This is a genomic window from Bacillus sp. cl95 (assembly GCF_900115925.1).
GTDB lineage: Bacteria > Bacillota > Bacilli > Bacillales > Cytobacillaceae > Neobacillus_A.
Map to the genome: position 1 here is coordinate 57,440 of NZ_FOYF01000002.1, position 115,343 is coordinate 172,782.

The 115,343-nt window shown below is 38.8% G+C and carries 107 protein-coding genes and 2 other annotated features (2 of these 109 running past the window's edge); of the genes, 85 read left to right on the forward strand and 22 right to left on the reverse strand.

Features of this window, described 5'->3' with window-relative positions; all coding sequences use genetic code 11:
* Nucleotides 1–1,190: the 3' portion of a dipeptidase PepV gene (gene pepV / locus BMZ31_RS05595; protein WP_254778631.1), read on the forward strand. The gene continues 235 nt to the left of window position 1, outside the view; 1,190 of the gene's 1,425 nt are visible here — the last part of the coding sequence; the start codon falls outside the window, past its left edge; its stop codon occupies nt 1,188–1,190.
* 72 nt (nt 1,191–1,262) lie between these two features.
* On the opposite strand, the gene cysK is transcribed toward pepV, so the two are convergent.
* Entirely contained in the window at nt 1,263–2,198 is a 936-nt protein-coding gene (gene cysK / locus BMZ31_RS05600; RefSeq protein ID WP_090830755.1) for a cysteine synthase A, read from the reverse strand.
* A gap of 223 nt (nt 2,199–2,421) precedes the next feature.
* On the opposite strand from cysK, the gene BMZ31_RS05605 reads away from it, so the two are divergent.
* The 4 genes from BMZ31_RS05605 to BMZ31_RS05620 all read left to right on the forward strand — a co-directional run bounded on the left by BMZ31_RS05605 (nt 2,422) and on the right by BMZ31_RS05620 (nt 7,543).
* The gene (locus BMZ31_RS05605; protein WP_254778633.1) at nt 2,422–3,435 is read left to right on the forward strand and encodes an NERD domain-containing protein; all 1,014 of its coding nucleotides are present in this window, start codon (nt 2,422–2,424) and stop codon (nt 3,433–3,435) included.
* A gap of 25 nt (nt 3,436–3,460) precedes the next feature.
* Nucleotides 3,461–4,462 carry a diacylglycerol/lipid kinase family protein gene (locus BMZ31_RS05610; RefSeq protein ID WP_090830757.1) on the forward strand — a complete coding sequence of 334 codons (1,002 nt, stop codon included), beginning with the start codon at nt 3,461–3,463 and terminating at the stop codon, nt 4,460–4,462.
* On the forward strand, nt 4,449–6,602 hold the full coding sequence (pulA, locus tag BMZ31_RS05615; protein WP_090830758.1) for a type I pullulanase: 2,154 nt from the start codon (nt 4,449–4,451) through the stop codon (nt 6,600–6,602). The genes BMZ31_RS05610 and pulA overlap by 14 nt, the downstream gene beginning before the upstream one ends.
* A gap of 167 nt (nt 6,603–6,769) precedes the next feature.
* Entirely contained in the window at nt 6,770–7,543 is a 774-nt protein-coding gene (locus BMZ31_RS05620; protein WP_090830759.1) for a phosphotransferase family protein, read from the forward strand.
* Here BMZ31_RS05620 and BMZ31_RS05625 read toward each other — a convergent pair whose 3' ends face one another.
* A complete protein-coding gene (locus BMZ31_RS05625; RefSeq protein ID WP_090830760.1) occupies nt 7,544–7,822 on the reverse strand; it encodes a YtzH-like family protein in 279 nt (92 codons plus the stop codon).
* Nucleotides 7,823–8,046: 224 nt separating this feature from the next.
* On the opposite strand from BMZ31_RS05625, the gene trmB reads away from it, so the two are divergent.
* Together trmB and BMZ31_RS05635 are read left to right on the forward strand one after the other, a co-directional pair.
* Entirely contained in the window at nt 8,047–8,685 is a 639-nt protein-coding gene (gene trmB, locus BMZ31_RS05630; RefSeq protein ID WP_090830761.1) for a tRNA (guanosine(46)-N7)-methyltransferase TrmB, read from the forward strand.
* Nucleotides 8,686–8,840: 155 nt separating this feature from the next.
* Nucleotides 8,841–9,683 carry a YtnP family quorum-quenching lactonase gene (locus BMZ31_RS05635; protein WP_090830762.1) on the forward strand — a complete coding sequence of 281 codons (843 nt, stop codon included), beginning with the start codon at nt 8,841–8,843 and terminating at the stop codon, nt 9,681–9,683.
* A 42-nt stretch (nt 9,684–9,725) separates the two neighbouring features.
* On the opposite strand, the gene BMZ31_RS05640 is transcribed toward BMZ31_RS05635, so the two are convergent.
* Nucleotides 9,726–10,040 (reverse strand): PepSY domain-containing protein, encoded by a 315-nt coding sequence (locus BMZ31_RS05640; protein ID WP_090830763.1) that lies wholly within the window; start codon nt 10,038–10,040, stop codon nt 9,726–9,728.
* 189 nt (nt 10,041–10,229) lie between these two features.
* Between BMZ31_RS05640 and BMZ31_RS05645 the strand changes: the two genes are divergently transcribed.
* From BMZ31_RS05645 to murC, 8 genes are all read left to right on the forward strand, one after another.
* The gene (locus tag BMZ31_RS05645) at nt 10,230–11,303 is read left to right on the forward strand and encodes a M42 family metallopeptidase (RefSeq protein WP_090830764.1); all 1,074 of its coding nucleotides are present in this window, start codon (nt 10,230–10,232) and stop codon (nt 11,301–11,303) included.
* A 157-nt stretch (nt 11,304–11,460) separates the two neighbouring features.
* Nucleotides 11,461–11,979, forward strand: coding sequence for a DUF84 family protein (locus tag BMZ31_RS05650; RefSeq protein WP_090830765.1), 519 nt, complete (start codon nt 11,461–11,463; stop codon nt 11,977–11,979).
* Between the two features lie 141 nt (nt 11,980–12,120).
* Nucleotides 12,121–12,627 (forward strand): hypothetical protein, encoded by a 507-nt coding sequence (locus tag BMZ31_RS05655; RefSeq protein WP_090830766.1) that lies wholly within the window; start codon nt 12,121–12,123, stop codon nt 12,625–12,627.
* Nucleotides 12,628–12,801: 174 nt separating this feature from the next.
* Nucleotides 12,802–13,116: a thioredoxin family protein gene (locus BMZ31_RS05660; protein ID WP_090830767.1), complete on the forward strand. Its 315-nt coding sequence runs from the start codon at nt 12,802–12,804 to the stop codon at nt 13,114–13,116.
* Nucleotides 13,117–13,234: 118 nt separating this feature from the next.
* On the forward strand, nt 13,235–14,038 hold the full coding sequence (locus BMZ31_RS05665; RefSeq protein WP_090831369.1) for a DUF1444 domain-containing protein: 804 nt from the start codon (nt 13,235–13,237) through the stop codon (nt 14,036–14,038).
* A 242-nt stretch (nt 14,039–14,280) separates the two neighbouring features.
* Nucleotides 14,281–17,172 (forward strand): DNA translocase FtsK, encoded by a 2,892-nt coding sequence (locus tag BMZ31_RS20700; RefSeq protein ID WP_254778636.1) that lies wholly within the window; start codon nt 14,281–14,283, stop codon nt 17,170–17,172.
* Nucleotides 17,173–17,271: 99 nt separating this feature from the next.
* Nucleotides 17,272–18,369: a nicotinate phosphoribosyltransferase gene (locus tag BMZ31_RS05675; protein WP_090830768.1), complete on the forward strand. Its 1,098-nt coding sequence runs from the start codon at nt 17,272–17,274 to the stop codon at nt 18,367–18,369.
* A 172-nt stretch (nt 18,370–18,541) separates the two neighbouring features.
* Nucleotides 18,542–19,843: a UDP-N-acetylmuramate--L-alanine ligase gene (murC, locus tag BMZ31_RS05680; protein WP_090830769.1), complete on the forward strand. Its 1,302-nt coding sequence runs from the start codon at nt 18,542–18,544 to the stop codon at nt 19,841–19,843.
* 179 nt (nt 19,844–20,022) lie between these two features.
* Here murC and BMZ31_RS05685 read toward each other — a convergent pair whose 3' ends face one another.
* A complete protein-coding gene (locus BMZ31_RS05685; protein WP_090830770.1) occupies nt 20,023–21,138 on the reverse strand; it encodes an aminopeptidase in 1,116 nt (371 codons plus the stop codon).
* Nucleotides 21,139–21,342: 204 nt separating this feature from the next.
* Here BMZ31_RS05685 and BMZ31_RS05690 point away from each other — a divergent pair, with 204 nt between their 5' ends.
* The 5 genes from BMZ31_RS05690 (at nt 21,343) to ccpA (ending at nt 25,700) form a co-directional block, all read left to right on the forward strand.
* On the forward strand, nt 21,343–21,819 hold the full coding sequence (locus BMZ31_RS05690; RefSeq protein WP_090830771.1) for a DUF948 domain-containing protein: 477 nt from the start codon (nt 21,343–21,345) through the stop codon (nt 21,817–21,819).
* A gap of 16 nt (nt 21,820–21,835) precedes the next feature.
* On the forward strand, nt 21,836–22,339 hold the full coding sequence (locus BMZ31_RS05695; protein ID WP_090830772.1) for a YtxH domain-containing protein: 504 nt from the start codon (nt 21,836–21,838) through the stop codon (nt 22,337–22,339).
* A gap of 77 nt (nt 22,340–22,416) precedes the next feature.
* Entirely contained in the window at nt 22,417–22,749 is a 333-nt protein-coding gene (gene ytxJ, locus BMZ31_RS05700; RefSeq protein ID WP_090830773.1) for a bacillithiol system redox-active protein YtxJ, read from the forward strand.
* Nucleotides 22,750–23,203: 454 nt separating this feature from the next.
* A complete protein-coding gene (locus BMZ31_RS05705; protein WP_090830774.1) occupies nt 23,204–24,280 on the forward strand; it encodes a bifunctional 3-deoxy-7-phosphoheptulonate synthase/chorismate mutase in 1,077 nt (358 codons plus the stop codon).
* 421 nt (nt 24,281–24,701) lie between these two features.
* On the forward strand, nt 24,702–25,700 hold the full coding sequence (ccpA, locus tag BMZ31_RS05710; RefSeq protein ID WP_090830775.1) for a catabolite control protein A: 999 nt from the start codon (nt 24,702–24,704) through the stop codon (nt 25,698–25,700).
* 38 nt (nt 25,701–25,738) lie between these two features.
* Here ccpA and BMZ31_RS05715 read toward each other — a convergent pair whose 3' ends face one another.
* The 3 genes from BMZ31_RS05715 to BMZ31_RS05725 all read right to left on the reverse strand — a co-directional run bounded on the left by BMZ31_RS05715 (nt 25,739) and on the right by BMZ31_RS05725 (nt 28,258).
* On the reverse strand, nt 25,739–26,911 hold the full coding sequence (locus tag BMZ31_RS05715) for an acetoin utilization protein AcuC (RefSeq protein WP_090830776.1): 1,173 nt from the start codon (nt 26,909–26,911) through the stop codon (nt 25,739–25,741).
* Nucleotides 26,908–27,555 carry an acetoin utilization AcuB family protein gene (locus BMZ31_RS05720; protein WP_090830777.1) on the reverse strand — a complete coding sequence of 216 codons (648 nt, stop codon included), beginning with the start codon at nt 27,553–27,555 and terminating at the stop codon, nt 26,908–26,910. Before BMZ31_RS05720 ends, BMZ31_RS05715 begins: the two co-directional genes overlap by 4 nt.
* A 70-nt stretch (nt 27,556–27,625) precedes the next feature.
* A complete protein-coding gene (locus BMZ31_RS05725; RefSeq protein ID WP_090830778.1) occupies nt 27,626–28,258 on the reverse strand; it encodes a GNAT family N-acetyltransferase in 633 nt (210 codons plus the stop codon).
* Nucleotides 28,259–28,617: 359 nt separating this feature from the next.
* On the opposite strand from BMZ31_RS05725, the gene acsA reads away from it, so the two are divergent.
* The gene (gene acsA, locus BMZ31_RS05730) at nt 28,618–30,336 is read left to right on the forward strand and encodes an acetate--CoA ligase (protein WP_090830779.1); all 1,719 of its coding nucleotides are present in this window, start codon (nt 28,618–28,620) and stop codon (nt 30,334–30,336) included.
* A 367-nt stretch (nt 30,337–30,703) separates the two neighbouring features.
* Here acsA and BMZ31_RS05735 read toward each other — a convergent pair whose 3' ends face one another.
* Nucleotides 30,704–33,508: a transglycosylase domain-containing protein gene (locus BMZ31_RS05735; protein ID WP_090831370.1), complete on the reverse strand. Its 2,805-nt coding sequence runs from the start codon at nt 33,506–33,508 to the stop codon at nt 30,704–30,706.
* A gap of 151 nt (nt 33,509–33,659) precedes the next feature.
* Nucleotides 33,660–33,864, forward strand: a binding site (T-box leader).
* Nucleotides 33,865–33,913: 49 nt separating this feature from the next.
* On the opposite strand from BMZ31_RS05735, the gene tyrS reads away from it, so the two are divergent.
* Entirely contained in the window at nt 33,914–35,170 is a 1,257-nt protein-coding gene (gene tyrS / locus BMZ31_RS05740; RefSeq protein WP_090831371.1) for a tyrosine--tRNA ligase, read from the forward strand.
* A gap of 103 nt (nt 35,171–35,273) precedes the next feature.
* On the opposite strand, the gene rpsD is transcribed toward tyrS, so the two are convergent.
* Complete coding sequence (gene rpsD, locus BMZ31_RS05745; RefSeq protein WP_090830780.1) at nt 35,274–35,876, reverse strand: 30S ribosomal protein S4; 603 nt, start codon at nt 35,874–35,876, stop codon at nt 35,274–35,276.
* Nucleotides 35,877–36,305: 429 nt separating this feature from the next.
* Here rpsD and BMZ31_RS05750 point away from each other — a divergent pair, with 429 nt between their 5' ends.
* Together BMZ31_RS05750 and megL are read left to right on the forward strand one after the other, a co-directional pair.
* Nucleotides 36,306–38,198, forward strand: a complete 1,893-nt coding sequence (locus BMZ31_RS05750) for a sensor domain-containing diguanylate cyclase (RefSeq protein WP_090830781.1) — start codon at nt 36,306–36,308, stop codon at nt 38,196–38,198.
* 158 nt (nt 38,199–38,356) lie between these two features.
* Nucleotides 38,357–39,544, forward strand: a complete 1,188-nt coding sequence (gene megL / locus BMZ31_RS05755) for a methionine gamma-lyase (protein ID WP_090830782.1) — start codon at nt 38,357–38,359, stop codon at nt 39,542–39,544.
* A gap of 504 nt (nt 39,545–40,048) precedes the next feature.
* On the opposite strand, the gene BMZ31_RS05760 is transcribed toward megL, so the two are convergent.
* Nucleotides 40,049–40,528 (reverse strand): GAF domain-containing protein, encoded by a 480-nt coding sequence (locus BMZ31_RS05760; RefSeq protein WP_090830783.1) that lies wholly within the window; start codon nt 40,526–40,528, stop codon nt 40,049–40,051.
* A 173-nt stretch (nt 40,529–40,701) separates the two neighbouring features.
* On the opposite strand from BMZ31_RS05760, the gene refZ reads away from it, so the two are divergent.
* The gene (refZ, locus tag BMZ31_RS05765) at nt 40,702–41,334 is read left to right on the forward strand and encodes a forespore capture DNA-binding protein RefZ (protein ID WP_090830784.1); all 633 of its coding nucleotides are present in this window, start codon (nt 40,702–40,704) and stop codon (nt 41,332–41,334) included.
* On the opposite strand, the gene hisJ is transcribed toward refZ, so the two are convergent.
* The gene (hisJ, locus tag BMZ31_RS05770; RefSeq protein WP_090831372.1) at nt 41,321–42,109 is read right to left on the reverse strand and encodes a histidinol-phosphatase HisJ; all 789 of its coding nucleotides are present in this window, start codon (nt 42,107–42,109) and stop codon (nt 41,321–41,323) included. The two genes, refZ and hisJ, sit on opposite strands and share 14 nt — an antisense overlap.
* 385 nt (nt 42,110–42,494) lie before the next feature.
* On the opposite strand from hisJ, the gene ezrA reads away from it, so the two are divergent.
* The 7 genes from ezrA (at nt 42,495) to rarD (ending at nt 51,357) form a co-directional block, all read left to right on the forward strand.
* Complete coding sequence (gene ezrA / locus BMZ31_RS05775; protein ID WP_090830785.1) at nt 42,495–44,183, forward strand: septation ring formation regulator EzrA; 1,689 nt, start codon at nt 42,495–42,497, stop codon at nt 44,181–44,183.
* Nucleotides 44,184–44,293: 110 nt separating this feature from the next.
* Complete coding sequence (locus BMZ31_RS05780; protein WP_090830786.1) at nt 44,294–45,436, forward strand: cysteine desulfurase family protein; 1,143 nt, start codon at nt 44,294–44,296, stop codon at nt 45,434–45,436.
* A gap of 1 nt (nt 45,437) precedes the next feature.
* Nucleotides 45,438–46,643 (forward strand): tRNA uracil 4-sulfurtransferase ThiI, encoded by a 1,206-nt coding sequence (thiI, locus tag BMZ31_RS05785; protein ID WP_090830787.1) that lies wholly within the window; start codon nt 45,438–45,440, stop codon nt 46,641–46,643.
* Nucleotides 46,644–46,765: 122 nt separating this feature from the next.
* Nucleotides 46,766–46,966, forward strand: coding sequence for an alpha/beta-type small acid-soluble spore protein (locus tag BMZ31_RS05790; protein WP_090830788.1), 201 nt, complete (start codon nt 46,766–46,768; stop codon nt 46,964–46,966).
* 165 nt (nt 46,967–47,131) lie between these two features.
* The gene (locus tag BMZ31_RS05795) at nt 47,132–48,712 is read left to right on the forward strand and encodes an acyl-CoA synthetase MbcS (protein ID WP_090830789.1); all 1,581 of its coding nucleotides are present in this window, start codon (nt 47,132–47,134) and stop codon (nt 48,710–48,712) included.
* Nucleotides 48,713–48,823: 111 nt separating this feature from the next.
* Nucleotides 48,824–50,449, forward strand: a complete 1,626-nt coding sequence (locus BMZ31_RS05800) for an amidohydrolase (protein ID WP_090830790.1) — start codon at nt 48,824–48,826, stop codon at nt 50,447–50,449.
* A gap of 80 nt (nt 50,450–50,529) precedes the next feature.
* Nucleotides 50,530–51,357, forward strand: a complete 828-nt coding sequence (rarD, locus tag BMZ31_RS05805) for an EamA family transporter RarD (RefSeq protein WP_368086630.1) — start codon at nt 50,530–50,532, stop codon at nt 51,355–51,357.
* Between the two features lie 120 nt (nt 51,358–51,477).
* Here the strand turns inward: rarD and BMZ31_RS05810 are convergent, their stop codons facing one another.
* Nucleotides 51,478–52,278 carry an NAD kinase gene (locus tag BMZ31_RS05810; RefSeq protein WP_090830791.1) on the reverse strand — a complete coding sequence of 267 codons (801 nt, stop codon included), beginning with the start codon at nt 52,276–52,278 and terminating at the stop codon, nt 51,478–51,480.
* Between the two features lie 149 nt (nt 52,279–52,427).
* Between BMZ31_RS05810 and sppA the strand changes: the two genes are divergently transcribed.
* The 9 genes from sppA (at nt 52,428) to BMZ31_RS05855 (ending at nt 60,232) form a co-directional block, all read left to right on the forward strand.
* Nucleotides 52,428–53,438 (forward strand): signal peptide peptidase SppA, encoded by a 1,011-nt coding sequence (gene sppA, locus BMZ31_RS05815; protein ID WP_090830792.1) that lies wholly within the window; start codon nt 52,428–52,430, stop codon nt 53,436–53,438.
* Between the two features lie 106 nt (nt 53,439–53,544).
* A complete protein-coding gene (locus tag BMZ31_RS05820) occupies nt 53,545–53,991 on the forward strand; it encodes an RDD family protein (RefSeq protein ID WP_254778692.1) in 447 nt (148 codons plus the stop codon).
* Nucleotides 53,992–54,073: 82 nt separating this feature from the next.
* Entirely contained in the window at nt 54,074–54,769 is a 696-nt protein-coding gene (locus BMZ31_RS05825; protein ID WP_090830794.1) for a DUF2953 domain-containing protein, read from the forward strand.
* A 16-nt stretch (nt 54,770–54,785) separates the two neighbouring features.
* Nucleotides 54,786–55,265, forward strand: coding sequence for a GerW family sporulation protein (gene ytfJ, locus BMZ31_RS05830; RefSeq protein ID WP_090830795.1), 480 nt, complete (start codon nt 54,786–54,788; stop codon nt 55,263–55,265).
* 320 nt (nt 55,266–55,585) lie between these two features.
* Nucleotides 55,586–56,086, forward strand: coding sequence for a thiol peroxidase (gene tpx, locus BMZ31_RS05835; RefSeq protein WP_090830796.1), 501 nt, complete (start codon nt 55,586–55,588; stop codon nt 56,084–56,086).
* Nucleotides 56,087–56,209: 123 nt separating this feature from the next.
* Complete coding sequence (locus BMZ31_RS05840) at nt 56,210–57,196, forward strand: class I SAM-dependent methyltransferase (protein ID WP_090830797.1); 987 nt, start codon at nt 56,210–56,212, stop codon at nt 57,194–57,196.
* A 387-nt stretch (nt 57,197–57,583) separates the two neighbouring features.
* Complete coding sequence (locus tag BMZ31_RS05845) at nt 57,584–58,771, forward strand: acetate kinase (protein ID WP_090830798.1); 1,188 nt, start codon at nt 57,584–57,586, stop codon at nt 58,769–58,771.
* Nucleotides 58,772–58,881: 110 nt separating this feature from the next.
* Nucleotides 58,882–59,730 (forward strand): EcsC family protein, encoded by an 849-nt coding sequence (locus tag BMZ31_RS05850; protein ID WP_090830799.1) that lies wholly within the window; start codon nt 58,882–58,884, stop codon nt 59,728–59,730.
* On the forward strand, nt 59,720–60,232 hold the full coding sequence (locus BMZ31_RS05855) for a MogA/MoaB family molybdenum cofactor biosynthesis protein (RefSeq protein WP_090830800.1): 513 nt from the start codon (nt 59,720–59,722) through the stop codon (nt 60,230–60,232). Before BMZ31_RS05850 ends, BMZ31_RS05855 begins: the two co-directional genes overlap by 11 nt.
* Before the next feature lie 82 nt (nt 60,233–60,314).
* On the opposite strand, the gene BMZ31_RS05860 is transcribed toward BMZ31_RS05855, so the two are convergent.
* Nucleotides 60,315–60,629 (reverse strand): hypothetical protein, encoded by a 315-nt coding sequence (locus tag BMZ31_RS05860; RefSeq protein WP_090830801.1) that lies wholly within the window; start codon nt 60,627–60,629, stop codon nt 60,315–60,317.
* Between the two features lie 225 nt (nt 60,630–60,854).
* Here BMZ31_RS05860 and BMZ31_RS05865 point away from each other — a divergent pair, with 225 nt between their 5' ends.
* Together BMZ31_RS05865 and argH are read left to right on the forward strand one after the other, a co-directional pair.
* Nucleotides 60,855–62,054, forward strand: coding sequence for an argininosuccinate synthase (locus tag BMZ31_RS05865; RefSeq protein WP_090830802.1), 1,200 nt, complete (start codon nt 60,855–60,857; stop codon nt 62,052–62,054).
* Complete coding sequence (gene argH, locus BMZ31_RS05870; RefSeq protein ID WP_090830803.1) at nt 62,051–63,424, forward strand: argininosuccinate lyase; 1,374 nt, start codon at nt 62,051–62,053, stop codon at nt 63,422–63,424. The genes BMZ31_RS05865 and argH overlap by 4 nt, the downstream gene beginning before the upstream one ends.
* 209 nt (nt 63,425–63,633) lie before the next feature.
* On the opposite strand, the gene BMZ31_RS05875 is transcribed toward argH, so the two are convergent.
* Nucleotides 63,634–64,086: a universal stress protein gene (locus BMZ31_RS05875; protein WP_090830804.1), complete on the reverse strand. Its 453-nt coding sequence runs from the start codon at nt 64,084–64,086 to the stop codon at nt 63,634–63,636.
* A 148-nt stretch (nt 64,087–64,234) separates the two neighbouring features.
* Between BMZ31_RS05875 and BMZ31_RS20240 the strand changes: the two genes are divergently transcribed.
* Nucleotides 64,235–64,396, forward strand: a complete 162-nt coding sequence (locus BMZ31_RS20240) for a hypothetical protein (RefSeq protein WP_175478017.1) — start codon at nt 64,235–64,237, stop codon at nt 64,394–64,396.
* Nucleotides 64,397–64,468: 72 nt separating this feature from the next.
* Here BMZ31_RS20240 and BMZ31_RS05880 read toward each other — a convergent pair whose 3' ends face one another.
* Entirely contained in the window at nt 64,469–64,828 is a 360-nt protein-coding gene (locus tag BMZ31_RS05880; protein WP_090830805.1) for a VOC family protein, read from the reverse strand.
* Between the two features lie 140 nt (nt 64,829–64,968).
* A complete protein-coding gene (locus tag BMZ31_RS05885; RefSeq protein WP_254778638.1) occupies nt 64,969–66,264 on the reverse strand; it encodes a purine-cytosine permease family protein in 1,296 nt (431 codons plus the stop codon).
* Between the two features lie 268 nt (nt 66,265–66,532).
* On the opposite strand from BMZ31_RS05885, the gene ald reads away from it, so the two are divergent.
* On the forward strand, nt 66,533–67,654 hold the full coding sequence (ald, locus tag BMZ31_RS05890; protein WP_090830807.1) for an alanine dehydrogenase: 1,122 nt from the start codon (nt 66,533–66,535) through the stop codon (nt 67,652–67,654).
* Between the two features lie 228 nt (nt 67,655–67,882).
* Here ald and BMZ31_RS05895 read toward each other — a convergent pair whose 3' ends face one another.
* Nucleotides 67,883–68,980 (reverse strand): M24 family metallopeptidase, encoded by a 1,098-nt coding sequence (locus BMZ31_RS05895; protein ID WP_090830808.1) that lies wholly within the window; start codon nt 68,978–68,980, stop codon nt 67,883–67,885.
* Nucleotides 68,981–69,123: 143 nt separating this feature from the next.
* Here BMZ31_RS05895 and BMZ31_RS05900 point away from each other — a divergent pair, with 143 nt between their 5' ends.
* The 3 genes from BMZ31_RS05900 (at nt 69,124) to BMZ31_RS05910 (ending at nt 71,580) form a co-directional block, all read left to right on the forward strand.
* On the forward strand, nt 69,124–69,804 hold the full coding sequence (locus tag BMZ31_RS05900; protein WP_090831373.1) for a metal-dependent hydrolase: 681 nt from the start codon (nt 69,124–69,126) through the stop codon (nt 69,802–69,804).
* 106 nt (nt 69,805–69,910) lie between these two features.
* Nucleotides 69,911–70,156 (forward strand): hypothetical protein, encoded by a 246-nt coding sequence (locus BMZ31_RS05905; protein WP_090830809.1) that lies wholly within the window; start codon nt 69,911–69,913, stop codon nt 70,154–70,156.
* 104 nt (nt 70,157–70,260) lie between these two features.
* Nucleotides 70,261–71,580: a CBS domain-containing protein gene (locus BMZ31_RS05910; protein ID WP_090830810.1), complete on the forward strand. Its 1,320-nt coding sequence runs from the start codon at nt 70,261–70,263 to the stop codon at nt 71,578–71,580.
* Nucleotides 71,581–71,689: 109 nt separating this feature from the next.
* On the opposite strand, the gene BMZ31_RS05915 is transcribed toward BMZ31_RS05910, so the two are convergent.
* Nucleotides 71,690–71,998: a YtpI family protein gene (locus tag BMZ31_RS05915; protein WP_090830811.1), complete on the reverse strand. Its 309-nt coding sequence runs from the start codon at nt 71,996–71,998 to the stop codon at nt 71,690–71,692.
* 110 nt (nt 71,999–72,108) lie between these two features.
* Here BMZ31_RS05915 and BMZ31_RS05920 point away from each other — a divergent pair, with 110 nt between their 5' ends.
* Nucleotides 72,109–73,041, forward strand: coding sequence for a DHH family phosphoesterase (locus BMZ31_RS05920; RefSeq protein WP_090830812.1), 933 nt, complete (start codon nt 72,109–72,111; stop codon nt 73,039–73,041).
* Between the two features lie 71 nt (nt 73,042–73,112).
* Here BMZ31_RS05920 and ytrI read toward each other — a convergent pair whose 3' ends face one another.
* Nucleotides 73,113–73,616 carry a sporulation membrane protein YtrI gene (ytrI, locus tag BMZ31_RS05925; protein WP_090830813.1) on the reverse strand — a complete coding sequence of 168 codons (504 nt, stop codon included), beginning with the start codon at nt 73,614–73,616 and terminating at the stop codon, nt 73,113–73,115.
* Nucleotides 73,616–73,951, reverse strand: a complete 336-nt coding sequence (locus tag BMZ31_RS05930) for a sporulation membrane protein YtrH (RefSeq protein WP_090831374.1) — start codon at nt 73,949–73,951, stop codon at nt 73,616–73,618. The genes ytrI and BMZ31_RS05930 overlap by 1 nt, the downstream gene beginning before the upstream one ends.
* A gap of 67 nt (nt 73,952–74,018) precedes the next feature.
* Between BMZ31_RS05930 and BMZ31_RS20895 the strand changes: the two genes are divergently transcribed.
* From BMZ31_RS20895 to BMZ31_RS05970, 9 genes are all read left to right on the forward strand, one after another.
* Nucleotides 74,019–74,141, forward strand: a complete 123-nt coding sequence (locus tag BMZ31_RS20895) for a hypothetical protein (protein ID WP_302846835.1) — start codon at nt 74,019–74,021, stop codon at nt 74,139–74,141.
* 397 nt (nt 74,142–74,538) lie between these two features.
* Entirely contained in the window at nt 74,539–77,904 is a 3,366-nt protein-coding gene (dnaE, locus tag BMZ31_RS05935) for a DNA polymerase III subunit alpha (protein WP_090830814.1), read from the forward strand.
* A gap of 116 nt (nt 77,905–78,020) precedes the next feature.
* Entirely contained in the window at nt 78,021–79,259 is a 1,239-nt protein-coding gene (locus BMZ31_RS05940; protein ID WP_090830815.1) for an NADP-dependent malic enzyme, read from the forward strand.
* Nucleotides 79,256–79,891, forward strand: a complete 636-nt coding sequence (locus tag BMZ31_RS05945; protein ID WP_302846836.1) for a FadR/GntR family transcriptional regulator — start codon at nt 79,256–79,258, stop codon at nt 79,889–79,891. Before BMZ31_RS05940 ends, BMZ31_RS05945 begins: the two co-directional genes overlap by 4 nt.
* A gap of 222 nt (nt 79,892–80,113) precedes the next feature.
* Complete coding sequence (accD, locus tag BMZ31_RS05950) at nt 80,114–80,983, forward strand: acetyl-CoA carboxylase, carboxyltransferase subunit beta (protein WP_090830816.1); 870 nt, start codon at nt 80,114–80,116, stop codon at nt 80,981–80,983.
* Nucleotides 80,977–81,954: an acetyl-CoA carboxylase carboxyl transferase subunit alpha gene (accA, locus tag BMZ31_RS05955; RefSeq protein WP_090830817.1), complete on the forward strand. Its 978-nt coding sequence runs from the start codon at nt 80,977–80,979 to the stop codon at nt 81,952–81,954. Before accD ends, accA begins: the two co-directional genes overlap by 7 nt.
* Before the next feature lie 299 nt (nt 81,955–82,253).
* On the forward strand, nt 82,254–83,213 hold the full coding sequence (pfkA, locus tag BMZ31_RS05960; protein ID WP_090830818.1) for a 6-phosphofructokinase: 960 nt from the start codon (nt 82,254–82,256) through the stop codon (nt 83,211–83,213).
* Between the two features lie 24 nt (nt 83,214–83,237).
* The gene (pyk, locus tag BMZ31_RS05965; protein ID WP_090830819.1) at nt 83,238–85,001 is read left to right on the forward strand and encodes a pyruvate kinase; all 1,764 of its coding nucleotides are present in this window, start codon (nt 83,238–83,240) and stop codon (nt 84,999–85,001) included.
* 102 nt (nt 85,002–85,103) lie between these two features.
* On the forward strand, nt 85,104–85,490 hold the full coding sequence (locus tag BMZ31_RS05970; protein ID WP_090830820.1) for an FxsA family protein: 387 nt from the start codon (nt 85,104–85,106) through the stop codon (nt 85,488–85,490).
* Between the two features lie 38 nt (nt 85,491–85,528).
* On the opposite strand, the gene ytvI is transcribed toward BMZ31_RS05970, so the two are convergent.
* Nucleotides 85,529–86,644: a sporulation integral membrane protein YtvI gene (ytvI, locus tag BMZ31_RS05975; RefSeq protein WP_090830821.1), complete on the reverse strand. Its 1,116-nt coding sequence runs from the start codon at nt 86,642–86,644 to the stop codon at nt 85,529–85,531.
* 195 nt (nt 86,645–86,839) lie between these two features.
* Here ytvI and BMZ31_RS05980 point away from each other — a divergent pair, with 195 nt between their 5' ends.
* The 25 genes from BMZ31_RS05980 to BMZ31_RS06100 all read left to right on the forward strand — a co-directional run bounded on the left by BMZ31_RS05980 (nt 86,840) and on the right by BMZ31_RS06100 (nt 113,130).
* Nucleotides 86,840–87,301 (forward strand): DUF441 domain-containing protein, encoded by a 462-nt coding sequence (locus tag BMZ31_RS05980; protein ID WP_090831376.1) that lies wholly within the window; start codon nt 86,840–86,842, stop codon nt 87,299–87,301.
* Nucleotides 87,302–87,710: 409 nt separating this feature from the next.
* Nucleotides 87,711–88,829 (forward strand): citrate synthase, encoded by a 1,119-nt coding sequence (gene citZ, locus BMZ31_RS05985; protein ID WP_090830822.1) that lies wholly within the window; start codon nt 87,711–87,713, stop codon nt 88,827–88,829.
* 180 nt (nt 88,830–89,009) lie between these two features.
* Entirely contained in the window at nt 89,010–90,278 is a 1,269-nt protein-coding gene (gene icd / locus BMZ31_RS05990; protein WP_090830823.1) for an NADP-dependent isocitrate dehydrogenase, read from the forward strand.
* A 77-nt stretch (nt 90,279–90,355) separates the two neighbouring features.
* Nucleotides 90,356–91,294 (forward strand): malate dehydrogenase, encoded by a 939-nt coding sequence (mdh, locus tag BMZ31_RS05995; RefSeq protein ID WP_090830824.1) that lies wholly within the window; start codon nt 90,356–90,358, stop codon nt 91,292–91,294.
* Nucleotides 91,295–91,472: 178 nt separating this feature from the next.
* Complete coding sequence (locus tag BMZ31_RS06000) at nt 91,473–91,949, forward strand: MaoC/PaaZ C-terminal domain-containing protein (protein WP_090830825.1); 477 nt, start codon at nt 91,473–91,475, stop codon at nt 91,947–91,949.
* A 152-nt stretch (nt 91,950–92,101) separates the two neighbouring features.
* Nucleotides 92,102–92,818: a response regulator transcription factor gene (locus BMZ31_RS06005; protein ID WP_090830826.1), complete on the forward strand. Its 717-nt coding sequence runs from the start codon at nt 92,102–92,104 to the stop codon at nt 92,816–92,818.
* Nucleotides 92,815–94,590 carry a two-component system histidine kinase PnpS gene (pnpS, locus tag BMZ31_RS06010; RefSeq protein ID WP_090830827.1) on the forward strand — a complete coding sequence of 592 codons (1,776 nt, stop codon included), beginning with the start codon at nt 92,815–92,817 and terminating at the stop codon, nt 94,588–94,590. The genes BMZ31_RS06005 and pnpS overlap by 4 nt, the downstream gene beginning before the upstream one ends.
* 227 nt (nt 94,591–94,817) lie before the next feature.
* Nucleotides 94,818–95,783: an FtsH protease activity modulator HflK gene (gene hflK, locus BMZ31_RS06015; RefSeq protein WP_090831377.1), complete on the forward strand. Its 966-nt coding sequence runs from the start codon at nt 94,818–94,820 to the stop codon at nt 95,781–95,783.
* Complete coding sequence (gene hflC / locus BMZ31_RS06020; RefSeq protein WP_090830828.1) at nt 95,776–96,711, forward strand: protease modulator HflC; 936 nt, start codon at nt 95,776–95,778, stop codon at nt 96,709–96,711. The genes hflK and hflC overlap by 8 nt, the downstream gene beginning before the upstream one ends.
* 376 nt (nt 96,712–97,087) lie before the next feature.
* Nucleotides 97,088–99,718 carry a DNA polymerase I gene (gene polA, locus BMZ31_RS06025; RefSeq protein WP_090830829.1) on the forward strand — a complete coding sequence of 877 codons (2,631 nt, stop codon included), beginning with the start codon at nt 97,088–97,090 and terminating at the stop codon, nt 99,716–99,718.
* 23 nt (nt 99,719–99,741) lie between these two features.
* Nucleotides 99,742–100,563 (forward strand): DNA-formamidopyrimidine glycosylase, encoded by an 822-nt coding sequence (gene mutM, locus BMZ31_RS06030; RefSeq protein WP_090830830.1) that lies wholly within the window; start codon nt 99,742–99,744, stop codon nt 100,561–100,563.
* 81 nt (nt 100,564–100,644) lie between these two features.
* The gene (gene ytaF, locus BMZ31_RS06035; RefSeq protein ID WP_090830831.1) at nt 100,645–101,286 is read left to right on the forward strand and encodes a sporulation membrane protein YtaF; all 642 of its coding nucleotides are present in this window, start codon (nt 100,645–100,647) and stop codon (nt 101,284–101,286) included.
* A gap of 39 nt (nt 101,287–101,325) precedes the next feature.
* Nucleotides 101,326–101,922, forward strand: a complete 597-nt coding sequence (gene coaE / locus BMZ31_RS06040) for a dephospho-CoA kinase (RefSeq protein ID WP_090830832.1) — start codon at nt 101,326–101,328, stop codon at nt 101,920–101,922.
* 376 nt (nt 101,923–102,298) lie between these two features.
* A complete protein-coding gene (locus tag BMZ31_RS06045) occupies nt 102,299–103,333 on the forward strand; it encodes a glyceraldehyde-3-phosphate dehydrogenase (protein WP_090830833.1) in 1,035 nt (344 codons plus the stop codon).
* A gap of 320 nt (nt 103,334–103,653) precedes the next feature.
* On the forward strand, nt 103,654–104,034 hold the full coding sequence (gene speD / locus BMZ31_RS06050; protein ID WP_090830834.1) for an adenosylmethionine decarboxylase: 381 nt from the start codon (nt 103,654–103,656) through the stop codon (nt 104,032–104,034).
* Nucleotides 104,035–104,200: 166 nt separating this feature from the next.
* On the forward strand, nt 104,201–104,599 hold the full coding sequence (locus BMZ31_RS06055) for a hypothetical protein (RefSeq protein ID WP_090830835.1): 399 nt from the start codon (nt 104,201–104,203) through the stop codon (nt 104,597–104,599).
* Between the two features lie 107 nt (nt 104,600–104,706).
* Entirely contained in the window at nt 104,707–105,162 is a 456-nt protein-coding gene (nrdR, locus tag BMZ31_RS06060; protein WP_090830836.1) for a transcriptional regulator NrdR, read from the forward strand.
* 67 nt (nt 105,163–105,229) lie between these two features.
* A complete protein-coding gene (locus BMZ31_RS06065) occupies nt 105,230–106,633 on the forward strand; it encodes a replication initiation and membrane attachment family protein (protein ID WP_090830837.1) in 1,404 nt (467 codons plus the stop codon).
* Nucleotides 106,634–106,648: 15 nt separating this feature from the next.
* Nucleotides 106,649–107,587, forward strand: a complete 939-nt coding sequence (dnaI, locus tag BMZ31_RS06070; protein WP_090830838.1) for a primosomal protein DnaI — start codon at nt 106,649–106,651, stop codon at nt 107,585–107,587.
* A 359-nt stretch (nt 107,588–107,946) separates the two neighbouring features.
* On the forward strand, nt 107,947–108,813 hold the full coding sequence (locus BMZ31_RS06075; RefSeq protein WP_090830839.1) for a putative sporulation protein YtxC: 867 nt from the start codon (nt 107,947–107,949) through the stop codon (nt 108,811–108,813).
* 411 nt (nt 108,814–109,224) lie between these two features.
* Nucleotides 109,225–111,156, forward strand: coding sequence for a threonine--tRNA ligase (thrS, locus tag BMZ31_RS06080; protein WP_090830840.1), 1,932 nt, complete (start codon nt 109,225–109,227; stop codon nt 111,154–111,156).
* 237 nt (nt 111,157–111,393) lie between these two features.
* Nucleotides 111,394–111,532: a sequence feature (ribosomal protein L20 leader region), on the forward strand.
* 127 nt (nt 111,533–111,659) lie between these two features.
* The gene (gene infC / locus BMZ31_RS06085; protein WP_175478042.1) at nt 111,660–112,181 is read left to right on the forward strand and encodes a translation initiation factor IF-3; all 522 of its coding nucleotides are present in this window, start codon (nt 111,660–111,662) and stop codon (nt 112,179–112,181) included.
* 15 nt (nt 112,182–112,196) lie between these two features.
* Nucleotides 112,197–112,397 (forward strand): 50S ribosomal protein L35, encoded by a 201-nt coding sequence (gene rpmI, locus BMZ31_RS06090; RefSeq protein WP_090759139.1) that lies wholly within the window; start codon nt 112,197–112,199, stop codon nt 112,395–112,397.
* A gap of 33 nt (nt 112,398–112,430) precedes the next feature.
* Entirely contained in the window at nt 112,431–112,787 is a 357-nt protein-coding gene (rplT, locus tag BMZ31_RS06095) for a 50S ribosomal protein L20 (protein WP_090830842.1), read from the forward strand.
* Between the two features lie 61 nt (nt 112,788–112,848).
* Nucleotides 112,849–113,130, forward strand: coding sequence for a DUF1294 domain-containing protein (locus BMZ31_RS06100; protein WP_090830843.1), 282 nt, complete (start codon nt 112,849–112,851; stop codon nt 113,128–113,130).
* 193 nt (nt 113,131–113,323) lie between these two features.
* Here BMZ31_RS06100 and BMZ31_RS06105 read toward each other — a convergent pair whose 3' ends face one another.
* On the reverse strand, nt 113,324–113,704 hold the full coding sequence (locus tag BMZ31_RS06105) for a sigma-w pathway protein ysdB (RefSeq protein WP_090830844.1): 381 nt from the start codon (nt 113,702–113,704) through the stop codon (nt 113,324–113,326).
* Nucleotides 113,705–113,814: 110 nt separating this feature from the next.
* Between BMZ31_RS06105 and BMZ31_RS06110 the strand changes: the two genes are divergently transcribed.
* Together BMZ31_RS06110 and BMZ31_RS06115 are read left to right on the forward strand one after the other, a co-directional pair.
* Nucleotides 113,815–114,306, forward strand: coding sequence for a dUTP diphosphatase (locus BMZ31_RS06110; protein WP_090830845.1), 492 nt, complete (start codon nt 113,815–113,817; stop codon nt 114,304–114,306).
* 74 nt (nt 114,307–114,380) lie between these two features.
* Nucleotides 114,381–115,343, forward strand: the 5' portion of a protein-coding gene (locus BMZ31_RS06115; RefSeq protein WP_090830846.1) for a M42 family metallopeptidase. 123 nt of this gene lie beyond the right edge of the window; only the first 963 of its 1,086 coding nucleotides appear in the window; it begins with the start codon at nt 114,381–114,383; the stop codon falls past the right edge of the window.

A 115,343-nucleotide genomic window follows, 5' to 3' on the forward strand; every position in this document is an offset into this window, starting at 1 on the left:
AAGATCTGCTTGGAATTCTCTGTCACGTTGATGTTGTTCCAGAAGGTGATGGATGGACAAGCGACCCTTACGGAGCTGAAATCCGTGATGGGAAAATTTTCGCAAGAGGAACCCTTGATGATAAAGGACCGACGATGGCTGCTTATTATGCAATGAAAATCGTTAAAGAACTTGGATTGCCACTAAACAAGCGTGTAAGAATGATTGTAGGGACGGATGAGGAAAGTAACTGGCGCTGTGTCGATCATTACTTCAAGCATGAAGAGATGCCAACATTAGGCTTTGCTCCTGATGCCGACTTCCCAATCATTCATGCAGAAAAAGGAATTTCTGATTTCGATCTAGTCCAAGTTCAGTCTGAAGGTGTAGCAGAAGATTCAAGTCGTATCAAAGTAGTGAATTTTGAATCAGGAAGAAGATACAATATGGTTCCTGACTTTGCAAGGGTATCTCTTGTGATTCAAACTGAACAAACTGAAGTCATTCAGCGTTTTGATGATTTTATAAAGCCATTTGATCTAGAAAGAAAGTACTTCGTAGACAATGGTGAAGTAGTTTTGGAGTTAAAAGGTGTTTCTGCTCACGGAATGGAACCGAACAATGGTAAAAATGCAGGCTTGTATATGGCTGAGTTCTTATCACAACTTACACTTGATGCAAAAGCGGAGAACTTCTTCGGATTCGTTTCCCGGTATTTCTTTAATGATTCCAGAGGAAATCAACTAGGTGTCGCATATAGCGACGACATTTCTGGCGATTTGACGATCAATGTAGGTAGACTTTCTTATTCAAATGACAAGGGGGGGCGCCTCGGATTGAACTTGCGTTATCCTGTTACGAGTAAAATGGAAGACACGAAGGAAAAGATTGAGGATCTCTTGAAAACAGAAGGCTTCCAATTAGAGAATTTCTCTGATTCCAAGCCACATTATGTAGAAGAAAGTGAATTCCTTGTCCAAACTTTGAAAAAGGTTTATGAAGAACAAACTGGTGAGGAAGCAAAATTGATTGCAATCGGCGGAGGGACGTATGCTCGATCTCTTAAAGCCGGTGTGGCGTTTGGACCATTATTCCCAGGTCGACCTGACATCGCTCATCAAAAAGATGAATATATGTATATCGAGGACTTGCTAAAAGCAACGGCCATTTATGCACAGGCAATCTTTGAACTTGCATCAAACGAAAAATAATATAGGAAAAGCTGACCTTTTGGGGTCAGCTTTTTTATATTGCATCAATTCTGGGCGCTTTCGCTTTTCTCCTTAATTCTCGAATTGAAAAAGGTCACTGGATAAATATCTTTCACCTGTATCACAGGCAATGCAAATGACTACGTCTTCTGGTGTAAGGCGTTTTGCTACTTCTAATGCAGCATAGCAAGCCCCACCTGAAGAAGGTCCTACAAGTATTCCTTCTTTTGTAGCTAAAGCACGCGTGATTTCGTATGCGTCCTCGTCTTCAATTTTATGGATTTCGTCATATACATCTTGATTCAGAATTTCTGGTATGAATCCTGGGCTTGTTCCAACAAGTTTATGTTTTCCTGGTTTGCCTCCAGAAAGGACGGGTGAACCTGCTGGCTCAACGACATGTATAGTTAAGTCCTTAAAATGCTCCCTTAAAACTTCCCCAGTTCCAGTGATTGTTCCCCCTGTTCCAGCAGTTGCGACAAAGGCTGCGAGAGGCTTGTTCAATTGTTTCATCGCTTCAATAATTTCAAGTGCAGTAGAGTGACGGTGTGCATCAGGATTTGCATTGTTTTCAAATTGCATCGGCATAAAGCTGTTTTCGATTTCGGCCACTAATTGTTCTGCTTTTTTGATAGCTCCTGGCATTTTTTCATCACCAGGCGTGAGCACAACCTCTGCGCCATAAGCTTTCAATAAATTGATTCGTTCTTGGGTCATTGTATCTGGCATCACAAGAATTGCTCGATAACCTCTTGCTGCTGCGTTCATGGCAATGCCAATGCCTGTGTTTCCGCTGGTTGGCTCAATAATGGTTGAGCCGGGTTTAAGTAGTCCTGCTTTTTCAGCTTCTATAATCATATTGAAAGCAGCTCTGTCTTTTACACTTTTTGAGGGGTTGAAAAATTCAAGTTTCATATATACAGATGCTCCATCCTTTGGAGCAATTCGATTCAATTTTACTAGAGGAGTATCTCCAATTAGATCTGCTACGCTATTAACAACCTTCACGTTCATCTTCCTTTCCGGTAAAAAGGGCAAGGCCCAAAGCTTCATTTTCTAAACTAATCATATAAAAAGTATAACCTATAAATCAATTTTAATGGACGGTGATGGTCTTGGAATGGATTGATGCAAAAACAAAGCACTAATTTCTCCGCATTCTTTCCTTATTTGCATGACGTTTGTTAAAATAAAGCAAAGGTAATTTACCTCAATATTTGACAATAGGTAAATGAATGAAAAGGTAGGTCAAACTTCGATGGGGCAGCTTATTAAACTTCAAGATTTTATATCGCGATATGAACAGAATATTTTTTCTTATCCAGGCCGTTTCGTAAGGCTGAAAGTACAACAATGGGAACGCACAAAAGAAAACTGGGAAACAGAAGGCATAGATGCATCAAATTTGTCGATTTCACCCACATCGTCCCCAATTGAGGAGGAAAAGCAAAAACAGCCTCTTCTTGGAAAAATCATGGGGATGTTAGGGAGAAATCAAAATGAAGAAGTGGAACTACCTCCAGTGGTCGTAGAAACAGGCGCGGAAGGCGACCCTGATGAGTCTTCGTTGCAATTTTCTGCGAATATCTTAACTAAGCCATCAAATTTGGATGAATTGAAACTTCAATTTCTGGAACAGCTATTCAAGTTTCAAATGAAATGGGCCAGTTCAACTCTTTCAGAAAAATCTTTTTTGGATAGTTCCTACTATCATGATGAAAATCTGAAGTTTTTTTTGCAAAGGTTCCCTGACACCTTCTTATTTCTTTATCGTCCTGTATTCCTATTAAAGAAAGCACCAATAGAAGCAGAAATCATCATGCTCACTCCAACAGAAGCTTGGTGCATTACTTTCATAGAAAGGGAGGATTCAGCAGTATTTGTTGGTTCAAATGACCGGTTTTGGCTTAAAAGAAACAAGAATCAGGAACAGAAGGTCTTAAATCCATTGATGGCCCTTAATCGTACTGAAAAAATAGTGAAGAAAATATTTCAATTAGATGGAATTGAATTGCCTATACATAAGCTTGTCTTAAGTCGGAACGGGTATATCGATTTTCCTAATGCACCTTTAGGAACCGAGTTTGTAGAAAAGCGGAATTTCGAGACATGGTTCCAAAGGATGCGGTTATTAAAATCTCCTCTTAAGCATATGCAGTTAAAAGGAGCGCAATCTCTCCTTCGTTATTGCCAAACTACAAGCGTTAGAAGACTAGAATGGGAAGTTTCAGAAGAGAACAAATAGAATATATGGGGATAAGGTTGATTGTATGGAAACAATATATTTCATAGTGAACACTCAGGCGAGAAATGGACACTGCTTAAAGACTTGGCAATCAGTTGAAACCGAATTGCAAAAGCATGATATAAAGTATCATGCTTTTTTTACAAGATATCGAGGTCATGCAATCGAGTTGGCAAGCGATCTAGCTAAAAAAAATGTCCAACGGCAAATTACTTTAGTTGCTGTTGGGGGAGACGGCACGATGCATGAGGTCATGAATGGGGCCTTTCCTTTTCCGAATGTCTCCATCGGTTTCATTCCAGGTGGATCAGGGAATGATTTTTCAAGGGGGTTTTTTATACCTTCTAAACCAAAATCCGCTTTACATTGCTTATTAGATTCCATGAAAGACGCTCCGAAATGGATTGATAGCGGGAAAGTATCGAGCAATAGTAAAGATAGTAAAGATAGTAAAGATCGCTATTTCATTAATAATATGGGCGTGGGATTTGATGCTTTGATATCCTATGAGGTCAATCAATCACGGATGAAGAAGATCCTAAATAAACTGCGTATGGGAAGAATGATTTACGTTTATTATTTGTTAAAGAAACTTTTTACGTATCGGTGTTCTGTATTGGACATAACAATAGATGGGAAAAAATATACGTTTCACGATACGTGGTTTGTAACTGTATCGAATCAGCCATTTTATGGAGGAGGCATGAAAATCGCTCCGACGGCTTCTCCTTGTGACGGCATATTGAATATCACCATCGTTCATGAATTATCGAGACTGAAATTGTTACTTGTTTTCATCAGTGTTTTTGGAGGCAAGCATGTAGGTTTTAAAGAAGTAAAAAGCTTTGAAGGAAGAAAAATCGAAATTCAAACGAACGAAGCTTTATATGTTCATGCAGATGGAGAGTATATAGGAAAAACACCATTGGAAGTCACAATTCAGCCTAGCGCACTTTCCGTTTTCCTTAAGAAAGGAGAGAGCGAAGCCTGTGAGTGGAAGGAGAGGAAAATGAATGATACCCGTTGAACGAAAATTTTCAGCCTATCTTGACGAAATGCAGTCGGCGGCTATTATCATGCCGCTTTCTTATGAAGGCGGTATTTCCACTTCCTTTTTCATCAAGAATGGAGAACTTGAAGAAGCTTTGGAAATCAAGGAACGAATTGAGATTGAACAGGCAATCAAATATCTTTGTATAATCCCGTTCCAACCCCAATTTGGGCAAACTTATTGGGTAGTTGACGAGCGTGGCGAACAGACGGATCTTCAGATAGGTTCAGTTATTCGAACTCCCCAATTTGATCAAATGTTTTATTATGACGGTAATGATTTAGGGGTGAGATACGGAAAGGAGCAAAGTGTATTTAAGCTATGGGCTCCAACTGCTACACAGGTCATTTTAAAACTCGGAAAGCCTGATGGAATAGGATCAGAACTGGCAGAATTGAGCAGGGGAGAAAAGGGTGTCTGGCATGTTGCAGTTCCGAAAGATCTTGAATGTTGGAGCTATTCTTTTTTAGTCAGAGTCAATTTAAACTGGCAAGAAGCTGTCGACCCATACGCTGTTGCTTCGACAGCTAATGGATTGCTAGGAGTAGTGGTTGACCTTGAAAAGGTGAAAAAGACTAAGCCGCAGCTGCCTCCCTTTAAGCATGCTGTTGATGCCATTATCTATGAGGCACATATCCGTGACTTCTCCATCCACGAAAATAGTGGGATTTCTCAAAAGGGAAAGTACTTAGGTTTAATAGAACAAGATACGGTTGGTACGGACGGAAAACCCACAGGGATTTCCTATTTGTCCTATTTAGGAATTACACATTTAGAGCTGTTACCTTTTCATGACTTTGCAGGTGTAGATGAACTGGGGAATTCTTTAGAATACAATTGGGGTTACAATCCGCTCCATTTTAATGTACCCGATGGCAGCTATAGCAGTGATCCATGTGATCCTTACGCGAGGATAAGGGAATTGAAGGCGATGATTACAGGCATTCAGAAAATGGGTATCAGAGTAGTCATGGATGTCGTCTATAATCACGTTTACACTAGAGAAGAATCTTCTTTTGAAAAAATTGTTCCGGGATATTATTTTCGTCATGATGCAAATGGCCTTCCGTCGAATGGAACAGGTGTGGGCAATGATATTGCCTCTGAACGACTCATGGTGAGGAAATTTATTGTTGATTCGGTAAGGTTTTGGATGACAGAATATCATGTAGATGGATTTCGGTTTGACTTGATGGGGATTTTAGATATTGAAACAATGAATGAAGTTCAAAAAGAAGCTTCGACCATAGCTCCTGATACGCTAATTATCGGGGAAGGATGGGATTTGAATACTCCATTAGCTTATGAAAGAAAGGCCATCATTCGAAATCAAATGAAGATTCCATCCATCGGTCAATTCAATGACTGGTTCCGAGATTCAATAAAAGGTAGTGCATTCAATTTATACGATAAAGGCTATGCTTTCGGAAATGAACATTATATGGAAGCGGCCAAACAAGTACTAGCTGGCAGTGTCGGGCTTGAGAGAAGGGAAAGTGGACTTTTTAATCAGCCGAATCAGACTGTGAATTATGTTGAATGTCATGATAATCATACTTTATGGGATAAGCTTCTTGCTTGTCTAAAAGATTCAAGCGATCAGCTGAGAATGGACTATCACCGTATGGCCACCTCCCTCGTTGTAATTGCCCAAGGGATTCCTTTCTTGCATTGTGGGCAAGAATTTTTCCGTACAAAAGATGGGGTAGGGAACAGCTATAAATCACCTGATGCCATCAACCAAGTCGATTGGGCCCGAAAGATTGAGTATGAAAGAAATGTAGAGTATATAAAAGGACTCATTGATATCAGAAAGAGATTTCAATGTTTTAGACTGAGAAGTGCGGATGAAATCCGTCATTCCTTAAAGATTTTGCCAGAGCCTTCTCCGATGATTGCTTACACTCTGAATATGGTCATGAAAGATCCGGAGGGATGGACACAACTATTAGTGATGGTAAACCCTTCTCAAGCAAAACAAAATTTAATGCTTCCAGATGGAGAATGGTTCATTTTTGCTGATAAAGAGGCGGCAACCGCTTCACAGAGAGGGATTGTACCGAAAGGGCAGTTCTCTTTAGAACCTGTAAGTATTAATATTTTAGCGAAAAAGTAGTCACTATTCATATTTATCTCAGGATACACTTGACTAAAAAACCTCCTAGGGGATAAAATTTAAAAGATAGCTATTGTGCGAAAACGATTCAATAGCTGTCTTTTTTATTCCTGCAGAGTAATGATTCACATAGATACATAAGAAGGTTAAATTGAAGGTGAGCAATTTTGGAACATTTATTTGGACAAGAATGGGAAATAATCCCCGCCGGAGGGGCAACTGGTGAAGCCTTTTATGCACAGCATGAAGATCAAAGGCTTTTTTTGAAGCGCAATTCCTCTCCATTTTTGGCAGTATTATCTGCCGAAGGGATAGTACCAAAGCTTGTTTGGACGAAAAGAATGGAAAATGGGGACGTCATTACTGCTCAGCAATGGCTGAATGGAAGAGAATTAAAGCCTGCTGAAATGAATCAAATGAGAGTGGCCAAACTGCTGAAAAAAATCCATCGTTCAGAGCCTATGCTTGGAATGTTAGGCAGACTTGGGAAAACTCCATTACAACCACATGTATATCTGGAAATGATCCGATCTGAACTAGATTCAGAAGTGCTCTCCTTACCAGAAGTTCAACAGTCGCTCTCTTTCTTAGGAGCGGAAGTAGAACAAGTTCGATCTGATGAAAAAGTTGTTTGCCATTGTGATGTCAATCATAACAACTGGCTGCTTGCTGAAAACAACCAGTTGTATCTAATTGATTGGGATGGGGCAATGGTAGCCGACCCGGCAATTGACTTAGGGTTATTACTTTATTGGTATATTCCTAAAGAGGACTGGAATCAGTGGCTGTCTCTGTATGGGAGACCGCTTACAGACGATTTAAAGTTAAGAATGAAATGGTATGTCGTTGCGCAAACGGTATCATCCATTCAGTGGTACAAAAATAAGAATCGCCTTCAAGAGATGCAAAAATGGATTGATTATCTGGGCGATATCGAGTAGTTAAGAATATTGGTCAATATCGCTGACCCACTCAGATAATTTTTGCTGATTGGACATGATATGATCATCTAAGTTGCCTGTTTGGGCACCTGTTTGGCTGTAATCATATATTTCTTGTAAAAGATTTTTAACATTGTGATCAACTTCCGAATTGATCATTAATGATTTTACTAATCGTTCCAATTGTTCACACTCTGAAACTGAACCGCAACAATCCGTTTGGTGGTTGTTTAATATATCTTTAAGCAAGTTCATTTGATTTTGTTGATTCAATGGCATTTTCATACACCCTTTCCATGAGTCACGGATTTTAAAGCAAAAAGGAATCCACCAATAGGTTGTGGATTCCTTTTTATGTTTATTCATAAGGAAATCTCAGGAAAGGCATAAGTCTTGCCTTTTCTTTTAGGGAATCTCCAATAAGTTGGTTTATTTTTAACCTTGCAACGCTTTTTCGGACATGGTATGGTTTGAACGATATTATTTTTTAGGAGTTGTAGATGATGCGACTTAGAAACAAACCTGGTGCAAAGGAAAAAATTGAGCAATATCCTCAGTTTGTTATTCCCGCACCTGAAACATATAAGGGAAATTGGGGAGACGCATTTCCTGTTAAACAACCTCTTCATATTGAAGTGGGAACGGGCCGTGGCCGATTCATTACAGAGATGGCTCGTGCTAACCCGCATATTAATTATTTGGGAATAGAATTATTTCAAAGTGTCGTTGTAGATGCCTTAGATCGTCTAATCGAAGCAGAGCTACCGAATGTTAAGCTTCTTATGGTCAATGCAAACGACTTGAAGGAATACTTCGCTAAAGGTGACGTAAATCGTTTGTATTTGAATTTTTCCGATCCTTGGCCAAAGAAAAGGCATGCTAAGCGCCGTTTAACCTACAAATCATTTTTGGATATCTACGAAGGCATTCTTGTTGATAAAGGTGAAATTCATTTTAAAACGGACAACCAAGGATTATTTGAGTATTCTTTGATCAGTTTTTCGCATTATGGAATGAAATTGAATTACCTAAGTCTTGACCTTCATCATAGTGGATTTGAGGGAAATATCATGACTGAATATGAAGAAAAATTCTCTTCAAAGGGCAATCGCATTTACCGCTGTGAGGTACAATTCCAATAGTTAATACAGACCGCATCCATCCAAGGGTGCGGTCTTATTTTATTATGGGAGAGAAATTCGTTTCTTCCTCATTCTTTTAATAAAAAACTAAAAATTTCAAAAATAATAAGACGAGTGTTAAAATGAAGAGGTAGAGTTTGGTGAGGAGGAGAACGATGGAAACTTTAAAGTTGAAAAATGTTTCGCTTACCTGGCTTCAAGGGGGCGTTAATTTCCTTGATGGCGGAGCTATGTTTGGAGTAGTTCCCAAACCATTATGGGGAAAGAAATATCCTTATAACGACAAAAATCAGATAGAATTACGAACAGACCCAATATTTTTACAAGTTGATGGCAAAAATATTTTAATTGAAGCCGGCATCGGTAAAGGGAAATTGAATGAAAAACAATTGAAAAATTTTGGAGTTACTAAAGAATCTGAATTGGAAGCAGAACTCGAAAGCTTGGGATTAAGGCCTGAAGATATCGACTATGTGTTAATGACGCATCTTCACTTCGATCACGTGTGTGGTTTGACAAAAATAGAGAATGAAAAATATGTATCTGTTTTTCCAAATGCTAAAATCATCACATCCGAAAAAGAATGGGATGAAATGCGACACCCTAATATTCGATCAAGAAATACATATTGGAAAGAAAACTGGGAAGCAATAGAGAATCAGGTTGTAACTTTTGAAAAAGAATGGTCCTTTGGAATCGTAAGAATGATACATACTGGCGGCCATAGCGACGGACATTCCATTGTAGTAATCGAAGACGGTGATGTTTGTGTTGTTCATATGGCTGATATTATGCCGACGCATGCCCATCAAAACGTACTTTGGGTGATGGCGTACGACGATTATCCGATGGATTCCATCGCTGCAAAGCAACAATGGATGAAATATGGGATTAATAAAAATGCATGGTTCACATTCTATCACGATGCCATCTACCGGGCAGTAAAGTGGGACCAAGACAGACATTTGACTGAAACTTTAGAAAGAAAAAGATCATAAAAAGGTGCTAGTCACCTCTTTATGATCTATCTTTCAAGCCTACTAAGTTAACTGGTACACGTCGATAATGGTGCCTGTCATGGCATCGGCAACAAACTCATATTGGACGTTGTTGCCTTCTTCGGATTTTGTGATTCCACCTTTATAGACTTTGTATTTCAATTTGTTTTTTTCATATTGCTCAGGTTCCATATGAATCCAAGATCCGTTTATAGGACCCTGTTGCTTGAACCAATTCTTAGCATCATTTAAAGCTTTTTCTGGTGAGATAGGCATTTTATTTGATGCGAGTTCTTTTACAGCATAGCCACCTGCAACACCGACTGCAACACCGATTAAAAAAGATTTCCATTTCATCCTTTGTACCCTCCCAAAGCATAATATGTACAAGCCCAATTATGATTCATTCCTTAATAGTATACGTTATCTTTGCAGATGATGATAATATTAACATTTTCATTTAAGGATGGTAAGTGCGGTCTAATATTTGTAAAATAAACCATATACATAAAAAACATAAGTTCTTGACAGGAAAGGAATTTGACTATGAATGAACAAACATTGAAGATGTTTCAGACTTTGACAGAACTTCCAGGCGCACCGGGGAATGAACATGCTGTCAGGAAATTTATGCGTGAACAAATTACACCTTATGCGGACGAAATCATCCAAGATAAATTAGGCGGAATCTTCGGAGTGAAAAAAGGTGATCCAAATGGACCGACCATTATGGTTGCGGGTCATATGGATGAAGTAGGTTTCATGGTCACAGCCATAACTGATAACGGTATGATCCGTTTTCAAACTTTGGGTGGCTGGTGGAGCCAAGTACTTCTTGCTCAACGTGTACAAATTATTACTGAAAAAGGTCCCGTTACAGGAGTAATCGGATCAATCCCACCACATCTTCTTGATGAGTCAAAACGTAGCAAACCAATGGAAATGTCGAATATGCTCATTGATATTGGAGCAGATGATCGTGAAGATGCGTTGAAAATTGGCATTAAGCCAGGACAACAAATCTTGCCTATCTGTCCATTTACACCGATGGCTAATCCAAAGAAAATTCTCGCCAAGGCGTGGGATAACCGCTATGGCTGCGGACTGGCAATCGAGTTATTAAAAGAATTGAAGGACGTCCAGTTACCGAATATGTTATTCTCGGGTGCAACTGTTCAAGAAGAGGTAGGTTTACGTGGGGCGCAAACTGCAGCTAATATGATAAATCCAGATTTGTTTTTCGCATTAGACGCGAGTCCTGCAAATGACATGACAGGAGATAAAAAAGAATTTGGCCATCTTGGAAAAGGTCCGTTACTTAGGATTCTTGACCGCTCAATGGTTACACACCGTGGTATGCGAGAATTTGTTCTGGACATGGCTGAAACACATAGTATTCCATACCAATATTTTGTGTCTCAAGGCGGTACAGATGCTGGTCGCGTCCATACCGCTAATGAAGGTGTACCGAGTGCGGTAATAGGGATATGCTCCCGTTACATTCATACACATGCATCAATGATCCACGTAGACGATTATGCAGCGGCAAAAGAACTGTTAGTAAAACTAGTTAAAGCTTGTGACCGTTCAACGGTTGAGTCCATTAAGGCAAATAGTTAAATGAATGGCTATGTTTAAAGTACATTGTCGATTTTTTGCACTTTGTTGATTGGAGCGGAAGGCGACAGAAAAGATTAACAAAGCCAAATGAATAAATAAACAGGAAGAGGCAGATGATGCCTCTTTTCTCTGTGAAAAATGAAATGAGGCAAATAAATTGAACATCATGATAGGTACAAAGAACCCTGTAAAAGTTGCGGCAGTTAAGGAGGCTTTCAAGCTTCTAAAGGTACAATTTAAGGAAATGGAAGTAGATTCGGGTGTGCGAGAACAACCATTTTCCGATGATGAAACGATAAGAGGAGCCGTAAATCGTGCAACCGAAGCCTTAAGAACAGGACAGGGTGATATTGGTATTGGTTTAGAGGGGGGAGTGCAAGAAAGTGAGCAAGGTCTCTTTTTATGCAATTGGGGGGCATTAGCTCAAACTGGATATCCACCAATCATTGCAGGTGGTGCAAGAATCCTCTTACCAGAAGAGATCGCAATTAAATTAAGGGTAGGAGAAGTACTTGGCCCTGTTATGGACGAATTTGCAAACCAGAAGAATGTCGGGAAATCTGAAGGTGCTGTAGGAATCTTCACGAATGGTCAAGTCACTCGAAAGGTAATGTTCACACACATTGTGAGCATGTTGATTGGCCAGTACGAATGGCGTAACACGCTAAATAAGTAAAATTACATACAATTCGTCAATATCTGATAAAAAAGACCTAAAAATGATATCGAAATTTGTCAATAAGTCTTGTTTTCCCTATAAGCTGCAATGTATGATAGAGGAAATGACAATTAGTTCCTTTATTAGGAGGAAATAAGGATGAGACGGATTACGGCGTTGATATTTTCTATTGTACTAGTTGGATTACTTGGAGCGTGCGGACCTTCTTTTAAACAAGAAAGCAAGGAAACAGAAAAAGCAGTTAAAACTGCATTAGAAGCAAAAATACAAAAGCAAAACAAAAAGATTCAAAGTATTGAATTTCATCTACCTTTTGGATTTGAAGTAAAAGAGAAATCTCCCAACAACATTATTTTAAAAAATGGGTCTAAAACATATATTTTATTTTATAATCCTCATGAAAAATCTGGTAGCGAAGTTGTATATGAGGCAACAAAGGCGCAACATGAAAAGATTGAATTAGATAAAACTTATAAAAAAGATGATAAGTTCGCATATTTACTTCTTGAACAGTTAGAAGAAGATATGAATGAAGTAACCGTAGGTATAGGTGGTACAAAAATCACAACGGAAACTAAAACATCTAGCATGAAGAATGAAGCGAAGACCATGATGGAAATTGTTTCATCAGTAAAAATGAAATAACTCTATTAGAGAAAACTTATTTGAAGCGGAGACAGAAATGTCTTTGCTTTATTTTATCTGAGGCTAAAAAATGCAAGGACGCATTGCTTTTAATTGGACTCGTGGAATGGTGACTGGTATGATTCGGTTATAATACTACTTATCGGTTTTCACGATTATGAAGGAGGAATTTTCATGGAAAAATTGCAGTCAATCGAGCAATTTGAGCAATTAAAGAATAATGGAAAGCATCTTTTTATGTTTTCGGCTGATTGGTGTCCAGATTGCCGTGTAATTGAACCCGTTATGCCTGATGTAGAAAAGAAATTCCCTGAATTTACGTTTATATATGTTGATCGTGATCAGTTTATTGATTTGTGCATTCAATTGGATGTGTATGGAATTCCAAGTTTCATCGGTTTTGAGAACGGAAAAGAGTTAGGACGATTTGTAAGCAAAGAACGCAAGACAGAAGAAGAAATTGAAGGATTTATGAGAGGCTTGCAATAGTAGTTTCCCTCCATCCAATTGGTGGAGGGATTTGCCTTTCTTGATTAGAAAAATGCTAGCCCAGGATTCATTCTTAGCTGAACCATGGGGTTTTTAAATGGAGTGATCAATCATGAAGATGGATAGTAAGAAAATGAAGCAAGAGCTTGAAAAGAGACTAATTACACCAGATCGTGTGATTAAGTTTGATAGGGAAAAGGATCAGTTAAGAATAGAGAATCGCGATTCTGGCAAAGGAATCACCGTTTCATTGCCAGGTATCATCGCCAAATGGCAGACAAGTAAAGAAAAGGCGATAGATGAGGTTGTTTATTACGTCGAAGAAGGCCTCAATGCAATGGACAGTCAACCATCTGCGAAAGAACCTGAAAAGAAGATTTTCCCGGTTATTCGCTCCACTTCTTTTCCAAGCGAAGCAGAGGAAGATGTTCCCTTCTTTACAGATGATCACACTGCGGAAACAAGAATATACTATGCGCTCGATATGGGCAATACTTATCGCTTAATTGATGTGAATATGATGAAAAGGGAAAATTGGACTCCTGAAATGATTCGTGAGACCGCCCTTTTTAATGCAAGGTCACTATCAACTAACTTGAAAGCAGATATTGTAGCAGGAAATACGTTTTATTTCCTTAATACAAATGATGGCTATGATGCGAGCCGGATTTTGAATAAGTCATTCTTGGAAGAGATGAAGGCCAAGATAAAAGGTGACATGGCTTTAGCGGTACCCCATCAGGATGTCCTGATCATCGCTGATATAGAAAACGAGACAGGATACGATGTTCTCGCTCAAATGACCATGTCCTTCTTTGCTAGTGGACGTGTACCAATAACAGCTTTGTCATTTCTATATGAAGAGAATGAATTGGAGCCAATATTTATCTTAGGGAAAAATAGAAAAAAATCTGATAGTTAAATGAGATATGGAGATCACTGAGTGTGGTCTTTTTTCTTATGGGAGAAAAAGTCAAAACTCTTAGGTTACTTTTTGTTAGTGAATTATTAACAGTTGTTTCAGGCTTTACATGTTTAAAGAGTTTTTTAATGGTAAATGTAACCAAATAGTGCACTATTCGACTCATTCTAGGATTTATTGTCGAATTTTTAAGAAATACTGTTAAAATAGAAAGATAGAAGAATTAGAAAGAGTGATAGATTTTGGGCTGGATTCAAAGCTTTTTACAGACATTTAAAAAACAAGATGAATTTGAAGAAACGACCATACATAATGAGCTTGAAAGCGAAAAGGCTTATACCCCTAACCAAAGTACAGTAGGTGACGGTAACAAAAAAGGTGAAGCAAGAATCGCATATCATTATCCAAAAGGACAGTTTCGATTTCCTCTCATACCAGATGAAAGTGCCCAAACACTTCCTTCACGGAAACCGCGGGAAAAACAAAGAGAACGAAACCCAATAGTCCCAACACCAAAAAAAGAAGAGAGCACTATTATCAAAAATGAAACGCCCAAACGGAAAATTCCAATTGAGGAAAACATCAAGCGGGAAAGGGTTCTTCCAAAACCGGTCAAAAAGGTACGTCCATTTCAGCCAACCGAGATACCATCACCGGTGTATGGATTCGAACGTCCTAAAGTAGCGAAGCCAGTTGAACATGAACTTTCAGATTTTACTCCCGATCCGAATGTTCAAGTGGAAGAACTCATTAGCTATCAAAACCAAGTCGCGGGAAGCGAAATATGGAATACACCGCCCAATACTGAAAGCTTTCATGAGGTGGAATCGAAAGTTACCCAAGAAGATAAGCTTCCTCCCGCTTTAGAGGCAGAGAATACTTCGATTCCTATTTTCACAGAACTAAAACTGGAAGACTATGAAACTACTAAATTAACCCCATTAGAGGCGGTTGGCGAAACTGTTTATATACAGGAAGTTGATAAACATGAATCTCAAGTCAAAATCGAAGAAACAATTCAATCAGATCTTGAGCAAGTCACCAATGATGCTGTGTCCCTTGATTCTAAAAATCAAGAAACGGAACTTGTTGCTGCTGCAACAGTAATACATGAAGATGACCCAGAAGTAGGAAATATTATAAAGGTACAAGAAGAGATTTCAGATATTGAAATTGAAGTGGAAGATGAGAAAATTGAAGCGATCGTTGAATTGGAAGAAGTGGAAATTATTGATGATGAAGTAGTAATTACAGGAACCGACTTCCATGAAGAAAATAGTGTAGAGTCTACGGTACTCAACAAAGAAGAGGAAAGACCTGTTGTGGTAGAGAACGAACCCGCTCGACGCCATCTCCCATTCAATGTATTGATGTTAAAGCAGGATAAACGGAAACTAGAAGAAAAAATGAGATTCCAATCAGCAGTATCTAATCCTATTCATCGAGTGAATGAAATTCAACGACTTGTAGCGCAGGACAATCAAGTGAATGAAACTCAACCACCTGACACACAGGTCAATCAAGTGAATGAAACTCAACCACCTGACACACAGGTCAATCAAGTGAATGAAACTCAACCACCTGACACACAGGTCAATCAAGTGAATGAAACTCAATCACCTGTCGGACAGCAAAATCAACAACTAGAACAAACAATAATTTCTGTGGAAACGCGACAAACTTTTGAAACGGTCGAAACAAGTGAGCCTCAGTATTACGTCGTTCCAGGTACTGAATTACTAAATCCACCCGTGTTTGAAAATGCAGACTCAGATTGGTTAATTAATCAAGAAATGCAGCTTAACCAGACCCTATTAAACTTTAATGTGGGAGCAAAGGTGGTCAATGTTACTCAAGGACCAGCTGTAACTCGCTTCGAAGTACAACCGGAGCCAGGGGTTAAAGTAAACAAGATTACAAACTTGACGGATGATATTAAGCTTAGCTTGGCAGCGAGAGATATTCGCATAGAAGCACCGATTCCTGGAAAGCACACGATTGGAATAGAAGTGCCCAACCCAAGTTCTCGTCCTGTCATGATAAGTGAAATTATCAATACGGAACTTTTTAAAGAAAATCAGTCACCATTAACGGCAGTATTAGGTCTAGATATTTCTGGTGCACCAATTGTTACGGACCTTAAGAAAATGCCACATGGTCTAATAGCAGGAGCGACAGGATCGGGTAAAAGTGTATGCATTAACTCTATTCTTGTAAGTCTTCTCTATAAAGCTAGTCCAGAAGATCTTAAACTGCTTTTAATTGATCCAAAGATGGTCGAACTTGCACCTTATAACCAGATACCACATTTGGTCAGTCCAGTCATTACGGATGTGAAGGCAGCGACAGCAGCATTAAAATGGGCAGTTGAAGAAATGGAAAGACGTTATGAACTCTTTGCCCATACGGGAGTTCGTGATATTAATCGATTCAATGAATTGGCTATGAAACATCAGCGTTATTCTGATAAATTACCATTCATCGTCATCATTATCGACGAACTTGCAGACTTAATGATGATGTCTCCTGCAGATGTAGAAGAAGCGATATGTAGAATTGCCCAAAAAGCAAGAGCATGTGGTATTCATTTAATTGTGGCAACTCAAAGGCCTTCCGTGGATGTTATAACAGGACTCATCAAGGCTAATATCCCAACACGGGTAGCATTCTCGGTTAGCTCGCAGATTGATTCACGGACCATTATTGATATCGGTGGAGCGGAAAAATTACTGGGCCGTGGTGACATGTTATTTTTAGAAAATGGTTCATCCAAAGCAGTCCGATTGCAAGGAACATTTGTTACTGACGAAGAAATTGATAAGGTAGTTGCACATGTTAGAAGGGAAAGAGCTCCAGAGTACTTATTTGAACAAGAAGAACTATTGAAGAGAGCACAAGTAACAGAAGAGGAAGATGAACTGTTCTACGAGGCATGTGAATTTGTCGTAGATCAAGGTGGAGCTTCAACTTCTAGCTTGCAACGCCGTTTCAAAGTAGGTTATAACCGTGCTGCACGTCTGATTGACATGATGGAAGACCATGGATATATCTCCGGAGCAAAAGGCAGTAAGCCGCGTGATGTCCTTATCACAGCAGCGGAATTAGAATCTCTTCAAGAAAGTAGTACAATATAATAAAGAATGGTATTCTTTATGAACGTGAACAAATAATAGTAGGACATCAAGAAAATTGCAGAACGTCCTTTAGGATTTCTTATGAGGAGCTTTAAAGAAATGAAGGAAATTGAGTTAAAGTTACAAGGCGTTATTAAACGTCTAACAAATCAAACGTTTAAATTTGACGAAAGAGTAAAAGAAGGCTGGTTTTCAGCTGTTTACTTCTTAAAAACAAAGGAAATCATCGAAAAATACCATAGTGATAATGTGGTAACGATGCAGTTTTTCCAGAAAAGCACCGCCGTATTATGTGGGACAGATGAGGTCATTGCCCTCGTAAAAACATTTGCCACTAACCCTGACGAATTAGAAATCAATTCGTTAAAAGATGGCGACAAGATCAGTCCATTTGAAACGGTTCTAACCATCAAAGGTCCATATCAAAACTTTGGTTACCTTGAAGGAGTAATAGACGGAATTCTTGCACGGCGTACATCCGTGGCGACAAATGTGTACAATGTCGTAAAAGCAGCCGCAAGCTCTGGAACTCAGAAGCCGGTCATTTTTATGGGCGACCGAGATGACCACTTTATCACTCAATCAGGTGATGGTTATGCAGCCTACATGGGCGGAGCAACCGCCCAAGCGACACATGCGATGAATGAATGGTGGGGTAAGAAAGGAATGGGAACGATGCCCCATGCACTTATCCAACTATTCAATGGCGATATTGTTGAAGCAACAAGGGCATATATTGAAACATATCCCGAAGATGATTTAATTACTCTTGTAGATTATAATAATGATGTTATTACCGATTCCTTGAAAGTCGCTCGTGAATTTGGCGATGTACTAAAGGGTGTCAGGGTCGACACATCCAGAACCATGATTGACCAGTACTTTTTAAGAAATCAGCACCTATTGGGAACATTCGATCCTAGAGGAGTAAATGCTGAACTCATCACTGCACTGAGAGAAGCACTTGATCAAGAAGGCTTTAATCATGTTAAGATTGTTGTGAGTGGCGGATTCACGGAAACAAGAATTCGTGAGTTTGAGGAAAAGGGCGTGCCGGTTGATATTTATGGAGTAGGCAGTAGCCTATTAAAGATCAATATTGGTTTTACCGGTGATAATGTTATGATTAACGGTGAACACCAGGCGAAAGCTGGTAGGCGATACCGTCATAACGAGCGTCTTGAGAGAGTAGAGTAGAATAGTCACGATTAGCACTTATATGTGTTTTATGAAAAAAAAGATGATATAATGTTTTAATACTTAAAAGTAATGGTATTCACCTAGTAGTGCATTAAGCTTTATAGATTAGCAAAAATAGATAGATGTCATATACTGTTTTACAGATAGACGTTTGTTGGAGGTTCTTTATATGACTATTTACCATTTTGTAGGTATTAAGGGGTCAGGGATGAGTGCTCTTGCGCAGGTCCTGCATGATATGAAATTTGAAGTGCAAGGCTCCGATGTCGAAAAGCGCTTTTTTACTCAACAGGCCCTTGAGCAATCAGGAATAAAGATCCTTCCTTTTCAAAAGGAGAATATTCAGCCTGGCATGACGATTATTGCCGGTAATGCATTTCCTGATACTCATGAAGAAATTCAAGAGGCGATGAAGTTAGGCCTTCCTATTGTAAGATATCACCGTTTCCTAGGTGATTTTATGCAAAACTTTACGAGTGTAGCGGTTACGGGTGCTCATGGGAAAACATCTACTACAGGATTGCTTGCCCATGTTATGAAAGGCGCTAAACCAACTTCATTTTTGATTGGTGATGGAACGGGTAAAGGTGAAGAAGGTGCACAATACTTCGTATTCGAAGCGTGTGAGTACCGTCGTCATTTCCTTTCATACTTCCCGGACTATGCCATTATGACCAATATTGATTTTGATCATCCCGATTATTTCGCTAACATTGATGATGTTATCTCAGCGTTCCAAGAAATGGCTTTGCAAGTGAAAAAGGGCATTTTTGCGTGTGGAGATGATGAACATCTTCAAAAGATCCAAGCAAAAGTTCCAGTCCTGTTCTATGGATTTGGGGAAGAAAATGACTTCCAGGCAAGAAATGTTGTTAAATCAACTGAAGGAACTACTTTTGATGTCTTTATTCGAAATACTTTTTATCATACTTTCAAAATTCCAACGTTCGGTGATCATAATATCTTAAACTCACTAGCGGTCATTGCGCTAAGCCATTATGAGGAATTGGAAGTTGAAACGGTTATGGAACAACTTCAAACTTTCGAAGGCGTAAAAAGAAGATTTTCTGAGAAGAAATTTGGAACTCAAGTCATAATTGATGATTATGCACACCACCCTACAGAAATAAAAGCAACGGTTAACGCGGCAAGACAAAAATATCCTGATCGAGAGATTGTCGCTGTTTTTCAACCGCACACATTTACAAGAACCCAAACATTCCTTGATGATTTTGCGGAAAGTTTGAACTTGGCAGACAAAGTATACTTGTGTGAAATTTTTGGTTCGGCACGTGAAAATCACGGGAAGCTTTCCATTGAAGATCTTCGCGAAAAGATTTCTGGTGCAGATTTAATTTCCGAGGATAACACTGAGTCTCTCAAAAAACATGAAAATAGTGTGCTTATTTTTATGGGTGCTGGTGATATTCAAAAATTCCAAGAAGCTTACGAAAAGCAATTTAGTTTATAAATTGATACAAAAAGGATGCAACAATTGTTGCATCCTTTTCATTTATATTTAGGTTGCTTTCGCGTTGATTGTTGCTTTTCGAGAAGCTCCTGAACCCAGAATTCATATAAAATCGTAAAAATCCAGAAGCCGATTTTTACTTTTGCATCTGAAAGCAACAAAGTTTACGAAAAGAGCCTTTATTTAAGATTCTCAGGGTTTAAGCCTTCTAATTCAGGAATGACGAATCTGCCATCTTTACGAATAAGGACGTCATCGAAGTAAATTTCGCCTCCACCATATTCAGGTCTCTGAATGTTCACCATATCCCAATGAATATTGGAGTGATTACCATTGAATGCCTCATCATAGCATTGACCAGGTGTGAAGTGGAAACTTCCATCGATTTTTTCATCAAATAAAATATCCTGCATTGGATTTTGGATATATGGATTTACCCCAATCGCAAATTCACCGATATAACGAGCTCCTTCATCCGTATCGAATATTTTATTGATTCGCTCTGAATCATTAGCCTCAGCCGAAACGATTTTTCCATTTTCAAAAGTAAGCTTCACGTTCTCGAATGTAAAACCATGGTATGGAGAAGGCGTATTATACGTAATTGTACCGTTTACTGAATCGCGAACAGGAGCGGAGTAAACTTCTCCATCTGGAATGTTTAAGTGTCCGGCACATTTTACCGCAGGGATATCCTTAATAGAGAATGAGAGGTCTGTACCAGGACCTGTAATGCGTACTTTATCAGTACGGTTCATTAACTCGACTAGGCTATCCATCGCTTCGTCCATCTTTGCATAGTCAAGGTTACATACATTGAAATAAAAGTCTTCAAAAGCTTCTGTACTCATCTTCGCTAATTGAGCCATTGAAGAGTTAGGGTAGCGCAGCACAACCCAACGTGTTTTAGGTACGCGAATTTCTGAATGAACTCTTTTACCAATGCTGTTTCCATGGATTTTCATTTTTTCGCTAGGCACATCGGCTTGTTCGTTAATGTTATCACCAGAACGTAAACCAATGTAAGCATCCATCTTCTGCATAACATTTGCTTCGAAATCAGCCATCATTTGATATTGCTCTTCTTGTGCTCCCATTAATAAAGAACGGTCTACCTGTTGATCTTTTAATGAGACAAAAGGGTAGCCTCCTGCAGCATAAGCTTCTTTTACAAGAGCCATGACGAGTTCGCGTTGTAGTCCAAAGTTTTCTATTAAAACTTTTTCACCCTTTTGCAAACGAATGGAATAGTTAATCAAATTCTTTGCGAGTTTTTCAATCCGAGGATCTTTCATTTATGTATAGCCTCCTAATACAAAATATGATGTTCTGTAATATTGTAACCGAATTCATAGAGATTGTTAAAATGTTATTTTTCTGTAATTTTTTAAAATGGCAGGAGAAAATAGAGATGACATTGAAATAATAAGTAGACAGCTTGGTTTATGCCCGTTTAGTATGGGTATTACTTAAATGTAGATTTAATGGAGGTGTATGAGATGAAAATAATTTTATATCTAAGCGTAGCACTAATTGCGGTCGCTTTTTTCGTTCTAGTGATTTATTTATCGAAAACACTTAAGTCGCTTCAAGTAACACTTGAGAGCGTATCAAAAACGTTGGTAGGTCTTGAAAATCAACTTAATGGGGTAACAAGGGAAACAACAGTATTGTTACATAAGACCAATAGTCTTGCAGATGATATACAGAAAAAATCTGAAAGCTTGAACAGCGTAGTTGCGGCAGTGAAGGATGTCGGACAATCCGTCCATAAATTTAACCAATCACTGCAAAACATCAGTGCGACAGTTGATCGTCAACTCGAAAACAACAAAGAGAAGATTTCGCAAATTATGCAATGGAGCAATGTCCTTCTCGAACTAAAAGATAAATGGAAGTCAAAAAAACAAGCTGTGTCAGCATCAAACCATGAACTAATTGCAAGAGAAGGTCAAAAAACAAGATTAAGACAATAAAAAGGAGGAGATCGGAGTGTTGAACAATCAAAATGACAGAAACGAAAGCAACTTACCTCAAGAAGAGGAAGCGGTGAACATGAAGAACTTTGCAGTAGGGGCTGTTATTGGTGGATTAGTTGGAGCGGCAGCTGCGGTTTTCCTTGCACCGAAATCAGGCAAGGAATTAAGAAATGATTTGACTGAGCAGGCGGGTGTCTTAAAAGAAAAAACGAGTCAACTACGTGAGACTGCGATGACAAAAGGTACTGAAATCGTAAGCATGGCCAAGGAAAAGGCAGAGAAATTGAATTTGATTTCTAAATCAGACTCAACAGATTCTGTTCAAGCAGTCGATACTCTAAATGATGACGTTACGCTAAATGAAACAGAAGTAGTGGAGGCATCAGTAAGTGAAGAAGTTGAGAATTCGACTACTCCTTTTGATGACTTAACATTAAAAGATGACAATGATGTTCGCCAAAAGCTCGAGGAAGCCAAAGCGGCATTCGAAGAAGAAGAAAGTAAAGTAAAATTGTAATTTAAAACAGTAAAATTGTTATCTAAACGGTGAAGTGGTAAAATGACTTCACCGTTTGTTTTTTGGAGGGGATATTCATGTCAAAACAAATTACTACAATGGAAGAATTTAATGAACAGCTTAAAGCAGGAGAAAAGCTTCTTCTTTTAAAGCATAGTTCTACTTGTCCGATTAGCCATGCTGGATATGATGAGTACAAGAAGTTTGTCAGCAACCATCCTGATATGAACGCTTGTTATTTGATTGTGCAAGATTCCAGACCTTTATCAAATGAAATAGCTGAGAAGTTTCAAGTTAAACATGAATCACCTCAAGCTATCCTTTTTGTCAATGGTGAAGTGGAGTGGCATGCATCTCATTGGAAAATTACAAATAAATCTTTAGAAGCTGCTATTTTTGCACAACAATAAAGACATCCGCTGGGTGTCTTTATTTATATATGCAACGCACCATTAACTGATCATTTACATACATTGCTTTAATACTTAAAAGCGTTTAATTAATAAAGATTTTGTGCGTGACAATCATAAATTTTTCCTTTATAATAAACCATAATTATTGAAGGCAAGGTAATATTAAAGTACATTGTTGTTTTCTGCACTTTGTTGATTGGAGTGGAAGGCGCTTGACTCCTGGGGGATTAGCGTTACAGGCGAGACCCCGCAGGAGCGATAGCGACGAGGAGGCTCGACGAACGCCCCCAAGACGAATTCGTTCATGAAAAAGCCTGCATTAGGGATTTTTCATAATTCGTACCGGAAAGCAAGCGACTGGAGCGGAAATCAACAGGCAAGTTTAACAGAGCCAAAGGCAAGGTAATTGAAAAGAAATAATGTTGTGGAACGATGAAAGGGCGGGAATGAAATGAGCAATAAAGAATTAGATCAACTTCGTACCAAGGTCGATGAAATCAACTTAGAACTACTAAAACTAATCAACCAACGAGCTCAACTCGTCCAGGAGATTGGCCGTGCAAAAGAATTTCAAGGTGTTTACCGTTACGATCCGGTAAGGGAACGGAAAATGCTCGACCTCATTAAGGATAATAACGATGGTCCTTTTGAAAATTCCACAATTGAACATATTTTTAAAGAAATCTTTAAAGCTGGGCTAGAACTGCAAAAAGATGATCACAGCAAAGCATTACTTGTTTCCAGAAAGAAAAAGCCAGAAGATACGATTGTAAATCTTCGTGGCGAAAAGATTGGGGACGGCAATCCGCATTTCGTATTCGGACCTTGTGCTGTCGAGTCTTATGAGCAAGTGGCTACTGTAGCAAAGGCAATGAAGGAAAAAGGTCTGAAATTGCTTCGTGGTGGAGCATACAAACCGAGAACTTCACCTTATGACTTCCAAGGACTTGGTGTAGAAGGCCTTAAGATCTTGAAAAAAGTTGCTGACGAGTTCGATATGGCGGTTATTAGTGAAATCGTAAATCCTGCTGATATTGAAATGGCCTCTCAATACATCGATGTCATTCAAATTGGTGCTAGAAACATGCAAAATTTCGAATTATTGAAAGCAGCTGGAGCAGTTAACAAGCCAGTTCTTCTGAAGAGAGGAATTGCTGCTACAATTGAAGAGTTTATCAACGCTGCTGAGTACATCATGGCTCAAGGGAATGGTCAGATTATCCTTTGCGAGAGGGGTATCAGGACGTATGAAAGAGCAACAAGAAATACGCTTGATATTTCTGCGGTTCCAATTCTTAAACAAGAAACTCATTTGCCAGTATTAGTGGATGTGACTCACTCTACTGGACGCAGGGACCTATTACTTCCAACTGCAAAAGCAGCACTGGCTATCGGAGCGGATGGAGTAATGGCGGAAGTTCATCCAGATCCAGCAGTTGCATTATCAGATTCTGCTCAGCAAATGGATCTTAAGCAATTTGATCATTTCTTCAGCGAGTTGCTTTCATCTAAATTTGTCAGAGCGTAACATCATTATATAAAGCCTTCTGTTTTCAAAACAGAAGGCTTTTCAATTATTAAGGCTATTTTCTCATTGATTGTTGTTTTTCGAATAATTCTTCCAATACGTATCAATATTGGCTTCCGGGATCTTTTCGAGAAGTTCTTGAACCTATATTTGAATAAGAATCGTAAAAATCCAGAAGCCGATTTTTACTTTTGTTTGTGAAAGCAACAAAGTTTACGAAAAGAGCCAATATTAAAGATAAATTTCTTAAAATAGTATTAAAATAGGTGTCTTTACATTGCGGCAATACCCAGGTTGTCGTATTATTAATAACATAATTAATTTGTTTACCAAATCACAATCTTAATCTTGTGACTAGATTTTCTCTGGTTGCTGTAAAATAAAGAAAAAGTGTCTGGTTCGATAAAGGAGTGTAAGAAAATTGAATATAACAATATATGATGTAGCAAGAGAAGCAAATGTCTCGATGGCAACAGTGTCTCGTGTCGTAAACGGCAACCCAAATGTTAAACCAACAACACGAAAGAAAGTATTAGAAGTAATTGACCGTTTAGGTTACCGTCCAAATGCCGTTGCAAGAGGATTAGCAAGTAAGAAAACGACAACCGTTGGAGTAATTATCCCGGATATTTCAAGTATCTTTTTTGCAGAGCTTGCAAGGGGTATTGAGGATATTGCAACAATGTATAAGTATAATATTATCCTTAGTAACTCGGATCAAAATATGGAAAAGGAAATGCATTTATTAAATACAATGCTTGGTAAGCAGGTAGATGGGATTGTTTTCATGGGGGGAAATATCACTCCTGAACTTGTGGCAGAATTTGAGAGATCTCCGGTTCCAATTGTTTTAGCTGGATCGATTGAAGAATCAGAAAAAATTCCTTCCGTAAATATCGATTTTGAAAAAGCTGTTTACGATTCAGTTCAAGATTTTGTTTCTCGAGGACATAAACAAATTGCTTTCGTTATCGGACCTTTGCATGAGCCTAAAAACTTAGAGAAAAAGCTGAAAGGCTATCGAAGTGCCCTTGAAGATGCAGGGATCGCCTATAACGAGGATCTTGTAATCGAAGGGGATTATACTTATGATTCAGGTCTTGAAGCATTCGAGAAAATTGCAGAAATAGAAAATCGCCCAACGGCTATCGTGGTTGGATCTGATGAAATGGCTCTTGGAGTAGTTCACGGGGCACAAGATAAGGGCTTCAACGTACCAGAGGATTTTGAAGTCATCAGCTCTGATAACACAAGATTATCATTAATGGTTCGCCCGCAACTTACTACTATCGTACAACCTTTATATGATATTGGTGCCGTAGCAATGCGTCTATTAACAAAGTATATGAATAAAGAAAAAGTTTCAGATAACATCGTTGTACTTCCGCACCGAATTGAACATAGAAACTCCACAAAATAAAAACTCGCCTTCTGGCGAGTTTTTTTCATACTTCCTACTCACCCTAGTTCGCTTTTCGTGCGGTTTCTAATAGGGTATAATGCCTTTTCTAGAGTCTGCAGATTCTTTTCGGTAATTTCACCTTTGCGGGGAATTGCTGGATATATGCCTTCAGGATCATCCCATAAATCCGGCAATGGGACTTTTGCAAGAGGTTTCCAAGCTTCAATCCATTCCGATGGTAAACTACCATAACAGTTTGAGTTTTCTGTCATTTCCATCCAGATTAAGGACCAAGCACGTGGGACAACTCTCCATATGTCGTAACCTCCACCTCCAACGGCAACCCATTTACCTCCACAGTATTTATGCGCGATTTCATGGGCGAGCTTAGGAATCTCACGATAAATCTTCATAGTCGCTGAAAGATGGGTGAGGGGATCATAATAATGTGAATCCGCACCATTTTGAGTGAGAATGATGTCCGGCTTAAAAAAATCTGCCACTTCCCTGATGGATTTTGTATAAACATCGATCCAAGATTCATCTTCTGTAAAGGCGTCTACAGGTATATTGAATGAGTATCCATATCCTTTACCTTGACCTCGTTCATTAACGTTCCCTGTCCCAGGGAATAAGTATCGTCCTGTTTCGTGAATGGATAATGTGCAAACATTTGGGTCGTCATAAAAAGACCATTGGACACCATCTCCATGATGGGCGTCCGTGTCAATATAGAGTACGCGTGCTTGGTATTTTTCTTGTATGTATTTAATGGCTACAGAACTGTCATTGTAAATACAAAAACCCGAAGCTTTGCCCCTAAAGCCATGGTGAAGCCCGCCCCCAAGGTTTAAAGCGTGCAGGGATCTACCTGACATTACTTCATCTACCGCTGTTAATGTCCCGCCTACGAGCAAGGAACTAGCTTCATGCATATTGGGGAAGATAGGCGTGTCTTCGGTACCGAGTCCATAGTTCTCCGCCACGTCTTTGGGCAATTCTCCATGCCCCGCCTTTTTGACAGCCTGCACATAACTTGGATCATGCACAAGGCAAAGTTCTTCTTCTGTTGCCATCCTGGGTGCCAATATATTTTCTTCCTTCAGAGCATGTGATTTTTTTAGCAAATCTACCGTCAACTTTAAACGGAATTGATTAAAGGGATGATCCTTACTAAATTTGTACTTAAGCAGATCATCAGAATAAATAAAGACATTTTCATTGATCATACAGAAGTCTCCGGGAAGTTTGGCCAAAGAACTTGATGTCCGGCTCCCTTAAGATCCTGTACCAAAGAGGTTGGGTTCATTGTTTGCAGTCGGATGACCAGAACTTTATAGCCTTCATCCTTTTTGTCCGGATAGACAAGTACGCTCTGAATATTTGCTTTCCGATTTCTGATTATGTTTGATATTTCAAAAAGTGCTCCAGCCTTATTTGGCACTCTTATTTCTATTTGAGAACCTGGCTGATGGGCGCCTGTCAACTCGACAAGTGTATGTAGAAGGTCAGTTTCAGTAATGATACCGGCCAATTTTCTATCTTTTAAAATAGGCAAACAGCTAATATTATGTTCATAAAAAAGTGCAGCGGTTTCTTCTACAAAGTCCAGTGGGTGCCCAGTAATGATGTCTTTTTTCATGATAGTATCAAGTGTTCTTCCAAATACTTCGTTGTGTTCATCTTTATAAAAGATGGAGGGGGTAGCCTGCTTGATATCCCGATCCGTTACCAGCCCTATTACATGGTCATCCTCATTGATGATAGGTAAATGACGTATCTTATTTGCCTCCATAAGTCGAATTGCATCAGCGATAGTATGAGAAGCAGATAGGGTGGCTACTTGAGTTTTCATAATTTCTTCCACAATCATTTTGAAACCTCCTCTATTTAAAACAAAATAGAAAGATTGTAACTAGGTTAAATGTGCACTTAGATAGTTGCTAATACATGAATCGGTTCATAAATCTGAGACGATCAAATTTTTGTACAGATTCAGGACCTATATTCTTACCAATCCTTGCCATGAGGCAATTCGCAGGGTGGGAACTGATTTCTGGATCATCCGTTGCAAAATACTCTAGTCCACCGGCATTCATCATTTTCTCCATTACTTTTCGGTACTCCCAAACATTCAGACCGGTTCCTTTAAGATCCCAATGCCAATAATACTCAGTAGTGATTATAATGAAATCTTCCATTGCTTTATCCATCATAGAGACCGTTAACAGGTTTTTACCTACTGAGCATCCTCTGAACTCAGGGATGACTTCTATCGCTCCAAGTTCTATTAGCTCTTCCATCTTACCTTCTGACCACCGTTCTAGTGGGTCAGGATACAAGAAGGTAACATACCCTACAATTGTATGGCGATGTCTTGCTACAATGATACGACCTTCAGGAAGAGCGGAAATTTCTACTAATGCTTTATGTTGCTGAGCTGGGGGACGAAATGCCACAAGATCATGATGGAATTCATACCCTGCCAATTTTTCAGCAGTAATGGGCCCCTCAATAAATAAATTACCGTAGGGCGTTTTGAGTTCTTTTGCATTATACGTTTTTTTGTGTTCCATTCAGTCACCACCCGTTTAATGTAGGCTCTTTTCTTAAACTTTGTTGTTATTGGATTAAAGCCAGAAGAGATTCAGCGTTTAGAATTTTATATCAAGGAAAAGAGCACGAAATATGAATCTATACGTGCTGTTGCATTTTCGTATAAGCAAAATCAATACGAAAACACTTTGATGTAAAATGATAATTCTATTATACATAAAATCTATTATTTAAAAGCGCTTTCATTAAATTTTCTGCAAAATTAGAATATTTTTCATGCATATTTAGCATAACATTTGTAAATTAAATTTTTTTAAAATTGTGAATAAGCTTTTTTTGTACTATAATAATGACAAACTTCATTTAAGGGGGAGTAGAAATGAAAGTGGAAGCGCTACCAGTTGTTCAAGGGGATTTCAATTTACTAGATTACAACTCTAAGGTTGAAAGTTTCGAATGGTCTGAAACAGAAAAACAATTTAGTTGGAGTGAAACAGGCCTTGTCAATATGGCATACGAGGCAATCGACCGCCATGCTGCAGGTCCTCGCAAGAATAAAGTTGCTCTTTATTACCGTGACGGTTCCAGAAATGAAAAGTATACCTTTAAAGAAATGAAAGAGCAGTCAAATAAAGCTGGAAATGCCCTCAAATCTTTTGGAGATGTTGAGAAGGGAGACCGTGTTTTCATTTTTATGCCTAGATCTCCAGAATTGTATTTTGCTGTTCTTGGTGCCATCAAGCTTGGAGCCATTGTAGGCCCACTTTTTGAAGCATTCATGGAAGGTGCTGTAAGGGATCGCCTGGAGGACAGTGAAGCAAAAGTTCTTGTAACAACTCCTGAACTTTTAGAACGTGTACCTGTTAATGAGCTGCCGGCACTGAAAACTATCTTCCTTGTTGGAAATGGTATCGAAGAGCAAGGGAAGTATATTGATTTTAATAAACGCATGGCTGAGGCAAGCAATAAACTCAAAATCGAGTGGGTAGATCGAACTGATGGATTAATTTTGCACTATACTTCTGGTTCTACTGGCAAGCCAAAAGGTGTGCTTCATGTACATAATGCAATGATTCAACATTACCAAACTGCCAAATGGGTACTAGATCTTAAAGAAGATGATGTATACTGGTGCACAGCTGATCCTGGGTGGGTAACAGGTACTTCTTACGGAATCTTTGGGCCTTGGTTAACAGGGACATCAAACGTTGTAGTTGGAGGGCGTTTTAGTCCTGACTCATGGTACAAAATGATTGAAGAGTTTGGTGTGACAGTTTGGTACAGTGCGCCGACAGCATTCCGTATGCTCATGGGTGCAGGTGATGAAATCGTTAAAAAATACGATATGAGCAGCCTTCGTCATATATTAAGCGTTGGAGAGCCGTTGAATCCTGAAGTCGTTCGTTGGGGTATGAAAGTGTTCCATTTGAGGATTCATGATACATGGTGGATGACAGAGACCGGTGCGCAGTTGATTTGTAACTATCCTTGTATGGCAATTAAGCCAGGTTCCATGGGTAAGCCGCTGCCGGGCGTTAAGGCTGCCATCGTTGATGATCAAGGAAACGAGTTGCCACCATATCGGATGGGAAATTTGGCTATCAAAAAAGGGTGGCCTTCCATGATGCATACGATTTGGAAAAATCCTGCTAAATTTGAGTCTTACTTTATGCCGGGGGATTGGTATGTTTCAGGTGACTCAGCATACATGGATGAAGAAGGATACTTCTGGTTCCAAGGACGTATTGATGACGTCATCATGACTTCTGGTGAAAGGGTTGGCCCATTTGAGGTAGAAAGCAAATTGGTAGAACATCCTGCTGTTGCTGAAGCGGGTGTCATTGGAAAACCTGATCCAGTAAGAGGAGAAATCATTAAAGCGTTTGTTGCATTAAGAGACGGATTTGATGCTTCTGAGGATTTAAAAGAAGAAATTCGCCAATTTGTGAAAAAAGGGCTGGCTGCACATGCTGCTCCAAGAGAAATCGAATTCCGTGATAAGCTTCCAAAAACACGCAGTGGTAAAATCATGCGCCGAGTTCTAAAGGCTTGGGAATTAGATTTACCAACTGGTGATTTGTCTACTATGGAAGACTAATTTCTTCTTTTTGAGTCCAAAACTAGTATCTTAAAACGAAAAGCTTCGAGTGAACTTTGCTCGAAGCTTTTTTGTGTGCCTAATCATGCGCCATTATCATTTATTATTGACAGTAGACATTTTTCTCTAACGCATCGCTCTGAAAAAATGAACCGCTGTTTTAGATTTGCGGTGTTTTAGGTACTTTTTGTTAACGTTCTAAGAATTTATGCGGCTAATTTCAATTATTTATTATGTTCAAGAAAATATATGCTGTCTCGAGAAAATTCAAAAAACTCTATGTCTTAATTAGACCATTTGAGAGCCCTGAAATCACTCCTCTCAAAAAAAAGACAACCACACTTTATGAGTGGGTTGTCTTAACAAATTAGGTTCCTGGTTTTACAGGTGGCTCCGTACCACCCGGCGGTGGGGTTACTGGTGGTGTCACAGGTGTTTCTGGTGGCTTCGCACCAATATCCAATTTATTTGATGGAGCGGATTCATTACCTGCGATGTCGACAGCGGTCACATAAACTGAACCATTTCCGACTGTCATTGTTAATTTTGAACCGGCATTAATACTGGCTACTTTGCTTCCATTATTGTATATACGATATCCAATAATGTCTTTTTCAGCATTTGCCGTCCATGTAATGGAATTGCCGGTTGCCGTGACACTTACAGGTGCAGGTGCCTTACCGTTTTCTTCGATTTTAGCATTGGCTGTAAGGAAACTGCCCCAACGCTCTTTTTTAGGGATGAGTTGATCCAAATCCTTGAAGTCAGTACCAGTCATCCATTTTACAAAGTCAGGGTTGAAAATCAAGCCTTGCTGTGCGAAATCTTTTGGAGTCGAATCGAGTGCAAGGTAGTTTTTATCACCAATTCGAACGTAATTTCCTGCAATTAAGCTATCATCTACTTTTGTAGGAACGAATTTTGCATTGAAGATATCTGTTTCGATCATGCCGGCTTTTGTACAACCTTCTGATGGAAGTAATCCAGAAACCGCGCAATACGATCTCCTCACTATGCCACCTGGCATTTTAAAACCTTCTGCAGGATCGACGAGCTCTGGTTTAATGTCATATGCTGCATTCATTAGATCAGCCCAGAGGTAATTTGCTCTTAAGCTGTAGCTTAATCCTCCAGATTTTAGCGATTTAGGTGTATCATAGCCAGTCCAGATCCCAAATGATACATTAGGATTTGTTGCTACGAACCAAGCATCGTGGAAATCAACCCCCGTACCTGTTTTTCCAGCCCAATCCGATTGGAATTTTAGACGGGATTTAATCGAAGTAGCTGTACCGCGATTAATTACATCCCTCATCATATCAATCGTCAAGTAGGCAGTTTGAGGACTGAAAACATCAACTGGGTCAACCTTGTGCTGATAAATGATATTACCCTTTTTATCCGTAATTTTGTCGATCATGTAAGCATCTATAAATTTCCCGTCATTAGCAAACGTTCCAAATGCGTTTGTGTTTTCTTCGACTGTCACACCATTTTTTAGTGAACCGATAGCAGTTGCAAGGTTAGTGTAATCTTCTTCTAAAAGGGAAGTGAATCCCATCTTCTCAAGATAGCTAGCGGGACGTTGCCCGATGATATCTTTATATAATTTTACCGCAGGTACGTTATATGACTTGGCAAGCGCGTGTCTTGCGGAAGTAAGTCCACTATAACGCTTGTCATAGTTCATCGGCCAAGGTCGGTTAAGACCTGGTGCCAGCCTCAAAGCAACGTCCGGTAATATTGTACCAGGAGATGCTTTTCCAAGCTCTATTGCTGGGCCATAAACAAGTAGAGGTTTCATGGTAGATCCATTTTGGCGTACTGCACTTGTCGCGTGATTAAGTTGTTCTTTTTGATAGTCACGTCCAGCAACAAAGCTGATAATTTTTCCTGTTTTGTTTTCGATAAGGATCGCGCCAACTTCTACAGGCTCCATGATGGTCTTTATTTCGCCAGTTTCAGGGTCTTTCACTTCTTGAGGTTTATCAGGTCCAAAATGAGGGTATTCATTCTTTACCTTTTCCATTGCATCTAAAATATCTTTATCAATGGTTGTATGTATCTGATAACCATTTTGACGAAGGTTACGACTTGCAATGGTCAAGTATTCATTGAAGAGAGCATCATTTTTTCTTAATGTTTTTTCTTTGACGCCTTCTTTTTCTGCCATAACGATTGCTAAAGTTTCAATAGCTCTCTTTTCAACTTCCATTGTCAACCAAGGATATTTTTCTAAAGGATTTGACCCAGGGGCAACAAAATCCTTTTTAAGGTCATAGTTGATTGCTTCTGAATATTGTTTTTCATTTATATAACCGCCATCTAGCATACGTTTTAAGACAACTTTCATCCTTGTTTGTCCAGGTTCTAGATTCGTCTTAATTTCACCTTTATTCGTGAAAGGTGTATAACCAAAAGGACTTTGTGGCAAGCCAGCTATGAATGCTGCCTGTGCAAGGTTTAAATCCTTGGCGCTAACTCCAAAAATCCCCTTTGCTGCTGCCTGAACACCAGCAACATTTCTTCCCGAAGAGTTTCTTCCAAAAGTAGAAACGTTCAAATATGCTTCAAGAATTTCTTTCTTATCAAAGAACTTCTCCAAACGCAAGGCTAGCAAAATTTCTTTCGCTTTTCTTTCAAAAGACACTTCGTTTGTTAATATTTGATTTTTGATAAGTTGCTGAGTAAGTGTGCTTCCGCCTGATTGGACAGACGCATTCGACACTTCTTGAAAAAGTGCACGTAGAATGGCTTTTGGTACCACCCCGTCATGCTTGTAAAAATACTCATCTTCTGTTGCAATCACAGCATCCGTTAAGTATTTTGATACTTGATCAAGTTTAACTTCTTCGCGTTCAAGATCTGTACGAAGCTTGCCGAGAAAAACATTATTGGCAAAATAAAGTTCGGATGTTTCTGTATAATTATAGATATCTTTTTTCATACTATCGTAGGGACGAATCGGCTCATCTTTCACCATTGAGGCAAAATAACCTGCTCCGACAGCACCTGCGAAAGTACCTCCCACCAGGAGGATAATGAGGAATAAAAGTACGAGATTCCAAACGACATTGTATGTAATACGCGCACCTTTTACGGTTTTTCTATGTGTGATAAGGCCATATGCTGACTTGATTTTTTCTAACCACTTTTGCATGTTTTCATTCATCGTCATCTAACCCCCTAAAATCACATATATTATAGCATACTGAACACTGTTATATGACAAGGTTCAACATTTTTCTGAAATTTCCTTTTTTATAATCATGTTGACATGAGATAGGCAAATATGGTAAAAATGCCTTAACATAATTTGAATATGATAGGCTTTGATGGGAATGCAGTAGTTCTTCTGTCCCTTTTTCAGAGAGTCGGCGGTAGGTGCAAGCCGATAAATATAGAAGAATGAATTACGTCCTGGAGCTTCCGCCATTTTCATGATGGTGGACGGATAACCGTTAACTTTTTGAGTGGGAGGATTCGTTCCTCAAGCTGGGTGGTACCGCGCTTTTTTGCGTCCCTGCAATTTTTGCAGGGGCGTTTTTATTTTTTATTAGGAAGGAATGGATTGATAATGGATTTATTACAAGATTTGCAATGGAGAGGAATCGTCTACCAGCAAACGGATGAAGAAGGAATTAAGGATACGCTAGATAAAGAAAAAGTTTCTTTATACTGTGGGATGGATCCAACTGGCGACAGTATGCACATTGGGCACTTACTGCCATTCTTAACACTGAAACGTTTTCAAAATCATGGACACCGTCCAATCGTTTTAGTTGGAGGAGCAACAGGCTTAATTGGAGATCCAAGTGGAAAAAAGGAAGAACGCCAACTACAAACACTGGAAATGGTGCAGCATAATGTCGAGTGTCTTCAAAAGCAATTGCACATGATATTCGATTTTGAAGGTGAGAACGGTGCTATCATGGTAAATAACTATGATTGGGCAGGTTCCATGGATATTGTCACTTTCTTAAGAGATTATGGGAAGCATATCGGTGTGAATTACATGCTTGCGAAAGATACAATCGCATCGAGACTTGATACAGGGATCTCATTTACAGAGTTCACGTACACGATACTTCAAGCAATGGACTTCAAGCACCTTTACGAACATCATAATTGTAAAATGCAAATCGGTGGCAGTGACCAATGGGGCAACATCACTTCAGGTCTTGAGTTAATTAGAAAAATGATGCCTGAAGGATCAAAAGCCTTTGGATTGACTATTCCACTTGTTACAAAAGCAGACGGTACAAAGTTCGGTAAGACTGAAAGTGGAGCTATTTGGCTTGATGCTGAAAAAACATCTCCATACGAATTCTACCAATTCTGGATTAACACAGCGGATGCAGACGTCATCAAATACTTGAAATTCTTTACGTTCCTGTCACGTCAAGAGATTGAGGCACTTGAGACTTCCGTTCAGGAAGAACCGCATTTAAGAAAAGCACAAAAAGCATTAGCGGAAGAAATGACTCGCATGATACACGGAGAAGAAGCATTGAACCAGGCTATCAAGATTTCTGCAGCCTTATTCAGCGGAGATGTGAAAAATTTATCAGCTGATGAAATCAAACAAGGTTTCAAGGATGTACCAAGCTACCAGCCAGAAGAAGGTGTAACAAGTCTAGTCGATCTATTGGTTGCTGCTAAAATTGTTCCTTCTAAACGTCAGGCGAGGGAAGATGTTTCGAATGGTGCAGTTTCAATTAATGGTGAACGTGTAACGGATATCGAATACACTCTTTCTGAAGAGGATCGAATTGAAAATCAATTCACGATTATTCGTCGAGGTAAAAAGAAATACACAATGATCAAATACTAATATTTTTTAAACGTCCTTCCTTTCAATAGGGAGGATGTTTTTTTACATTAGAAGCACAACAAAAAACCCTTGCCAATAATGGCAAGGGTTTTTGTAAAGCCTATTAACGAGAGTAGAATTCTACGATAAGAGCTTCGTTGATTTCAGCAGGCAATTCTGAACGCTCAGGCATGCGAGTGAAAGTACCTTCAAGCTTGTCAGCATCGAAAGTTAAGAAGTCAGGTACGAAGTTGTTTACTTCAACCGCTTCTTTAACAACATCAAGGCCGCGTGACTTTTCACGAAGGCTGATTGTTTGTCCAGCTAACACACGGAAAGATGGGATATCTACACGTGATCCGTTAACAAGAATGTGACCGTGGTTTACTAATTGGCGAGCTGCACGACGAGTGCGAGCTAATCCAAGACGGTATACAACGTTGTCAAGACGTGATTCAAGAAGAATCATGAAGTTTTCGCCGTGTTTACCAGTCATTTTACCAGCTTTGTCAAACAAGTTACGGAACTGACGCTCAGTAACTCCATAAGTGTGACGAAGTTTTTGCTTTTCTTGCAATTGCAATCCGTATTCAGAAAGCTTTTTGCGTTGGTTTGGACCATGTTGTCCAGGAGCGTAAGGACGCTTTTCTAATTCTTTACCTGTGCCGCTTAGAGAGATTCCAAGACGACGAGATAGTTTCCAGCTTGGGCCGGTATAACGAGCCATAAATGACTCCTCCTCTGTGTTTTTATTTTGGTAAAATAAAAACCGTTATGAATTTACAATGTCGGTCATTTTATTTTCATGTACCTTCGCCCTAGCAGCAGAGGGTTACAAGATACACCATCACGAAAAGAGCCATTAGCTCTGGTGAGGAATAAAATGAGACCAAGCATGTGTTCATATAGGCTGCAATATTTTACACAAAGAATATTATATAACTTTAATACTCATTAAGTCAATAGTGTTTCAAAAAAGTAGAGAGAAGACATTTTTTTTCTAATAAAATGTTTAGTATATCCTAAAATAGGAAAAAAATCAGGTGTAATTAGTACTGTATGTGGTAAAATTGTACTTGAACTATTCTAGTTTTTATTTTCAGATATTACAAAAAAAACAGAAAATGAAATAGGATGAAAAACAGGTGATGATGAAATGGTATTGCCAGAATGTGATTTAATAAGGAAACTAAAAAGTTCTTTTTTTGATATATTCAATATTGAAAATGCTCTGTTGGATCAAGAGTCTATCATCAGTCAAATGCTTTTGGCAATTCAAGAAACGCTAAACGTTGATGGAGTCACATTATATAAACATGATTTGTGGAATGGTCATCTCTCCATACAATCATCTACCTTTTATAGAGAAGATTTGAAAATTAAATATAGTCGGACCGAAATGGTACAAATGCAGGAGTCAGTCAGATTCAAAAGGGTTTTTAGGGGAAAACTTCCTATGAAAGGGTTCGATCAAGAAGATTTGGTCTTGGTATTGTCAAAAGACACGATGAATTCGGGTATCATTGCAATACGAGGTGTAAATGGTACGGAAGTAACGGATGAGGATTTGGAAGCAATCGCTGATGAATGTGTACTATTATTGAGAAAAGTACAAAACTTAACCAAGATTGTTATGGAAGAAAAGAGATATCGTCAGCTTTTCCGAGTGACTGAAAAATTCCATTCCTCCATGGATATGGACGCAGTACTTGGGGAGGTAATCAGTACATTACAAGAAGTATATCCGACATTTACATATTATTTATTATTGTCGCAAGATAACCACAATGATAGTGGTTTACCAATCAAGGATCTTGAATACGATAGTGAGAATATTGCTGCTATGCAAGCCTATGTGACAGGTGAGTTTCAATTTGAGGATTCTCTTCATGAAAAGCGTTCGATTCTGTACGCGCCACTAAAAGGTAAACAGGGAGTTTACGGGGTTATGCAAATGATCGCCCCTAATACCCGTGTGTTTCCAAAAGAAGAGGTAGAGTTTATTACTTTACTCGCTTATACAGCAGGAAGCGCCCTTGAAAATGCACAGCTTTATCAGCAGTCAAAAAGGCTCGTATCGGATCTGCAACTTATTAATGAAACATCGCACCGGTTAAACTCTAATCTAAGATTGTCGGAAACCATTCAATTTATGTGTAGTCAAATCCGCCAATCTTTTGATGCCCAAGAAGTAGGATTTATCTTATTATCTGATAAAACAAGGACTCTGAACATCCTTTCAGGATCGACTCCCTTTTTCGAGGAAAAAGAATCCAAGCTCTATGTGAATCATTTAAAAGAAAAGCTGGACCAGGAACTAGACTCTATTTTTATTGGGGATTTTATACTTCAGCAAGATGGAGAACCATTACCTTATCGAGCAGTAATGGCTGTGCCGATGATTCAAGCAGGTATCCTAAATGGATTTACTGTTGTTTTGCACAAGGAACCTTATCATTTCTCATTTGAGACTTTTAAGCTCCTGCAGTCACTTATCCATCATTCAACGCTAGCTTTTGCAAATTCTATCCTAAGAGAAGAACTGGAGAAGATGGTGATTACAGACCATTTGACCAAACTTCACTCTAGGAACTATTTAGATGAGAGGGTCCATCTTTCCATGCAAGAGGACGCTGAAGGAACATTTATATTGATTGATATTGATAATTTTAAAGTCATAAACGATACCTACGGACATCAAACGGGTGATGACGTCATCATTCAAGTTGCAAATCTTATTCACAAAAACATACGCGGGACAGATGTTGGTGCAAGATGGGGTGGAGAAGAATTAGCCATTTATTTACCTAAAATTCCTCTTGATACCGGAGTATCCATTGCACAACGATTGGTGAGTGCAGTCGAAGATAGCACAACACCAAAAGTAACCATTTCTTGTGGTGTTTCGTATTGGACCAAAATAGGCGGCGACTCTGTAAAGAATTTGGTTCGCCGTGCGGACGAAGCGTTATACACAGCAAAAGAAACAGGTAAAAACAAAGTTGTCATTCAAGAAACATTGATAAAGTCTTTTGAAGCACTTACATAAAAGTAGGTGCTTTTTTTGAATCCATCGCCTCATGGTTACATACAGGAAGTCTGTAAGACAAAATACTTTCCAAAATGAAACAATTAACATATGCTGAAAATAAGAGCAATTAAGTTAGTTTTAAAATGTAAGCGCTTGCAAATTTGAGGAGGATAAAAATGGAGGATAACAAAAAACGGTTTGAGACGAAGGTTATTCACACTGGCTATGATTCACAACAATATGATGGAAGTCTAGCTCCACCTATTTTTCAAACTTCTACGTTTACCTTTGAGAGCGCAGAACAGGGGGAACAACGATTTGCTGGAAAGGAATCTGGTTATATTTATTCAAGGCTTGGAAATCCAACTGTTACGATGGTAGAGGAAAGAGTGGCTGCGTTGGAAAATGGTGAAGCTGCTCTTGCGTTTGGCTCGGGTATGGCAGCGGTTTCGGCCATCCTCATTGCCTTGACGAAAGCGGGCGACCATATTCTTTGTTCGCAAGGAGTTTATGGTTGTACTTTCGGCTTACTGCATTTGCTCGATGAAAAATATGGAATTACACACAATTTTTCTACTATGGATTCCAAAGAGCAATTTGCACAACAAATTCAAGAAAATACAGCCTGCATTTATATAGAAACGCCCATAAATCCGACTATGAAACTCGTGGACTTGCAAATGGTTGCAGAGGTAGCCAAAGAGAAAGGCATACCAGTAGTAGTCGATAATACTTTTTGTTCTCCATATTTGCAAAAACCGATTGATCATGGCTGTGATATTGTCATCCATAGTGCCACTAAATATATATGTGGACATGGAGATGTAATCGGAGGTTTTGCTGTAGGCAAGAAAGACTTTATGAAAGAAGTGGCATTTACCACTCAAAAAGATATTGGAGGAGTCATGTCTCCATTCGATGCTTGGCTGCTTCTAAGGGGACTTAAGACATTAGCTGTAAGGATGGACCGCCACTGTGATAATGCTGAGAAAATCTTTGAATACTTGAGATCGCATCCGAAAGTAGAGAAAGTACATTTTCCTGGCGATCACACACATCCTGATTATCATATTAAAGAGAAGCAGATGAACAAATCGGGAGGTTTGATTTCCTTTTCAATCAAAGGTGTCAAGAAGACGGCACAGGAGTTCATGAATGAGCTAAAACTTATAAAGATTGCCGTATCACTAGGAGATGCCGAAACATTAATTCAGCACCCTGCGACAATGACGCATGCGGTGGTGCCTGAAGAAGACCGTATGAGAATGGGAATTGATGACACCTTGCTCCGTTTATCTGTCGGCCTTGAAGCATATGAAGATATTATTGAAGATATTGAACAAGCGTTCGCGAAGATTGCATAAAACATGTTTATTTACACGAAAAAAGACCCGACAACTGTCAGGTCTTTTTCTTTAGATAAGAAATTTAAAAATTAAACGGAGATAGCTGTCTAGCTCAAGCGCCCAGCCAGTTTTCATCTAAGGATATGCTTCTCCGAATATCTTGCGGAGAGCATGACCTTTAGGTGATGCTTGGAGCAGCTCGGGGTTGTTTCCAGAAGCCGAAACAACCTTAATTGTTTTCTAAAGCCAAAACAATTTTGGTCATAAGCCAAATCGCTCCAGAAATCAGGACGGAACGTTTCGGTAGCATAAGCATCGCACGAAGAAAAAGCGTTAGCACAAGGAAAGCTTCCAAGAATTCACATCCCACGAAATGATGCGATAGCATCATGAGGATTTTCGAGGATGAACTGCGCGCTTCGTCTTATGCCTGTCGGGGCTGAACACAAAGGAAAGCTACTTTGAAAAACATCGCAGGCCAAGTGCTCTTAACTTGTGCCGAGGGCGCTTGCGCTTTTCTTTTTACATAGTGGCAACCAAAATCTCGACGATTTCTTCTAGTTTCTTTTGGTCTAGTTCGTCGAAACGATTTTTTTCAGGTGAATCGATATCCAAAACACCTAGTAAGAGTCCATCTTTTACCATAGGAATCACAATTTCGGACTGAGAAGCTGCGTCGCAGGCGATGTGTCCTGGGAATTCATGAACATCTGCAACACGAATCGTCTCCATTTTTTGGGCTGATGTTCCACATACACCTTTTCCGAATGGGATTCGTACGCATGCAGGCAGGCCTTGGAAAGGGCCGAGAACTAAACCATTACCTTCAGTTAAGTAAAAACCTACCCAATTGATGCGATCTAAAAATTGATTTAAAAGGGAAGAGGCGTTGCTTAAATTAGCTATCATATTTGGCTCATCATAAATAAGCGCCTGTAATTGTTTCTTTACTAGTTCAAAGTTTTCCTCGCGGGTCCCACGGTATGATTCGACGTTAAACATCGTTTATCACCTAACTTTCGTTGATTTTAAGTTCTATTTTAGCAAAAATAGTAGAAATGCAGGGGAAAATGACGATAAATTTTCAAAGGAAAATAGTCGACAGTAGCGAACTTGTTTTAAGTATGGCCAAAAAGGATCGAGTTAGAGAATGTTACTTTTAAAGGAGGTTTGACATGCGAAAGAATTGTAAAGATGCAATTGTCGAGGCAGCTATTGCTTTGTTTAATACGAATGGCTATTCTGGGACTTCTATAAGGGATATCGCCGGCAAAGCAAATGTGAATATCGCTAATATTTCTTACCACTTTCATAATAAACAAGGACTGTTAGAGTATTGTTTTACTTATTTCTTTGAACAGTACCTTGCGCATATTGAAGATGGATTTGAATTGCTTGAATTAAGTGCAGCTGCGAGCCTAAAAAGAATTGCTGACAACCTTATTTCCTTTCAATGTCAAAACATCCAATTAACAAGATTTGTATTGAGAGAAGTCTCTCTCGATTCACAATTTGTGAGAGAAATCATGTCTACTTATTTCGCAAAAGAAAAGTATTTCTTTCGCCACATTCTTGAAGTAGGAATAGAAAGGAAGGAATTTCGTTCACATTCCATTCCTTTCATGATTATCCAATTTAAAGGCTTACTGGCGATGCCATTTTTAAATACACAGTATTTGACAGAAGTACTGCATGTGTTCCCTCATGAACGATATTTTGCAGAAAAGTATCTGGAGGAAATGACAGCATGGATTGATGAAACTTTAAATGTTCGCCAATTTCCTAAAATGAAAGCTATAAACGCATAACATTAAGTCCTTGACCAAGGTCTTTTACTTGATGAGAGTCCGATCCATAAACAAGCGGGATTGTGAGGTTCTTAGCTCTTTGAACAACCCATTCAGGAGGATAGGTTTCTCGACATAAAGGTTTTGCCAATCCAGCACCGTTATAGTCGAGTTCATAACCGCCTTCTTTCATGGCAAAAAGAATCTTTGATATTTCATCTGTAAATTCCCTTTCACAAGGGAGTTTTTTTTGGAATTTTTTCACAAGGGTGATGTGTCCTATTCTTTTTGGCTTATATTGGCCCAAGTCGGATAGTATGGATTGAAGGACGGTTGCAAAATATTTTTCATACAACTTTTCAATAGATCCCAGTTGAGTGATAATATGCTGAAAAAGGTCTGGACTATAATCAATGCATTCGTGACCATTGCCTATTTTTAAGAAATGGACAGACAAAATGGCATCGTCAAGCTGATTGCCAAAGGTGTTTAAGAATTCCTTCGTCTCCTTTTCAAAACCTTCGATAAAATCTACTTCCAACCCTCTATTAATGATGATTTGGTCTTTATATTTTTCCTTTATTCGGGCAACTTCCTCTAAATAAGGTTCTAGCTGATCTGGGGCCATGGCGTTATCTTTGGAAGGAATCGGATCTTCGAATCCTATAGGAAGCGGTGCGTGTTCCGTAAAAGAGATTTCCTTAAATCCTAATGATAGTGCTCTTTCTACATATGCCTCAAGAGAATCTTTCGTCCCATGAGGGCAAAAAGCAGTATGAATATGGCCATCTTTCATTAACAATTTTCATTCCTCCAGGTTATTTATTTGATAACGATGATTAATTTCATGTTAGTATGTTAGTTTTAGGTTGGCTATTTCCGTAAACTTGTAGCTATTTAACAAATAGATGGTAGTGGTTGATTTCTGCTCCAGATTTTATAGAGACTTTTGATAAAAAACACTGAAATTTCACTATTAGAATAGACGATAGCTAGAAAAATGTCGTTGTATGAGAATTTCTGCAAAAAAAATTAAATTAATAGTCAAAAAATGTCGGTAACATGGTATCATGGTAACATTGAAATGTACTTATACCAGACTTATAAAGAGAGTTTATCATAAGAATAAATATTAGAATAAATATAAGAATCGATACAGTGTCGAAACAGGGGGCCCCACAATGGAATTTGTCATCGGATTTATTATCCTTTTACTCGCCTTATTTGTAACGGGAGTTGTTATAAAGAAAAAGTATTTTAAAGAAATGGATCGTCTTGAGGCGTGGAAGATCGATTTGACAAATCGCCCTGTTCTCGATGAAATGTCAAAGGTAAAACAACTGAATATGACTGGTCAAACAGAAGAACTGTTTGAACGTTGGCGTCATGAATGGGACGAGGTCGTAACAGTGAAGTTACCCAACCTCGAAGAACTCTTATTTGATGCGGAAGATTATATCGATAAATATCGTTTTAATAAAGCGAAGTCCATTCAGCAAGTAATTGAAGCGAATCTCGCTGAAATCGAGAGCGAGATTCAAAAAATCATTGATGAATTGAATGAACTGGTAGGTAGTGAAGAAAAAAACAGGTTGGAAATCGAAGCCCTTAAAGAACAATACCGTGAATCCAAAAAGAATTTACTTGCTCATCGTCATAGCTTTGGAAAAGCTGAGAAGCAATTGGAGATTCAATTGGAGGATATCATCAGAAAGATTCAAGAATTTGATGAAAAAACGGAAAGCGGCGATTATCTTGAGGCTAGGGAAATTGTTCTAACCATTCAAAATAATCTCGAATCCATCCAATACAAAATGGAGAAAATTCCTGAACTGCTTGTAGAATGTCAAACTCTATTGCCTTCACAAATGGTTGAAGTTAAAGATGGCTTTATTGGAATGGCACAACAAGGTTACTACTTAGAACACATTCAATTAGAAAAAGACCTTCGAGAGCTTGAGGGTAATCTCGTTAAATGTAATGAAAAAATTGAAATGACAGAAATCCACGAAGTAGAAAAAAGTGTTTCGGAAATTAAGGAAGGCATTGACATACTTTATGATTTGCTTGAAAAGGAAGCACTTGCAAAGCAGTTTATTCTTCAGTTTGGAAAGCCGACAATCGATCTGTTGGAGTCTGTACAAATCATTAATGAGAATTTACAAGAAGAATTACTTCAAGTTCAGCAAAGTTATCATTTATCGGATAGTGAATTAGAAGAACTCCATATTCTTGAAAAGCAAGTGACTATATTAGATAAAAAGTTACTTGTTCTAGAAGAAAAGCTAGAAAGTAATGAAACAGCTAGTTCATTATTAAGCGAAGAGTTAAAAGAAGTTAAAGATGAACTGGAATCGATTCGTGTAGGTCAAACAAGATATGCAGAAAAATTAATGGCATTAAGGAAAGATGAAATTTTGGCTAGAGAGAAGATTAAGGAACTCAGCCGAAAAGTAACCGAAACCTCAAGGTTGGTAACGAAGAGCAATATACCTGGGTTACCTGATGACTATAAATATCTATTCCAAGACAGTCATGAAAGCATTCAAAATGTAATCGCTAAGCTAGAAGAAAAGCCGCTCGATATTTATGCGGTGCAACAGTATCTTGAAATTGCTGTGATGACAATTGAGAAGCTGACAAGTATGACCAGTGAATTAGTTGAAAATGTGATTCTTGCAGAGAAAGTAATACAATACGGAAACCGATATCGCAGCAAGTACCCTTCTGTAGCTAAAGGACTTTTAGAAGCAGAGAAATCATTTAGAAGTTACGATTACCGTACCGCTTTAGAGCAAGCTGCAACATCCATTGAGGAAATCGATCCAAATGCAATAAAGAAAATCGAAGCAATCCTCTCTGAAAAATAATTCAAGCATCGCGATCCGTCCAATGAGTGGACGGATCGTTTTTCGCTTTTCTTTAGTGATATGTTAATATTTAATTTTACAAGGACGGTTTAACATCAAAGGAGACACTGATGATTTATTTTGATAATAGTGCTACGACAAAACCATATGACGAAGTCCTTCATTCATTTATGAAGGTTGCAAGTGAATACTTTGGCAATCCTTCTTCCCTTCATGCATTAGGAGGTCAAGCCGAGAAGTTACTGAACCAGGCTAGGGGACAGATTGCAGAATTACTAGATGTCCAGTCGAGTGAAATTTACTTTACGTCTGGTGGAACAGAAAGCAATAATTTAGCAATTAAGGGCGGAGCACTTTTCTATAAGAAAAGGGGACGTCATCTAATTACAACAAGCATTGAACATCCTTCGGTGAAAGCTGCGATGGCACAACTTGAGCAAGAAGGATTTGAAGTAACCTATTTGCCTGTATCCTCAGATGGCAAAGTAAGCGTTGAGGACGTAGAGAAAGCGATTAGAAAAGATACGGTTCTCATTTCCATCATCCATGTCAACAATGAAGTAGGAACGATTCAGCCAATTGAAGAAATAGGGAAGTTGCTGGGGAATTATCCTAAAATCCTGTTCCATGTCGATCATGTTCAAGGAATTGGAAAAGTACCCTTACAATTAAAATCTTCTCGAGTGGATTTATGCTCATTTTCAGCTCATAAGTTTCACGGACTTAAAGGCACCGGCCTTTTGTATATGAAAAATGGCATTCATTTGGCCCCTCTTTTTTCCGGAGGTAATCAGGAAAATAAACTGAGAAGCGGGACCGAAAATGTTGCTGGTGCCGTATCAATGGCGAAAGCACTTAGAATGGTACTTGAAAGACAGAACCAATATGGTGAAAGAATACAAGAGATTAAATCAATTGTAAGAGATGAAATTGGACGATTACATAATGCAGTGATAAATACACCTGAACACCATTCGGCACCGCATATTTTGAACTTTTCGTTTCCAGGTGTGAAACCGGAAGTGATTGTACATGCCCTTGGACAACAGAACATTTTTGTTTCGACAACGAGTGCCTGTTCTTCCAAAACAAAAAAGCCGAGTCCAACCTTACTGGCTATGGGGAAATCGCCAAAAATCGCTGAAAGCTCAATCCGAATAAGCTTTTCCTATGATAATCATAAGAGTGAAGCAGTGAAGTTCCTAACCTGTCTAAAACAAGCAGTAAATAAAGTAAGTGAGGTAATCAACTAATATGAATTATGACCGTATACTGATCCGTTATGGAGAAATTTCAACAAAGGGTAGAAATCGCAATCGATTTATTGAAAAGCTGAGAAAGAGTGTATCAACCGCACTTGAAGACTTTTCTAAAATAAAGATAGAAGCCAATAGGGATAGAATGTATATTTTGCTAAACGGTGAAGATGGGGAGAGCATGATTCCCCATTTGAAAGAAATCTTTGGAATCCAATCGTTTAGTCCAGCGGTGAAGGTTGAAAAAGATGTTGAAAAGATGAAGGAAGCAGCTCTGGCACTATTTAAGAAAGTATACAAAGAAGGGCAGACATTCAAGATTTCTGCAAAAAGGGCGGACCGTACGTTTCCCCTTGATACGGATGAAATCAATCATACTTTTGGAGCTCATTTGCTCAAAAATACTGAAGGTCTCAAAGTGAAAGTCAAAAATCCAGATATTAATCTTCAAATTGAGATTCGAGAAGAGGCTGCATACCTTTCCTGCGAAACAATTATGGGGGCAGGCGGGCTTCCGGCCGCATCAAGCAGTAAGGCGATGCTCATGCTATCTGGAGGTATCGACAGTCCTGTTGCCGGATATTTTGCCATGAAACGAGGCTTGGAAATCGAAGCTGTCCATTTCTTTAGTCCTCCTTATACAAGCGAAAGAGCCAAACAGAAGGTCATTGACCTCACTGAAAAACTGGCTGAAATAAGCGGATTAGTGAAACTGCACATTGTACCTTTTACTGCATTGCAGGAACTCGTACAAAAACAAGTCCCTGAAAACTATACAATGACAACAACAAGAAGATTAATGCTTAGAGTAACAGATGAATTGCGCAAAAAGAATAACGGGTTAGCCATTATCACGGGTGAAAGTCTTGGACAAGTGGCGAGTCAGACTTTAGAAAGTATGTATGCAATCAATGAAGTGACAAATACGCCTATCTTGAGACCCTTAATTACGATGGATAAGCCGGATATCATGAAAATTGCCAAGGAAATTGGGACGCTTGATATTTCCAACCAACCATTTGAAGATTGTTGTACCATCTTTGTTCCCGCAGCACCAAAGACAAAGCCGAAGCGTGAAAAAGTAAACAGGTTCGAAAGCTTTGTGGATTTTGATTCATTGATTGAAAAAGCGGTGGAAGAAACGACTGTATTGACGATTAAACGGAAGAAGAATGAACCTAAACCTTTTGATGATTTATTTTAAAGAAAATCATCAGAATTTAATACCTTTTTAAATGTAAATTTTTTGTGAACAATTACCAATTTTTTTATTGAATGAAGCCATGTGATTTTACACAATCTATACTCACAAGGAGGTGAAATCACATGGCAAACAACAGCTCAAATCAATTAGTAGTACCTGGTGTACAACAAGCTCTTGATCAAATGAAGTATGAAATTGCTTCTGAATTTGGAGTTCAACTTGGAGCAGACGCTACAGCTCGTGCAAACGGATCTGTAGGTGGTGAAATCACTAAGCGTCTAGTTCAAATGGCTGAACAACAATTAGGCGGTTATGCTCGCTAATAAAAATATATAATATGGCTACAGAGGACGGGGTTAAACCCGCCCTCTTATTTTTTGGTAAAATGTTTTTAATCTTTAAAATATTTGATGTATAATAAAAATTGATTTAAAAATTACATGTCCAATCATTTTTACCAAAAATAATGTCTTTTGAGGGGGAGCCGTATGAAAAGGGAAGAGTTAATTGCACCGGAGAAATACAATCTTGTATCAGAAGTAGAGCGTTTTGCTGTAAATGAAGAAAAGCTAGCATTACTTTGGGAAAATGAAAATGGAGATAAAAAAGATATTACATATGCTCAGTTATTAAAAAATGTGAATAAAACTGGAAACGCTTTCTTGGGAAATGGTCTTCAAAAAGGGGATGTCGTGCTTGTTATTGTGCCTAGACTAATTGAAGCGTACCAAATATATCTTGCTGCCTTAAAGAGTGGACTTGTCGTAATTCCTAGTTCCGAGCTATTAAGAACCAAGGATCTTCAATATCGTATTACTCACGGTGGAGTAAAAGCGATTATCAGTCACGATCCATACGTTGGGCAATTCGAAGAAGTAGATGAAGCGAAAGATATTCTAAAATTCGTTGTTGGAAAAGAAAAAGAAGGCTGGATCCATCTTGATACTGAAGTAGAATCACAATCGGATGTATTGGAAGTGGCTGATACAAATCGAGATGATATGGCATTCTTATCTTATACTTCAGGAACAACTGGAAATCCGAAAGGTGTTGTACATACTCACGGTTGGGCATATGCACATTTAAGAACGGCTGCAAGCAACTGGTTAGGAATAGAGGAAGGGGATACTGTTTGGGCAACAGCAGGTCCTGGATGGCAAAAGTGGATTTGGAGTCCATTCTTGTCTGTACTCGGTTCCGGTGCAACTGGACTAGTGTATAACGGGAAATTTGAACCTAAAACGTATCTTGGGTTAATAGAGCGGTATAATGTCAATGTTTTATGCTGCACGCCAACAGAATACAGATTAATGGCAAAAGCAGATAACCTTCAAGACTATAAGCTCCCGAACTTGCATAGTGCTGTTTCTGCTGGTGAACCACTAAACAGAGAAGTAATTGAGACGTTCAAAAAGTACTTTAATGTAGATGTTCGCGATGGTTATGGTCAGACAGAAAATACATTGTTAGTTGGTATTACAAAAGGAATGGAACTTAAGCCTGGTTCCATGGGCAAACCGACGCCTGGAAATCGTGTTGAAATCATTAATGAAGAAGGACAGGTTTGCGCTCCTGGAGAAGTAGGAGATATCGCTGTTCATGCTGAAACGCCAGCATTATTCAAAAATTACTATAAAGATCCTGAACGAACTGCCATGCAGTTCAGAGGGGAATATTATGTAACGGGTGATAAAGCGAAAAAGGACGAAGAGGGATATTTCTGGTTTGAAGGACGTGGAGACGATATCATCATCAGTTCAGGATATACGATCGGTCCATTTGAGGTAGAAGACGCGTTGGTCAAGCATCCTTTTGTAAAAGAATGTGCAGTAGTAGCAAGTCCTGATGAAATTCGCGGAAATGTCGTAAAAGCATTTATTGTATTGCGCGAAGAGGTTGATGCTAATCACCCTGATTTGGTGAAGACTTTACAGGACCATGTAAAGGAATTAACGGCACCATATAAATACCCTCGTAAGATTGAATTCTTAGAGGAATTGCCAAAAACCACTTCTGGTAAAATTCGCCGTATTGAGTTAAGACAAAAAGAACTTGCTACGGTAAAATAAGAGGGACAGCGAAAGTGCTGAGTACGAAGCTAAATAATTTTTGGTAAAAATAATATCAAATGCAGACGGATATCCGTCTGCATTTTCATTGCGATAAAGGGAGTGGAGAATATGGGGAAACTTTGGTTTGGCGGAAATATCTATACGCTTGCTCAAGAAAATGACAAAGTTGAGGCTGTTTTTACGGAAAAAGGATTGATTCAAGCTATAGGAACGAAATCAAAGTTGGAACGAGAATTTGAAGAACTAATTTCTGAGGTCATTGATTTAGAGGGAAAAACAATGCTACCAGGGTTCGTTGATAGCCATATTCATTTAATAGGTCATGGTGAAGCTCTCATCAGGCTTGATCTTTCAAATTGTCTCTCTAAAGAAGAGGTTTTTCAAAAGGTAAGTGCATACTCTGAAAACCTGGATGAGGGTGAATGGCTTATTGGTGAGGGATGGAATGACAATCTTTGGGAAGATAAACAACCGATAAGCTGTCGAGAAATAGATGAAGTGTGTCCAAATCATCCTGTATTACTGAAACGGACCTGTCGTCATGCGAGTGTAGTAAATTCGATTGCAATGCAACTGGCGAAGGTTACGGAAGAAACGATTTGTCCATCTGGTGGAGTTCTTGAGAAAGATAAAGAAGGAAGATTAACTGGTGTGTTCAAGGAACAAGCTCAAGAACTTATCACATCATTCCTACCATCCGCCACTAATGCCTACTTGCATAGAGCTATGACAGCGGCAGTCGTTGATTTACATCGCATGGGCGTTACCGGTGTACATACAGAGGATCTAAATTATTATGGAAGTTACCAAAATACAATGACTACTTTTAAAAATGTAATTGGTAAAGAAGGTATGAGGCTAAGAGCGCACTTGCTCGTACATCATGGTGTCATTGAGGAATCAGTTAGCGATGGGCATCAATATTTATCTGGAGATGAATGGATCGAATACGGAGCTATGAAAATATTCGCCGATGGTTCATTAGGAGGAAGAACAGCATTATTGAGCCATCCCTATCATGATGACCCAACCACAAACGGTGTGGCTATTTTTAGCCAGGAGCAGCTTTCAGCTTTAGTCGCTAAAGCAAGAAGTTATAAATTGCCTGTTGCCATTCACGCAATAGGGGATTTGGCTTTTGAATATGCATTGAATGCAATTGAGAATCATCCGTTAAAAGGGGACGGAAGAGATCGACTCATCCATGCGCAAATCCTTCGTAAGGAGCTGATTGAAAGGGCGAAGAAGCTTCCACTTATTTTGGACTTGCAGCCAGGTTTTCTATCATCAGATTTTCCATGGGTAATTGAGCGGGTTGGACTAGAAAACATGGAATGCAACTACGCATGGAAAACTTTGGTGGATTCAGGTATTCCTTGTGCAGGTGGATCTGACTCACCAATTGAACCAGCCAATCCTTTACTGGGAATTCATGCAGCTGTCACCCGTACGAAATGGGGAGAGGAAGAAGGAGCTGTATACATTCCTGAAGAAAAACTGACTGTTTATGAAGCGGTTAGTTTATATACAAAAGGAAGTGCCTATGCAGCCTGTCATGAGAATGATCGTGGAATGATTGCGCTAGGTTTTCTTGCTGATTTTACAGTATTAGAGCAAGATATTTTTAAGGTGGAAAATAGCAATATTCCGGGCATAGCTACCTCGATGACAATTGTTGGTGAAGAAATTGTTTTTCATAACGCGCCTACTTTTTCCGAAGCCAGCATAAAGTAAAACGCATATTTTTTGTGCATTTCCCCCTCTTGACAGTATCCTGTATAATTATTTCGAGACTAGAAAGAATTGGGGATACGATGATGGAAAATAATGAAATGAAGATCGGAGCGATATATGCCGGTTTTTCTTATTTATTATGGGGGATATTACCTGTTTATTGGAAATTTTTAGATCATGTTGGTTCAGAAGAAATCCTCGCAAACCGGATTTTTTGGTCATTTATTTTTATGTTCTTCCTTTTGGCTGTTTCTGGAAAATGGAGAGCGTTGTCGCAGAATCTAAAAGAATTAGTTGGGAATAAGAAGCGTTTATTTGCGCTGACTGCTGCCTCCTTATTGATTAGTACAAATTGGTTCCTATATATTTGGGCGGTAAATACAGATCAGATGATTGAAGCAAGTCTGGGGTATTATATCAATCCGCTAGTTAGCGTACTACTTGGAATGATGGTTCTAAAGGAAAAACTATCGAAGATACAATATTTTTCTTTTGGCCTTGCAGCTATAGGTGTTTGCATTATTGCCTTTTCATATGGGAGATTTCCATGGATTGCTATCACTCTTGCAGTCTCCTTTGGATTATATGGTCTAGCCAAAAAGCTATTAAAAGTAGATTCAGAGATTGGTTTAACGATGGAAACAATGGTAGTTACCCCTATTGCCATCGGTTATCTTGTCTTCTTGACTTCAAACGGTACTAACGCATGGCTAAACGAAGGAATAGATACACTGCTGCTTCTAGTAGGAGCAGGGGCGGCAACAGCTGTACCATTGCTTTATTTTGCAAAAGGCGCTCAACGCATACCATTATCCATGCTTGGTTTTTTGCAATATATTGCGCCAACGTTAACACTTTTACTGGGAATCTTTGTTTCAGTGAACATTTTATGGGATTGCAGTTATTAGCCTTCATTTTCATTTGGAGTGCACTAACCATATATTCACTCTCCAAAACAAAGCTCTTTGCAGCAAAAACACTAAAAGAAAGCTGAACGTCGATCTAAGTGACGTTCAGCTTTTACTTTTCTATAGAAAAGTTCTTTTCACTTTTTCCCAAAAGGAGTTGTCTTTTAGTTTAACGGTCTTAATTTTTTGACCACTAAGTCGGACGCTTACTTTTTCAACATGTTGAATGCTTAAGGCTTCATTATCCATGCCCATTGTTGGATGATCGTTTCCATCTTGAACCATCTTTAATGTAAGAGTGCGGTCTTCACTTAAGATAAATGGTGAACCTAACGTTCTATATAAGTTGTTGTTAACCGAAGCTAGTTCACTCACCTGCATGCATGCAAGCATTGGGTCTACAACAGAGCCGTTTACTGATTTATTGTAAGCTGTACTGCCAGTAGGTGTCGCTACAATCATGCCGTCACCACGAAACGTTTCAAAATGAAGAGAATCAATGAAAACATCAATCACAAAGGTTTTGATTATAGCTGAACGAATACTAAATTCGTTCAAACAATAAAACTTAGTTTCATCGTCCACTGTTACCTCGATCGTTGGATAGCGTCGTACTTCTATTTGTTCATTTGTCATAGCTTCTATCATTTTTGAAGTATCATTAATATGGAAATCACAATACATGCTTAAGTTTCCGGTAGTTGAAATGCCAGCGTACAAACAATCCTCACGGAAGCCTGATTTTCTCACAGCTTGAAGAAATGTCCCATCATCGCCGACACTTACAATAATATTGGCTTCACGGTAATCTTTAACGACTGAAAATCCATACCTGTTTGCTAAATCGTAAAGAGGTGCCACAGTTGCAAGCATTTCAGCGTCCTTCTTATGGTAAAAAAATAGATTGCGTCGATTTGGCATCCTTCATTCCTCCATCCAGTTATGCAACGAATTTTTAGTACATCCTCCATTTGTTTGGTAAACTAATGGGGATAAATTAAGTTTAGCATGTTTTTGAAACATTTTGAAAGTAAGGACGTATTAATACAGACAAAGAAGGGGGAACAAAAATGAATGGAAAACGTTGGGCAGCTTTAGGGATAGCTGCAGGATTGTTTTTAGTATCAATACTGATCAACTTTTTATCAGCTTTTGCGATCAAAGATGCAGAATCCACTTTTACAGACATGTTTGAAGTAAGTGACGAAATGTTTGTGGAAGAAGTCATTGAAGAAGGCTCAGGAATGGAGAAAATCGCAGTATTAGATGTGAATGGTGTCATTCAGGATACGGGTGATGTGGGTTCGTTCTTTGAAAGTCCAGCATATAACCATAAAACCTTTATGGAAAGGCTCGAGTATGTGAAAGATGATGACTCAGTTAAAGGGATTATCATTAGAGTTAATTCACCTGGTGGCGGAGTCGTAGAAAGTGCAGAGATCCATGCAAAGCTCAAAGAAATTCAGAAAGAAACTAAGAAACCAATCTACATATCAATGGGTTCAATGGCAGCTTCTGGAGGTTACTATATTTCTGCCCCAGCAGATAAGATTTTTGCTAGTCCAGAAACATTGACTGGCTCATTAGGTGTCATTATGCATGGGATGAACTACGCAGGACTTGCGGAGAAGTATGGCGTCGACTTTGTAACAATCAAGAGTGGACCGTATAAAGACATTATGAGCCCGACAAGAGAAATGACAGAAGAAGAGCGTAAGATTTTACAGTCGATGATTGATAATTCATATGGAGGCTTTGTTAAAGTCATTTCCGAAGGTCGTGACCTTTCTGTTGAGCAAGTGAAAAAAATTGCTGATGGTCGCATTTATGATGGCCGCCAAGCTAAAGAACTCGATCTAATTGATGACTTTGGGTACTTAGAAGATGTGATTGAAAAGATGAAAAAAGATCATAAATTAAAGAATGCACAGGTTGTAAAATATACAGAAAACATGGGATTTGGCTCTCTATTTAGCATGGGAGCGCAAAAGATGATGGGAGAAGATTTAGAAATGGCTGGTTTAATGAAGCTGCTATCTCATCCTAATTCGCCACGTCTCATGTATCTATACGCTGAATAAGGAGGCTTGCAGCATGGATAGAAATGAAACGTCCATTGACCAACATATTGTAAGCGAGCCTCACCATGATGTATCTGACATCCATTCAGAACCTGATTTCTCACAAATGAGTGTCAGAGAGGAATTTCATGCTCCGCTTCCAATAAGATACGCGGGGTTTTGGATGCGTTTTTGGGCTTATTTACTGGATTTAATTGTTGTAGGCAGTATTGACCGGATCATTATTAACCCTTTATTTCGATTTTTAGATATCTCATTATACGAATTCAACATGTTGGCTCCTATTTCAGTGGCGACAGCTATTACCTTTTACTTGTATTTTGTGTTGATGACGAAGTTTTTCGGTCAGACGCTGGGGAAAATGTTATTCGGTTTGAGAGTTGTAAACCTTTCAGGAGATAAGCTTTCATGGGGAACGATTCTTTTTAGAGAATGGATTGGCAGATTTATCTCATCAACGGTAGTAGTAGGTTATATTATCGTAGCCTTCCTTCCCAAAAAACAAGGATTACATGATATTTTCGTCGATACATCGGTCATTCATGAAGAATAGAAAAATAAACCTATCCAATCAGGATAGGTTTATTTTTTTTGTTTTCAGGCGAAAATAGTAGGCTGAAAGGTTGTGAACGGTAATGAAGTGGCTGATCCTTGCGCTAGTAATCCTATTGTTCCTTCTCCTAGTTATTGTTGTTACGAAAATATCGATGAAAGTAAGCTACCAGCATGCTAAAGACAATGATCACCTGAAGCTAGAATTTAAGGCTTGGATGGGGTTACTCAGGTATAAACTGGATGTACCGCTTATCAAATTTGATGACAACTCACCTACGATTGTTGTGAAAGAAAAAGTCCAAAAAGGCCAGCAAGAAAAAACAACTTCAGAAGATACAAAGCAGTTCTCAGCGCGTGATCTTGTAAATGGGGTTCACGATACAAAAGAAATGCTTGTCCATGTTTTTGGACTACATAAAATTATTCGGAAATTTCTTAAGAAGGTTTCTGTTCGGAAAATTGAATGGCAATCTGTCGTTGGACTTGGGGAAGCATCACATACCGCAATGATCGCAGGCGCATTATGGGCAATTAAAGGCAGTTTGCTAGGTTTGATCAGCCACTATTTTAGACTCAAAGATATGCCCAATATAGTCATACATCCTCAATTTCAAATGACGATATCTCAAACTCGCTTTTCATGTATTTTTGAGTTTCGTATCGGGCATGCTATTGTGGTAGGTTTAAAATTGTTTAAGTTTTGGAAAGGCGGACGTCCGAATTTCAAAACAAAACCATTGTCTGTCATGTCAAATGACAAATCAAAATCCGTTTGAGTAGGAGGCAACTGTAATGTCAGATCATCCAATTCAAGGTCTCATGACAACTGCCATGGAAAGCCTGAAAGAAATGATAGACGTAAATACAATCATAGGCGATCCGGTCGAAACCCCTGATGGTAGCGTCATATTAACCGTATCAAAAGTAGGATTTGGTTTCGCCGCTGGTGGAAGTGAATTTGTTCTTGATGGCACACCTTCAGGTGGTGGGGGAGAGCAAGGTCAGAAAAAGGGTCATCCTTTTGGAGGAGGTAGTGGTGGAGGAGTCTCTATCACGCCAATTGCATTTTTAATCGTTAATTCACATGGTGTAAAAATGCTACATCTGGATGAAAGTACCCATCTTTTCGAAAAGATTTTAGATTTGGCACCTCAAGCAGTTGAAAAAATGCAACATATGTTTTCTAAAAAGGATCAGGGTGGAAACAATCAATCTCATCAAAACAGCCGTCCAGAGCCAAATCACTATCCAAAACAAGATCTTGATTTTTAAAAAGCAGAAGCTGACTCGCCAGCTGTTTGAGTCAGCTTTTTTATTTGCGGTTTATCTTAGTGTCTAACTATGGGCACTTCCGCTTTTCTGATTGTCTAGCTTCAGGCGCCATCGGCTCGAAGTTGTTTCCTAATTCCGAAACAACCTTGGTCATAAGCCATTCGCTTCGGAAGGCAAAGAACGCCTTCTGCCAGCGCTCGTCTTATGCTTGTCGCCGATAAGCAGGCGCCTTCCGCTTTTCTAGTACAAATCAATTGCAAAAAAGATTCTGAAAAGATATGATTTACACTGTACATACGAACTCAAGGAGGATGAAAGCAATGGCATCTATTACTTTTAAAGGAAATCCAGTAACATTGTTAGGAAATGAAGTGAAAGTAGGAGATAAAGCTCCTAACTTTACAGTATTGGCTAACGACATGTCAGCAGTAACTTTAGAAAACACAAAAGGTCAAGTACGATTAATTACTTCTGTTCCTTCTATCGATACGGGTGTTTGTGACGCTGAAACACGCCGTTTTAACGAAGAATCTTCAAAACTAGATAATGTAAAAATTCTAACAGTGAGTGTGGATCTTCCATTTGCTCAAAAGCGCTGGTGTGCGGCTGCTGGAATTGAAAACGTTCAAACTCTATCTGACCACAGAGAATTATCATTCGGAGAAGCTTATGGAGTTGCGATCAAGGAACTTCGCTTACTTGCTCGTGCAGTATTCGTAGTTGACTCTAGCGACACAGTTACATATGTGGAATATGTAAGTGAAGCAACTGAGCATCCAAACTATGAAGCAGCTGTAGAAGCAGCTAAACAAGCAAAATAAACTTAAATGACATTAAAAGGTTCCTTTTCTGGGGCCTTTTATTTTTTTGAGGTCATTCGCTTGTGAAAGACAACCAACCTCGCTAAAATGAGTGAGTAAGAGAAACGAACGGGAGGAAGAAAAATGAAAATCTCTCCGGTAGAACAATTGTTTACCGTACTTAATGAGACTGCTCTAGTCTTACAAGAAGAGTTGTCTTGTACATATCTTGAAGCATTGGCGGAAACAGGTGAAAATCTGTTCCATAACTCTATCCTACAGGAAGAGTTAAGTGAGTTAACGGTAAAGAGACTTCAAAAGCAGTATGAAGAAGTACCGCTTGCAAAGTTTTCAAAAGAAGAACTTCGTAAAGCATTTCAGCTTGTCATTCTAAAGGGGATGAAAGAGAATGTCCAACCAAATCACCAAATGACCCCTGATGCTGTCGGAATGTTAGTGGCATACTTAGTTGGCAAGTTTGTTAAAGCTTCTTCTTTTAAAATACTTGATCCGGCAGTTGGCACAGGTAACTTATTAACCACTGTCCTTAATCAGCTTTCTGATAAACAAATTGAATCCATTGGGATTGAAGTGGACGATCTTCTAATCAAACTGGCATATATTAATGCAAACTTGCAGGAGCATCCTATTGAATTATTCAATCAAGATAGTCTTGAACCGTTGTTTGTAGCTCCATCTGACGTAGTGGTGAGTGATTTACCAGTAGGTTATTATCCAAATGATGTGAGAGCAGAAGACTATGAATTGAAAGCAGATAAAGGCCACTCCTTTGCCCACCATTTGTTTATTGAACAATCCGTTCGTCATACAAAGCCAAGCGGATATTTATTCTTTGTGATTCCAAATGGGCTATTTGAAAGTGAACAAGCAGGCAAACTAAGAGAATTCTTAAAGAATCATGTGATTGTTCAAGGAATTCTTCAGCTGCCGCAATCGATGTTCAAGAACAAAAATGCAGCAAAGAGTATATTCATTCTTCAAAAGAAGGGTGAAGGTGTAGAAGCTCCTAAAGAAGCATTACTAGCAAATCTTCCATCGCTATCGAATGCTTTGGAAATGGACAAGATGCTAAGAAAAATTGATAAGTGGCATTCAGATAATAAGAAGTAGCTATGGTTCCGATACATTAAAGTGTATCGGTTCTTTTTTTGGGGAAATGGATATAAAAAATTGGTTATGTTAAAGGACATTGTTAATTTTCTGTACTTTGTTGACCGGAGCGGAAATTGACAGGAAAGTATTACAAAGCTAAAAAATTTAAAAATCAACTCATTTAAAGCCAAAAGTTGAATTGTATGAATAGTGAAAGTATCTGAATATATTTACATTTAATTGAAAACGGTACCATGTGATTATATACCTTGAAATGTCGAGAATACAGTGTTTAAATTGGGAATTGAGAGAAAAAAAACAGATTGTTATGTGCAAAATAAATTTGTACGAGATCTTCATAAATATAATTTTTGACTTTTTTATAAAAAGGGGCGCTAGAAAATTATGAGTAAAATCATTGCAATTAATGCCGGCAGTTCATCTTTGAAATTTCAATTGTTTGAAATGCCAAGCGAAGAAGTTATTACAAAAGGTCTAATCGAGCGAATCGGTCTGAGCGACGCTGTATTCAATATCACTGTTAACGGTGAAAAAGTAAAAGAAATCACTGATATTCCAGATCACGCTGTTGCCGTAAAACTTCTTTTAGATAAGTTGACGAGCGCTGGAATCATTAAGTCACTTGATGAGATCAATGGAATTGGTCACCGTGTAGTGCATGGCGGTGAAGAATTTGACGATTCTATTCTCATTAATGATGAAGTTCTTGCTAAAATTGAAGCTTTGTCTGAACTAGCTCCACTTCACAACCCGGCAAATATTACAGGGATCAAAGCTTTCCAACAAGTACTTCCAAACGTACCTGCTGTTGCAGTATTCGATACGGCATTCCACCAAACTATGCCAGAAAGTTCATTCCTTTATAGCTTACCTTACGAGTACTATGAAAAATACGGAATCCGTAAGTATGGTTTCCACGGTACTTCTCACAAGTATGTGTCAGAGAGAACGGCTGAATTGTTAGGCCGCCCGGTTGAGCAACTAAGATTAATTTCTTGTCACTTAGGTAATGGTGCAAGTATCGCAGCAATCGAAGGTGGTAAATCCATCGATACGTCTATGGGATTCACTCCACTTGCTGGTGTAACAATGGGAACACGTTCAGGAAATATTGACCCTGCTCTTATTCCATTTATTATGGAGAAAACAGGAATGACAGCTGATGGTGTTCTTGATGTTTTAAACAAAAAGAGCGGAATGTTAGGTGTATCAGGTTTTTCAAGCGATCTTCGTGACATTGAAGTTGAAGCTGAAAAAGGGAATGACCGTGCAGAATTGGCTTTAGAGGTTTTTGCAAATCGCATTCATAAATATATTGGGTCTTATGCATCTCGTATGTGTGGTGTTGATGCTATCGTGTTCACTGCAGGTATTGGTGAAAACAGCGATGTTATCAGAGAGAGAGTCCTAAATGGACTTGAATTCATGGGCGTTTACTGGGATCCAGCATTAAATAAAGTAAGAGGCGAGGAAGCATTTATTAACTATCCTCACTCACCAGTTAAGGTATTGATTGTTCCGACAAACGAAGAGGTCATGATCGCACGTGACGTTGTGCGCTTGGCACAATAACATATCAAAAAGGCAAAGGTTGCTTTCATGCACCTTTGCCTTTTTATATTCTTTTACTTTGATATGCTATACTGTAAGAAAAAGTATACTTTTGTCAGGAGGGTAACCCCGTGCCATTTACTGATCGTGAATTGAAAGTGTATGAAGAGATTAAAGACTGGGAAAGTAGACTCTTGAGCTATGAGCCAAATGATTTTCAACTTACATATGAAAAATATTTAGAGAATGCCTTTTCTTTATTACCTGATGAAACACAAAAACAATTTTTTACCTTAGTTGATAGTTGGATGTTCCATTTACACGCGATTATTCAGGGGTCACAATTGCAACTAGATGCAAAACAAAGAGTCCTGACTGCGGGTAGGATTTTTAGTCAAGATATTGAAAAGATTGAGGATATGCGAAAGCTTGAAATTGATCAACTTCAATATATTGCTCAACAGCAGATTGCCAGACATCGCCTCTATTCTTTTACACAAGGCGGGTTAGCAGGAACAGGCGGAGCACTATTGTTAGGGATGGACATTCCTGCAATGGCGGTGATAAATTTGCGTGCTGTTCAGCTCATTGCCATGACATATGGGTTTGAAGTGAATACTCCTTACGAAATGATGACATCCTTAAAAGTCTTCCATACAGCAACTTTGCCACAACGTCTACAAAAACAAGGATGGGAAACATTAACTACTGAAATTGAAAACGTGAGCGGCACTTATTTTTATGAAGGTAATGAAGAATTGACAGATGTGACCTGGGTGGAACAACCTGTCCAACAATTGCTTAAGGCAATGGTAATTACGATTTTTAGAAAAAAAATGGTGCAAGGTATCCCACTAGTTAGTATGGCTATCGGGGCAGGTGCGAATTATCAACTAACAAGAAAAGTTACTGATTTTGCCCATCATTACTATAAACTTCGTTACCTTTCCGACAAGGGAGATGGACCTCTTGAGTATTGATGAACACAAGCGGGAAACTCCTGAAGAAATAAGATTCAAGGTTATCACAGTAAGTGATACGAGGGACAAAGAAACCGATAAAAGTGGCCGTCTAATGATTCAATTGCTTGAACAATCAGGTCATGCTATGGCTGATTATGTTATTGTCAAAGACGAACAAGAAGCCATAAGAGCAGAGATTATCAGTGGTTGTAATAGAGAAGACATAGATGTTGTGTTAACGAACGGCGGAACGGGAATTGCGAAACGTGACGTTACGATTGAAACCATTCAACAACTACTTGAAAAGGAAATTGTCGGGTTCGGTGAATTGTTTCGATTCTTGAGTTATCAGGAGGATATCGGTTCAGCAGCCATACTATCCCGTGCCATTGCAGGTGTATTGAATAATACAGCTATTTTTGCCACACCTGGGTCCACTGGGGCAGTTAAGCTAGCGATGACTCGCCTCATTCTGCCTGAACTAGGACACGTTGTAAAAGAATTACGAAAAGATTTGTAAAATGAAAAGACGCCATTCCTAACTAATCCAGGAAGGGCGTCTTTTCATTTTTGGGACATAAAGAAATCATACTTTTCGATTATTATTGATGCATCTTCTCCGTAACCCCTTGATTGGCACGATACCAAAGCCAAAGTTCGTTGATGACCGATGCGTGATCAGCGATTTCTGTATTCAATTGGCAAGAACGAGGAAAATCGCTTTCGACAGACAGCTTTGCTTGTTTGTGGTTAATAATTTGTTCGATATCATGAATACGATCAGGAATTGTACCGCGAATTTTCTCCCATTTAAAAAGAATCTCCTGCTGAACATCTATTGCTAATTCACTAAATTCAATATTCAAATCAGGCAATGGAATGCCTAGTCGAGAATCATAAATGAAGTATTCATCCATAGTTTAGTGCCTCCGAAAATTCATAGTTATCTTATTTTACTATATTATGAAAAAGCTTTCACGGACTTTGTATTTTCTTTTATTAGATAGATGGAAATTAATTTTTATACTTTTTTATGTATAAGTATTGAATTTTATTATGAGAGTTGCTATTATGATAAAAGAATTTATGTATAAAAATAATATTAATAGAATAATTATTCATATATTAGGAGAGATGAAATCATGAAAAAAGTAGTATTAGCCTATTCAGGCGGATTAGATACATCTGTTGCAATTAAATGGTTAGAAGAACAAGGATATACAGTAATTGCTTGTTGTCTGGATGTCGGGGAAGGGAAAGATTTAGATTTTATCAAAGAAAAGGCATTAAAAATTGGTGCGGCATTTTCTTATGTCATTGATGCAAAAGAAGAGTATGCAAATGAATATGTAAAAATCGCAATGCAAGCTCATACGCTTTATGAAGGTAAGTACCCACTCATTTCTGCTTTATCTAGACCTCTTATCGCAAAAAAACTTGTGGAAATTGCTGAAAAAGAAGGTGCTGTGGCTGTTGCTCATGGATGTACGGGTAAAGGAAATGATCAAGTTCGTTTCGAAGTATCGATTCAGGCATTGAATCCTGATTTGAAAGTATTGGCTCCGGTCCGTGAGTGGAGTTGGTCACGTGAAGAAGAAATTCAATATGCGAAGGACAAAGGTATTCCAATTCCGGTTAACCTAGATAGCCCATTTTCAATCGACCAAAATTTATGGGGACGCAGTAATGAATGCGGCATTCTTGAAGATCCATGGGCTGCACCACCTGAGGAAGCTTATGAACTTACAGCGAGTATCGAAAATGCACCAGATGTTCCTGATATTATTGAAATCGGTTTTGAAGAAGGTGTACCAGTTTCAATTGATGGTCAGACATATAGTTTCTCCCAATTGATTTTGGAACTGAATCAGATTGCCGGGAAACATGGTGTTGGAAGAATCGATCATGTAGAAAATCGTCTTGTCGGTATTAAGTCTCGTGAAGTATACGAATGTCCGGGTGCGATGACTCTATTAAAAGCGCACAAGGAACTTGAAGACTTAACACTTGTAAAAGAGGTTGCACATTTCAAACCAATCATTGAAAAGAAAATCACAGAGCTGATTTATGAAGGACTATGGTTCTCTCCATTAAAGCCTGCGCTGGATGCCTTCTTACAAGAAACACAAAAGTCGGTTACAGGTACGGTAAGAGTAAAACTTTTCAAAGGGCATGCCATTGTTGAGGGGCGAAAATCTCCATATTCTTTGTATGATGAAAAACTTGCAACGTATACGAAGGACGATGAATTTGATCATGGCGCTGCTGTAGGATTCATTAAGCTTTGGGGATTACCGACAAAAGTAAACAGCATTGTGAATAACAAGAAGGTGAACGTGTGAAGAAATTATGGGGCGGGCGATTTACAAAAACGGCCGAAGAATGGATTGATGAATTCGGTGCATCCATCGAATTCGATCAGGAACTAGTCCTAGAAGATATTGAAGGAAGCATCGCACACGCTAAGATGCTTGAAAAATGTGAGATACTTACCGCTAAAGAAGCTGGAAAGATTGTTGAAGGATTATTGAAACTCAAAGAAAAAGCGGTAAATCAAGAAATTCAATACGAAGTCAGTCTTGAAGATATCCACTTGAATTTGGAAAAATTCCTTACTGATGATATCGGTGCCGTTGGGGGAAAGTTACACACGGCGCGAAGCCGAAATGACCAGGTTGCTACTGACATGCATTTGTATTTAAAAAGGAATGTTAACAACATTATCCAGTACATTGAACAAATGCAAACTGCTCTTTTGAAGCAAGCTGAAAAACATGTGGAAACCATTTTTCCAGGTTATACACATTTGCAAAGAGCTCAGCCTGTATCTTTCGCTCACCACCTCCTTGCCTATTTTTGGATGCTGCAACGAGATAAAGAACGATTTCAAGACAGCCTTAAGAGAGTAGATATTTCTCCTCTTGGAGCTGGAGCTTTGGCTGGTACAACTTTTCCAATTGACCGTGACTATGCGGCGAGCTTACTTGGTTTTGCTGCTGTATATGAAAATAGCATGGATGCTGTGAGTGACCGAGATTTTATTGTAGAATTCCATTCAAACAGTTCTATGCTTATGATGCATCTTTCTCGTTTAAGTGAGGAATTTATTTTATGGACCAGTCATGAATTTCAATTCATTGAACTTGAAGATAAGTATGCTACGGGTAGTAGTATCATGCCTCAAAAGAAGAATCCAGATATGGCTGAACTTATTCGAGGAAAAACAGGTAGGGTGTACGGAAATCTGATGGGGTTGCTTACTCTCTTAAAAGGACTTCCGTTAGCTTATAACAAAGACATGCAAGAGGATAAGGAAGGCATGTTTGATACTGTTAAAACAGTGCTTGGTTCATTGAAAATCTTCGCAGGAATGATTGAAACAATGACAGTGAAGAAAGAGAATATGGAAAAAGCAACAAAAAGTGATTTTTCCAATGCCACTGAATTGGCAGATTATCTTGCTGCAAAAGGACTTCCTTTTAGAGAAGCGCATGAGGTAGTAGGAAAGTTAGTGTTATCATGTATCCAAAAGGGGTGTTTCCTCTCTGACTTACCTTTACAAGAATTACAGGTAGCCTCTCCTTTATTTGATGAGGAAGTGTACACTGCACTGGATCCATATATGGCGGTAAAAAGAAGGAACTCTCTTGGCGGAACAGGTTTTGCACAAGTTGTAGCAGCTATCGATAAGGCCAAAGAGAAATTTAAATAGTAGAATTTATTTTCTAAGTAATCTAAGTGACACTTTTGTAAATTCGAGAACCTCATCTAAATGATGAGGTCTTTTTTCTACGTGAAATTGACCTCAGACGACTGATGAAAAAAGAAAGACCTCGAAGTACGAGGTCTTTCGGTTCAATATGGAAATATTTATCGTTCTATATAGGTGTCATTTTGGTTAGTGATTGGACTAATGACGAGTTAAACTTCTTCTTTTTCGGTTCTCACAATGAGTACGTCACATGGCGCATATCTTGTGACATGTTCAGAAACACTGCCGATGAGGAATCTTTCTACGACATTTAGTCCGGTTGCACCGCAAATGATTAAATCGATCCCATTCTTCTTGGCGATATCTTTTGGGATTTTGACTTTAGGTGAACCATAATCAATGATATAATTCACTTCTTTTACTCCGGAATCGATAGCAAGCTTTTTGTACTTCTCCATTAATTCAGTTGCAAAGCGGTCGGCTCTTTCTGCTGTAGTTCGGTCATATGCTTCAACAGTGGCGAAGGTGCGAGTGTCGATGACATGGGCTACCAAAAGGCGCGAGCTATTTCTTTTGGCAATTTCTATCGCTTTTTTGAAAGCCCATTCCGCTTCTTTTGAACCATCTACCGCTACTAGGATGTTTGTGTATTTTTGTCCCATGATCGTGACCTCCTTTAGTCTAGCTCAAGCGCTTTAAAACGCTTTTACTTTTCTTACCTTTATTATACAGTAAAAAACGGTGTATAAATGTCACAACTTTCCGAACAATAATCAAGTAAACATATTGAAGGAAAAGGAGAGATTTATTATGAAAAAACGTGAACCAGAAGCAAATCAATACGGAAGTACTTATGATGAAAATGGAACAAATGAAGTAAGCCAACAGATTATGGATGCTTATAACAGTGGTGTTATTGATCATGCTCAAGGGCAAGCAACAGAACAAGGGAATGAAAATAACTATCAATAAAATCTAATACAAAAAACAACTCGTCACATTGGACGAGTTGTTTTTTTAGTGCTTTTATCGTATCTTAAACGATTAATCGAATTGGAGATATTCAAGAATGTTACCAAAGGGGTCTCGGAAGCTGATAAATTTACCAGGAGGACACACTTCCGGCTCACCTACAATGAAGTCTACATTATGTTCTTTGAGAAGTTTCACTGTTTGATGAATATCTTCTGTTTTTAACCCTAAAACCACACCTCTAGTAGTAATATCGAGATTATTTAAAGCATTTTCTGACTCCTCTAGTACGATTGGTAGTTCTCCATGAACGAGTGTTACAATTTTTGGACCATATTGTTTATTTACCTCAAATCCTAAAACCGTGGTGTAAAAATCGATTGCCTTTTGAATATTAGGTACATAGATTCCGATTACACAAACTTGACTCATAAATTTGCCTCCAATCATTGTTTTCTACCTGTTTCAAATATTCTCCTTATTAACAGAAATTCCCTTCTTGATTTAATCACTATCAGGATGAAAATAAAAATGACGTGTTAAATCTACACGTCATTACAAAAGAAAATTGATTAAAGTCTTTTCTTTCTTTTTCCTATGATATGAATACAAAAGTACACCAGGCCAGTGACGAAAAATGAAACAAACCCAGGCGAAGCATTCTTCGGAAAAATAAGATAGATAATTGAACCAATAAGCATGGCCCATAGAGCATAAAAGTTTATAGGATACCGGTTATTCAAGACTCTTGAGAGCAGTTCTTCTGAAAGTGAAGCTTTTTGAATGTATAAAAAATCGATGACAATGACAGCTGATACTGGAATAATGAATGCACCCAGATAAGAGATAAACGTTTGCGCTTCTTCAATTAAGACTGGAAATAAGCTGAGCCCGACAGCTGCAAGCCCAAAAATGATGGAGCTCTTAATTCGACCAATCCCATGAAAGGTATTTAATAGACTAAAGCCACCTGTATAGGCATTGTTCATATTAATGGAAATCATACTTACCATGGAACATAGCAGAATCAATGCGGTAAAAGGGATGGAATGGCTAATGGCTACCGCCCCGACAAATGGATTCCATTCTCCCAATAGACTTGCGGAAAAGGCCGCAAGCAGAGCTGTCATAAAGAAGCCAAACGTATTTCCTGTAAATAGTCCCCAAAAAGCAATCTTCGCTGACTTAGCATATCTCGCCATATCAGATGATGCGCTTACTCCAGATACATACTGAACAAATGCAATGCTCGCAAATAAAAAGAAGTTCTGATAGTTCCAATCTTGATTAGATAGGGATGTAAGTGTTTCATTCGTTGATTGATACCTGATAAAGAAGATGAGAAGAACGATTTGACCTGTAATAAGGACAGGTAAGAACCATTTTACAGCTTTTTTTACGGTTTCAAATCCATACAAGGCAAGCAACCCCATGATCACTGCAAAAATCATTGCAATAGGGGTGAATGAAAATTTTAGTCCTGTTATTTCATGAATAAGTTCTATAAAGACGATTGTACCTCCGATTGTCTGAACACAAAACCAATAGAGAGAAGTGATTGTCCTGATTGGAGATGCGATAAATCTTGCAACATTTGTCCCAAGGATGCTTCTTATCGCGTACTGTGCAGGCAAACCATTATTTGCTCCTGGAAGAGATAGCAAGGATACCAATAGAAAAGCAGCTGCGACACCAAGTACTGTAGAAAGTATGGCAGCATAAAATGAAAGACCTCCAGTTAAGACTGCTAAGGCCGGAACTAGGAAGTTTCCAGAGTTAACCGAGAAGGCAAGTTGTAGAATGAAGTATTCAAAAAATGAAGTCTTTTTCAACTCGTTAGGAATTGCTTCTAAACCGAATTTCTCCATTTGAATGCGACTATCATTCTCCCTTTTGGCTTGAGAGAGCATAAGCAATTTCCTCTTTTCGATGTAATGATATTATTATATAAAATTGTTGATTCATTTAGTGATAAAATTTTTCTTTTGAACCATACAACAATCTGATAGAATGTAAGTGCTTACAATTATTTTAATGGCGTCTATTAAATTTCTCTTTGTTCTTAGGAGCGAAAGGTGATATAGTATATTCGCTACTTGATTTAGCTAGAAATTATTTTATGGGAGGTATGCAATAATGCGTATCGGAGTACCTGCAGAAATAAAGAATAATGAAAATCGTGTCGCTATGACACCAGCTGGCGTAGTCAATTTGGTGAAATTCGGACATGAAGTATACATAGAGAGTGGTGCTGGACTAGGTTCAGGCTTCACTGATGAAGATTATAAAGTTGCTGGAGCGCTAATTGTTGATAGCGCGGAAGAAGCATGGTCAAAAGATATGGTTATGAAAGTAAAGGAACCGCTTCCAAGTGAATATGGTTTTTTCCGTGAAGGTTTAATCTTGTTCACATATTTACACTTAGCTCCTGAACCAGAACTTACTAAAGCTTTAATTGAAAACAAAGTAATTGGTATCGCTTACGAGACTGTTCAATTATCAAACGGTTCACTTCCGTTGTTAACGCCTATGAGTGAAGTGGCTGGTAGAATGGCTCCACAAATCGGTGCTCAATTCTTGGAAAAAGTTCACGGCGGTAAAGGTATCCTATTATCAGGCGTACCAGGTGTACAACGTGGAACAGTAACAATTATCGGTGGTGGCGTTGCAGGAACTAACGCTGCGAAAATGGCAATCGGATTAGGTGCAAAAGTTACTATGATCGATTTGAATCCAGACCGTTTACGTCAACTTGATGATATTTTTGGTTCAGATGTAACAACTCTTATGTCTAACCCATACAACATTGCTGAAGCAGTAAAAGAATCTGACCTTGTAATTGGTGCAGTTCTTATCCCTGGTGCAAAGGCGCCAAAGCTTGTAACAGAAGAAATGATTCAAGCAATGACACCTGGCAGCGTAGTTGTTGATATTGCGATTGACCAAGGTGGTATTTTCGAAACAACGGACCGCATTACTACACATGACAACCCAACATACGAAAAGCATGGAGTTGTTCATTATGCAGTGGCAAACATGCCTGGAGCTGTTCCACGTACATCAACGCTTGCTCTAACAAACGTTACTGTTCCTTACGCAGTTCAAATTGCGAACAAAGGTTACAAGAATGCTTGCTTAGAAAACGAAGCGTTGTTAAAAGGTATCAATACCTTAGGCGGATATGTGACGTATCAAGCCGTTGCAGAATCTCATGGGTTAGAATACTCAGACACTCGTTCATTATTAGAGCAACTTTAAGATATACAAAGATAGCTTGTACTTGCTGTTTATGTAGTAGTACAAGCTTTTTTTGCTATTTTAGTCACATGTACATTCTTTAGTAGTCATAAATAAGAAGAGGGATTCCATCAACGGTGGAATCCCTCTTCTTATTTTGAGTTTTATTTAATGGCTCTATTAAATTTGCCTGTTGCCTTCCGTTCTAATAAACATTGTTCAAAAATCAACATTAAACTTTAAGATAGCCTATTTAATAACCAAAAGTTCTTTCGGGAACTTCGTTAAGATTTCGACTCCGTTAGCCGTAACGACAACGTCATCTTCAATTCTTACTCCTGCAACATCCGGCACGTAAATCCCTGGTTCAATTGTAAATACCATACCTTCTTGTAACTTTAAATCATTTGTTTCTGTCATGGAAGGATACTCATGAACGCTGATTCCTAATCCATGTCCAAGGCGATGCGGGAAGTAGTCTCCATAACCTGCGTCGGCGATAATGTTACGGGCTGCCAAATCAATTGTCGAACATGCTACCCCTGGCTTAACTGCATCTAGGGCTGCAAGCTGTCCTTTTAACACTGTATTGTAAATTTCTTTCTGCTTGTCGCTTATGTCACCGAATGCGACAGTACGTGTAATGTCAGAACAATATCCATCAATCACGACGCCAAGATCAAAAAGAACGAGGTCACCACGCTGGATTTTTGTCATTCCTGGTGTGCCATGTGGTGCTGATGCATTGGCGCCTGTCAAAACCATAGTGGAGAACGACATTTTGTTAACGCCTTTCTTTTTCAAGGCAAATTCCACTGCGGATAGAACATCAAGTTCAGATTTTCCTTCAGCTATTTCTTCGACTCCTACTTCGATTGCATAGTCAGCAAGCGCACACGCCTCGCGAAGAATGCCTAATTCTTTCTCATCCTTCACCATGCGTAAAACACGGATCTTTTCTTCCGCTGAAATAAACGTTGCTTGCGGGAACAATTGAGAAATTGCTTCATATCTTTCGACATTCATATGTTCTTTCTCAATGGCTACATTGCCTACATTGCCTACTCTTGAGCCAATGGCTTTTTGTACTAACTCCCAAGGACGATCAATGTCACTATGATCGACGATGTCCAATTTCCACCCAGCATGTCTTGCTTCTTGCTTATCCATAGCCGGGCAAACCAGGAATGGCTCTGCATCTTGAAATACTGCAAGTGCCAATAGGCGCTCATGTGGATTACTATAAAAACCGGTAAAGTAAAAAACACTTTCAGATGATGTTAAAAATGTGACTTGCACATCGTTTTCCTTCATCCATCCTGATAGTTTGTCAAATCTTTCGTTCAATGTATAATCCCCCTTAGAATAATTGTGAATGTTGATATGTAAGGATTTTAAGGACTATGGAATTGGGTAAGAATAGAGTGTCGGCAGGAATTCCTTCCGTTAGGTTGAATAACTATATTACTACTGCGAAAGGAGCAATAAACATGAAAGTATCCTATCACGGACATTCCGTTGTAAAAATAGAAACGGAAGGTAAAACCATTCTTATTGATCCATTTATCTCAGGCAATCAACTTACTGATCTAGAAGTCAATCGTGTCCATCCTGATGTTATTATTCTAACACACGGACACTCAGACCATGTAGGAGATACAGTAGAATTGGCTAAGAAAAATAATTCACTTGTTATAGCGAACTTCGAACTAGCAACGTATTTAGGCTGGCAAGGAGTAAAAACTCATGCTATGCACATTGGTGGTGCCTATCAATTTGAATTCGGGAAAGTTAAATTGACACAAGCTTTCCATGGAACTGGTATGGAAACGGAGGATAAGAACTTTATTTATCTTGGGATGCCAGCGGGGATTTTGTTCATGTCAGAAGGAAAAACAATCTATCATGCTGGTGACACAGGTCTGTTTTCCGATATGAAATTAATAGGTCAACGCCATCCAATTGATATAGCATTTTTACCTATTGGGGATAATTTCACGATGGGACCTGAGGACGCTGCATATGCGGCTGAACTATTGAACGCGAAATTGACTGTTCCCATTCATTTCAACACATTCCCACCTATAAAGCAGGATCCACAACTATTTATTCAATTGTTGGACAAGCAAAAAGGTAGAGTATTGAGTCCGGGAGAAGCAATAGAACTTTGATCACTTACTGACGAATATGTACACGGAACTATAAGCCAATCCTCTTCTATTTTGTAAACTTCATGCATACAAATGAAACAAGCATGTACCTTTAGGAGGAGAATTGATGAAGAAGAATCGATATCTACTTTGTCTGTTGGTTTGTGGACTGCTATTATATTTTGCGGTCCCGCGCATTTCTATCACGGCAGAAGGATTACCAGGTTTTTTTGCCATTGCATGGCTACTGCTTGCCTTGTTTGTTGTTGCTGGTAATCTAATAGGTATTCTTTATAGCCCAAGAAAAGCGACAAATCGAGCTATGCTGCATTCCGAAAGAATTCAAAAAAGGATTCGACAGTTCAACAGATAAACATTCTTGTTTTCGTTATCGCATTGTGCCAAGACTTTTTAAACTTTATAATATAAATAGAAACACGAAAAATATATGGATTTTGAAGATAAAGGGTGAAGGTCTTGGCAACAAAGCATGAACAAATACTGGAGTATATCGATGAACTGCCTATAGGTGAAAAAATATCAGTACGGCAGATTGCCAAGGCAATGAGCGTAAGTGAGGGAACTGCCTACAGGGCGATTAAAGATGCCGAAAATAAAGGTTTTGTTAGTACAATCGAACGTGTAGGTACAATCAGGATCGAACGCAAGAAAAAGGAAAATATCGAGAAACTTACATATGCAGAAGTTGTAAATATTGTTGATGGACAAGTCCTGGGTGGAAAAGCGGGTTTACACAAAACTCTTAATAAATTCGTCATTGGTGCGATGGAACTTGAGGCAATGATGCGTTATACAGGTGCTGGTAACTTGTTAATCGTAGGAAATCGCACAAGAGCTCATGGATATGCTCTTAGAGCAGGGGCAGCCGTACTAATCACGGGTGGTTTTGATACGGAAGAAGAAGTGAAAAAACTAGCCGATGAACTACAGTTACCCATTATCTCGACTAGTTATGACACCTTTACCGTAGCAACCATGATCAACCGCGCCATCTATGACCAATTAATCAAAAAGGAAATTATCCTGGTTGAAGATATTTTGACACCACTGGATGAAACGATTTATTTAAAAACGACTGACAAAGTGGAGCAATGGCATACATATAATCGTGAATCATTACATAGTCGCTATCCAGTCGTTGATAACAATATGAAGATTCAAGGCATGATTACGGCAAAGGATATCATGGGACAGAGCTATGACACATCCATTGATCGGATCATGACGAAGAATCCAATGATTGTAAGTGGCAAAACAAGCGTTGCGTCAGCTGCTCACATGATGGTATGGGAAGGAATTGAGGTTCTACCCGTAGTCGACGAAGGTAACAAGCTAGAGGGAATCATTAGTAGGCAGGATGTTCTGAAGGCCTTGCAAATGAACCAAAGGCAGCCCCAGGTCGGTGAAACGCTGGATGATGCGGTAACGAACCAACTTGTACTGATGCGAGGGAAAACGAAAGGCGAGGATATTTTTCGTTGCGAAGTTACTCCTCAGATGACGAATCATCTTGGTACGATCTCATATGGGGTCTTTACAACGATTGTTACTGAAGCCGCCAATCGTGTTTTAAGAGGATACAAAAAAGGTGATTTAGTTGTTGAAAACATGACCATTTACTTTATCAAGCCGGTTCAAATTGACAGTACGCTTGATGTGTATCCGAAAATTCTTGAAGTCGGAAGAAAATTTGGTAAAGTGGATGTCGAAGTTTTCAATGAAGGAATATTGGTGGGCAAGGCCATGATGATGTGTCAATTGATTGACAGGCATTAACCTATTCTTTATTTCAGTTAGACTTTTACCAATAGAAGAATAAAAGCCGCTTCAACAAAGAAGCGGCTTCTTATCTTCTATTCATTCATGAACAGATATGAATTTTTGATTAGTTTTTGCCATTAAGCTGCTCGAATTCTTTAATCGCAAGTGGTAAGTATGTTTTGTAAGCTTTATAACCTGCCCAAATACTTAATACTCCAATCAAGATGAAAATCGAGGAGATTACATAAGTAGTCGTTGTGCTATATAGAAATAGCTGGTTCACTCCAAACAAGCCTACAAATAATCCTAGGGCGATGCTGGATTTTCCTGATAGCCATTTTCTTTCTGCAGGACGGTTGCTACGGACATATTTCATTTTATAAAATACATAGAAAGCAAATGAGAGAACGATAAATATTACTAGAGTTGGCATGTTTTGAATTCCTCCATGAACTTATTCTCGTTTCTTATTCTAATTGTTTTTTAATGGAATTGCTATGATAGGATTTTACAAAAATAATTTCAGACTTAAAGGAGAACTTTATGAAAAAGCAAATTTTACAAACGATAGAGCAATATGAAACGATCATTGTTCACCGCCATGTACGTCCAGATCCAGATGCCTATGGTTCCCAATGCGGGCTGGTCGAAATTTTAAAAGCATCATTCCCCCAAAAAAACATCTATGCAGTTGGTAAAGAAGAAGAATCGCTCCATTTTCTCAGAAGGTTAGATCAAATAGATGACAGTGTTTATGAAGGGGCGCTTGTTATTGTTTGTGATACGGCGAATGAGGAGCGCATTTGTGACGAGCGTTATAAATTGGCAGATAAACTCATTAAAATCGATCATCATCCAAATGAAGATCCTTATGGAGACATTTTATGGGTCGATACAACAGCTAGTTCTGCAAGTGAGATGATTTATGAGTTCTATTTATTTGGTCGTGAAAAAGGGTTGCAAATGAATGATGAGTCCGCTCGCCTCCTATATGCAGGAATTGTTGGAGATACGGGAAGATTTCTTTTCCCAAGCACTTCAGAAAAAACATTTGCTTATGCAGGAGAACTAATCCGCTATTCTTTTTCTCGTACGGAAATGTATGACCGTATGTATGAACTCAAACCGAATGTTGTAAAATTAAGCGGATATGTACTGCAAAATTTTGAAATGCACGAAAATGGAGTTGCTTCAGTGACTCTATCTAAAGAACTGCTTGCCACATATGAGGCAAAGGCATCTGAAGCTTCATTATTAGTTGGTACACTTGGAAATGTTGCAGGTATCAAGGCATGGGTTTTCTTTATTGAAGAACATGATCAAATTCGGGTTCGTTTGCGTTCGAAAGGACCTGTCATCAATGGAGTTGCCCGGAATTATAAGGGAGGGGGACATCCGTTAGCTGCAGGGGCATCTATTCATAACTGGAGCGAAGCCAAAGCAGTTATTAGTGAACTTGAAGAGGTTTGTCAGTAATTATGAAAAAAGGGGATGGCTCGAATCGAGTCATCCCCCTTATTGTTTATTCATACTGCATGAATCTCCACTCACTCCAGAAGGAGATTCACTTGAATGGATAAAGTAGTGTAAATGAATACTTCCTTTACTTGAAGACGGTATCTTTTGTCATTTATCTTAACCGTCTTGTTTTCAATTGCTTTTTTTAGAAGCGACCTGCTTTTAAACACAGACTCTAGATCCTTTGCTTTCATCACATCGAGATCCTCGTTAATCTCTTGCTCTACCTCAAAAATACTGAAAGCATCCAACTCATCGTATTTATCCCCATTCGCTATTTTGACACTTATTTTTTGAACTGTTAATTGTTCCATGTTTTTCTTATTTAAAGCTTGAAATTCATCTTGCCATATCTTTATGTCACTTTTAAGCTCCATTATCGTATCGCTTTGTTTATGGAGTAATTTTGCCTGTTTTTCTTGGAGAACTCCATAAATGTATATAAATACGAGCCAACTGATTATCGCTCCGATGGCCATTCCTCCAAAAAGACGCTGCCACGATGACTGTCTATAAAACGGCGGAATCCTCATTAGGATATATGCTCCTGTGTAAGCCAGCTAAGAATTGTTGCTCCCGTTTGAGCGCCTCCCATAGCGGACATAATCAACAGGAACTGTTTGAATAAATCCTTTGTGTCTGCATTAAATAGACCTTTTTCAAAACTATAAACAGTATCAAAAGTTCCACCAATCGCCGCAACGATGGCCCAAATTTTTAAAGAGGATGCAATTCGGAATATTGCAGTCATAGGGGGCTGACCCGTTAAGAATGCAGCCATGGCACCAATGAGGGCACCGCCTAATAAAACTCCGAGTGCGATAAAGTAACTCTCTATAAAAGTAGGAAAAAAACCGATTTCTTTCATTCCTTTAACCGTCCTCATCCTGCAAATTTACTTCCTTAATCCATTTTATGGACGAACATAGCCGAATATGTCCAATTGGATCTTCCGCTTTTCTAAATTGGTAATGTTAAAGTACATTGTTGATTTGTTGCACTTTGTTGATTGGAGCGGAAAGCAAGCGTCTGGAGCGGAAATCAACAGGCAAGCTTAACAGAGAACTAAAATAAAGGCTCTTTTCTAAAAGATTGTTGTTTTTTAAATAAGTTTTTTGAGAACAAGTCATTAACATTGAAGTTGATTGGAGCGGAAGGTGCGAGACTCCTGCGGGAATAGCGGGACAGGTGAGACCCCGCAGGCGCATTTGCGCCGAGGAGGCTCACCGCACGCCCAAGACGAATTTGTCCATGAAAAAGCCGGCATTAAGGCTTTTTCATAATTCGTAACGCGGAAAGCGAGCATCCTGGAGTGGAAATCAACTACTACAATCTATTTGATAAATAGCAACAATGTTAACGAAAACATTCAAATAAAAACAGAACATATTTTCTTTTTTTAAAATGAAGATTTATAATAGAAGGATAAAGGTAGTTTATAAGGGTGTGAAAAAAGTGTCTTTTATTCACCTGCATGTTTATAGTGCATTTAGTTTATTAACGAGTACAGCAAAAGTGGAAGATTTGGTATCAAATGCAAAAAGTAAAGGCTTCAATGCGATTGCACTTACCGACCGCAATGTGATGCATGGCACAGTTGCCTTTTATAAAGAGTGCTTAAAACAACAAATCAAGCCAATTTTAGGATTAACCGTTGATGTTGAAAGTGAAATCAACCCCACAAGTTCTTTTCCTCTTATTCTTTTAGCTGAAAATAATTCCGGATTTGAAAATTTATTGAAAATCAGCAGTGTCGTCCAAACAAAGGCAGAAAACGGAATACCTCTCAAATGGCTGAAGCATTATTCTGCCGGACTTGTTGCCATTAGCCCTGGAAAAGAGGGGGAAATAGAAAATTACTTATTAGAAGGTAACCTTTCTGCGGCTGAAGAAACTCTGACTAAGTTTAAAAGTATATTCTCAGAAAGCAACCTCTTTTTTGCCATACAAGATCAGAGACTAACAGGCGAGCAAGAATTGAATCAATTAGTCAAAACGTTTACGGATAGATTTGGAATTCCTTTAGTTGGTACCAATTCCGTTTATTATTTAGAAAAAGAAGATTCGTTTGCTCAGGAATGTTTGCTTGCCATTAAAAATGGTGAAAAGCTGCAGGACGAACATCGTGAGACGTTACCAAGTAACCAATACTACCTAAAGACAGTGGATGAAATGACAGAATGCTTGTCTGACTTTCCTGAGGCTTTGGAAAATACAATAACAATCACTGAGAGATGTAATGTGTTACTTGAACTTAACAGACAGTTGCTCCCTAAATACCCAGTACAAGCAGGAGAGAGTTCAGAAGAATTACTTGAACGGCTTTGTCATGAAGGATTGGAAAAGCGGTACACACAAGTACAGGAACTCCATCTATCACGATTAAAGTACGAGCTCTCTGTTATTAAGAAGATGAAGTTTAGCGATTACTTTTTAATTGTTTGGGATTTTATGAGTTTTGCAAGGTCTAAAGGAATATTAACTGGACCTGGGAGGGGTTCTGCTGCAGGTTCACTCGTCGCCTATGCTTTGCAAATTACCGATGTTGACCCTATAGAACATGAACTATTATTCGAGCGATTCTTGAATCCCGAGAGGATATCTATGCCAGATATCGATATCGACTTTCCTGATCACCGTCGGGATGAAGTGATTGAATATGTTGCCGCTAAATATGGGGAGTTGCATGTTGCACAAATCGTAACCTTTGGAACAATGGCCACGAAAGCTGCCTTAAGGGATGTCGGAAGAGCGTTCGGACTAAATCCAAAAGAGTTGGACATGCTTTCTAGATTGGTTCCTTCCCGCCTCGGTATATCGCTTGAGGCTGCTTACAACGAATCGCAAGCTTTAAGGACATTCGTCAATGAAAACAATCTTAATGCCAGGTTGTTTGAAACGGCTCTAAAACTCGAGGGGCTTCCAAGGCATATTTCCACCCACGCAGCTGGAGTGGTCATTAGCGAAAAACCACTTGTCGAACTAGTACCAATTCAAAAAGGACATAATGGAATCTATTTGACTCAGTACTCCATGGAATATCTTGAAGAAATTGGCCTTCTTAAAATGGATTTTCTCGGACTGAGAAATTTAACTCTTATTGGTTCGATTCTCGATTCCATTCGTAAAAAAAAGGGAGAGAAACTAGATATACGTTCCATCCCTTTAAATGATGAAAAAACATTCGAGTTATTAGCAAGAGGCGAAACATCAGGAATCTTCCAACTGGAATCTGAAGGAATGAAAAAAGTATTAACGCGTTTAAAACCAACTAGTTTTGAAGATATCGTGGCAGTTAACGCTTTATATAGACCAGGTCCAATGGAGAATATCCCTTCTTTTATCGATCGTAAGCATGGTAAAGAGGAGATTGTCTATCCACATCCTGATTTAAAGCCGATATTGGAAAAAACATATGGTGTAATTGTTTACCAAGAGCAAATCATGCAAATTGCCTATAAAATGGCGGGCTTCTCGCTTGGAGAAGCTGATTTACTTAGACGTGCAGTAGGTAAAAAGAAGAAAGAAGTTCTAGACAAAGAACGTCAGCACTTTATAAAAGGTTCACTACAGCAAGGATACACAGAAAAATTGGCCGATGAAATCTATGATTTGATCGTAAAATTTGCGAATTATGGATTCAATCGAAGTCATGCTGTAGCTTATAGTGTAATCTCTTACCAGCTAGCCTATTTAAAAGCGCATTATTTTTCTTATTTCATGGCAGAATTACTTTCCGCATCTATTGGAAATGATATAAGAATTACACAATATATTCGTGAATTAAAACAAAATGGTATAAGTGTCCTCGCACCATCTATCAATAAAAGCAGCTATCGTTTTCAAGTAGAGACGAACTCAATCCGCTATAGTCTGTCTGCGATAAAAGGTGTTGGCTCGACTGTCATTAAAGAAATACTTCAAGCAAGAAAACAAAAAAAGTTCGATGACTTATTTGATTTTTGCATAAGAGTTTCTATGAAGATAGTCAATCGTAAGATACTTGAAACTTTAGTGCATTCGGGATGCTTTGACGAGTTTGGGGAGGATCGTGCAGTCCTGCTGGCAAGCCTTGATGTGGCCATTGAACATGCACAGCTTGTTAAGCCTGATGATGATAACCAATTTGACCTATTTGCGGATGATGAATTTTCTCTAAAGCCTAAGTATGTCGAAGTGGACACAATACGGATTGAAGACAAGCTTTATCATGAGAAACTGGCTCTCGGTTTATATTTGTCTGATCATCCTCTTTCAGCTTATGAACAGGAACTGAAAAAGAAGGGTGCATCGTCATTATTCGAACTGGATCAGCAAAAGAAATGGTGTTCGACCGGAGTCTATATTACAGAAGTGAAGAAAATACGAACAAAAAAAGGCGAAGCCATGGCATTTTTGACCGTCAGTGATTCAACTGATGAAATGGAAGCAATCGCTTTTCCTACTGTTTTCAAGAAATCGTCTACCTTAATGAATCAAGGGGAAATAGTTGTCCTCGAAGGAAAGGTAGAAGAACGGGACGGAAAGTGGCAGTTATTGATACAAAATGTTATCGAGATGGACGAATGGTTAAAATCTAAATCTGTCTTGGAAAAGGTTTTATACTTGAAAATCGAAGAAAAGAGAAATACGCCTGATGGTCTTAAAGCCTTAAAAGAAATGCTCAAAGATGATAAAGGCGATACAGATGTTGTCTTATTTTATGAGTCATCCAAAAAATCAGTTCGATTAACAAAAGAGTTTGGAGTTAGTCCCACGCCGTCATTATTAATAAAATTAAGGGACTTCTTAGGAACAAATAATGTTATCTTGAGAGAATAACTATTTACAAAGAATGAAGATGTGATATATTGGATAGGAGATTATGTGGTCAGACCACTATAGTCTGTTTTGAATGAGAGATTCTCTTTCAAAAATATTAAGGAGTGACATGAAACGTGACATTACGTGAAGAATCTTTGCACATGCATAGAATCCATAAAGGGAAATTAGAATCTAAATCTAAAGTGCAAGTTAGGAATGCTAAGGATTTAAGCCTTGCTTATTCTCCTGGGGTTGCTGAACCATGCAAAGAGATCTACGATAAGCCTGAAACTGTTTATGATTACACGATGAAAGGGAATATGGTTGCAGTCGTTTCCGATGGAACAGCAGTACTTGGCCTCGGAAACATTGGACCTGAAGCCGCTCTGCCAGTTATGGAAGGAAAAGCAGTTCTTTTCAAAAGCTTTGCTGGGGTAGATGCATTTCCTATTTGTTTAAATACAACTGATGTTGATAAAATTGTAGAAACAGTCAAGCTTTTAGAGCCTACATTCGGTGGAGTAAATCTTGAAGATATTGCAGCGCCGAACTGTTTTGAAATTGAGGAAAGATTAAAAAAGGAAACAAATATACCAATTTTCCACGATGACCAGCATGGTACGGCAATCGTTACCGTAGCAGGACTAGTGAATGCATTGAAGCTTATTGGTAAAAAAATGACTGAAATCAAAGTAGTTGCAAATGGTGCCGGTGCTGCCGGAATTGCCATCATTAAGCTTTTATATAGCTATGGTGTTAGAGACATAATAATGTGTGATACAAAAGGCGCTATTTATGAAGGTCGCCCTCAAGGTATGAACAAGATTAAAGACGAAGTGGCAAAGTTCACAAATCGTGAAAACCTTAAAGGGAATTTGGGAGACGTCATCAAAGGCGCAGATGTATTTATCGGAGTTTCTGTTGCAGGAGCATTGACAAAAGAAATGGTTCAGACGATGAACTCCGATGCTGTCATTTTTGCAATGGCTAATCCGGTACCTGAATTAATGCCAGAGGAAGCCAAAGAAGCTGGTGCAAAAGTAGTGGGAACAGGACGTTCTGACTTCCCAAATCAGGTAAACAATGTGTTAGCATTCCCTGGAATATTCAGAGGTGCTCTTGATGTTCGTGCCACACACATTAATGAAAAAATGAAAGTGGCTGCTGTTGAGGCCATCGCAAGCTTGGTTCATGAAGACGAACTTAATGCCGACTATGTCATCCCTGGACCGTTTGATCCTCGAGTTGCTCCACACGTTGCAGCTGCAGTAGCTAAGGCTGCTATGGAGACAGGAGTCGCTAGAATTAAAGTGGATCCGAAAGAAATCATGGAAAAGACAATGAGACTCGCGATTATTGGCAAGAGTGAGTGACGAAAAGCGTGGAAACAGCTAAGCAAAGCTCGAAAGTATATATAGAGATCGTGAAGCATCTGCGTACGATGATATCAGCAGATGGATTAAAATCCGGTGATAAACTACCTTCAGAACGAGAATTATCTGAGCGCCTGAATGTTGGGCGCTCTTCCGTTCGCGAAGCATTACGAGCGTTGGAACTTCTCGGACTCATTGAAACGAGACGTGGAGAAGGGACATTTATCAGGGATTTTAAAGGAAATCAACTTGTTCAGCTACTAAGCACTTTCATCCTTCAAGATGAGAAGGCAAAGTACGACGTAGTGGAAACGAAGTATTTCATTGAAATGGATTGTCTTCGTTTAGCCTTGCAAAAAGGGAATGGCATACGCATTGCTGAATTAAAAGGACTTTTAAGGGAAAATGTGATTGACGACGATCAATTCTTTTCATACATTGTACGTTTGGCGGAGAATCACTTATTTTCACGAATATGGCTTATCCTAAAAGACTATTATCGATCACTTTCTTTTGATGAATTAAGTTTTGAAAGGTCCGATTATCTTGTTTTAATTGAGGCATTAGCAAATCAAAATGAAAAAATGACGCTTGAAGCCTACAGGAAGTTAAGGAAGATGTCGAATTCCTAACGACAGAAAACAACAGTATATTATGTAAAAAACCTTTAATGTAATAGAGACAAGCTTAAGCCCTGGTCAAGCGGGCATTTTTTATCCCTTAGTGGTCTGACCACTCGAGGGAATTTAAGGGAATAGTAATCTTTCAAGATATTTTTGACTATACTGTCATGTCACATGAACTTTTTCAAAATGGTGACTTGTGTAAGTTTCACGAACGGGGGAGGTTTCATCTTGCTAAAAGAACTATTTACAAAATCAAAGAAGAAGAAATACGCTACGATTCCAGCTGAAACGGCCAAACAGGATGTTCCTGAAGGGATCATGACGAAGTGTCCTAAATGTAAAAAAATAATGTATACAAAAGAATTAATGAAGAACTTAAAGGTTTGTCTACATTGTGAATATCATCATTCCATGAATTCAACAGAAAGACTTGAAAGCTTTTTTGATGAAGATAGCTTCGTAGAAATGGATGCAAATATGATTAGTGAAAACCCACTACATTTCCCTGATTATATTGAAAAAGTGGAAAAAGACCGTGAAAAAACAGGTATCAACGAAGCAGTACGAACTGGAATTGGACAAGTTAATGGTCTGAAGGCAGCTGTCGCTATTATGGATGCAACGTTTCGAATGGGAAGTATGGGTTCTGTTGTCGGTGAAAAAATCACAAGAGCAATAGAGAAGGCGGATGAACTTTCTATTCCCTTTATTATTTTTACCGCTTCTGGTGGTGCTAGGATGCAGGAAGGTGTCCTCAGTTTGATGCAAATGGCCAAAACGAGCGTAGCCTTAAAGAGATTTAGTGATAACGGTGGCTTAATCATCTCGATTATGACTCATCCGACAACGGGAGGGGTTTCAGCAAGTTTTGCATCTCTAGGTGATTATAACTTTGCTGAACCTGGTGCGTTAATTGGATTTGCAGGCCGAAGAATCATTGAACAGACGATTCGTGAAGACTTACCTGAAGACTTTCAAACTGCAGAATTTTTACTAAAACACGGTCAGTTGGACGCCGTTATTTCTCGTGTAGATATGAAAGAACAAATAGCCAATATTCTCGAAATACATCAGCCAGGTGGTGAGCTAAAGTGGTAGGAGAACTTGAGTTTGAACGTCCAGTCGTTGAATTGCGAAAAAAGATCTTAGAGATTAAGGAATTTTCGAAAAGTGCCGATGTCGACCTATCTTCAGAAATCGATAAGCTAGAAGCGCGCCTTGAAAAGTTGGAGAAAAGTATTTACGAAAATATAAAACCATGGGACCGTGTTCAAATTGCCCGTCATCCAAGCAGGCCTACTACCCTGGATTATATTTCTTATCTATTTGAAGGATTCTTTGAATGCCACGGAGATCGGTATTTTGGCGACGATGAAGCCATTGTTGGAGGAATCGCAAAATTCCAAGGTATGCCTGTAACTGTAATTGGTCACCAACGTGGTAAGGATACAAAAGAAAATATTCGCAGGAATTTTGGAATGCCTCATCCTGAAGGGTATAGAAAAGCTCTAAGACTGATGAAACAAGCTGAGAAGTTCAGAAGACCCATCATTTGTTTCATTGATACAAAGGGTGCTTATCCAGGTAAGGCAGCGGAAGAACGAGGTCAAAGTGAAGCTATCGCAAGAAATTTATTTGAGATGGCAAGCTTGAAGGTACCTGTTATTTGTATCGTTATTGGTGAAGGTGGTAGTGGTGGGGCATTGGCATTAGGAGTAGGTAACCATATTCATATGCTTGAGAATTCCACGTACTCCGTTATTTCTCCAGAAGGAGCAGCTGCACTTTTATGGAAAGATGCTAGTCAGGCTAAGCGCGCTGCAGAAACGATGCGCATCACAGCTCCTGACTTGAAGGAACTTGGTGTCATCGACGAAATCATTCCTGAAGTGAAAGGCGGCGCGCATAAAGATACGAAAGAACAAGCTGAAGAAATTAAGGAAGTCTTGAAGACATCTCTCATTGAACTGTCTCAGCTTTCAGAAGAACAATTGACCAACCATCGCTATGAGAAATATAAAACGATGGGACAATATTCGTTTTTAAAAGAATATATCGGGGTAAATTAAAAGCGTGCTATGAAGCACGCTTTATTTTTGTAAAAAGAATGACGACACAAAAAGTTCACCGAATACATCGTGTAAACGATTACATTTAGATATGAAACGCTTTCATTTAACTGATAATTACGTCTATTGATAACAATTAAATGATTATGTTGTTATAGATTTTTCTTCATGTTATTTTAGAAATATTCCCGGTAATTATGTAAATAATAAACTAAGTTATTTAGCTTATTAGAGTAGATTTTCTACTATTTACTTACAAATGTATACATATTTAATACTAAAATTTCGAGGTGGTTTTCATGAAGAGAATTGGGGTCTTAACAAGCGGTGGGGATGCACCAGGTATGAACCCAGCAGTTCGTGCGGTTGTACGTAAAGCAATTTACCATGAAATTGAGGTATATGGCATTTATGGTGGTTATTCAGGTCTCATTAGCGGAAACATAAAAAAGTTGGAACTTGGTTCCGTAGGCGATATCATTCACCGTGGTGGTACAACTCTATATTCAGCTCGTTGTGAAGAATTTAAAACAAAAGAAGGCCAGCAAAAAGGCATAGAACAATTGAAAAAGCATGGAATTGATGGACTAGTTGTCATCGGTGGAGACGGATCTTACCGCGGTGCAAAGGCACTAACTGAACAAGGCTTTCCATGTGTAGGTGTTCCTGGAACAATCGATAACGATATTCCAGGTACTGAATTTACGATCGGATTTGACACAGCATTGAATACAGTTATTGACGCAATTGATAAAATTCGTGATACAGCTACTTCCCATGAAAGAACTTTTATTATTGAAGTAATGGGTCGAGACGCAGGAGACCTCGCTTTGTGGGCAGGACTAGCAGGTGGAGCTGAAACAATCTTGATACCTGAAGAAAACTACGATATGGACGAAATCGCAGCTAGATTGAAAAAAGGCCATGAGCGTGGGAAAAAACACAGTATTATCGTTGTTGCTGAAGGAGTTTGCAGCGGAGTTGAATTTGCTAAGCAATTGAAAGAGGCTACAAACTTCGATACTCGCGTCTCAGTTCTTGGTCATATTCAACGTGGTGGTTCTCCAACAGCATTTGACCGCGTATTAGCGAGCCGTTTAGGAGCGAAAGCGGTTGAATTACTAATCGAAGGCAAGGGTGGCCGCGCAGTAGGAATCGAAAAAAACATCCTAGTTGATTACGATATCATTGAAGCACTTGGTCGAAAGCATACCGTTGATTTGGAACTTTATAAATTATCTAAAGAATTGTCCATCTAATCGGACATATAGGAGGAAAATAGCATGTCTCGTAAAACAAAAATCGTATGTACTATCGGACCTGCAAGTGAAAGTGTTGAGAAATTAACTCAACTTATAAATGCAGGCATGAATGTAGCTCGTTTAAATTTCTCGCACGGTGATTTCGCTGAACACGGAGCTCGTATCAAAAATATTCGTGAAGCAGCAGAAGTTACAGGGAAAACTGTTGCGATTCTTTTAGATACTAAAGGACCAGAAATCCGTACACACAATATGGTGAACGGTGGCTTTGAATTAACTTCAGGTTCTCAAAGTATCATCTCTATGAATGAAGTTGAGGGTACTCCTGAAAAGTTCTCAGTTACCTATCCTGGCTTGATTGAAGATGTTCATGTTGGTTCAAGAATCCTTCTTGATGATGGTCTAATTGGATTGGAAGTAACTGAAATTGATAAAGAAGCGAACGAAATTCATGTTAACGTGCTTAACAGTGGAACATTGAAAAACAAAAAGGGTGTTAACGTTCCTGGGGTTTCTGTAAATCTACCTGGTATTACAGAAAAAGATACACAGGATATCCTATTTGGAATCGAGCAAGGCATTGATTTTATCGCTGCATCTTTCGTAAGACGTGCTAAGGATGTTCTTGAAATTCGTCAGTTATTAGAAAACAACAACGCAACTCACATCCATATCATTCCTAAAATTGAAAACCAAGAAGGTGTCGATAACATCGATGAAATCCTTGAGATTTCTGACGGCTTAATGGTTGCTCGTGGTGACTTGGGAGTTGAAATTCCTGCAGAAGAAGTTCCACTTGTTCAAAAGCAATTAATCAAAAAATGTAATGCCCTTGGTAAGCCAGTTATTACAGCTACTCAAATGCTGGATTCTATGCAACGTAACCCAAGACCTACACGTGCGGAAGCAAGTGACGTAGCAAACGCAATCTTCGATGGTACGGATGCAATCATGCTTTCAGGTGAAACAGCTGCTGGATTATATCCTGTAGAAGCAGTTCAAACAATGAACAATATTGCTTCACGCGCTGAATCAGCGTTAGACCATAAAGAACTTCTTTCTAACTTAAGCAAAAACACGGATCATAATATTACAGATGCTATTGGTCAATCGGTTGCTCATACAGCATTGAATTTAGAAGTAAGTGCAATCATTACTCCAACGGAAAGCGGACACACAGCACGCATGATTTCCAAATACCGTCCAAAGGCGCCAATCGTCGCGGTAACTTCAGATGCGTCTGTTTCTCGCCGCTTAAACCTTGTATGGGGTGTATATCCACAGCTTGGTAAAGAAGCGACTACTACAGATGAAATGTTAGATGTAGCAGTTGAAGAAAGTGTTAACAGTGGAATTGTCAAACATGGTGATTTAGTTGTCATCACAGCAGGTGTTCCTGTAGGTGAAGCTGGAACAACGAACTTGATGAAAATTCATGTTGTTGGAGACATTCTTGTAAAAGCACAAGGAATTGGCCGAAAATCTGCTTATGGCAAAGTGGTGGTTGCTAAAAATGCTGAAGAAGCTTTGCAAAAAGTAAAGCCGGGATCTATCCTAATCACAATCGGTTCTGACCGTGAAATGATGCCTGCCCTTGAAAAATGCAGTGCCCTCATTACGGAAGAAGGCGGATTAACAAGTCATGCTGCCGTTGTAGGCTTAAACCTTGGAATTCCTGTAATTGTCGGTGTCGAAAATGCAACGGAAATGTTCAAGGATGGGCAGGAAATTACTGTTGATGCATCAAGGGGAGTAATTTATAACGGTCATGCAAGTGTGCTATAATTTAAAGTGGATTTGAAAAGAAGGGAATCTTTTTCCCTTCTTTTTCCTATATATAAAGAGAAAGCTTTTTCACTGCGTTTTCTGTAGAGGGAGTGTTTTAGGATGCGGTTATTCTTACTATTAATCATTATTGTTCCTGCTGCAGAAATGGGAATTCTTCTGTTGTCTGGAAACACGATCGGAGTCTGGCCAACGATTGCCATGATTGTTTTAACAGGAGTCATTGGTTCATATTTGGCAAAAAAACAAGGTATCCGAACAATTAGGAAGGCACAGGAACAGTTAAGTTATGGACAAATTCCTGGTGATGCTGTCCTTGATGGCATTTGCATTTTAATTGGAGGCACACTATTGTTAACGCCGGGTTTCATTACGGATATCGTGGGGATTTTACTCCTAGCTCCACCAACAAGAATTTTCTTTAAAAAGATGCTTACCTCGTCATTCAAAAAATGGATTGATAAAGGGAATCTGCGAATCATTCGATAACATTAAAAAACGCCGCCTCCAAATTGGAGGACGGCGTTTTACGCTTCTTTTCCTTTTATGAATGCCCATAGGTCCCTAAATACATTTGCTTTGTTTAATGTGGTAATGATAACGAGAACGACTGGACCTACGATCAATCCAAGAAAACCAATCAATTTAAATCCAACAAATAAGGCAATCAATGTAGCTAATGGATCAAGACCTATACTCGATGAAAGAATCTTTGGCTCCATGATCTGTCTCTGTACAAGAACGACCACGTATAGAACGCCAAGTCCAATAGCCAGGCTCATGTCACCTGCAATCGCCTCATATATGATCCAAGGAATGAAAACAGCTCCAGTACCTAAGTAAGGAATGATATCAACAATTCCTGAAACGAGAGCAATCGTAATCGCATAATCCACCCGCAGAATCAGTAATCCAATCAAAATAATGACGGTTGTAATCGATATTAAAGTCAATTGTGCTTTTAGAAATCCAAATAAAGCTTTCTTAAGGTCAGCAAACACGGTCTTTGTACTGTATTTAGCTCTTTCGGGTAAAAGCTTATCACCAATGGCAGTCAATTTAAACCAATCCTTGCTGATGAAAAATGTTGCAAGCAAAGAAAAGATTAATACAGTAGCTGCGCTTGGAAACCATGAAAGGATGACTGGTATATTACCAAAAAAGTTTTGAATAAAGTCTCCAACTGTAGTGGCAATGCTTGTTCCAACGTTCTGAATATTTTCCATTATGGTATCTTGCTGACCGACCTCAAGAGTGTTAAACAGACTTGTCAGTTGATTATATAATGGGATGATTTGTGCGGCGAAAAGATTTTCTATGTAGTTAATGACTGTATCCAAATGCTTTGGAACTACATTCGCTAGATAATTAGCCCCCGAAACAATTTCAGCTATCAGTAAAGTGATGAGGCCCGCAAAAACAGCAAAAATAATGATGATTCCTGTAAAGACAGCTAGTGAACGCGGCATCCTGGCTTTCTTTTCAAAAAAGTTAACAAGTGGATTCATCATGTAGGCTATGCCTAAGCCGATTAGAAAGGGATATGTAAGCCTTGAAATGTGAAGAAAGCTCCATAATGCAATCAAAATGATGGCTAACACGAGAATGAAACGTACAGATCTATAGAGATAAATCTTATTCACATAGAAACCTCCTTTAATATGTTAATAATAGTTAATTGTAGTGTATCACTTAATAGGAAATTCACAATATCGTATGATTTAATATACGAACTTTTTGGGGGAAAGTTTCATTCAGGTAATTGATAAAATTATTCAATAAGAAGAACGGTATCGTTATGCTAAAATAATAAGAGATATACATTGGGAGTGATTTTATTGTTTTCTGAGCCTATTATCTTCTTGATTCTATTGCTTGTAATTGGATATATCGCCAAAAATACTTCGCTCATCATTGCAGTAATTTGCTTATTAATATTAAAGATTGCAGGTTTCGAGTCAAAAACCTTTAGCTTTATTCAGGGTAAAGGTATTAACTGGGGTGTAACGATTATCACCATTGCGGTTTTAGCTCCTATCGCAAGTGGGGAAATTGGCATGAAGGATTTAACCGCTGCATTTAAATCACCTTTTGCGTGGATTGCTTTAGTTTCAGGAATTGTAGTCGCATTACTAGCCAAAGGTGGAGTGACTTTGCTTGCTGATGATCCGCAAATAACTGCAGCACTGGTATTTGGAACAATCCTTGCCGTTTCTTTATTTAAAGGGGTGGCAGTTGGACCACTTATTGGCGCTGGAATTGCCTATGTGGCGATGAAAATGCTTGATGTGTTCAAATAGACTTTTCTTTGGTGGAATAATATTTTTATGGTTTTTGAGTTCTTTTCATTCACAAAAGTCTGATAATTGTTTATAATAAGACTTGAAAGCGCATCCTTTAATAATATTAGGATGGAAATGGAATACTATTTAAGTTTAAAAAAATTCAAACGCTTTCTTTTCTTATTAACACTCCGAGCAACCGCTCAATAGTAGTTTAGAAAAAAGCGAGTAAAGGGTAAAAGAAAATGTTCCAAATAGGTCTGTGGATCGACGATAGTCGGCTTCATTATAAATAGGCATTCGAATGCCTGCGTGATGCGGAAAAAGAATCGCGTTCAATCTTGCAGGTTGGAGTGATCTTACAAAAATTGCATGTATACAGACAAATGGGTTTTGGGGAATTCAGAACATTAAGGAGAGATTCATTATGACAGTTACACGTGGTCTTGAAGGGGTAGTGGCTACAACATCATCAATCAGCTCCATTATTGATGACACACTTACATATGTTGGCTATGATATCGATGATCTGGCTGCAAATGCTACTTTCGAAGAAGTAATATATCTACTTTGGCACCGTAAATTGCCTAACAAGTCTGAATTAGAAACGCTAAAGCAACAACTATCGGAAAATACTGAACTTCCAAAAGAAGTTTTAGAACACTTTAAGATGTATCCTATCGAAAAGGTTCACCCGATGGCAGCTCTACGTACAGCTGTTTCTTTATTAGGTTTATATGACGAAGAAGCAGATGTGATGGACGAAGAAGCAAACTATCGCAAAGCTATTCGTTTGCAGGCTAAAATGCCGGCACTTGTTACAACATTTGCTCGTGTTAGAAAAGGTCTAGATCCTATTGCTCCAAGAAAAGATTTAAGCTTAGCAGCTAATTTCTTATACATGTTAACTGGTAACGAGCCTGATGAAATTGCTGTTAAAGCAATGGACAACGCATTAGTATTGCACGCTGATCATGAATTGAACGCTTCAACATTCACAGCACGTGTATGTGTGGCTACTCTTTCAGACATCTATTCAGGTGTAACTTCTGCGCTGGGTGCATTAAAAGGCCCACTTCATGGCGGCGCAAATGAAGCTGTTATGAAGATGTTAAAAGAAATTGGCACAGTTGAAAATGTTGAATCTTACGTTCACGAAAAGCTTGCAAACAAAGAAAAAATCATGGGCTTTGGTCACCGTGTGTATCGCAATGGTGACCCACGTGCAAAACACTTGCGTGAAATGGCGAAGAAATTGACAGAACTTACTGGTGAACCCCACTGGTATGAAATGTCTACTAAGATTGAATCAATCGTTACGGGCGAAAAGAAACTTCCACCAAACGTAGATTTCTATTCTGCTTCTGTTTATCACAGCTTAGGTATCGATCATGATTTATTCACGCCAATCTTTGCAGTAAGTCGTGTGTCTGGATGGCTTGCTCATATCCTTGAGCAATATGAAAATAATAGATTGATTCGTCCACGTGCAGATTATACTGGACCTGGAATGCAAAGCTACGTACCTATCGAACAACGAAGCTAAGGGATGAAAAAGTCAGAATTCAAAGATTAATGGCTTTTGTCTATTAATTTTTGAATTCTGACTCGTAAAAAGTTAGAATTATAAGAGTATATAAAATAAATTAGTGTACATGCAGGATTTTGGGTGTTTTTAACCCTTTTCTAGGCAGTCACTTTTTTTTCAGAACATGGAGGGAAAACAATGCAAGGTGAAAAAATTTTAGTAAAAGACGGAGTTCTTAATGTTCCAAATCAACCAATCGTTCCATTTATCGAAGGCGACGGAACAGGTCCAGATATTTGGGCAGCAGCTTCAAAAGTATTAGATGCTGCAGTAGAAAAAGCTTATAAAGGCGAGAAGAAAATTGTTTGGAAAGAAGTACTTGCTGGTGAAAAAGCATTCAATCAAACAGGTGAATGGCTTCCACAAGAAACTTTGGATGTAATAAATGAGTATTTGATCGCTATCAAAGGTCCACTTACAACTCCAGTTGGAGGCGGTATTCGTTCATTGAACGTTGCTCTTCGTCAAGAATTGGACTTATTCGTATGTCTTCGTCCAGTACGTTGGTTTGAAGGTGTTCCTTCTCCAGTTAAGCGTCCTCAAGATACTGACATGGTTATTTTCCGTGAAAATACTGAAGATATCTATGCTGGAATCGAATATGCATCTGGTTCAGATGAAGTGAAAAAGCTAATCGGTTTCCTTCAAAGTGAATTAGGTGTGAAGAAAATCCGTTTCCCTGAAACTTCTGGTATTGGTATTAAGCCAATTTCTGAAGAAGGTACTTCTCGTTTAGTTCGTGCTGCTCTAAATTATGCAATCAAAGAAGGACGTAAGTCACTGACGATTGTACATAAAGGGAACATCATGAAGTTCACAGAAGGTGCTTTCAAAAACTGGGGATATGAATTGGCTGAAAAAGAATTCGGCGATAAAGTATTCACATGGGCACAATATGACCGCATTAAAGAAGAGCAAGGCACTGAAGCAGCAAACAAAGCACAAGCTGATGCTGAGGCAGCTGGTAAAATCATCGTGAAAGATGCGATTGCTGATATCTTCTTACAACAAATCTTAACTCGTCCAAAAGAGTTTGATGTTGTAGCGACAATGAACTTAAATGGTGACTACATTTCTGATGCACTTGCTGCACAAGTAGGTGGAATTGGTATTGCTCCTGGGGCAAACATCAACTACGAAACTGGGCATGCAATCTTTGAAGCAACTCACGGAACTGCTCCAAAATATGCTGGATTAGATAAAGTAAATCCATCATCTGTCATCTTGTCTGGTGTATTGATGCTTGAACACCTAGGATGGAATGAAGCAGCTACTATGATTGTTAAATCTATGGAAAAAACAATCGCTTCTAAAGTTGTAACTTACGACTTCGCTCGTCTAATGGACGGCGCAACAGAAGTTAAAGCTTCAGAATTCGGCGACGAACTAATCAAGAACATGGAATAAGATAACGTGTGGCTGCCTAGGCAGCCCTCGTTGTACATAAACAAAGGGATACGAATTCATTCAAGGGGGAAGACAAAATGGCAATGAACCGTAAAAAGATTTCGGTTATCGGTGGAGGCTTTACAGGTGCAACGACTGCATTCCTTTTAGCTCAAAAGGAACTTGGAGATGTTGTTTTAGTAGATATCCCACAAATGGAAAACCCTACAAAAGGTAAAGCGTTAGACATGCTTGAAGCATCTCCTGTTCAAGGATTCGACGCAAATATCACCGGTACTTCTAACTATGAAGATACGAAGGATTCCGATATCGTAGTCATTACTGCTGGTATTGCCCGTAAGCCTGGTATGAGCCGTGACGATCTTGTTCAAACAAACCAAAAAATTATGAAGAGCGTAACACAAGAAATTGTGAAACACTCTCCAAACTGTTACATCATCGTTTTGACCAATCCAGTTGATGCCATGACTTATACAGTTTTCAAAGAATCTGGTTTCCCTAAGAATCGTGTAATCGGACAATCTGGAGTACTTGATACTGCACGTTTCCGTACATTCGTCTCCCAAGAATTGAATCTTTCAGTTAAAGATGTAACAGGTTTTGTACTAGGTGGTCATGGAGATGACATGGTACCGCTTGTTCGTTATTCATATGCTGGTGGAATCCCTCTTGAAACACTTATTCCTAAAGATCGTTTAGATGCAATCGTAGAACGTACGCGTAAAGGCGGCGGTGAAATCGTAAACTTGCTTGGTAACGGAAGTGCATATTATGCACCAGCTGCATCACTAGTTGAAATGTGTGAAGCGCTTCTTAAGGACCAACGTAGAGTATTACCTTCTATTGCCTATTTAGAAGGGGAATATGGTTACAATGGCATATATCTTGGAGTTCCAACAATCCTAGGTGCCAATGGAATTGAAAAAATAATTGAACTTGAGCTAACTGAAGAAGAAAAGACTGCTTTAGACCGTTCTGCAGATGCAGTTCGTAATGTAATGGCTGTTTTAGCTTAAGAATAAAAAATTCGGGGATTCTCCCCGAATTTTTTTTCAAAATAAAAGAAACTATAAGCCTGATGGTAAAGTGGTTTCATATCAATGGCAGTCTAGAAATCTTAATTGTGAATAACTGGTTTAGCTACAGCGCTATATATGGGCGCTTGCGCTTTTCTAACTTGGAGGTGCTTGTTTAATGTTGCTAGGAAAGAAAAGAAAGCTTGGAAGACAAATTGATGAGATTTCAGTTGGGGAAAAACTCTCCTTAACAGAAAAGATTGAAGATAAGGATTTACTCTTATATTTGGGGTTAACGAATGATGCCAACCCACTTTATATTCAACATGACTATGCTTCACAGACTCCTTTTCAAAAACCAATCGTTCCAAGCATCATGTTGACGGGAATTATTACAGCTGCTGTCTCCAAGTATATGCCTGGTCCAGGTAGTCATATTTTGAAACAAGTAATTAGCTTCCCTAAGGCTGTTTATCATTATGGGACTGTGAATTTCTTATTCGAAGTCATTGAAGTGAATAAGAGAGAACATACAGTAGTGATTTCCGTTGAAGGAAAAGATGATGAAGATGTTACGGTAATCCAAGGTGAGATTATGGTTTGCCCGCCACATCGTTTAGCAGAAGTAGATGGAAGCGCTTTAGATAATTTTTAATACGTTGAAAGAGATGTGATTTTGCAATCACGTCTCTTTTTTTTACATATAGAGGTACAAGAATTGAGTGAATCTGTTACTTTTATATTATAATATTATCAATTGGTACTTGGACTGAATTGGATGGGGTAATAAAATTGGCGGAGGCGACTATGAAGAATAAAGTGTTGGTAGTTGATGACGAACAGTCAATTGTGACATTGCTAAAATACAACTTGGAGCAGGCTGGCTTTGAGGTGATTACGTCAATGGACGGAGCTGAGGGGAAAGCGCTGGCCGTTGAAGAAAGCCCTGATATTATTGTTTTGGATCTTATGCTTCCGACGTTGGATGGAATTGAAGTATGTAAACAACTTCGCCAACAAAAAGTTACAACACCGATATTGATGCTTACAGCTAAGGATGACGAGTTTGATAAAGTATTAGGTCTTGAACTTGGAGCAGATGACTATATGACTAAACCATTTAGTCCTCGTGAAGTAATCGCTCGAGTAAAAGCTATTTTAAGAAGATCCAGTATCCAAAGTGAACAAAGAGCAGAACAAACAGATGACCCTCAATCCTTACATATTGGAGAACTTAAAATTTACCCTGAGCAATATGAAGCTTTTTATCGCGAACAATTATTGGAATTGACGCCGAAGGAATTCGAACTATTATTATACCTAGCAAAGCATAAGGGAAGAGTTCTTACACGAGATCAGCTCTTAAGTGCCGTGTGGAATTATGACTTTGCAGGAGATACGAGAATCGTGGACGTGCATATTTCCCATCTTCGTGAAAAAATTGAAAGTGATACAAAAAAACCAGTATATATAAAAACAATTCGAGGATTAGGATATAAGTTGGAGGAGCCCAAAGGAGAATGACCAAATTTAGGACAAGGCTTCTGATTGCGCTAATCAGTTTAATAGGGGTCGTTTTAATTGGCCTAGGATTGCTGTTGGGCCAATTATTTAAGACTTATTATCTGAATTCCTTTTATGATAATTTGAAAAAAGAAACATTTCTGTTAAAGAACTATATTGAGGATCAAGGTGGCTTTGCCAATTTTGATGAAAAAAAAGCTCTAGAACTGAGTAAAACTCTTGAAGCAAGAATCTCTCTTACGGATGTCGAAGGGAGAATCTTGTACGACAGTGGTTTGATGACGGATTGGGGATTTTATCAGCATCAAGAAGTAATCAAAGAAGCCATCAGTAAGAAACCGAAAAAAGAAAATAGAATAGAAGTAGCTGGTAAGGATGAACTTCATTATTATTGGAGCCCGGTAATGAAAGATGGCAAGCAAGAAGGCTATCTCATCTTAAGTTCACAAAAAAGTTTGCTTAATAAAGTGTACAGCAAGATTTGGTGGCTTCTCATAGTAAGTCTTGGTTTTGCGCTCATTTTGATTATTTTGCTTGGCTCTAGAATTACAGCAAGATATACTAAGCCGATTGAATCGGCTACGAATGTTGCAATCGAGCTCGCTAAAGGGAACTATTGGGCAAGAACATTTGAAGACCGTATGGATGAGACAGGCATGCTTAGTTCTTCCATCAATATATTGGCTCGAAACCTTCAAGAAATGGTGAAAGCGCAGGAGATGCAGCAGGATAGACTCAGTACATTAATTGAGAATATGGGCAGTGGGTTAATCTTAATCGACAGCCGGGGTTACATAAACTTAATTAATCGCGGTTATATCAATATTTTTAAAGTATATTCTTCTGACTATTTATATCAACTATATTATGATGTCATTGAACATAAAGAAGTTACGGAAATTATTGAAGAAATTTTCATGACAGAACAGAAAGTTAGTAAACAGCTGCATTTGCCTATATCAATTGAACGCAGATACTTTGATGTATATGGTGTCCCTATCATCGGGAACAACAATGTCTGGAAGGGCGTATTGTTAGTATTTCATGATATTACTGAGTTGAAAAAACTTGAACAAATGAGAAAAGACTTTGTGGCAAACGTGTCTCATGAATTAAATACACCGATTACTTCTATTAAAGGTTTTTCAGAAACATTGCTTGATGGTGCTATGGAGGATCGCGGAACTCTAGAAGCGTTTCTTTCCATTATTCTAAAAGAAAGTGATCGTCTTCAATCATTGGTTCAAGATCTACTAGACCTTTCTAAGATTGAACAGCAGGGCTTTGAATTAAATATTGTAAAAGTTGATCTTATCCCGACCGTTAACCACGTAATGGCAATCCTTGGGGGAAAAGCAGTAGAGAAGCAAATCAAACTCGAACTGCACGCTGAAGAGGAACATGTCTATATCGAAGGTGATGTCCATCGACTTAAACAGATTCTAATCAATCTGATTAACAATGCGATTTCATACACATTGCCTGATGGAGTTGTATCAGTTTCGATTATGCGGAAAGGTAAGAAAGTCCGGATTTCTGTAAAAGACTCTGGAATTGGAATAGAGAAGACAGAGATATCAAGGATTTTCGAACGGTTTTATCGAATTGATCGTGCCAGAGCCAGGAACTCGGGAGGCACTGGTCTAGGACTAGCCATCGTAAAACATTTAGTGGAAGCTCATAAAGGTAATATCTCTGTAAAAAGTGAAGTGGGCAAGGGGAGCGAATTCTTAATCGAGTTTCATCAATCATTCCCAATGAAAAAACACTAATATTATTTAATTCTTAATTTTCATATTTACATAAACTTTACAGTTGATTTATGTTAGCTTAATAAAATGAGGTTAAGATAATTAGTGAAAGCCCCTTCATCCAAGGAGCCAAACAAAAAGAAAGACGAAAGCAGACCCCGCTTTCGTCTTTCTTTTTGTATTATTTTTGTAACTTTTCAAATATATATCCGTATTAATGGTTACAGCCTAGGAAAGTAGGGATGTTCATGCTTACCCTTAAAAAATTGAATGTTTATGTTGGACTTATTTTTTTGACGATTACTCTTGGAATACTCGCGTTTACCACTTGGTACACCGTTGATGAATCAGAACAAGCCGTTATTCTAACCTTTGGTAAGGTGGAAGAGGGGCTGAATGAACCAGGCTTGCACTTTAAATTGCCTTGGCCTATTCAAAGTGTTGAGAAGTTATCAAAAGAAACATTCAGCTTGCAATTTGGTTATGAAGAAAAGGATGGTAAAATCAAAGAATTTCCAGAGGATACAAAAATGATAACGGGTGACGAAAATATTGTACTTGCTGATTTAGTAGTGCAATGGAAGATTACCGACCCAGCCAAATATTTATATAATTCTAATGATCCTAAAGAAATATTGTATGATTCCACTTCTGCATCTGTTAGAAGCATTATAGGGAATTCAAAAATTGATGACGCTTTGACTTCTGGTAAAGCCGAAATTGAGGCGGAAGTGAGAGACCTTTTATCCGCTTTAATTGACAAGTACGATATTGGTATTTCTGTGCTTGCCGTAAAGCTTCAAGATGTGGAACTGCCTAATGACAAAGTTCGTAAGGCTTTTACAGACGTTACCGATGCTAGGGAAACGATGAATACAAAGATCAATGAAGCGAAGAAGTATAAGAATAAGCGTACGAATGAGGCAGCTGGGGAAAAGGATGCACTCGCATATAAAGCAGCCGGCGATAAGGCTGCCAGAATTGAAAGGGCTCGTGGGGATGTCGCAGTCTTTAATAAGCTATATGGTGAATACAAAAACAACCCTGAAATTACGAAGCAACGACTCGTATTAGAAACAATTGAACAAGTATTGCCGGGATCTGAAATCTATATTATGAACGATGATGGAAACACGATGAAATACTTCCCTATTCGTCCATTAGAAGCCGATAAGCAAAAGGCAAAAGATGAAGGAAGTGAAAACAATGAGTGATCAAAATGTGATCAATATGAATGAGCGTGGTGCAAACAAATTTAATTGGCGTAATAATATGAAAGCCGGCATCTTCCTTCTCTTTTTGATCATACTGCTCGCCATTATTTTCAGTAATGTTTTTATCGTAAAAGAAGGGGAGTACAAAGTTATTCGTCAATTTGGAGAAGTAGTCAGAATTGAAAGCAGTCCAGGACTTTCTTATAAAATTCCATTCGTGCAAAGTGTTTCTGCATTACCAAAATACCAAATGACCTACGATGTTTCGGAGGCGGAGATCAATACAAAAGATAAAAAAAGGATCATAATTGATAATTATGCGGTTTGGAGAATCGCTGACCCCAAAAAAATGATTTCAAATGCTAGAAATCTTACAAACGCAGAGACGAGGATGGAAGAAATGATCTATTCTGTCGTCCGAACTGAGTTAGGGCAACTGAATTATGATGAGATTATCAATGATGAAAAGTCTTCAAGGGGGTCATTGAACGATCGTATTACGGAAAAAGTGAACGAACTTCTAGCAAATGACCAATATGGAATCATTGTGACAGATGTCCGTATGAAAAGAACCGACTTGCCTGCCGAAAATGAAAAATCAGTTTATATCAGGATGATATCTGAACGTGAATCAAAGGCACAGGAATACTTATCAATGGGCGATGCAGAGAAAAATAGAATTGAGGCTAACACGGATCGTGAAGTGAATGAAATGCTCGCAAAAGCCCAGGCGGATGCAGAAGTCATTCGTGCTGAAGGTGAAGCCGAAGCTGCCAAGGTTTATAATGAATCTTTCTCAAAAGACCCTAGCTTTTACGCATTGTATAGGACTCTTGAATCTTATAAGAAAACGATCGATGGGGAGACTGTCATCGTGCTTCCTTCTGATTCACCGTATGCAAGATTGTTAATGGGTTACACGGAGTAATGAACCCTTGAGAATTCCAAATGAATTTTAAGGCGCATTGTTGATTTTGGCAATATGTTGATTGGAGTGGAAGGCGGGCGACTCCTCGAAAATTCTTTCGCATTTTCTTCGTGCGGTGCGATTTCGATGGAGTATAATCAATGTCCTGCGGGAAAAGCGGGTCAAGGGAGACCCCGCAGGCGCACAGCGCCGCGGAGGCTCCCGACCGCCCGCGGAAAGCGAATGCCTGGAACGGAAATCAACAGGCATGCAGAGAGAAATCTTAAAATCCTAACTTTACAATGGCCGTTATTTTCCTTTCCAATTCTACTTTGTTAGAATGAAGAGAGGAAAAACGGCCATTTTTGTATAGTCGTAAGATAGAGGAGGAATACGAATGACAAAGAAACTCGTTCTGATTGATGGAAACAGTATTGCATATCGTGCTTTTTTTGCACTTCCATTACTGAACAATGATAAAGGTATACATACAAATGCAGTCTATGGATTCACAATGATGCTCATGAAAATTATAGAGGATGAAAAGCCTACACATATTCTTGTGGCTTTTGATGCCGGTAAAACAACATTCCGTCACAAGACATTCAGTGAATATAAAGGTGGAAGACAGAAAACCCCACCAGAGCTTTCAGAGCAATTTCCTTTTATCAGGGACTTGTTAGATTCATATGGAATTGCACGTTACGAACTTGAGAATTATGAAGCGGATGATATTATTGGAACGCTTTCGCTAAAAGCTGAACAAGATGGTTACGAGGTTAAGGTTATTTCCGGGGATAAGGATTTAACTCAATTGGCTTCTCCTCACACAACGGTAAATATTACTCGAAAAGGGATTACGGATATCGAGGAATACACCCCTGAACATGTAATGGAAAAATACGGACTTACTCCAGAACGAATTATTGATATGAAAGGTCTGATGGGTGACAGCTCAGATAATATCCCAGGTGTTCCGGGAGTGGGAGAAAAGACAGCGATTAAACTGTTAAAAGAATTCTCTACACTTGAAAACTTACTTGAATCTATTGACCAAGTAAGTGGGAATAAATTGAAAGAAAAATTAGCAGAGTTTAAGCAACAAGCCATCATGAGTAAAGAACTAGCAACGATCACAAGAGAAGCCCCGATTACAATTGCGGTCGACGAAGTTGAATATAATGGCTTTGATCATCAAAAAGTCGCTCAAATTTTTAAAGAGTTAGGCTTCAACTCTTTATTGGACAAGTTAGGGGTAGATTCTGAAGAATCGATGGAAGTTGAACTTGAAGACGTTTCTGTTGTGATTGCTGAAGAAATTACACCTGAAATGTTAACAGAACATAGCTCTCTTTATGTTGAAATGCTTGAGGAGAACTATCATTATGCGGATATCATCGGTCTTGTGGTGGTAAATGAAAACGGCAATTTTTATTTGCCACTTGAAAAAGCTATTGCTTCTTCCCAGTTTAAGGCTTGGGCAGAAAATGAACACATGAAAAAAATCGTCTATGATGCAAAAAGGTCGGAAGTATCGTTAAGAAGGCATGGAATCCATTTGAGTGGTGTCGAATTTGATATTTATATTGCGGGTTATGTCTTAAATCCTTCTGAGACAATTGAGGGTATATCCTCTATTGCCAATCAATACGGATTGAAGCTTCAATCAGATGAAGCTGTTTACGGAAAAGGGGCTAAACGTAAAGTTCCAGTAGAAGCAATCCTTGCCGAACATCTTGTTAGAAAAGGGATTGCCATGAACGACCTTTATGGGAAGTTTCAAGAAGGACTTGAAGAAAATCAGCAATTAGAATTGTTTAAAGAGCTTGAAATGCCACTCTCACTTATTTTAGCTGATATGGAATCAACCGGAATTAAAGTCGATTTGGAAAGACTTCGTAAGATGGGGGATGAAATCCAGGAGAAGCTAACAAAAATTGAAGCGAAAATATATGAGTTAGCAGGTGAAACTTTTAATATTAACTCGCCAAAACAACTTGGTGTTGTGTTGTTCGAGAATTTGAAACTCCCTGCATCTAAAAAAACAAAGACAGGTTATTCTACTTCAGCGGATGTACTGGAGAAATTGGCAGCAGAGCATGAAATTATCGCTGAAATTCTTCAATATCGACAACTGGGTAAGCTTCAGTCGACATATATTGAAGGATTATTAAAGGTTGTTAATCATGAAACGGGCAAAGTCCACACCCGTTATAATCAGGCATTAACGCAAACAGGAAGACTAAGCTCAACAGATCCAAATCTGCAAAACATTCCAATCAGGCTAGAAGAAGGCAGGAAAATTCGTCAGGCGTTTATCCCTTCTGAAAAAGGTTGGATCATTTTTGCAGCGGATTATTCGCAAATTGAATTAAGGGTGCTTGCTCATATAGCGGATGATGAAAAGCTTATTCAAGCTTTTAAGGAAGATGCTGATATTCATACGAAGACCGCAATGGAAGTTTTCCACGTAAGTGCTGATGAAGTGACATCCAATATGAGAAGGCATGCTAAAGCTGTTAATTTCGGGATTGTTTATGGTATTAGCGACTTCGGGCTTTCACAAAGTCTTGGAATTAGCAGAAAAGAAGCGGGATTGTTTATTGATCGCTATTTAAAGAGTTATCCTGGAGTAAAGGAATACATGGATGATATTATCCAAGTTGCAAAACAAAAAGGCTTCGTATCTACGCTCTTACAAAGAAGAAGGTACATTCCTGAGATCAACAGTCGTAACTTCAATTTGCGAGGATTTGCAGAGAGAACGGCAATGAATACACCAATTCAAGGAAGTGCAGCTGATATCATCAAGAAAGCCATGATTGATATGGCTGAAAGACTTAAAGAATCAGGTTTGAAAACTCGTCTTTTACTTCAAGTTCACGATGAATTGATCTTTGAGGCTCCAGAAGAAGAAGTAGAAATGTTAAAGAACCTTGTACCGGAAGTAATGGAAAATGCTGTGGAACTTAAGGTTCCGTTGAAGGTTGATTACTCATATGGTCCAACATGGTTTGATGCAAAATAAAGATTTGAAAGGGGGTGTCTCCTTTGCCTGAATTACCAGAGGTGGAAACCGTTCGCAAGACATTGAAAGCGTTAGTAACGGATAAGACAATTGAAAGTGTCACTGTGAAATGGCCAAAGATGATCAAGAGGGATGTCGACCAGTTTGTGGATGCTCTCAAAGGTCAAACGATTATTGATGTAAGACGCAGAGGAAAGTTTCTTATTCTCGATACAGACGATTTTGCTCTTGTATCCCACTTAAGAATGGAAGGGAAATACGGAGTTTATCCGAAAGACGAAGCGATGGATAAACATACGCATGTTATCTTTCATTTTACGGATGGGATGGAATTGAGATATAAGGACGTTCGTAAATTTGGTACGATGCACCTTTATTTAAAGGGGGAAGAATTTTTATCTCCTCCCCTTGATCAGCTAGGTCCAGAGCCATTGACGGATGAGTTTTTAGCAGAAGAGCTATCATTAAAGTTAAAGAAGACCACTAGAAGTATTAAGGCCACGCTATTGGATCAGACTACATTGGTTGGATTGGGCAACATTTATGTCGATGAAGCTTTGTTCCGTGCAGGCATCCATCCTGAAAGAGCAGCAAATTCCCTTACTGAGAAAGAAATTGAGGTTCTTCATAAGGAAATTAAAGCGACTCTTGGTGAGGCAGTAGAGAAGGGTGGGAGCACCATTCGTTCGTATGTCAACTCACAAGGGCAAATCGGTATGTTCCAACTCGAACTTTTCGTGTATGGGCGGAAAGGTGAACCGTGTAAAAAGTGTGGGAATTCACTTGAGAAAAAGGTAGTGGCAGGCAGAGGAACGCACTTTTGCCCTAACTGTCAAAGAATATAATTTTTCGGAATTTGAATAGATAACAAAGGATAGGCTCCTTCCATATACTATCGTAATGATTGACAGGAAGGAGTTCTATTCATGGTTCAGTTATTCTCACTTTTGCTGCTGGCATTTGCTGTCAGTCTTGACAGTTTTAGTGTTGGATTTACTTATGGCCTAAGGAAAATGAAAATTCCTTTGCGATCCATTATGATCATAGCATGCTGCTCTGCGGTTTCGTTAATGACAGCCGTGTTTATAGGTCACGCCCTCGAAAAAATACTGTCACCTGCCTGGACAGAAAGTATGGGGGGAATCATCCTTATCGTGCTTGGCGCATGGGTACTTTACCAATTTTTTCGGCCTGATAAAGACAAAGACAAAGATTTACTTCCGCACGAGAAAACGATTGTAAAACTTGAAATCCGATCGCTTGGATTAGTCATCCACATCTTGAAAAAGCCGCTTTCAGCAGATTTTGACAGATCAGGCATCATTACTGGAATTGAAGCACTCATGTTAGGAGCGGCATTATCTTTGGATGCATTCGGGGCAGGAATCGGGGCTGCAATGTTGGGGTTTTCTCCTTTTGAGTTAGCATTTAGCGTTGCACTGATGAGCTCTGCTTTCGTATATTTTGGTCTTAAGAGCGGCAGTTTTTTTGCAGAGTATCAATGGGTGCAAAGACTGACCTTATTGCCAGGGATACTGCTCATTTTGATTGGAATATGGAAAATGTAACTGAATAGGATCGATTATGAAAAAAGAAAGGGATTTGTCATGGCAATAGTCATAGGTTTGACAGGTGGAATTGCGAGTGGAAAAAGTACGGTTTCCAACATGCTTAGAGAACTCGGCTGCACTGTCATAGATGCAGATTTGGAAGCAAGGTTCGCTGTAAACAAGGGTGAACCTGCTTATGAGGAAATTGTAAAGACATTCGGAGAAGAAATTCTTTTAGAAGATGGCGAGATTGATAGACAAAAGCTCGGGTCGATTATTTTTCACGATGAAGAGAAAAGGCAAGTGCTAAACAATATCGTCCACCCTGCTGTCAGAAGGAACATGACTTCGAAAAAAGAAGTAGCCATTTTGAAAGGTGAAGAAGTGGTCGTACTTGATATTCCGTTATTGTTTGAAAGCAAGCTAACGTATATGGTCGAGAAAACATTGCTCGTGTACGTTAATTATGATGTACAATTGCAACGTTTAATGAAACGTAATGATTTCACGGAATCTGAGGCGCTTGCGAGAATTCAATCACAAATGCCTTTATCGGAAAAAATCGCACTTGCGGATGCTGTGATCGATAACAATGGCGATTTGGAACACACAAGAAATCAACTTTTGAGCATACTTGATAAATGGAGAAGGTAATCATGCCTTCTCTTTTTTTGTGTTTGGTTTTGGTGGTATGTGAGCCAGAAAGGAGATGGGAAAGTTAATTTCCCGTTTTATGCAGATTTATTCCCTTTTCCTGAGATATATTTCCGTTTCGCAAGTTATTTTCCTTTCATGCTTCAGCTTTTTCCCGTAAATCTAGATATTTTCCCTTTCCCTCCTGAGCACCTCATAACTAGTCCAAAAAAATACATTATGGCTTGTTGGATTGTCTAATTAGCCTAATTATTTACTGAATTATTAAACATTTTCAAAATCCGCATTTTATACATCACAAATAAAGGTTAATATGTTATACTAATTACTATAAAAGATGTTAATGAGTATAACATTAATCGGAAGGGGCCATACAATGAAGGCGAAAATTGCAATTAACGGATTTGGACGTATCGGAAGAATGGTTTTCAGAAAAGCTATCCTTGAACAAGAACTTGAGGTTGTGGCCATAAATGCGAGTTATCCTGCTGAAACTTTAGCGCACTTATTGAAATATGATACAACACATGGACAATTCGTAGGAGAAGTAACTCCTTTAGAAGACGAGTTAATTGTAAATGGCAAGCGAGTGAAGTTACTAAGTGAACGTAACCCTGAAAACTTGCCGTGGAAAGAACTTAATATTGATATTGTTATAGAAGCAACAGGTAAATTCAACTCACGTGATAAAGCAAGTCTACATCTTGAAGCTGGTGCTAAAAAGGTGATCCTAACAGCTCCAGGGAAGAATGAGGATATCACAATTGTAATGGGTGTAAATGAAAGCGCATTAATTCCAGGTGAGCATGACATTATCTCTAATGCGTCATGTACGACAAACTGCTTGGCACCTGTAGCAAAAGTGTTGGATGAGAAATTTGGAATTGTGAATGGTTTGATGACAACTGTTCATGCTTATACAAATGATCAGAAAAATATTGATAATCCTCACAAGGATTTAAGAAGAGCAAGAGCATGTGGGCAATCCATCATTCCTACAACAACAGGAGCGGCAAAAGCTCTTGAACTTGTGCTGCCACAACTAAAAGGCAAGCTTCATGGAATGTCACTTCGTGTTCCTACACCTAACGTTTCTCTTGTAGATTTAGTAGTAGATTTGAAGAGAGAAGTTACGATTGATGAAATTAATGAAGCATTTATCGAAGCTTCAAATGGGGCGTTAAAAGGGATTTTGAGCTTTACAGAAGAGCCGCTTGTTTCAGTAGATTTCAATACAAATGAGCATTCTGCGATCATTGACGGTCTATCTACGATGGTGATTGGTTCTACTAAAGTAAAGGTGCTAGCTTGGTATGACAATGAGTGGGGTTACTCTTCAAGAGTTGTCGATTTGACAAAGTATGTAGTGCAGGAAATGTCGAGTTCTACACAAGTAAAGGTTGCCAATTAATTTAAGATGCATATAATAGAAGCGTACTGTTTGTAAACGGTACGCTTATTTTTATGGTATGAATAACGAAATCGATCATCGTGTGTTTGAAAGTGGTTATTTACATTAGACAATTCTCACATAAAAAAATTAGTTTGATAGGTTGCAAAAAAAATATAAACAAAGTATACTAGTCATCGTGAACTTCTTGAAATTAGGTAGCGATTAATTACTTAAAGGGTTAGGACCTCTCTGGACTAACTTTCCCCCGTGGTAGTTACAAAGATACCATCTTTATTCGATTTCAAGAATGCAGCATAAAAGGTAAGGGGGAATTAAATATGGAAACTATGGGCCGTCACGTTATCTCAGAATTATGGGGTTGCGACTTTGAAAAACTTAACAATATGGAATTAATTGAACAAACTTTTGTTGAAGCTGCTTTAAAATCAGGTGCTGAAATTCGCGAGGTTGCGTTCCACAAATTTGCTCCTCAAGGCGTAAGTGGAGTAGTTATCATCTCTGAATCACACTTAACAATTCACAGCTTCCCAGAACATGGTTATGCAAGTATCGATGTTTACACTTGTGGCGATTTAGATCCTAACATTGCTGCTGATTATATTGCTGAAGCATTAAATGCTCAAACGCGCGAGAACATCGAAATTCCACGCGGCATGGGTCCTGTTCAAGTAAAACAGTCCCAATCTAAAGCTCTTTAATCCTAAAATATGAATGTTATCACGAGGAGTGTAAATGTACACTCCTTTTTATTTTGTCTCGGAAATGAAAGCGTGGTACAGTTTGTGTAGATCATCTTTAAGCATTTAGTATATCTAATTTTAGGTATGATAAAAGTAAATGAATTGTTAAAGGAAGTAGATGTGTATGTTGAAAAAATTATTTCAGCGTTTTGAAAAGCATGTGGAAACATCTGAGAACCATATCGATCAGCAATTGCAAACGCATTATTATAAAGCACCCACCAAACAGATTTTTGATACATTGGAAAATATATTTGCGAATCATCCACAATATAAAATCACCAGTTCTGCAAAGGAACATGGGGAAATAGCAATTGAATGTAGTGACATTCAGGCATTCTTGGTGGTTTCGACGATTTCTGTAAAACCTTTAGAATCTGCGGTTGATTTTAACATTACCACCGATAGGTTTTCTTTAATGGGAAATTATTTTCCGCTTAGGAGTAAGATAATTGAATTGAATAAACAAATCGGTGACCACCATCCTTTCATCGGGACTGGATTAAATGGTCAGTCTAAATAGTTGTGCTTGTTTTCATGGACTCTTTTTTATAAGATAATAACTAGAAATGTATGTATTTACGATGCAGTTTGCTAATCAGATAAAACAAGGATTTGGAGCTGAAAACAATGAAATGTCCTTCATGCCAGAACAATGGCACTCGTGTCCTTGATTCCCGTCCGGTTGACGAGGGGCGTGCAACCCGCCGCAGGCGTGAATGCGAACAATGTGGATACAGATTTACCACCTTTGAAAAAGTGGAAGAAATCCCTTTGATTGTTGTGAAAAAAGAAGGAACACGTGAAGAATTTAGCCGTGATAAGATTTTACGTGGTTTGATTAAAGCATGTGAAAAGAGACCGGTGGCATTGAAACAACTGGAAGAAATCACTTCAGAAGTAGAAAAAGAACTTCGTAGCCAAGGGGTTTCTGAAGTAAAGAGTGATGCAGTTGGAGAAATGGTGATGGATAGGCTTGCGGTAATCGATGAGGTTGCTTATGTAAGATTTGCCTCTGTTTATCGTCAATTTAAGGACATCAATGTATTCATTGAAGAATTAAAGGAACTGATTAAGAAAGAGTAATCTTAGTAGAGCTAAAGCAATCTTTGGCTCTTTTTTTCACTATAGAAGAGAAAGAGGTTTAAAGATTATGGCCCAGCATTGGCAGGAAATCATCCCAATAGACCGCTATACTGTGGCTGCGAATGGGCTGTTACACGAATATGACCGGAAAGTGCTTACCTTTTTGTATCAGCCACTTATTGGTGCACAATGTTTAAGCTTATATATGACTTTGTGGGCAGAGGTTGAAGAGAATCGTCTATGGTCTGAGTCTTCTTCCCACCACATATTAATGAACCTGATGGATATGAACTTAAAGGATATTCACGCAGCAAGGTTAAAACTTGAAGGGATTGGCCTCTTAAAGGTTTTTATGAAAGTGGAGGAAGAAGAACGCTCCTTCATTTATGAACTGCAACCGCCGTTAGATCCTGAACAATTTTTCCTTGATGGTATGTTAAATATCTTTTTGTATAAAAAAATTGGCAAAAATCATTTTGCCAGATTAAAAAGATTTTTCTGTGACCAGAAGAGGTCCACTGCAGACGGTCACAAAGAAGTGACTCGTGCCTTCCAGGACGTTTATGCCTCTGCAACACCGGGTTCTCTTCAATACCATTCTGATGCCAGTGAGGACCTTAACGTAAAAGGCGATCAGACTTTTATCGGTCGAAAAGAACAAAAGTCCATTCAGGTTGACCGAGAAAGTTTTGATTTCGAGTTGCTGTCTGCAGGGCTGAGTGAGACGCTTCTGCCGAAAAAGGCACTAAATGCAAAAGTGAAGGATGCGATTAGCAATCTAGCATTCCTTTACGAAATTGATCCAATCCAAATGAAGAATATCCTTTTAAGTGCATTAAATGAAGAGGCTGAAATTGATATAGAAGAATTGCGTAAGGCAGCAAGAGATTGGTATCAGTTCGTTCATCATGATCAGCTTCCAAGTCTCATTGAACGCACTCAACCTCCTTTGTACCAATCGCAGAAAAAAGAACCGGAAACACAAGAAGAAAAGTTGATTCGCTATTTTGAAACGGCCTCGCCACTTCAGGTGCTCAAAGATTTGTCCGGCGGTGCCGAACCATCTCAGTCTGACTTGAAAATCATTGAAGAAGTGATGTTCAAGCAAAAGCTGAATCCTGGTGTGGTCAATGTTCTCATACAATATGTAATGCTGAAAACGGATATGAAGCTAACAAAAGGGTATATTGAAAAAATCGCAAGTCATTGGGCTAGAAAAAAGGTGAAAACAGTTAAGGAGTCTATGGACCTTGCTAAGAGCAATAACAAGCAATACCTTGAATGGGCCAATGGAGCAGGAACTGCTAAGGGACAAGGACGTAGCAATAAGAAGCCAATACGTACAGAGATGATTCCTGATTGGTTTAATGAGGATGAGAAGAAAACGGTTGATGCACCAAAACCATCTGATGATGATGTGGAAGCCAAGAAGAAAGCGATTCAAGAGAAATTGAAATCGTTCCGTAAATAGGAGGTGGCTGATTCTATGGAAAATATCAATCAGACATTGAGGCGGCTAGCCTCTAACACAGATTTTCAAAAAAGATATGAAAAAATGCGTAATGATACATTAAACCACCCAGAGGTAAAAGCCTTCTTAGCAGAACATAGGGATGCTATTACTTCAGAGATGGTGGAGAAAAGTTTAGGGAAGCTATACGAATATACAAACCAAAGCAAAGAATGCTCGAAGTGTCCTAGTTTAGATGGATGCATAAATATCATGCAAGGATACCATCCTGAACTTATTATTCAACGCAACTCTATCGACCTTCAATACGAGCGTTGTCCTAGAAAAATCATGAATGATGAAAAAAGAAAAAATCAAAAGCTAATTCGAAGCCTCCATGTTCCTGGGGAAATATTGCGTGCTTCTTTTGATGATCTTCACATGGAAGGCGATGCACCAGGACGTTTGGATGCTGTTGATAAGGCTGCCTCATTTGTCATGAACTATCAAGCTGGCAAAAGTCAAAAAGGCTTATATTTTTATGGGAAGTTCGGGGTTGGCAAGTCTTACTTGTTAGGTGCGATTGCAAATGAGCTCGCTAAAAAACATGTGTCATCAATGATCGTTTATGTGCCTGAGTTACTACGAGAAATGAAGAGCGCTATTGGTGATTCTACCTTAAATGAAAAAATAGAAGCAGTTAAACGGGAACCTGTTCTTATGTTAGATGACATAGGTGCGGAAACCATGTCAAGTTGGACACGGGATGAAGTGATGGGACCAATCCTTCAATTCAGGATGCTGGAGAATTTGCCAACCTTGTTTACTTCTAACTTTGATTTTGATGGACTAGAACATCATTTGACGTACAGTCAACGCGGTGAAGAAGAGAAAATAAAAGCGCGTCGAATCATGGAGCGGATACGCTACTTAAGTGAACCTGTCTTACTTGGTGGACCTAATCGACGTAAATAGAAGTGTGAAATATCATCCGTATCATGGATGGTGTTTCGCACTTCTTTTTTATTCTGGGCTCTGTTTAAGCTCGTTGTTGATTTTGGCACGTTGTTGATTGGAGTGGAAGGCGCTTGACTCCTGAGGGGTTAGCGTTACAAGCGAGACCCCGCAGGAGCGCTAGCGACGAGGAGGCTCGGCGAACGCCCCCCGGAAGTATTTGTTCTTGGAAAAGCCGGCATTAGGGATTTTTCATAATTCGTCTAGGAAAGCAAGCGACTGGAGCGGAAATCAACAGGTAATTTTAACAGAGCCTTATTCTAAAATGGCCAAGTTCCCCATATACATGGAATAGAGATTTTGGAAAAGGGGGGATTTGGTTGGTTGAAATCATCTTCCAATGCAAACAAGATGCAACCCGGCTATATAGCCATTTACTATTAAGACTAAAAAGCAATACTGACATTCAACAAATTCTTCTTATTGAAGATCGATATATAGTTAGAATCATGACCGAAAATTTGATGCCAGAATCACTTTCAAGTGTAAAAGATGCTTTTCATGATTATATTATGAAAATTAAACGAAACGATTGGTTCAGGGACATACTTAGGAATCAATATTACTACGAGGACGTGGAGGAACAAGATCACATCATAGAATTAATTCTGTCCATTTTAGAAGGTAATCGAGAAGATCTGGCCGCTTTGGTAAGAGTAGAATATGAAGAAGGGGAAATGAAAGCGGCAATTGAACAGGTTTTTTTGGACAAAGTTTCTTTTTCATTTGATTCATTTATTAAATTTCGACTGAAAACCTATATGCAACACTTGGTAGCCTATGTATCCATATCTATTGATGAATATAAAATGGAGCAGGAATATCAAATGTTCATTCAAACTCTAAGGAATTTTCTTGCGGAAAGAGAGCCGAAAATGAGGCAGCTCCATGTTGTATTTGATGAGGATATCACCTTTTATGATGAGCAGGCCATAAGGATTCAAAGGTCTGACTTAATCAAAATGATTGACCGTAAATTGCTTGTCAATCACCCTATTTATGTTGACTCTGTTTCGATTGCACCATTATTGTCGATTGCTCCTGAACAGATTTTTCTTTATTGCCTTGATCGGGATATTCCTATAATCAGGACTATTGAAAATATTTTTGAAGAAAGAATTGTTCTGAGGACGATCTCAAGTTTTCATGACTTACATCCAACTGTTTATAAAGAGCATACAAACTAATCGATTTCTTTTAACATTCTGTTGGCCTAATTTCTATTTAGATGCTTGATTTTTCAAAATGAACTAATTATAATTACGTACATAGTTATATAATCAAGCAAAAGTAATGATAAGGACAACAGTATCCATTTACGGTTCCCAGAGAAGGAAGACATGGCTGAAAGCTTCCTAACACGAAATGAGTTGCTTACCACCTTTAAACTTCAATCATGAACGCCATGTATGGTTTTCCATCATGCCAATTATTGATTGACGGAAACAGCCGTTATCTGTTCCTAAAGTCGTTGAGTGATTGTATAATCATGTTCAATGAGAAATTGGGTGGAACCACGTGTTTAACAACTCGTCCCTTGTACCAGGGACGGGTTTTTTGTTTTTTCCAAGAAAGGTCAGAATAAAGGAGGATTTATCATGTCAGACGTAGTAAAAATTTCATTTCCAGACGGTAATATAAAAGAGTTTCCTAAAGGGACAACGACTGAAGATATCGCTTTCTCCATAAGCCCAGGCTTAAAGAAAAAAGCTATTGCTGGAAAATTTAATGGTCAAATGTACGACCTTCGTCGTCCTATTGAAGGTGATGGGTCAATTGAAATCGTAACACCTGATTCAGCGGATGCTTTAGAAGTATTACGTCACAGTTCCGCACACTTAATGGCTCAAGCGATCAAAAGACTTTATCCTGAGGTTAAATTGGGAATCGGTCCTGTAATCGAGAGCGGATTCTATTATGATATTGATCTTGATGTGTCTTTGACTCCAGAAGATCTTCCGAAAATCGAAAAAGAAATGTCAAAGATTATCAACGAAAACATTGATGTTGTTCGAAAAGAAGTGAGCCGTGATGAGGCGGTTCAACTTTATAAGGAGATTGGCGACGAGTACAAACTTGAATTAATCGAAGCCATTCCTTCTGGGGAAACTGTAACAATCTATGAGCAAGGTGAATTCTTCGACCTTTGCCGTGGGGTCCATGTTCCTTCCACAGGAAAATTAAAGGAATTTAAATTGTTGAGCATCGCTGGTGCATACTGGCGCGGAAACAGTGACAACAAAATGCTTCAGCGTATTTATGGAACTGCTTTCTTCAAGAAAGAAGATTTGAAAGAACATCTTCGCCTTTTAGAAGAAGCAAAGGAAAGAGATCATCGTAAAATTGGTAAAGAATTGAGCCTATTTACGAATAATCAATTGGTTGGTCAAGGCTTACCAATTTGGCTTCCAAAAGGTGCGACAATCCGCCGTACAATTGAACGTTACATCGTGGATAAAGAGGTTCGTCTTGGCTACAATCACGTATATACACCAGTAATGGGAAGTGTTGATTTATATAAAACTTCTGGTCACTGGGCTCACTATCAAGAAGATATGTTCCCAGTTATGGAGATGGATAATGAGCAGCTAGTTCTGCGTCCGATGAACTGTCCTCACCATATGATGGTGTACAAAAATGCCATCCACAGTTATCGTGAATTCCCAATCCGCATAGCGGAACTTGGAACTCAACACCGTTATGAAATGTCGGGTGCCCTTTCTGGATTGCAGCGTGTACGCGGGATGACTTTGAATGATGCTCACATCTTCGTTCGTCCAGATCAAATAAAGGATGAATTCAAGCGTGTAGTACAGCTTGTTATGGAAGTATACAAAGACTTTGGTCTAAATGACTATTCTTTCCGCCTATCCTATCGTGATCCAGCGGATAAAGAGAAATATTTCGATGATGATAATATGTGGGAAAAAGCACAAGGCATGCTGAAAGATGCGATGGATGACCTTGGTCTAGACTACTTCGAAGCAGAAGGCGAAGCTGCTTTCTACGGACCTAAGCTTGACGTCCAAGTTAGAACAGCCCTAGGAAAAGATGAGACTTTATCTACAGTTCAACTTGATTTCTTGTTGCCTGAACGCTTTGACTTAACTTATGTTGGGGAAGATGGAAAACCTCATCGTCCAGTCGTAATCCACCGTGGAGTCGTATCGACAATGGAAAGATTTGTTGCCTTCTTGATTGAAGAATATAAAGGTGCATTCCCAACATGGCTTGCTCCTACTCAAGTACAGGTAATCCCGGTATCTCCGGATGCGCACTACGAGTATGCACGTGAAGTACAGGAGCAATTACAGGCAGAAGGCTTCCGTGTTGAAATGGATAGCCGTGATGAGAAAATCGGCTATAAAATCCGTGAAGCACAGATGCAAAAAACTCCTTACATGCTAGTTGTTGGAGATAATGAAGTAAGTGAGAAAGCTGTAAACGTTCGTAAATACGGTGAACAAAAATCGGAAACAGTTCCGTTTGCAGAATTTATCGCTGCATTAAAAGAAGAAGTGAAGAAGTAATAATTTAGAAAAGAGGGGGGAACCTCTCTTTTTTTTATGGCAAAAAGTTTGAACGTATGGTTCCATTTAAGGAGCTTAGTTTAATGGAACAATCAGGAAATAGGATTAAATATAAAAAAACTATTGTAATGCCCCTAATAGTTTGATACAATTCAATTCGTTGCCATATTAAATGGCTGTTTGACAGAACATCATGAATTGTGATATAGTTGCTTAGGTAAAATTGAATACGTGTTTGAGGAAAAGAAGAAGCACCCGCTTCTCACCTGGTTGACGCAATGGCAGTTGGCAGGTTTACGTGAACGAATGTGTAACATTGACTATGTTTCGTAAAGTGTGGGTGAATTCATGAATTCATCCGCACTTTTTTGTTTATGTATATGACAAACCCTTGCCGATATAACCTGGTGTCAATGTGTCTAAGTTGAGGGATTTCAGCAACACTGACAAACTTGATTCTTGACCTAAACGTTGTATTCGTCACATTACCTTGGAGGTGGCTAATTATTAGCAAAGACGCGATGTTACTAAATGATGGAATTCGTGCTCGTGAAATTCGTCTTATTGACCAAAACGGCGAGCAATTAGGAATTAAATCAAAAAATGAAGCGTTGGAAATTGCAGCGCGCGTGAATCTCGATCTAGTACTTGTTGCCCCGAATGCAAAACCGCCAGTAGGACGTATCATGGACTACGGTAAGTTCAAATTCGAACAACAAAAGAAAGAAAAAGAAGCACGTAAGAACCAAAAAATCATCACAACTAAAGAAGTTCGTCTTAGCCCAACGATTGATGAGCATGACTTTAACACAAAGTTAAAGAATGCTATCAAATTCCTTGAAAAAGGCGATAAGGTAAAAGCTTCTATCCGCTTTAAGGGTCGTGCGATTACCCATAAAGAAATTGGACAGCGTGTTTTAGATCGTTTTTCTGAAGCATGTAAAGAAGTTGCTACGATCGAATCTCATCCAAAAATGGATGGACGTAGCATGTTCTTAGTCTTGGCACCTAAAAACGACAAGTAATGAGGAGGAATTCCAATGCCAAAAATGAAAACTCACCGCGGCGCTGCAAAGCGTTTCAAGAAAACGGGATCTGGTAAATTGAAGCGTTCACACGCTTATACAAGTCACTTATTCGCTAACAAGTCTACAAAAGCGAAACGTAAACTTCGTAAAGGATCTCTTGTTTCTAAAGGGGATTTCAAACGTATTCGTTTCTTATTAACAAACCTTAAATAATTTCGAATGATTGATATATAGGAGGGAAATTACATGCCACGTGTAAAAGGCGGTACAGTTACTCGCAGACGTCGTAAAAAAGTAATTAAATTAGCAAAAGGTTATTACGGTTCCAAACATACATTATACAAGGTTGCTAACCAACAGGTAATGAAATCATTAATGTATGCATTCCGCGACCGTCGCCAGAAAAAGCGCGACTTCCGCAAACTTTGGATCACTCGTATCAATGCAGCTGCTCGTATGAACGGTCTTTCTTATAGCCGTTTAATGCATGGCTTAAAGCTTGCAGGTATCGATGTAAACCGTAAAATGCTTGCTGAGCTTGCTGTAAGCGATGCTAACGCATTTACTCAATTAGCAGAAGCTGCTAAAAAGCAATTCAACTAATTCACATAAGGCCATTCTCTTTTAAAGAGGATGGCTTTTTTCATAAAGGGAAGTGTATCTGATGGAAGTATTACTTGTCGCTTTTTTAATCATGAACTTCATAGGATTTGCAATTATGGGGATAGATAAACAAAAAGCAAAGAAAAATCAGTACCGTATTTCTGAAAATACGCTGTGGATGACCGCGCTATTTGGCGGCGCAATCGGGACGACAGTGGGGATGAAATTTTTCAGGCACAAAACAAAACACACCTCATTTAAATGGGGGTTTCCTTTTCTTGGAATAATAGAATTATTGATCTTTTTTTACCTATTGTTTGATGCAAAGGCTGTTTTCGCATAGATTGTTGCTTTACGAAAAAGGCAACAACACGAATGAATTCTTATTTCGTGCTCTTTTCATTAATATGAAATTCTGCACGCTAAATTCCTAATGGTTTCAATATAGAAAAAGCCCTACAGCCGGCTTTTTCTTATTCCAATAAAAACAAATTCACGAAAAGAGCCTATGCAAAATAGCCGTGCACATAGCACGGCTATTTATTTAGAAACTCTTTTATAGGACTCTTCCAATCAATTTTTGCAGCAGGATATTCCGTTATGATCTGTGCTTGAATAAAATGAAAGTCTTCTTTACTAATTCCCCTTAACTCAGAGTTTGAATGCGGCCAAACAAAAATGGAAACGACTTCAAAGGAGTTATCCGTTGTGCCCAAGTATTTCTCGCCTTCAAAAACAACGCCTTTATACGTTAACAAGAAGTTCTTTCTGACGTTGTTAGGGTCGTCTAAAAAGTAAAATCTTTTTTGATCCTTTGCATGTTCAAGTTTACGGAGAGGACTGGTCATATATTTAATCGTTGCATACATTGCAAAAACAAATAAAGCTAATAGAAGAAAACGAATTAGCAAAATCATGGGTTTTGTCCTCCTGGTCTTTTTCTAATTTACGAGTGAAAGGGAGAAAGGTTTCAATCAATTAAGTATTTGATATAATTTATTTTGAATTAGAGGAAAAGGTGGTTGCCATGAATCTGAAAAAATTATATGAAATGCAGATGTCGCTTGATACCTACATAGAGACAACACATAACCTTATAGGTGAAGACTTATTTAATAGAAAGGTCCTTGCTTTAATTGTTGAATTAGGAGAATTGGCAAACGAAACCCGTTGCTTTAAGTTTTGGAGCCTAAAGGGGGCTTCGGAAAATTCGGTTATCCTGGAGGAATTTGTGGATGGTGTTCACTTTATCCTGTCTTTGGGTATTGTATGTGGGTTTGAAACAGAACACATTAAACTAAATCATGGACAAGGCATTACTAATATAAATGAACAGTTCCTTGACATATTTACTATTGTCGGTTCTTTTAGGCTTTCAAAGTCCGAAAGTGATTACATACAGCTTTTTGAAAAGTATATGGGGTTAGCCAGTTCATTAGGATTTTCATGGGAAGACATTGAAGAAGCATATATTCGTAAAAATGAAGTAAATTATGAAAGGCAGCAAAAGGGATATTAGCAGAAAATTTGTACATCTCTTAGCTGTAAATGTATAATGAACCGTATAATCTATTTTTTAAGGGAGTCGAGTGAATGGCTAAATTAGATGAAACTTTAACTATGCTCAAAGATTTGACGGACGCAAACGGTATTCCAGGAAACGAACGTGAAGTACGTGAAGTCATGGCGAAATACATAACTCCATTTTCTGACGAAGTGACAACAGATGGACTTGGAAGCTTGATTGCAAAAAAAGTGGGCGTTGAAAATGGTCCTAAAATCATGGTTGCAGGTCACTTGGATGAAGTTGGTTTCATGATTACCAATATCGATGAAAAAGGATTCCTACGCTTTCAGCCGGTTGGTGGCTGGTGGTCACAAGTCATGCTCGCTCAACGCGTGACGATTGTGACAAGAAAAGGCCATGTAACAGGAGTGATTGGTTCAAAGCCTCCACATATCCTATCACCAGAAGCACGTAAGAAACCAGTTGAAATTAAAGATATGTTCATTGATATCGGTGCGAGTAGCCGTGACGAAGCAATCGAGTGGGGAGTGCGTCCAGGGGATATGGTCGTTCCTTATTTCGAATTCACTGTTATGAACAATGAAAAAATGCTATTAGCAAAAGCTTGGGACAACCGTATTGGTTGTGCGATTGCCATTGATGTTTTAAAACAACTTAAGGATACTGCACATCCAAACGTCGTATATGGTGTAGGGACGGTTCAAGAAGAAGTGGGTCTTCGTGGGGCGAAAACGTCTGCTGCTAAGATTCAACCAGATATCGCATTTGGTGTAGATGTCGGCATTGCTGGTGATACTCCAGGCGTTTCCGAGAAAGAAGCGATGGGCAAAATGGGCAAAGGTCCGCAAATCATTCTTTATGATGCGTCTATGGTATCTCATAAAGGCTTGCGTGATCTCGTTACAGACACAGCTGATGAATTTGAAATCCCATATCAGTTCGATGCGATTCCTGGCGGAGGAACAGATTCTGGCGCGATTCACGTATCGCATAACGGTGTTCCGGCATTATCGATTACAATAGCTACT

Coding starts and splice junctions, on each gene's coding strand:
- BMZ31_RS05605 (WP_254778633.1), top strand. CDS start 2,422: ATGAATGAAAAGGTAGGTCAAACTTCGATGGGGCAGCTTATTAAACTT.
- BMZ31_RS05610 (WP_090830757.1), top strand. CDS start 3,461: ATGGAAACAATATATTTCATAGTGAACACTCAGGCGAGAAATGGACAC.
- pulA (WP_090830758.1), top strand. CDS start 4,449: ATGATACCCGTTGAACGAAAATTTTCAGCCTATCTTGACGAAATGCAG.
- BMZ31_RS05625 (WP_090830760.1), bottom strand. CDS start 7,822: ATGCCATTGAATCAACAAAATCAAATGAACTTGCTTAAAGATATATTA.
- trmB (WP_090830761.1), top strand. CDS start 8,047: ATGCGACTTAGAAACAAACCTGGTGCAAAGGAAAAAATTGAGCAATAT.
- BMZ31_RS05635 (WP_090830762.1), top strand. CDS start 8,841: ATGGAAACTTTAAAGTTGAAAAATGTTTCGCTTACCTGGCTTCAAGGG.
- BMZ31_RS05640 (WP_090830763.1), bottom strand. CDS start 10,040: ATGAAATGGAAATCTTTTTTAATCGGTGTTGCAGTCGGTGTTGCAGGT.
- BMZ31_RS05645 (WP_090830764.1), top strand. CDS start 10,230: ATGAATGAACAAACATTGAAGATGTTTCAGACTTTGACAGAACTTCCA.
- BMZ31_RS05655 (WP_090830766.1), top strand. CDS start 12,121: ATGAGACGGATTACGGCGTTGATATTTTCTATTGTACTAGTTGGATTA.
- BMZ31_RS05660 (WP_090830767.1), top strand. CDS start 12,802: ATGGAAAAATTGCAGTCAATCGAGCAATTTGAGCAATTAAAGAATAAT.
- BMZ31_RS05665 (WP_090831369.1), top strand. CDS start 13,235: ATGGATAGTAAGAAAATGAAGCAAGAGCTTGAAAAGAGACTAATTACA.
- BMZ31_RS05675 (WP_090830768.1), top strand. CDS start 17,272: ATGAAGGAAATTGAGTTAAAGTTACAAGGCGTTATTAAACGTCTAACA.
- murC (WP_090830769.1), top strand. CDS start 18,542: ATGACTATTTACCATTTTGTAGGTATTAAGGGGTCAGGGATGAGTGCT.
- BMZ31_RS05685 (WP_090830770.1), bottom strand. CDS start 21,138: ATGAAAGATCCTCGGATTGAAAAACTCGCAAAGAATTTGATTAACTAT.
- BMZ31_RS05690 (WP_090830771.1), top strand. CDS start 21,343: ATGAAAATAATTTTATATCTAAGCGTAGCACTAATTGCGGTCGCTTTT.
- ytxJ (WP_090830773.1), top strand. CDS start 22,417: ATGTCAAAACAAATTACTACAATGGAAGAATTTAATGAACAGCTTAAA.
- BMZ31_RS05705 (WP_090830774.1), top strand. CDS start 23,204: ATGAGCAATAAAGAATTAGATCAACTTCGTACCAAGGTCGATGAAATC.
- BMZ31_RS05715 (WP_090830776.1), bottom strand. CDS start 26,911: ATGATCAATGAAAATGTCTTTATTTATTCTGATGATCTGCTTAAGTAC.
- BMZ31_RS05720 (WP_090830777.1), bottom strand. CDS start 27,555: ATGATTGTGGAAGAAATTATGAAAACTCAAGTAGCCACCCTATCTGCT.
- BMZ31_RS05725 (WP_090830778.1), bottom strand. CDS start 28,258: ATGGAACACAAAAAAACGTATAATGCAAAAGAACTCAAAACGCCCTAC.
- acsA (WP_090830779.1), top strand. CDS start 28,618: ATGAAAGTGGAAGCGCTACCAGTTGTTCAAGGGGATTTCAATTTACTA.
- BMZ31_RS05735 (WP_090831370.1), bottom strand. CDS start 33,508: ATGAATGAAAACATGCAAAAGTGGTTAGAAAAAATCAAGTCAGCATAT.
- tyrS (WP_090831371.1), top strand. CDS start 33,914: ATGGATTTATTACAAGATTTGCAATGGAGAGGAATCGTCTACCAGCAA.
- rpsD (WP_090830780.1), bottom strand. CDS start 35,876: ATGGCTCGTTATACCGGCCCAAGCTGGAAACTATCTCGTCGTCTTGGA.
- BMZ31_RS05750 (WP_090830781.1), top strand. CDS start 36,306: ATGGTATTGCCAGAATGTGATTTAATAAGGAAACTAAAAAGTTCTTTT.
- megL (WP_090830782.1), top strand. CDS start 38,357: ATGGAGGATAACAAAAAACGGTTTGAGACGAAGGTTATTCACACTGGC.
- BMZ31_RS05760 (WP_090830783.1), bottom strand. CDS start 40,528: ATGTTTAACGTCGAATCATACCGTGGGACCCGCGAGGAAAACTTTGAA.
- refZ (WP_090830784.1), top strand. CDS start 40,702: ATGCGAAAGAATTGTAAAGATGCAATTGTCGAGGCAGCTATTGCTTTG.
- hisJ (WP_090831372.1), bottom strand. CDS start 42,109: ATGAAAGATGGCCATATTCATACTGCTTTTTGCCCTCATGGGACGAAA.
- ezrA (WP_090830785.1), top strand. CDS start 42,495: ATGGAATTTGTCATCGGATTTATTATCCTTTTACTCGCCTTATTTGTA.
- BMZ31_RS05780 (WP_090830786.1), top strand. CDS start 44,294: ATGATTTATTTTGATAATAGTGCTACGACAAAACCATATGACGAAGTC.
- thiI (WP_090830787.1), top strand. CDS start 45,438: ATGAATTATGACCGTATACTGATCCGTTATGGAGAAATTTCAACAAAG.
- BMZ31_RS05790 (WP_090830788.1), top strand. CDS start 46,766: ATGGCAAACAACAGCTCAAATCAATTAGTAGTACCTGGTGTACAACAA.
- BMZ31_RS05795 (WP_090830789.1), top strand. CDS start 47,132: ATGAAAAGGGAAGAGTTAATTGCACCGGAGAAATACAATCTTGTATCA.
- BMZ31_RS05800 (WP_090830790.1), top strand. CDS start 48,824: ATGGGGAAACTTTGGTTTGGCGGAAATATCTATACGCTTGCTCAAGAA.
- rarD (WP_368086630.1), top strand. CDS start 50,530: ATGATGGAAAATAATGAAATGAAGATCGGAGCGATATATGCCGGTTTT.
- BMZ31_RS05810 (WP_090830791.1), bottom strand. CDS start 52,278: ATGCCAAATCGACGCAATCTATTTTTTTACCATAAGAAGGACGCTGAA.
- sppA (WP_090830792.1), top strand. CDS start 52,428: ATGAATGGAAAACGTTGGGCAGCTTTAGGGATAGCTGCAGGATTGTTT.
- BMZ31_RS05820 (WP_254778692.1), top strand. CDS start 53,545: ATGAGTGTCAGAGAGGAATTTCATGCTCCGCTTCCAATAAGATACGCG.
- BMZ31_RS05825 (WP_090830794.1), top strand. CDS start 54,074: ATGAAGTGGCTGATCCTTGCGCTAGTAATCCTATTGTTCCTTCTCCTA.
- ytfJ (WP_090830795.1), top strand. CDS start 54,786: ATGTCAGATCATCCAATTCAAGGTCTCATGACAACTGCCATGGAAAGC.
- tpx (WP_090830796.1), top strand. CDS start 55,586: ATGGCATCTATTACTTTTAAAGGAAATCCAGTAACATTGTTAGGAAAT.
- BMZ31_RS05840 (WP_090830797.1), top strand. CDS start 56,210: ATGAAAATCTCTCCGGTAGAACAATTGTTTACCGTACTTAATGAGACT.
- BMZ31_RS05845 (WP_090830798.1), top strand. CDS start 57,584: ATGAGTAAAATCATTGCAATTAATGCCGGCAGTTCATCTTTGAAATTT.
- BMZ31_RS05860 (WP_090830801.1), bottom strand. CDS start 60,629: ATGGATGAATACTTCATTTATGATTCTCGACTAGGCATTCCATTGCCT.
- BMZ31_RS05865 (WP_090830802.1), top strand. CDS start 60,855: ATGAAAAAAGTAGTATTAGCCTATTCAGGCGGATTAGATACATCTGTT.
- BMZ31_RS05875 (WP_090830804.1), bottom strand. CDS start 64,086: ATGGGACAAAAATACACAAACATCCTAGTAGCGGTAGATGGTTCAAAA.
- BMZ31_RS20240 (WP_175478017.1), top strand. CDS start 64,235: ATGAAAAAACGTGAACCAGAAGCAAATCAATACGGAAGTACTTATGAT.
- BMZ31_RS05880 (WP_090830805.1), bottom strand. CDS start 64,828: ATGAGTCAAGTTTGTGTAATCGGAATCTATGTACCTAATATTCAAAAG.
- BMZ31_RS05885 (WP_254778638.1), bottom strand. CDS start 66,264: ATGGAGAAATTCGGTTTAGAAGCAATTCCTAACGAGTTGAAAAAGACT.
- ald (WP_090830807.1), top strand. CDS start 66,533: ATGCGTATCGGAGTACCTGCAGAAATAAAGAATAATGAAAATCGTGTC.
- BMZ31_RS05900 (WP_090831373.1), top strand. CDS start 69,124: ATGAAAGTATCCTATCACGGACATTCCGTTGTAAAAATAGAAACGGAA.
- BMZ31_RS05905 (WP_090830809.1), top strand. CDS start 69,911: ATGAAGAAGAATCGATATCTACTTTGTCTGTTGGTTTGTGGACTGCTA.
- BMZ31_RS05915 (WP_090830811.1), bottom strand. CDS start 71,998: ATGCCAACTCTAGTAATATTTATCGTTCTCTCATTTGCTTTCTATGTA.
- BMZ31_RS05920 (WP_090830812.1), top strand. CDS start 72,109: ATGAAAAAGCAAATTTTACAAACGATAGAGCAATATGAAACGATCATT.
- ytrI (WP_090830813.1), bottom strand. CDS start 73,616: ATGAGGATTCCGCCGTTTTATAGACAGTCATCGTGGCAGCGTCTTTTT.
- BMZ31_RS05930 (WP_090831374.1), bottom strand. CDS start 73,951: ATGAAAGAAATCGGTTTTTTTCCTACTTTTATAGAGAGTTACTTTATC.
- BMZ31_RS20895 (WP_302846835.1), top strand. CDS start 74,019: ATGTCCAATTGGATCTTCCGCTTTTCTAAATTGGTAATGTTAAAGTAC.
- pfkA (WP_090830818.1), top strand. CDS start 82,254: ATGAAGAGAATTGGGGTCTTAACAAGCGGTGGGGATGCACCAGGTATG.
- pyk (WP_090830819.1), top strand. CDS start 83,238: ATGTCTCGTAAAACAAAAATCGTATGTACTATCGGACCTGCAAGTGAA.
- BMZ31_RS05970 (WP_090830820.1), top strand. CDS start 85,104: ATGCGGTTATTCTTACTATTAATCATTATTGTTCCTGCTGCAGAAATG.
- citZ (WP_090830822.1), top strand. CDS start 87,711: ATGACAGTTACACGTGGTCTTGAAGGGGTAGTGGCTACAACATCATCA.
- icd (WP_090830823.1), top strand. CDS start 89,010: ATGCAAGGTGAAAAAATTTTAGTAAAAGACGGAGTTCTTAATGTTCCA.
- mdh (WP_090830824.1), top strand. CDS start 90,356: ATGGCAATGAACCGTAAAAAGATTTCGGTTATCGGTGGAGGCTTTACA.
- BMZ31_RS06000 (WP_090830825.1), top strand. CDS start 91,473: ATGTTGCTAGGAAAGAAAAGAAAGCTTGGAAGACAAATTGATGAGATT.
- BMZ31_RS06005 (WP_090830826.1), top strand. CDS start 92,102: ATGAAGAATAAAGTGTTGGTAGTTGATGACGAACAGTCAATTGTGACA.
- pnpS (WP_090830827.1), top strand. CDS start 92,815: ATGACCAAATTTAGGACAAGGCTTCTGATTGCGCTAATCAGTTTAATA.
- hflK (WP_090831377.1), top strand. CDS start 94,818: ATGCTTACCCTTAAAAAATTGAATGTTTATGTTGGACTTATTTTTTTG.
- hflC (WP_090830828.1), top strand. CDS start 95,776: ATGAGTGATCAAAATGTGATCAATATGAATGAGCGTGGTGCAAACAAA.
- polA (WP_090830829.1), top strand. CDS start 97,088: ATGACAAAGAAACTCGTTCTGATTGATGGAAACAGTATTGCATATCGT.
- ytaF (WP_090830831.1), top strand. CDS start 100,645: ATGGTTCAGTTATTCTCACTTTTGCTGCTGGCATTTGCTGTCAGTCTT.
- coaE (WP_090830832.1), top strand. CDS start 101,326: ATGGCAATAGTCATAGGTTTGACAGGTGGAATTGCGAGTGGAAAAAGT.
- BMZ31_RS06045 (WP_090830833.1), top strand. CDS start 102,299: ATGAAGGCGAAAATTGCAATTAACGGATTTGGACGTATCGGAAGAATG.
- speD (WP_090830834.1), top strand. CDS start 103,654: ATGGAAACTATGGGCCGTCACGTTATCTCAGAATTATGGGGTTGCGAC.
- BMZ31_RS06055 (WP_090830835.1), top strand. CDS start 104,201: ATGTTGAAAAAATTATTTCAGCGTTTTGAAAAGCATGTGGAAACATCT.
- nrdR (WP_090830836.1), top strand. CDS start 104,707: ATGAAATGTCCTTCATGCCAGAACAATGGCACTCGTGTCCTTGATTCC.
- BMZ31_RS06065 (WP_090830837.1), top strand. CDS start 105,230: ATGGCCCAGCATTGGCAGGAAATCATCCCAATAGACCGCTATACTGTG.
- dnaI (WP_090830838.1), top strand. CDS start 106,649: ATGGAAAATATCAATCAGACATTGAGGCGGCTAGCCTCTAACACAGAT.
- thrS (WP_090830840.1), top strand. CDS start 109,225: ATGTCAGACGTAGTAAAAATTTCATTTCCAGACGGTAATATAAAAGAG.
- rpmI (WP_090759139.1), top strand. CDS start 112,197: ATGCCAAAAATGAAAACTCACCGCGGCGCTGCAAAGCGTTTCAAGAAA.
- rplT (WP_090830842.1), top strand. CDS start 112,431: ATGCCACGTGTAAAAGGCGGTACAGTTACTCGCAGACGTCGTAAAAAA.
- BMZ31_RS06100 (WP_090830843.1), top strand. CDS start 112,849: ATGGAAGTATTACTTGTCGCTTTTTTAATCATGAACTTCATAGGATTT.
- BMZ31_RS06105 (WP_090830844.1), bottom strand. CDS start 113,704: ATGATTTTGCTAATTCGTTTTCTTCTATTAGCTTTATTTGTTTTTGCA.
- BMZ31_RS06110 (WP_090830845.1), top strand. CDS start 113,815: ATGAATCTGAAAAAATTATATGAAATGCAGATGTCGCTTGATACCTAC.